Origin of the sequence: Pseudorhodobacter aquimaris, from assembly GCF_001202025.1 — a bacterium.
GTDB lineage: Bacteria > Pseudomonadota > Alphaproteobacteria > Rhodobacterales > Rhodobacteraceae > Pseudorhodobacter > Pseudorhodobacter aquimaris.
Map to the genome: position 1 here is coordinate 62528 of NZ_LGHS01000052.1, position 115343 is coordinate 177870.

Consider the following 115343-nt stretch of genomic DNA (forward strand, 5'->3'; position numbering starts at 1 on the left):
AGAGCCGGTTGTCGAAGCGACTGTTGACCCCGCCCTGATCGCAGCCGGCGAAAAGGTGTTCAAGAAATGCGCCGCCTGCCATCAGGTTGGTGAGGGCGCCAAGCACCGTGTCGGCCCGACCCTGAACGGGATGATCAACCGCACGGCCGGCACTGTTGACGGGTTCAAATATTCCGACTCTATGCTTGAGGCGGGCGCGGGCGGTATGATCTGGGATGATGCCACCCTGCATGCCTATCTTGAAAAGCCGCGCGACGTCGTGCCCAAAACCAAGATGTCCTTTGCCGGTCTTAAAAAATCCGAAGACCGGGACGCCGTCATCGCCTATCTCGCAAGTTTCGGGGAATAACATGGGACGGGGGGCGCGTTTCCTCCTGTCTGTTCTCGCGGCGCTTCCCGGTGGCGCCGCGGCACAGCCCCTTGGCGATGCGGAGTACGGAGAGTACCTTTCGGCAGAATGCACCACCTGCCACCAGCGCGATGGATCGTTTGACGGGATCCCTTCCATCACCCGCTGGCCCACAAAGGAATTTACAGCCGCCATGCTTGCCTATCGGGCCAAACAGCGGCCCCATCCGGTGATGCAGATGGTGGCTGCCCGCCTGTCGGATGAGGAAATCGCCGCACTTGCCGCCTATTACGCCACAATCGAAAACTGACGGGCGCAAACTGAAACGGGAGGATTTATGATCGCACTAAACAGACGCTTATTCATTGGCACGCTGACAGCAACCCTCACCGCGCCGATGGTAATCGCCCGAACCCGCCCGCGTGTGGTCATCATCGGCGGGGGGGCAGGCGGGGCCACAATCGCGCGCTACTTGGCCAAGGACAGCAAAGGTGCGCTGGATGTGGTGTTGGTGGAGCCGACCCGCACCTATTACACCTGCTTTTTCTCCAACCTCTTTCTGGGCGGGTTTCGCGAGTATAAAAGCCTTGGCCACGGCTATGGCACATTGGCCGCAGAGTACGGCGTCAACGTCGTGCATGATTTCGCAACTGGCGTGGACCGCGACGCCAAAGCGGTCACGCTCGCCTCGGGGGTGGTCATGCCCTATGATCGTTTGGTGCTGTCGCCCGGCATTGATTTTGTCGAAGGCTCGGTTCCCGGATGGTCGCTGGCGGCGCAAAATGCCATGCCCCATGCCTATAAGGGCGGCAGCCAGACACAGCTTTTAAAGGCGCAACTGGCCGCGATGCCCGAAGGCGGCACCTTTGCCATGGTCGCACCACCCAACCCCTACCGCTGCCCGCCCGGCCCTTATGAACGGATCTCGATGGTCGCGCATTATCTGAAGTCCCATAACCCGACGGCCAAGATCCTGATCCTCGACCCCAAGGAGGGCTATTCCAAACAGGCGTTGTTCGAGGAGGGCTGGGACAGGCATTACCCCGGCATGATCACCCGCATCGGTCCCGATATGGGCGGTAACATGCTGAAGGTTCGCCCCGACGCGATGGAGGTTGTGGTGGACGGTGAGGTTGAAAAAGTCGATGTCTGCAACGTCATCCCCGCACAGCGCGCGGGCAATATCGCCAGCCTTGCGGATGTGACCGAGGGCGGATGGGCGCCTGTCCAGGCCGACAGCATGCTGTCGAAAACGGATACGAATATCTATGTTCTGGGCGATGCCACCAATCAGGCGGATATGCCGAAATCGGCCTTTTCCGCGAATTCACAGGCCAAAGTCGCGGCCAATCATATCCGCGGCGCGCTGACCGGATCAAAGGTATTTCCGGCCAGATATTCCAACACCTGCTGGTCTTTGATCGCGCCCGATGACGGTGTGAAAGTCGGTGCCAGCTATGCGCCGACGCCTGAAAAAATCGCCTCGGTGCAAGGCTTTATCAGCCAGCGGGGCGAAGATGATGCCCTTCGCAAAGCCACCTATGAGGAAAGCCTTGGTTGGTATGCGGGCATCACCGCCGATATGTTCGGCGCGTAACCGTGCGCTGCCAACCCATCTGCTGAAAGGGACCCCTATGAAACGACGTGACTTTATGGCGCTTTCCGTCGCCGCCCTTACCCTGCCACGCGCAGGCTTTGCCGCCAGCACGATGACCCTGCCGGACGCAAAGCTGACGATGCTGTCGGATGGTAACCTTACCCTGCCGGGCGATTTCGTGCTGGCCGGACTGGACGCGACCGAGGCGGCCGGCATCCGCCAAAAGTTCAACCTTGATCCCGACAGCTACACCCCGCCCTGCAACCTCACGCTTTATCAGGATGGCACGCGTAATGTGCTGTTCGATGTGGGGGCCGGCCCCGACTTCATGCCCTCGGCGGGCAAGCTGGAGGCCGCGCTGGCGGCCGCGGGTCTTTCGCATGATGATATCACCCATGTCGTTTTCACCCATGCGCATCCCGATCACCTGTGGGGGCTTTTGGATGATTTTGACGACCCGAAATTTGCCAATGCCGAATATCTTATGGGCCGTGCCGAGTTCGACTATTGGATGGACCCGAACACCGTCCATACCATCGGCGATGCCCGCGCCAGCTTTGCCGTGGGGGCGGCCCGCAGGTTGGAGGTTATTGCCGATCAGTTGCAGTTCTTTGCGGATGGCGAAGAGCCGCTGGCCGGTATCACCGCACGTCTGACCCCCGGCCACACACCCGGCCATATGGCGTTTATCCTTGGCGGTAAGGTCTTGGTGACGGGGGATGCCATCTCCAACGATCATCTGGCATTTTTGCGTCCCGATGCGGCGTCACCCTCGGATCAGGATCCCGATCTGGCGGCCGCAACGCGGGTCTCACTGCTTGATCAGATCACCGCGGATCAGCTTGTCATCGCAGGGTTCCACCTGCCCGGCGGTTTGGGCCATGCCACCCGTGACGGCGACAGCTACACCTATATCGAAGGATAAATCATGCGTTTTCTTGCCCTTTTCCTGCTTGCGACACCCGCCTTTGCGTCCGAGGATATCCCCGACCAATACCCGCAATCGGTGCTTTATTCCAAACCGGTCGAGGTGATCCCCCATGTGTTTTCCGCCATTGGTGCCACTGCTCCGCCCACCTATGAAAACGCGGGTCATAACAACAACCTGTCGTTTATCGTCACCGGCGACGGCGTGGTCGTGGTCAATTCCGGCGCGTCCTACCTTTTGGCCAAAGCCCTGCATGGCGAGATCAAAACCGTCACCGATCAGCCAGTCAAACTGGTGATCAATGAGAACGGCCAAGGCCACGCGATGCTGGGCAATAACTACTGGATCGATCAAGGCGTGCCTGTTCTGGCGCACGCCGATGCCGCCGCCGAATTTGCCGATACCGCAGGGCAATCCATGGCCGGCCTGCAAAGCTATGCGCTGGAAAATGCCGAAGGGACCGTCCCGATGGGCCCGACAGAGACCTTTACCGACCGCCGCGACATCACCATGGGGAATTTCCAGATTGAGGTGCTCCACCTCGGCCCTGCCCATTCCGCCGGTGACATTCAGGTGTGGTTGCCCGAACAGGGCCTGATGATCGCGGGCGATATCGCCTTCCACGAACGCATGCCGCCGATTTTTCAAGGCACCTGCACAAGCTGCTGGATCGAGACATGGGAAGGCCCGCTGACCGATCTGTCACCGACCTATGTCATCCCCGGCCATGGCCATCCGACCAATTTTGCCCAGGTGACCCGCTATACCCGTGATTATCTGGTGCATCTGCGTTCGGTAATCGGCGCGCATATCGACAATGGCGGTGACCTTACGGATGCCTATTATGTTGACCAATCCGCCTATCGCCATCTCGATACGTTTGAGGAGCTGGCCACCAAAAACGCGGGCGTCGTCTATGAGGAAATGGAATTCGAATAGGCGGTCACGCCCCCCGATTTACACCGTAACGGGGGGCGGGCCGATCAACCGTCCAAATCAATCGCCGCAACAGCAAGCACGGCCTGCGCGGCCTCAGCCCCTTTTTTAACAAAGTGCTGGGTGAAGAATGAGATGTGTTCATCCGTGGGTTGGAAATGATGCGGCGTCAGGGATACCGAGAACACAGGCACGCCCGTTTCCAACTGCACATCCATCAACCCGGTGACCACAGCGGCGGCGACAAAATCATGCCGGTAGAGGCCCCCATCCACCACCAAAGCCGCACAAACCACGGCGTCATAGCCACCCTTTTGCGCCAGACGTTTCGCCAAGAGCGGCATCTCAAACGCGCCGGGCACGTCAAAGGGCACAATATCGGCGGCCTGCCCTGCGGCCTTCATTTCATCCGCAAAGCCGGTCAGCGCCTGATCGACGATGCCCGCGTGCCAACGTGCTTTGATAAAAGCGATTTTCAATGTCTTAATCATAGGAACCTTCCCGTTTCATGTCAGGCCCCCAAGGCGCGATCGGGGCGGTAAAACCACCCCAACCGTTGTTCCTTCCATCCGGACTATACCGTCGGCCCCGGAATCTCACCGGATCTGCTGACCCCTTTGAAAAGGGCGCTCGCGGGCTATACCGCCGGTGGGGAATTTCACCCCGCCCCGAGAACATCGTGAACTTAGAACCAAGCAAACCGGCATGCAAGATTGCTTGGCCCCCTAAAACGGGCAGGGCGCAGAGAAATTCATCGCAGCCTCGGTTTCGGGGTGGCGGATTTTCAAGCTGTCGGCATGAAGCATCAAACGCGGGAAATCCGCCGCCGCACCCGTCGCATAAAGCGGATCGCCCAAGATCGGGTGCCCTATCGCCTGCATATGCACCCGCAGCTGATGGCTGCGACCGGTTTGCGGGGTCAGCTTCATCCGGGTTTCGCCATTGCCGCGCTTCAGCGCCCGCCAATCGGTGATCGAGGGTTTTCCCGTCTCAAAATTCACATGCTGGCGCGGGCGGTTGGGCCAATCCACGATCAAGGGCAGGTCGACGCGGCCGGTATCCTCGGCCACCTCGCCCCAAACCCGTGCGAGGTAAATCTTCTTGGTCAGCCGTTTTTCGAACTGCTGGCCCAGAAACCCCTGTGCCGCCTTGGTGCGCCCGAAAATCATCACGCCGGATGTATCGAGATCCAACCGATGCACCAGCAAGATATCGGGATAGACCTCTCGCAGTCGGCCGATCAGGCAATCCTGCCGGTCCTCCCCGCGCCCCGGCACCGACAAAAGCCCCGAGGGCTTATCCGCCACCACGATGTGTTCATCCGCGAACAGCACGGAAAGCGGGGTGTCGGGGGGGGTGTAGATAAATCTCATACGGGCCTGTTATCGCAGCGCTTTGCCATGGGCAATCACGCTTATTCCGCCCCTTCAAAAAGTAGCGCCATCAGCTTGGTCAGCGCGTCCACATCGGTTTGGGTAAAGGCGTCGGGGGTGTTGCTATCAAGATCCAGCACCCCCAGCAATTTCCCCGCGCCGCTCCACACCGGCAGGACCAGCTCCGATCTGGTTGACGACGCGCAGGCGATATGGCCCGGGAACGCCTCTACATCCGGGACAAGCTGCGCCTGCCCCAAGCGCGCCGCCGCCCCGCACACCCCCTTGGAGAACGGGATGACAAGGCAGCCGTGACCGCCTTGATAGGGCCCGATTTTCAAGACCTCCGGTTCCGTCACGCGGTAAAACCCCGTCCAATCAGACATCTCATGCGCGTGATGCAATTCGCACGCAATCGTAGCCATCAGTGCAACAGCATCGGTTTCGCCGTGGCACAGGGACGTCAGCGTTTTGGTCAGCTCGGCGTAATCAGGCATCGGGGCGTTCAATCGCGATGGCTGTGCCCTCACCCCCGCCGATGCAGATCGCAGCGATTCCACGTTTGAGGCCGCGGTGTTCCATCGCATGAAGCAAAGTCACGATGATCCGCGCACCCGAGGCGCCGATGGGATGACCCAAAGCACAAGCACCGCCATTCACATTCACCTTGTCATGCGGGATCTCCAGCTCACGCATAAAGGCCATAGGGACAACGGCAAAGGCCTCGTTCACCTCCCAAAGATCAACGCTTTGCGCGTCCCACCCCAAAGATTTCAACAGCTTGCGCGCAGCAGGCACCGGCGCTGTCGGAAAATCACAAGGCGCATGGGCATGGCTGGCATGGCCGCGGATATAGGCGCGAACCGGCAGGGAATGTGTCTGTGCCGCGTCCTCGGATGCAATCAAAAGCGCCGCCGCCCCATCCGAGATAGAGGAAGAATTGGCCGCCGTCACCGTCCCGTCCTTGCGGAATGCGGGCTTTAGCGTGGGGATCTTTTCGGGGCGGGCCTTGCTTGGTTGCTCATCCGCGCTGATGGTGATGTCGCCCTTGCGGGTGGTCACGGTAAAGGGCGCAATCTCGGTGGTCAGCGCGCCCGAATTCTGCGCCTCCAATGCACGGCTAAGCGAGGCAAGCGCATAGGCGTCCTGATCCTCACGGGTGAACCCGATGGCTGCGCGCAATCCTCGGCAAAGGTGCCCATCAGGCGGCCCTTGTCATAGGCATCCTCCAGCCCGTCAAGGAACATATGGTCAAGGGTGGTGCCATGGCCCAACCGCGCACCGCTGCGCATTTTGGGCAAAAGATAGGGCGCCTCGGTCATGCTCTCCATGCCGCCTGCCACCATGACCTGCGTCTGGCCCAGCGCGACCTGATCATGCGCCACCATCGCCGCCTTCATCCCCGAGCCGCACATCTTGTTCAGCGTAGTCGCCGGAACCGCATCGGATAGCCCCGCCGCAAAGCCTGCCTGCCGCGCGGGGGCCTGACCCTGCCCCGCCGGCAAAACGCAGCCCATCAACAGCTCCTCAACCAATGCCGGATCAGCGTTTCCAAGGGCGGCACGAATGGCAGCCCCGCCCAATTGCGCGGCCGGAACACCCGAGAAAACACCCTGAAACCCGCCCATCGCCGTGCGCGCCGCACCTGCTATAACAACTTTATGCATTTCTGATCCCTAGTCGAAATTTAGTTACCGAATGCTAACCACTCGTAACTTACGGTGCCAAGAGGAAATTTGTGAAGGAACCGTTTCGATGAACATAACCGCCAAGGCCCATGAGGACCTGATCCTTGTTACAGTAGGCGAAGACCGGATCGATGCCGCCTGCGCCATCCAGTTCAAAGAACGTATGCGCGAATTGACACAAGCGCCATCCTCTCGCGTGATCCTAGATCTCTCCACTGTCGCGTTTCTGGACAGCTCTGGCCTTGGCGCTGTGGTGGCGGTGATGAAACTGCTGGGGCCTGACCGTAAACTCGAACTTTCCGGGCTGACACCAACCGTGGCCAAAGTTTTCCATCTGACACGCATGGACACCGTGTTTACAATTCATCCCAGTTTGCCAGACGGACTCCAAAAAGCCGGCTAATATGGGGAACACGGCATTTGCCTAAACGACAAGGATGTTATGGAATTGGTGTTTGATAGTAATCTGGACGCCGTGCGCGGCGGTCTTGCTGATTTGCTGGACAGCGGTCCCCTTTGCGCAATGGAGGCGGACGCTCGTGGCACAGCAGAAATCGTCTTGGCAGAGGTGTTCAATAATGTGGTTGAACACGCCTATGCTACACGTCAAGGGCGGATAAAGGTCTGTCTGAAAAACCATCCTGACGGAGTTTTGGTAACTGTTATTGACAGTGGCAGCCCCTTTCCCCAGCAGCAATTGCCACAGGGCCTGCTTCCGGAAATCAACGCATGGGACGATCTGCCCGAAGGTGGGTTTGGCTGGTATCTGATCCGCTCTCAAGTCCGACATCTAAGCTATCAGCGTGAGGGAAAACACAACCGTCTGACATTCTGCCTTCCGTATTGAACCGCGTATTGGGTGCTGCACCTTGCGCAGACCACAACATTCAGCTTTCATAGGTTAGGAACATTGCTCGCTGGGGGTAAATAATGCGCGATTTTCAAAGGCCTGGACGCTCGGCCGTATATGCTGCGAACGGAATGTGCGCAACGTCACACCCATTGGCGGCAAGTGCAGCAATCGACATTCTGAAGGCTGGCGGCAACGCGATGGATGCTGCGATTGCCGGCGCGGTATTGCTGGGATTTTGTGAGCCGCAAATGACAGGCCTGGGCGGGGATTGTTTTGTATTGTTCAAACCAGCGGGGGGGGAAACCGTTCACGCGATGAACGGTTCAGGCCGTGCGCCCATGGGGCTAAACGCCGCCAATCTCCGCGCACGCGGGCTGACCACGATGCCGCTTTATGCCGTAGAGGCCGTTACCCTTCCCGGTGCTGTCGATGCTTTTTGCCAGCTTTCCGCCGATTGGGGCCACATCGGGCTGGCCGACACCCTCGCCCCGGCCATCCATTACGCCGAAGAGGGGGTTCCCGTCGCACCCCGCGTTGCCAAGGACTGGGCCGAGGCCGAACATTTGCTGCAAGGTCGCGCCCGCGAGACCCTGCTTTTGAACGGCAAAGCTCTGACGCTGGGCCAAACCTTCCGCGCACCGGGTCAGGCCGGGGTGCTGCGCCGTATCGCTGCCCAAGGGCGCGCCGGTTTTTATGAGGGCGAAGTGGCACAGGATATGGTCGACTCTTTGCGCGCCCTCGGCGGCACCCATACGCTTGATGATTTCGCCGCGACCAAATGCGCCTATGTCGAGCCGGTCTCTGGCCCCTATAAGAATGTGGATCTGCTGGAGCATCCGCCAAACGGTCAGGGTGCCACCGCGATTCTTCTGCTCAATATCCTGTCGCATTTCGATATATCCGCGATGGATCCCTTTGGTGCGGATCGCGCCCATATTGAGGCTGAGGCGACGAAACTTGCCTATGATGCCCGCAACCGCTTTTTGGCCGATCCTGACCATACGAGGCGCTTGGCCCATATGCTCGCCCCTGAAACAGCATCCAGACTGGCCGCGCTCATTGATCCTAAACGGGCTATGGCAGCCGCCGCGCCGCTTACGGAATCGGTGCATAAGGACACGATCTATATCACCGTGGTGGATAAGGATCGCATGGCGGTATCCTTGATCTACTCGGTCTATCACAGTTTTGGCGCCTGCCTTGCCAGCGACCGTTTCGGCATCAATTTTCAAAACCGCGGTGCCGGTTTTACGCTTGAGCAGGGCCACCCGAATGAGGCCGCAGGCGGCAAGCGCCCGATGCACACCATCATCCCCGGCATGATCGCCGAAGGCGGCCGCGTCACCACACCCTTTGGCGTGATGGGTGGGGCATATCAGCCAACGGGCCATGCGCGCTTTGTCTCGAATACCGTTGATTTCGGAATGGATCTGCAAAGTGCTATGGATGCGCCACGTTGCTTTTCCGGCGTCCATGGCATGGAGGTAGAGCGCGGCTATTCCGACGCGGTTCGTGCCGATCTGGCTGCGCGGGGACATAAGGTCATCACAGCGGACACACCGCTTGGTGGCTCTCAGGCGGTCAGACTACACGCGGACGGGCTGCTCGAAGGGGCATCCGATCCGCGCAAGGACGGCTGCGCCTTGGGCTATTGACGGGCGAGCGGCCCCTTAGCCGACCTGCCCGCGAATGCCACCGGTTTGCCCACGGTCCATCAGGAAATGGTCCAGCAAAACACAGGCCATCATCGCTTCACCCACCGGAACCGCGCGGATACCGACGCAAGGATCATGGCGACCCTTGGTGATCAGCTCAACCTCCTCACCGGCGGTCGTGATCGTCTGGCGTGGCGTCAAAATCGACGATGTCGGCTTGACCGAGAAACGCACCACAACATCTTGCCCAGTAGAAATGCCGCCCAAAATGCCGCCAGCATGGTTTGATGAAAACTCCGGCCCGTTCGGCCCCATGCGGATCTCATCGGCATTCTCCACACCAGTCAACGCGGCGGCATCCATCCCCTCACCAATCTCAACCCCTTTGACCGCATTGATCGACATCATCGCAGCGGCCAGTTCGGTATCCAGCTTGGCATAGACCGGCGCGCCGAGGCCGGGCACCATGCCGCGTGCCGTCACCTCGATCACCGCGCCAACGGAATTATGGCTGCGGCGTAACCCGTCCAGATATTCCGCCCAATCATTTGCGGCTTGGGCGTCCGGCACCCAAAACGGGTTTTCCCCGATCTGGTCCCAGTCAAACCGCGCGCGGTCAATCTTATGCGGGCCCATCTGCACCATATAACCGGTTATGCTGAGCCCCGGCACCAAAGCGGCCAGCGCCGCCCGTGCCACGCCACCCGCCGCCACCCGCGCCGCCGTTTCCCGCGCCGAGGACCGCCCCCCGCCACGCGGATCGCGCAGCCCGTATTTCTGATGATAGGAAATATCGGCATGGCCGGGGCGGAACTTTTGCAAGATATCGCCGTAATCCTTGGAGCGTTGATCTGTATTTTCAATCATCAACTGGATCGGCGTGCCGGTCGTGCGCCCCTCATAAACCCCTGAAAGGATCCGCACCTGATCCGCCTCTTGCCGCTGTGTGGTAAATTTATTCTGACCGGGTTTACGCTTGTCCAACCACGGCTGGATATCTGCCTCGGTCAAATCGACACCGGGGGGGCAGCCATCAACAGTGGCCCCCAAGGCCGGCCCGTGGCTTTCGCCCCAAGTTGTTACGCGAAACAGGTGGCCAAAACTGTTGAAGCTCATGCCACGCCGCCCGCCAATTCCGGCACATTCAGCGCGGCAAAGCCGTAGTGGCGTAGCCAGCGCAGGTCGGATTCGAAAAATGCGCGCAGGTCGGGAATGCCGTATTTCAGCATCGCCAGCCGGTCGATCCCCATGCCAAAGGCAAAGCCCTGCCATTTGTCAGGGTCCACCCCTGCCGCGCGCAGAACTTTGGGATGGACCATACCAGAGCCCAGAACCTCCATCCAGCCGTCGCCTTCACCGATGCGCAGCTGGCCGTTGACCCAGGAACATTGGATATCCACCTCGGCCGAAGGCTCGGTGAAGGGAAAGTGCGAGGCGCGGAAACGGGTTTTGACCGGCTTGCCAAAGAAAGCAGAGAAGAACTCTTCCAGCACCCACTTCAGGTTCGCCATCGAAATATCCTTACCGATCACCAAACCTTCGATCTGATGGAACATCGGCGAATGGGTCTGATCCATATCCATCCGGTAGACGCGGCCGGGGCAAATGATCCGGATCGGCGCACCTTGATCCAGCATAGAGCGGATCTGAACCGGGCTGGTGTGGGTGCGCAAAACATGGGGCGGGCGATCATCACCCTCGGCGCGTTCATGAAAAACGTATCATGTTCCTGCCGCGCGGGGTGTTCCGGCGGGATATTGAGCGCGTCAAAGTTGTACCAATCCGATTCCACCTGTGGCCCTTCGGCCACGGCAAAGCCCATATCGGCAAAAATCGCGGTCAATTCCTCAGTCACCTGGGAAACCGGATGGATGGTGCCAGCGGGGCGCGGGCGCGCGGGCATGGTTACATCCAGCCACTCCGTGCGCAGCCGCGCATCAAGGGCAGCATCGGCCATCGCTGCTTTTTTCGCACGCAGGGCTGTGTCAATCTCATCCTTCAGGGCGTTCAGGGCCGCGCCGAATGTGCTGCGATCTTCTGGCGACATGCCGCCCAGTTCACGCATTTTCAGGCTGATCTCACCCTTTTTGCCCAAGGCAGCAAGGCGCACCTCTTCCAGCGCCGCCTCATCAGCCGCCTGCCCTACGGCAGTCAGGTATTTACCCTTCAGATCATCAAGCGCGCTCATCGTCAGCCTCCGAAATTCTTTGCGTTGTTGCTAGCGATGCAGGCCCCCAAATGCAAGACTGCCCACCACGCAATAAAAAAGGCCCCGCGGTTTTAAACCTGACGCATTCCGGCTTTTGGGACACGAAAATAGCGCCTGCTGAGATTTATCTCGGCAGGCGCTTGTTTTTTATGGATTATTCACTTTTACAATGCACTGAGCGGTGAGGGACTTCTGTCCCGCAGCAACACTTTTCAAAAAAAGTGCGATCAGCATTTCTTGTTTAGAGAGAATGGCCAACATCTTTGTTGGCTTACGGAGGCCATCTTGACACAACGCCGGAAGGGCAAACTAATGGTCAAGAGCATTCCTCAGCTTTCGCTGAAAGCAATATACCCACATCCAACACCACAAATCAACATGAACACCTGCGGTGATATTGACTGCGGGAACTACGGTGTTGCACCAAACTTTTCTCTTCCAGTCTTCAAAGGAAGTGGGGCCGCACAAAGGAAGCTGCTTGCTTCGGTCAAGATACCTGCGCTCGCGATGGGACTGGGTGGGTATTCACTTACAAGCGATAGCAAAAAGAGCACGATCTCCAAGGCATTTGAGTATCAAAACGACCCAAGAGCCTGGGACGATGGAAGGGAGATCGAGTGCCACCACCAAAAGGGGAATGGTGAATGCGGTATAGAGTTCAACATTATGTCCAACGAACTTTTGCTCGAAGAAATCGACAGATTGCGAACGCAAAACGGAATCCTGGAGGGTCCTAAGTGCGGTCATTGCGGCACGCGTTATCTCGACAGACCGGATGAGTTTGTATTCAACGGCGCACACGGCAAGTTGGCTCCTGAGGGAAACAGGCGCAAAGAGAAAGCCGCAGGATTTAGGATGATCCACAAGCCCTGCAAGGGAAAGCCGGGCGCACGGATTTCAACAACACTCGATCACCAAGGCCAGAAGAAGCAGCATGACAATGTTCGACTACTGAGAGCTTTGGTTAATGGCGCGAGCATCAACGATCTTGCGCGGCTGCTCTCCGACCCAGACACCGGCAAAAAATGCGGCGTTAGCAGAATATACAGTCGTATTTTCTGGCTTGAAAAGACAATGCTTGCTTTTGAACAGGCCAAGTTGCGCGAATGGAAAAGCAAGCAAGAGGAAACAGGACGCTTCATTCACACGCGGATCGCCCACGACGATGTTCTTATTTCGATCAATTGGGAAAGCCGCCAGGATCGCCGCCTGACACCCCTGACCTGCTCCGTAAGTGCCGATATCCGCAGTGGCTATGTTTTCAGGATTGATGCCAACTTTGATACCAGAGTTGATCCCGCATCGTTCTTTGAAGATCATTACATTGACGGAAATGGGCAACCAAAGAATATCCGGCAGCACTATACCAGGAAGTCTTCTGGCAAGGTAGTGAGCGCCCCAAAACTGCATTTCCAGCGACCCAGTGGCCGGTTCGATGAGGCAGCATTCTTTGCGAGTGCGGAGGGAAGCTGGCGTGTTTTCTCTGACCGTATTGAGCGCGCCTACGAAGACGATATCGCCGCAGGATTGGCATTGCCGCCAGACATCCAAGGAAAGCTGGACGATGCGCGTGATCGATGCGAGCTTCTTGATCAAATCCGCAATGGATATTTCGGGTTTGGCGATGTCGATCGCGACTTTCGGGGAAGTTTTAAGGGTATTATCGTCAAGCCGACCTACACGAAAGCCGCCCATCTCGCGTGTATACAAGAAATGTTGCCTGTTGGTAAAATCACCCTCGTCGGTGAGCGCGAAGCGGCAATGGGCCGCGTTGTGCCACACATCTTTCGCGATATGATTCAGGCCGACTTGTTCGAATGGTTGGTGATCGCGTTCGACAAGTAAGCATCCACGCCGAAGAGCCAAAGTCGTATCAAGAAGTTTGAGGAGGCATTCGAAGTCTTCGCAAGTCAGGAGATGGCTGTGGCGGGTAAGGAAATCCCCAGATACGAGCTTCTCCGCCGCTACTGTTCCAATCACTTGGAGCCCGCTGTTAAATGGGATCGACAAGGAAATGCTTTGTCCTTTGCCAGTGCCAACTTCAAGTCTGCGCAGTTCCCGCAGTTTTGGGCAGCATCACCGGTGCAGCACTTTGGCGAAACAGAGAAGGTGGTTGGTTTTCCCATCATCAGGGAAAAGTATCGCAAGGCACTTCGGCGGGTAGGGTTCGACCAAGACATCACGGATATCGATCTACGAGATGCGCTCGCGCGGCGCGTGCTTTATACAACGATCCAGCCGGTTTCCTCATTTATGAACTCGCTGCGAACACGCATCAGCCCCACCAAAAGAGCCGGCGGCAAATCCGCAAGAAATGGCCCAAGCTATATAAACGGCGCTGTATTCAATCCGGCAGTTCTGGTCGCAATCCTCAACATCTATCGGGTGTATTATAACTGGTTCGAGGCGCGGCAATATGTCGGGCCCGGATCTGCGGGCAAAGCAACCTCAAATGTTGAGATGGGACTCTCCTCGGTGCGTGTTCCGGGGTCGCTTGAGGTCGTTCAGGTCCCAAAGCGTCGATCAACTGCGCCGGTGATGCGAACACCTGCGATGCGCCTTGGTGCCGCTGACGAAAAGGACAAGGCACCAGACCCTCGCCGGGTGCTCTATCGCCCGTGGTTGTTCCACGGCACACCCCTGTGGCGAAAGTTCGAAACGCGATGATAGCCCGTATTCGTCAAGAGGCCCCTGCGAAAAACTTCGCAGGGGCCTCTCTATGTCCCGGATCCCGGAATGCGTCAGTTTTAAACCGGCAGGGCCTTTAAAAACATATCGCTTTGATCAAGCAGCGGCTTTGGCAGCTTCCGACTTGTCATAAGCAGCCTTGGCGGATGCGGCGATGGCGTTAAACGCCTCCGGCTCATTCACTGCCAGATCGGCCAGAACCTTGCGGTCCACCTCGATACCCGACAGCATCAAACCATTGATGAAACGGGAGTAAGTGAACTGGGCATCAAACAAACGCACAGCCGCGTTGATCCGCTGGATCCACAGCGCGCGGAAGTTGCGCTTGCGGTTTTTGCGGTCGCGTGTGGCGTATTGGTTGGCTTTATCAACCGCCTGCGTTGCAGTGCGGAAGTTGGTGCTGCGCGCGGCATAATAGCCTTTGGCAGCTTTGATCACCTTACGGTGGCGGGCGTGGGTAACGACGCCAGATTTTACGCGGGACATCTTTGGCTCTCCTTACCGGTTATAGGGCATGTATTTTTTAACGATCTTCGTATCCGCATCACACAGGATCATAGTCCCGGCCGTGTCGCGAATGAATTTCGTTGTACGCTTGATCATGCCGTGGCGCTTGCCGGCGTGGCCGGCCTTTACCTTACCGGTTGCGGTGAAGCGAAAGCGCTTCTTGGCCGCAGATTTGGTTTTCATCTTGGGCATTTCCATCTCCTTGATTTGAGCGGTTAACACGCGACTCGGCATGCCACTTACGGCCGGTCACGCAGTAATAGAGCGGCGGATATAGGCCGGACTGCCCCTGAACGCAAGCCAAAACCTATCGAGATCAACGGCCCGTCGCATTACGGAATAAATCGGGAATGTTGAGGGCAAAAGCACGCGGGCCGATAACAAGATAGGCCCGCGATATTGGATCAGGAATAACATCGTCGTTACAGAAATGTCAGGGGATCATTCCGCCTCGGAGGAATAGATCAACCGTTCATCACAGGGCGCCACCCGCAAAATATTGGTGGTACCCGGAACGTTGAACGGCACACCGGCGGTGACCACGATCTGCTCGGCCTCTTGGGCGAAACCTGCGCTGCGCGCCGCACGCACAGCGGCCAGGACAGCCCCCTTGAAGCGGCCCTGCGGCTCGGTAATCACGCAATGCGCGCCCCATGTCATGGTCAGGCGGCGTGCGGTGCGAACCAAGGGCGTCAGCGCGATGATCGGCGTGCGCGGGCGTTCGCGCGCCACAAGGCTTGCCGTGGTGCCCGATTGCGTAAAGCAGCAGATTGCCTTGATGTCCGTCGTTTCCGCGATTTCGCGTGCCGCTGATACGATCGCATCAGCCACAGTTGTTTTATGCGCCTGACGGCTGGACTCAATCACTTCGCGGTAAATCTTGTCGGATTCGACGCTGATCGCCACGTTGCTCATCGTGGTCACCGCCTCAACCGGATAATGCCCCGCCGCCGATTCCGCCGAGAGCATGACCGCATCGGCACCCTCATAAATCGCGGTCGCCACATCAGAGACTTCGGCACGGGTCGGCACCGGCGATTCGATCATCGATTCCAGCATCTGTGTGGCCACAATCACCGGTTTGGCCGCCGCGCGCGCACGCCGCACAAGACGTTTCTGGATCGGCGGCACGGCATGCACCGGCAGTTCAACCCCCAGATCACCGCGCGCAACCATGATTCCATCCGAGACCGCCAGAATCGAATCATAGGACTTCACAGCGGCAGGCTTTTCGATCTTGGACAGGATCGCAGCACGGCCCCGCGCCAGCTCTCGTGCCTCAAGAACATCCTCGGCACGCTGCACAAAGGAAAGCGCCAGCCAGTCCACGCCCATCTCACAGGCAAATTCCAGATCGGCGCGGTCCTTGTCGGAGAGCGCGGCCAAGGGCAGCAGCACATCCGGCACATTCACGCCCTTGCGGTTGGAAATCACGCCGCCCACCACAACGGTGCAATTTGCGTGATCCTTGCCACAGCTATCCACCGTCAACTTGATCTTGCCGTCATTGACCAACAGTGTTGAACCCGGCTCCAGCGCAAGAAAAATCTCGGGGTGCGGCAGGTTTACGCGGTTCACATCACCGGGGGCATCATCCAGATCCATGCGGAAGGATGCGCCCTCGACCAGCTCTTCGCCACCCTCTTTGGCAAAGACGCCGACACGCAGCTTTGGACCCTGAAGGTCGGCCAGCACACAAATCGGACGGCCGAGATCGGCCTCGATTTTGCGGATAATGTCATAGCGCGCGCGCTGTTCGTCATGTGTGCCATGGCTCATGTTCAGGCGAAAGACATCTGCCCCGGCTTCAAACAAAGCGCGAATGGTTTCATAGGTGGAAGAGGATGGGCCGAGCGTGGCCACGATCTTTACATTGCGAAGGCGTCTCATGCGTGCCACGTTCCTGTCGTTTGAATTGAATATAATGGGCCAGCCTCTTTATGGCGGAAATATCTTCCTTGGGCAACGGCTCAATGATAGCGCAAACAAAAAGGAAACCGAGATGGATGAAACAACCCGCACCGAACTGGAGGCCGCGACCTTTCGTCGTCTGATGGAGCATCTGCTGGACAAGCGGCCAGATGTGCAAAATATCGACATGATGAATCTGGCCGGATTTTGCCGCAACTGCCTGTCGCGCTGGTATCAAGAGGCCGCCAATGACCGCGGCATAGAGATGGACAAGGTCGCCGCGCGCGAGATCGTTTACGGCATGCCCTATGAGGAATGGCGCGACATGCATCAAACCCCCGCCGATGCGGAAAAACAGGCGGCCTTTGCCAAGGCCTTCAAGGATAATGTCGGCTGATCCCCAGCCAATCAGCCGATGCCGGGCGGAAGATCAGCTTTCGCCGAATATCTCTGCCTGGTGTTCACCCAATTTAGGGGCCGGTCGGTCCAGCGCCAGATCGGTGCCGACGAAGGTCATGGGCGAACGCACACCCTTCAGCCCCTCAGGCGCGATCTGCAAGCCGCGCGCAACCACCTGCGGATCGGCAAAGACCTCTGCCAGATCGTTGATCGGGCCAGCGGGCACGCCAGCCGCCTCACAGGCCGCCAGCAGGTCTTCTTTGCTGCGCTGTTTCGTGGCGCGGGTCAGTGTCTCTGTCAGGGCGGCGCGATTGGTAACGCGGTCGGCATTGGTGGCAAACTCCGGCGTGGTACCCATTGCCGACATTCCCAAAAGGTCACACAAACGGCGATACTGACCGTCATTGCCAGTGGCGATAATAATCCACCCGTCTGCACAATCGAACACCGCATAGGGCGCAAGGTTCGGATGCGCATTGCCCATCTTGGCCGGCGGCGCTCCCGTCGCCAGATAGTTCATCGCCTGATTGGCCATAACACCCGTCGCAACATCCAAGAGCGCCATATCGATATGCTGGCCCTGCCCTGTGGTGCCGCGCTGGTGGACCGCCGCCAAAATCGCGGTCGCGGCATAAATTCCGGTAAAAATATCCGTCACCGCCAGCCCGACCTTTTGCGGCTGGCCGTCCGGCTCTCCGGTGACCGACATCAGGCCCGACATGCCCTGAATGATAAAATCATAACCTGCACGATGCGCATATGGCCCCGTTTGCCCGAACCCGGTGATAGAGCAATAGATCAGCCGCGGGTTCACCTTTGCCATGCTTGCATAATCCAGCCCGTATTTGGCCAGACCGCCCACCTTGAAATTCTCGATCACCACATCGACATCGGCCACCAGCTTGCGTACGACCTCTTGCCCCTCGGGGGTGCGAAAATCGGCGGTAACGGACCGTTTTCCACGGTTCGTCGCATGGAAATAAGCGGCAGAGCGATCGCCCTCCCGCTCGATAAAGGGGGGGCCCCAGCGGCGGGTATCATCGCCTTCGGGGGCCTCCACCTTGATCACATCCGCGCCCAGATCGGCGAGGGTCTGACCGGCCCAAGGGCCTGCCAAAATCCGCGCCAGCTCAACCACTTTCAATCCGTTCAGCGGAGCCGCCATATTTATTTCGCCAATTCAGCGTCAATAAGCGCCTTGAGATCGGCATAGTTCATATTGCCATGCTTAGTCCCGTTGAGCACCAGAGAAGGGGTGGAGTTGATATCATCAGCCGTTGTATCGGCCTGATATTTATTCACCATCGCCTGCGCCATCGCGCCATCGTTCATGCAGGCGTCCAGCGCCGCATCTTCCAGACCGGCGGTCCGGCCAAGACGGCGCAGGTTTTCCACCACAGTCGCCGGATCATCCGAACCGGCCCATTCACGCACAGTGTTGAACAAAATCTCCTGAATACCGAAATAGCGCGTCTCGCCACCGCAACGCGCCACCATAGAGGCCCAAAGGCCGTAGCGGTCAAAATACACCTCGCGGAACACGAATTTGATCTTGCCGGTGTCGATATAATCGCGCTTCAATTCCTTGAAAACGGTCGCATGGAATGTCGCACAATGCGGGCAGGTATAAGAAGCGTATTCGGTCAGAACCACTTTGGCATCGGGATTGCCCAAGACCATATCCGGCACCTCAGGCAGGTCGGCATCAGCGGTCTGTGCCCAGCTTGGCACAGCGGTGGTTGCCATTAATGCCGCAAGGGCGATGGAAAATTCTCTGCGGTTCATGTTCTGCCTCTCTGTGATTTGGCACGAGATAAGAAGTTTTGCGTCAAAGTTTCAAGTGCCTCACGCAACGCATTGTCGTGAACACCCGTGGCAACCCGGCTTGCCTCGGCCTTGATCGCGGGGTCGGGGGCGGGTTTTTGGGCCGGCGCATGGGAAAAGCTGGCCTGCCCTTCGGCAAAGCCCGTGGGCGCGGTTTGTGTCAGGCTGATCCGGGAAATCGCGGCATAACCATAGCAGGCATTCACCTTTTCCTTGATCGCGGGCAATTGCATCTGCACCACCGGCGCATTCACAGATGTCGTCAGCAAGGTAAGCGAGGCCCCCATACCACCCTTGCCATAACCGATTTTCACGGGGCGGGTGATGGAGGCCAGATCGGGGCCGACAACCTCGGCCCATGCGGTCAAAAGCCGGGTCACGGCAAAACCGCGTGCCTCGCCCGCTGTCCTGATCCGCTCTTTCAACAGGCCCGAGGCCGACTCAAACCCGCGCATACGTCGTGTTCGCCCCTGAAACTGCCCGTTCTTTGCCTGCTTCATCTGGTCATTCCCCTCACTTGCCCTATCTTAGCGCGCTGTGCGACAGGTGCCAGCAGGAATGTAAAAGGCGACAGATAATGCGCAAGGAAACAGCGGCCCTTTTGGACTGGTATGATCGCCACGCCCGCGAAATGCCGTGGCGCAGCCCGCCGGGCAGCGGGCAAACCCCCGATCCATACCGGATTTGGTTGTCTGAGGTGATGCTTCAACAAACCACAGTGGCCGCCGTGCGCGCCTATTTTGACCGTTTCACAACACGCTGGCCCACGGTCGCCGATCTGGCCGCCGCACAGGATGCCGATGTCATGGCCGAATGGGCGGGGCTTGGATATTATGCGCGCGCCCGCAACCTGCTGAAATGCGCGCGGGTGGTGGCAGAGGCAGGCGGGTTTCCCGAAACATATAAGGGGCTTTTGGCACTGCCGGGCGTTGGGCCCTATACCGCCGCCGCCGTAGCCTCTATTGCGTTTGACCAACCCGCGACCGTGGTGGACGGCAATGTGGAGCGCGTCATGGCGCGGCTGTTCAATGTTGAAAAACCCTTGCCGCTGTCCAAACCGGATCTGACGGTGCTGGCCGCTGAACTGACGCCGAAAACCCGTCCCGGTGACTATGCCCAAGCAGTGATGGACCTTGGCGCCACCATCTGCACCCCGCGCAATCCGGCCTGTGGCATCTGTCCCCTCCGCCCTTTTTGTGCCGCTCAGGCCGAGGGCACCCAAGGCACCCTGCCCCGCAAGGTTCCGAAACCGGAAAAGCCGACCCGAACCGGCACGCTCTGGCTGGCGCGTCACCCCGATGGCCGCTGGCTGATAGAGGAACGCGCGGCAAAAGGGCTTTTGGGGGGCATGATCGGTTTTCCCGGCGCGGGCTGGGACAGCAAATCAGCCCATGACGCCCCGCCCGTGACCGCCAACTGGCAGGATGTCGGACAGATCCGCCATACCTTCACCCATTTCCACGCAGCGCTTACGGTGCTTGCGGCCACGACCAGCGCCGCGCCAGATCACGGTATATTTCAATCCGTTAACCCCGAAAACCTGCCCACATTGATGCGAAAAGCCTTCGATCTCGCCGCCACGACGCTTTTGCCACGTTGACCGAATGCCCACCCCGCAGCATCATGCGGTGAAAAAGGTTTCATATGTCAATCTCCCCCGTCGCCAAGGTCACCAGGATCGATCAAGCCCTGCCGTTCTGGCTGTCACTGGGGCTTATTCCTGTCGCTGTTATCTCGGCACTGGTCGGGGGCTGGACGGTGGCCTTGATGCCGCTGGCCTCATGGGGACTGTTTTCACTGCTGGACGCGGTTCTGGGGCGCAACCCTGATAACCCTGACCCTGAGACCCCTGAGGCGGGGCTGTTTTGGTACCGGATGATCACACTGATCTGGTTTCCGCTTCAGTTCGCGCTGCTGTGTTGGCTGCTCTATTATGTGCCGCGCGCCGAGCATCTTGGCACGCTTGAACGCGTCTTGATTTTCTTTGGCATGGGGGTAATTTCCGGCACCATCGGCATCAACTACAGCCACGAGCTGATGCATCAAAAATCCAAGCTCGAACGCTGGATGGCCGATCTGCTGCTGGCCTCGGTGCTGTATTCTCATTTCCGGTCGGAACACTTGCGGGTGCATCACCTCTATGTCGGCACGCCACGTGATCCGGTCACTGCCCGCTATAATGAGGGGTTCCACCGCTTTTTCCCGCGGGTTTTGCGGCAATCTCTGCTCTCTAGCTGGAAGGCGGAAAAGGCGATGTTGGCACGGCGCAAACTGCCGGTGACCGATATCGGCAATCCGTTCTGGCGCTATGGGGCGCTGCAAGGCGCGATGCTGGTGCTGGCCTTTGCCTTGGGGGGATGGGTCGGGCTTGGCCTATTCATCTATCAGGCCATCACCGCCATTTGGCAGCTGGAGCTGGTGAATTACGTCGAGCATTACGGCCTCACCCGTCGCCATTTGGGCGCGGGCAAATATGAACACGTTCTGCCGCGCCATTCATGGAATGCGGATCATACCGCCTCGAACTGGTTGCTGATCAATCTGCAACGCCATTCGGACCATCACTACAAACCCGACCGCCGCTTTCCCCTGCTGCAAACCTACGGGGATGATGAGGCGCCGCAACTGCCATATGGCTATCCGGTGATGACGGCGGCCGCGATGTTTCCGCCCCTGTATAAACGCATGATGAACCGGCGGGTGCGCGACTGGCGGCGGAAATATTACCCCGACATCACCGACTGGCACAGCTATAACAAAGCGTTAAATCCATTGCCGCGTTAGACATCAAAAAGCCCGCCATGAAACAGACATGGCGGGAAGTTATATCAGGGGGCGGGCCCCTGACACAGGCATTTCGGAATGAAACTGGTGGATCAGTGCGGGCGGCCTTCGCTCATCTCTGCACGGATTTGCTGGCGCAGGATATCGATGGAAACCATCTTCCCATCCCGCTTGAAATGCCAATAGGTCCAGCCGTTGCAACTTGGCGCGCCTTCCAGTGCGGCGCCAACCTGATGGATGGAGCCCTTAACGTCATTGCCGACCAAAGTGCCATCGGCGCGGACCTTGGCCTTAAAGCGACTGCCGATGGAATAAAGTTCCTCACCGGGGCGCAGCATGCCGCGTTCCACAACCTGCCCGAACGGCACCCGGGGCTCTGCCCGTTTGGAGCCGGTGATCTCCAGCGCCGAGGCGTCAAATTTGCGTACCTTTGCGATGCGACGCTCCGCAACCTTGCGGTAGGCTTCCTCCCGCTCGATCCCGATGAAATCACGGCCAAGCATTTTTGCAACGGCCCCCGTGGTCCCGGTCCCAAAGAACGGGTCAAGCACCACATCACCGGGATTGGTCGTTGCAATAAGCGCACGGTGAAGCAGGCTTTCAGGCTTTTGCGTCGGATGCGCCTTATCGCCGGACTCATCCTTCAGCCGCTCATGTCCGGTGCAAATTGGCAACACCCAGTCCGAGCGCATTTGCACGCCTTCGTTAAGCGCCTTCAACGCCTCATAGTTGAAGGTGTATTTCGCACCCTCATCCCGGCTGGCCCAGATCAAGGTTTCATGCGCATTCGTCAGACGTTTGCCGCGGAAATTCGGCATCGGGTTGGTCTTGCGCCAAACCACATCGTTGAGAACCCAGAACCCTTGGTCCTGCAACGTCGCGCCAACGCGGAAAATGTTGTGATAAGAACCAATTACCCAAATAGCACCATTGGGTTTCAGCAACCGTTTTGCCGCCGCCAGCCAAAGCTGCGTGAATTGATCATATTTCGCAAAGCTGGAGAACTGGTCCCAATGATCATCGACCGCATCCACCTTGGAGTTGTCCGGGCGATGCAAATCACCTTTCAGCTGCAAATTGTATGGCGGATCCGCAAAGATCAGATCAACAGAGCCGGCTGGCAAGCTGTTCATCACGTCAATGCAATCCCCTGCAAGGATCTGGTTAAGCGGCAAACTGGCCGCCTCTGGCGCTTTTGTTTTGGTTGTCATCTTCTGCCTCTGCCCCGCGCATTTTGCGTCGTTTTGTTGAGGTTAAAGATGAGTCATTACTGATTCATCGTCAAATTCTTTATTGAATCAAGGGGTTATATATTTTTCTTGATACAAGATGTTGTGTACCGGCTTGAACGAACGTCTATGATGCGGGGTCACACCAATATTTAGGAGCGCGGAGTGATGCTCTTTTGTCGGATATCCGGCGTTCCGATCCCAGCCATATCCCGGATACTGTTGCGCCAAATCCACCATCAGGCGATCGCGTGTTACTTTTGCAACAATCGAGGCCGCTGCGATCGAAAGGGAAAGGGCATCACCTTTGACAATCGCCTGCCCCGCGCAAGGCATATCGCGTGGCAAAAGGTTGCCGTCGATCAACGCAAAGTCCGGCGGGCGCGGCAGGCCTTGCAAGGCACGCACCATGGCAAGATGGCTGGCACGCAGGATGTTGATCTCGTCGATCTCCTCGACAGAAGCATGGGCGATGGAAACCTCGGCCAGATCCATGATCAGATCGAACAGGATATCCCTGCGTTTGGCGGTCAGGGTCTTGCTGTCGCCAAGGCCGGGCGGAACCTTGCCCGGCAACAAGCGCACCGCCGCCGCCGTCACCGGCCCGGCTAAGGGGCCGCGCCCCACCTCATCCACCCCCGCAATACAGGTCGCACCCCGCGCTTGGGCCTCTGTTTCAAATCTGTCATCTGCTGTGCTTTTCATGCAGCCAGACAAACCCCATCCGCGGGCAAATGGAAAGAGCCATAGCCGCCGATATGTCATAACCCCCCTGATCGCGGGCTTTGATATTGAATATCCGCGCCACTTGCGGGCAAGATCGCCACAGATCAGGAGGGTCATGTTGTGATCATAAAACTTGGGGCCGCCGCCCTGTTGGTTCTGGCACTTGCAGGAACAGCACAGGCCGAATGCTATGCCGATTATAAGGCGAAACGCGACAACCCGCTGCGGCTGCACTACGGCGTTGTCGCCCTGCCACAATCGGCCTGCTCGTCGGATGCGGCCGCGCGGTTTATCGCCCCGCGTCTGGCACAAAAGGGGTGGACCCTCTTGAACATCCTGTCCGTTTTCGGGCCTGAAGGCCTTGCAGAAAGGAAAGCCAATGCGGGCGCTTATTTCCTCTCCCTTTGATAATCTGCGGGCGGGCAACCGTGTGGTTGCAGGCGGGATTGCGGCTATTGTCCTGATCTTGTTGGCGGCGGCGGTCTTGTTGTTCATGAACCTGCCTGATGCCAATGCCTTCAACGCAAGGGTGGAACGGATCTTTGTCGAGAATGACGGGTTGACCACGGGGCCGGAGATCAAGCTTCTGGAAATCCTTGCGCAATCGGGCACGGCCTTTTCGGATGTTCTGGCCAGTTACCGCGTCGTGATCTTTGTGCTGCTGGTTTTTGCCACGGCTTTGATGATCGCGGCGCTGGTGTTTCTCGTCACGATTGTTGCGCTCAACCGGCGGATCTCGGCAATTCAGCGGTCGGGGATTCAGGTGTCCAGCCTCTTGATCAGCCGCGAAAGCAATGCGGTCTACATCAATGATCTGGAGTTCAAGCTGACCGAAGCGGCGCTTGAGACGCTCTCGGTTCTGGCCGAGGCGCGGATGGATGATGACGTGATGACCGGCGCGCAGATCGAGGGCATGATCTCTGGCCGCGATGCCAGCGATTGCGAAGAGGCGGCAGGCGCCACACGCATCAAACGGCTGCGCGATACCTTGGGCAATCAACTGGTGTCGGAGCTTCTGGTCAAAACCATTGCGCGGCGCGGTTACGTTCTGGCGGTCGGCAAGGATGTTATCCGCATGATGTAAGGGCAAACGCTTGCAGCAGGCGCGCGCTTGGCCTATACGCCCCCCTCTTGGATTTTTCGGGGGGACGCCATGATACCGACGCCTTACTACCTGATCGACAAGACGAAACTCGCCGCCAATATGGCCAAGATGGACCGTCTGCGCGCGCTTTCCGGCGCGAAATGCCTGCTTGCACTGAAATGTTTTGCCACCTGGCCCGCGTTTGACGTGATGCGCGACCATATGGATGGCACCACCTCCAGCAGCCTCTATGAGCTGCGCCTGGGGCGTGAGAAGTTTGGCCGTGAAACCCATGCCTATTCCGTGGCTTGGGCGGATGATGAGGTGGATGAGGCTGTTGGCTATGCCGATAAGATCATCTTCAATTCCATCAGCCAGTTGGAACGGTTTGCCGATAAAACCACCGGACTGGCGCGCGGTTTGCGGCTGAATCCGCAGTTTTCGACCTCGCATTTCGACCTTGCCGATCCGGCGCGCCCCTTCAGCCGTTTGGGCGAATGGGATGTGCAAAAGCTGATGGCGGTGGCCGATCAGATCACGGGTGTGATGATCCATTATAACTGCGAGAACGATGATTTCGATCTGTTCGACCAACAGTTGACGCGGATCGAGACCGAGTTTGGCAGCTTCTTGCAGCGTCTGGACTGGGTCAGCCTTGGTGGCGGCATCCATTTTACCGGCGATGATTACCCGCTGGAGGCGCTGGCAAAACGGCTTCGGGCCTTTGCCGATAAATTCGGCGTGCAGGTCTATCTGGAACCCGGTGAGGCCGCGATCACCGGTACGGCCAGCCTTGAGGTGACGGTGCTGGACGTGCTGAACAACGGTAAGGATCTGGCGATTGTGGATGCCTCGGTAGAGGCGCATATGCTCGATTTGCTGATCTACCGCGAATCTGCCAAGATGGATGTGACGGGCGACCACCCGTTCATGATCTGCGGCAAATCCTGCCTTGCGGGCGATGTTTTCGGAGAGTTCTCCTTTGCCGCGCCGCTGAAAATCGGGGACCGGCTGAGCATTGCCGATGCGGCCGGCTATACCATGGTAAAGAAAAACTGGTTCAACGGCGTAAAAATGCCTGCGATCGTTCTGCGAGAGCTTGACGGCACGCTGACCGTGGCGCGGACGTTTGACTATAGTGATTTTGAAGGCAATCTGGGCTGAAGGAGGCTTGATATGAAACGCAATGTTCTAATCATCGGTGCTGGAGGTGTGGCACAGGTTGTGGCGCATAAATGCGCGCAAAACAACGACGTGCTGGGCGATCTCCATATCGCAAGCCGTACGCTGTCCAAATGCGAAGCGATCATTCAAACGGTACATGAAAAAGCCGCGATGAAGGTTCCGGGGCCGTTCCACGCATATACCCTTGATGCCACCAACGTAGAGGCCGTGAAAACGCTTATCCGCCAGACCGGCGCGCAGATCGTGATCAATGTCGGCTCTCCATTTGTGAATATGACCGTGCTGGACGCCTGCATTGATACCGGGGCCGCCTATATCGACACGGCGATCCATGAAGATCCGACCAAGATCTGCGAGACCCCGCCGTGGTATGCCAACTATGAGTGGAAGAAACGCGAGGCCTGCAAGGCCGCTGGTGTGACGGCGGTGCTGGGTGCGGGCTTTGATCCGGGCGTGGTAAATGCCTTTGCGCGCTATGCGGTTGATGCCTGCATGGACGAGGTGCACAGCATTGATATCGTTGATATTAATGCGGGCAACCACGGCAAGTATTTCTCGACCAACTTTGATCCCGAGATCAACTTCCGCGAATTTACCGGCACGGTTTACAGCTGGCAAAAGGGCGCGTGGCAGGAAAACAAGATGTTCGAGGTGATGCGCGAGGATGACCTGCCGGTCGTCGGCAAGCAAAAATCCTACATGTCCGGCCATGATGAGGTGCATTCGCTGTCCAACCGCTATCCGCAGGCCGATGTGCGCTTCTGGATGGGGTTTGGCGATCACTACATCAACGTGTTCACCGTGCTGCAAAATCTGGGCCTTTTGTCCGAGCAGCCCGTCACCACCGCCGAAGGGTTGGAAGTTGTGCCGTTGAAGGTCGTCAAGGCCGTTCTGCCCGACCCAAGCAGCCTTGCCCCGAATTATACCGGCAAGACCTGCATCGGGGATTTTGTCAAAGGCACCAAGGACGGCCAGCCGGTTGAGGTGTTCGTCTACAATATCTCGGACCACAAGGACGCCTATAATGAGGTCGGTTCGCAAGGGATTTCCTATACCGCGGGTGTGCCGCCCGTTGCGGCCGCGATGCTGATCGCCGAAGGCACTTGGGACGTAGGCCATATGGCGAATGTCGAAGACCTCGACGCCAGACCCTTCCTTGGCCTGCTCAACAAGATCGGGCTGCCAACGCGGATCAAGGATGCCGCGGGCGATCGGGCCTTGGATCTCTAATCTTTTGGGGGCGCGCCGGTTGGTGCGCCCCAATTTCATCAGGTAGGGAACCGAATACCCCATCTGTGCGTTTCGTCACATGGCCCCTTACGGAGAGATATCATGAACCGAGTAATCCTTGCCGCAGCAGTTGCGCTGTGCACCGTCCCCCTGCATGCCGAAGAAGTCGGAGAGGTTGGCGTGGATTGGTTCGGCAATGACATCATCATCGAAAGCATCCGTGACCCCAAGGTAAAGGGCGTAACCTGCCATCTTGCCTATTTCGACCGCGGCATCATTGACCGTTTACAACAGGGCAACTGGTTTGAGGATCCCTCAAACTCTTCCATCGCCTGCACGCAAACCGGCCCGATCGAATTGGGCGATATCAAACGTGGCAAAGGCGGCGAGGAAGTGTTTCGTGAAAGCCAGTCCATCATCCTCAAATCGATCAAGGTCACGCGGGTCTTTGACGAGGCGAACAATACGCTGATCTATCTCGCACATGGCAGCGAAGTGAGCAAAGGCTCGGCGAAAACCTCGCTTTCAACGATCCCGCTCTATCAACCCTAAAGGTCAAAACTCGCAAAGACCGGAACGTGGTCGCTTGGCTTTTCCCAGCCGCGAACGGGGCGCAGGATGCGGCTTGAATGGGCAGATTTGGCAATATCGCCAGTGGCCCAGATATGGTCCAAACGACGGCCCTTATCGGCGGCGTCCCAATCTTTGGCGCGGTAGGACCACCAACTATAGAGCAGACCTTCGGGGATATCGGCGCGGGTGACATCTGTCCAATCGCCCGCCTCCATCACCTGATGGAAGTGGTCCACCTCAACCGGCGTGTGGCTGACGATCTTCAACAGCTTCTTGTGGCTCCAGACGTCATCCTCACGCGGGGCGATATTCAGATCACCCACCAAGATCGCGTTATCGGGCTTTTCCCAGCGGAACCAGTCGCGCATCTCGGTCAGGTAATCCAGCTTTTGGCCGAATTTTTCGTTCAGCGTCCGGTCGGGGATGTCGCCGCCCGCAGGCACATAGCAGTTGTGGATGGTCACGCCGTTTTCCAGCCGCGCCGCCACATGGCGCGCCTGCCCCAACTGTGCGAAATCCTTCTCACCAGCATCCACTATCGGCAGCTTTGACAAAATCGCCACGCCGTTATAGCCCTTTTGCCCCCGCGCCACCATGTAGCGGTAACCAAGCGCCTGAAACTGCTCCACCGGAATCTTCTCAACCGGGCTTTTGCATTCCTGCAAACACAGAATGTCGGGCGCCTCATCGGTCAATAATTGCGCGACAAGGTTTTCACGCAGACGGACGGAATTGATATTCCAGGTGGCAAGGGTAAAGGTCATCCGGTTCTCTCCTGCTGCGGGTTGGGGGCACCGTAAGGTGCGGGCGCAATACCCTCAACCCCTCTTGGCACCAGCGCGCCACAGGACAAAAAAAGACCGGGCACAAGGCCCGGCCAAGGTCCAACAGGGAGGATGTCACGCCATAACCCCGGCGCGACGAGGGGAATCAAAACTGGTACAACCTGTATACGCTATAAACGGGCATTAACCATGTTATACCTGTCGATTTAGACAGTACTATGGCAGTCAGGCAACAAGCCTGTAGCCGCCCGACTCTGTCACCAACAACCGTGCATTGGATGGATCAGGTTCAATCTTTTGGCGCAGGCGGTAGATATGGGTCTCTAGCGTGTGGGTTGTAACCCCGGCGTTATAGCCCCAGACCTCATGCAACAGCACATCCCGCGCAACCACGGACGACCCCGCACGATAGAGGAACTTCAAGATATTGGTTTCCTTTTCCGTCAGCCGGATCTTCTTTTCCTTGTCATCCAGTAACAGCTTTTGTGCGGGCTTGAATGTATATGGGCCAAGCTGAAAAACCGCATCCTCGGATTGTTCATGCTGGCGCAACTGCGCACGAATACGCGCCAAAAGCACCGGAAACTTGAACGGCTTGCTGATATAATCATTGGCACCGGCATCAAGGCCAAGAATCGTGTCGGCATCGGTATCATGGCCGGTCAGCATAAGGATCGGGCTTTTAACACCGGCCTTACGCATCCTGCGGCACAGCTCCCGCCCATCTGTATCGGGCAGGCCCACATCCAGAATGATCATGTCATAGAATGTGGCTTTTGCCTTATCCATTCCATCGGCACCCGTTGCTGCCTCAAAGACATCGAATTCCTCAGACATGACCAGCTGTTCGCTTAACGCTTCGCGCAGGTCATCATCATCATCGACCAACAAGATCTTTCGCAATTGTGCCATATCATTCTCCTCTGTGTTGTTTGAACAGATGCGTGCGACGCACGGTTTCGACAAGATATGCGTCAAACTTCTCACGCTGACGTGTCAGTTTCAGGGGATATGTTTCAATTTCCCCGCGCTGCGGTTACATCAAAGCAGAGCAAACAAGGAGCGCGCCATGTGGCTGGGCCTGTCAATCGTCGAACAACTGACCCGCGCGCGGGGGGATTTGCGCATGGGTGTGCCGGTGATGCTGACAGGGCAAAGCACCCTTCTTGTCGTCGCGATCGAAGCATTGAACGAGGAACGGCTCACCGCGCTGCGCAGTCTTGGGCCATTACAGCTGGTGCTGACCGCGCGGCGGGCCGAGACCCTGAAGATCCCTGTTTATGACGGCGATCTGGTCCGGCTTGCGGTGCCCGACGATGCGGGTATGACGTGGCTGCGTGCGATGGCCGATCCAGCCGATGATCTGCGCATCCCGATGAAGGGCCCGTTCCAAACCCTGCGCAGCGGCACCGCCGAGCTGCACCGCGCAGCGATCCAGCTTGTGAAATCCGCCGCGCTGTTACCGGCCGTTCTGGCCGTGCAGGTGCCACCGGATATGCCCACCGCCGGCCTAACCCGCCTGTCCCTGCCCGCGATCCTGCCGGAGCTGGAGCGCGCCTCACCTCTGCATCCGGTCAGCGCGGCACGCTTGCCCATGGCGGCGGCGGGGGCCGGCCGCGTGCATGTTTTACGCCCCGAGGACGGCGGCCCCGAACATTACGCGATTGAGGTCGGCCGCCCCGACCGCTCTGCTCCGGTTCTGGCGCGCCTGCATTCTGCCTGCTTTACCGGCGACGTTCTGGGCAGTTTGAAGTGCGACTGTGGCCCACAGCTTCATGCCGCTCTGGCCCAGATGGGGGCGGCCAGTTCAGGTGTGCTTTTATACCTGAACCAGGAGGGGCGCGGGATCGGGCTTGCCAATAAGATGCGCGCCTATTCCCTGCAAGATCAAGGGTTTGACACCGTAGAGGCCAATCACCGGCTGGGCTTTGAGGACGACGAACGCGATTTTCGTCTTGGGGCCGATATCCTGCGTGGGCTTGGCTTTTCCGCCGTTCGCCTGCTGACAAATAACCCCGCCAAGATCGCGATGATGGAGGCGAATGGAATCACCGTAACCGAACGGGTGCCGCTGCTTGTCGGGAAAACCGAGCAAAACGCGGGCTATCTGGCGACCAAAGCCGCTAAATCGGGCCATTTGATATGAGCGTGGATGACCTTGTCCTGACGCCGTCGGGGGTTCGTTTTGCCGGTCGGCGTTTTCCCTGTTCCATCGGGCGCGGTGGGATAACGGCCAATAAGCGCGAAGGCGATGGGGCGACCCCTGTGGGAACGCACCGGATTATGGGTATGTACTACCGGCCGGACCGCTTGCACGGCGCGGATTTACCCGATTGGGCGCGGCCCATACGGCTGGGGGATCTGTGGTCGGATGATGTGCGCGATGCGGAATACAATCATCTTGTGCGCACGCCGCATCGGTTCAGCCATGAGGACATGCGCCGCGCCGATCCGCTTTATGATCTGGTGATGATCACCGATTGGAACTGGCCCGATGCGGTGCCCGGGCGGGGATCGGCGATCTTTTTGCACCAATGGCGGCGAATGGGCTATCCGACGGCGGGCTGTGTGGCCTTTGCGCGGGCGGATCTGTTGTGGATTGCCGCGCGGGTGCGGTTGGGCACACGGCTGATCGTGCGGAAATAGCCCCTATGAGTAATCCCGCGCCCCGAAAATAGCCGACCCAACCCGGATATGGGTCGCCCCGGCGGCAATGGCCGCCTCAAAATCGCTGCTCATCCCCATGGAAAGGCCGGTCAAGCCATTGCGGGCGGCCAATGTGGCAAGGGCGTTGAAATGGGGTGTGCTGTCCTCTCCTTCCGGCGGGATGCACATCAAACCCACAACGGGCAGGTCAAGCCCGCTGGCCGTGGCGATAAAGGCATCGGCATCATCGGGCAAAACACCGGCTTTTTGTGGCTCTGCCCCCGTGTTGATCTGGATGAACAGCTTGGGACACTGACCACGTTGCTGTGCCAGATTGGCCAGCTTTTTTGCCAGGGACGGCCGGTCAAGCGTGTGGATCGCATCAAAAAGATCCATCGCCAGCTTGGCCTTATTGCTTTGCAAGGGGCCGATCATATGCACGTCAAGCGGGCCGAACTCAGCGCGCAGGTCGGGCCATTTGCCTTGCGCCTCTTGCACATAGTTTTCCCCGAACACCTTTTGCCCTTCGGCCAGAACCGCGCGTACGCGGTCAAGTGGCTGAACCTTGGAGACAGCAATCAAGGTTACATCCGCAGGATTACGGTCGGCGGATTTACAGGCAGAAATCAAACGGGCTTGGATGGCAGAAAGGGACATGATGGCGGCCTTTGACGGGTTTTCAGTATATTAGCCAATCAATAGCCCAGCTTGCAACATGGCGCATCCGAGATCGTGGGTCCCTGCAAGGATGTCACAGCGCTTTTGACGCCGCTGCCTGCACGCAGATCGTGCCCACCCGAGGAAATATAGATCTGCGCGCGGGGATCATCGTCAAGGTTAAAGTTGCTGACATCGATATCCATGATCACGCCGTATTCCAGCCCGCCATCGGTGGTCCCGTAAGCATGGGCGGTCATTTGCGCGCCGCTTAGGGCCGCCAAGTCCTGACCGTCAAAGACAAGGCCCATCTTGGCCTCACCCGACAGTTTCATCTCTGCCATGGCGGGGGTGGCGAGCAGGGCAAGGATTGCTGCAAGGGTGGTGAAGTTCATGGCTTGCGCCTTTTATCCGGTATCTGCGTTTTACGATGCCGCAAGGGGGGCGAATTGGCAAGCCGGTGCCTTGGTTCGAGTAGCGGCTGACAAAGCCTGTCGCAGAAAAGAAAAGAGCGGGCACAAGGCCCGCTCTTTCCCCATAAACTAATCGGTTAGATTAGAATGTGAAGGTTACGCCGAAGTCAGCGCGTGTTTCTTTGTCGTCAGCACCAACTTTGGTACCCTGGTTTTCGTCGCCAAGGGATTTAACCTGTGCGAGACCACCGTGTACGGAAGCACCGCCACCGAGGTCGTAAGCAGCGCCGATACCAACCGAAGTCTGGTCGTTCAGGCCCGAAGCGCCGTCAAAGTCAGCTTTGCCAAGACCCAAGGACAATGTCAGTGCGTCCATGGTGTAAGAAGCGTTCAGACCGTATGCTTTTGCATCATAGTCAGTACCACCGATGGAGTGCTCTGCGTCCGAGTAGAGAGCAGCAACTTTAACGCCGGAGAATGTAGCGCCAGCAAATACGGAGATAACTTCTGCATTTTCTGCGCCGATGTTGTGGTCAGCATAGCCGAGACCAACATATGCGTCGCTGAAGTTGTACTTGATGCCAGCTGCATAGCTGTCAACGTCGTCAGCTGCGTGGCTGCCGGAAGCCAACTGGCCGGACAGGGAGAATGTCAGGGCGCCAGTTGCGTATGTGTAGTTTACGTTATGGCTCAGGTCGCGGCCATAGAGGTCTTCCAGCTCGTCGCCAACCAGGGCTTCTGCAACGTCATCAACGTCCAGACCATCCCAGCCGATGTCGGACAGGCCAGCAACTTCGTCAGCTTCAGCAACGGAACCGAAGGACAGTTTGCCGAATGCGCCGGACAAGAACACAGTGGTGTCGTCGTTGTCGACGGTGCCGTTGTTTTCGATGAGGATGTTGGTGTTGAAGCCGAACTGCAGGCCACCATCGGTTTCGCCAGTGCCGTCAACGATCAACTGTACTTCGTTGTGCACTTTCGTGTTTTCGTCGCCTTCGCTGTTGTACTGCAAACCAGCTTTTGCAATCCCGGACATTGCAATGTCTGCCTGGGCCAGGCCAGCAGTTGCGATGAGTGCGGTTGTCGCGATAAGAAATTTTTTCATCGTCTTCCCTCGTGTGTTTTAAAGGTGCTGCCCAACTCGGGGAAATCCAAACTGGGTATGCATGCTTCATCACTGTTTCCCGCCCTTTTTGCAACGCTGACCAGCGGCGCGGCGGGAAACACGTGTCTTGTGGTGCGCCAATGCCACAGTTGATGCATCTGGCGGCCGGATTCGGGCGGGATTGCGGGGGGTAACTGCCCTTGATCGCCCGATTGGACGGATTCGGGCCAAGGGGCGCGACCATGCCCTGCTGCCTACGATTCTATGGTTTTGGGCCTATGGGCCTGTGGGTTGCGGGGCCGGGGATTGCGGGGGGTTTGCGCCTCTTTCGTGCGCGCCCTATAATAGATGCGTTGAAACCCCTTGTTCCAAAGGGGGCGCTAAGCTAGACAAACGGCAAGCAGAGCCGGGAGATCCGTATGAGCCTTTTTCTTCTTCGCGCCACAGTGATGGCTGTGACGGTCGTAGCAACCGCCTCTTGTGGCGGTGGGTTCATGGGTGGCCCCAGTGATCCCGAAGCGGTTCGTGAAGCCGCACAGCGCAACAACGATGCCGAATACAACATGCGCGCAGAGCAGGACGACCTGCTAAAGGTGGGCAAGGAGCGGGGTGGAACCGTCTGGGACCTGTTCCGCAATGCCGATGATCCGAACACCACGGTTGAGGTGAACAAATACATCTGGAACGCCTCGCTGGATATTCTGAACTTCTTGCCGGTTCAGACGGTTGATCCGTTTACCGGCGTGATCGTGACCGGATACGGTGTGCCACCGGGGGGCGGGCGTGCCTATCGCGCCACGGTCTATGTACAGGATCCGGCACTTGATGCGCGGTCGTTGAAGCTGTCGCTGCAAACGCGCGGCGGGGCTTCGGTCAGCCGTGATACCCAGCGCGCCGTTGAGGATGCGATCCTGACCCGTGCGCGGCAGCTGCGGATTCAGGATAGCAAGCTTTAACCTCGCGCGAATTGGGCATTACGGCTGGACGTTACAGGGCCTTGTGGGTTAACTGCACGGGATATTTGATCCCCTGCTAAGAGGCCCGCCGTCATGCCCTATGATCCCGCTGTTATTGAATCCCGTTGGCAAAAGGCCTGGGCTGATGCGGGCGTGTTCACCGCAAAGCACGACACCAGCCGACCCAAGTATTATGTGCTGGAGATGTTCCCCTATCCATCGGGGCGCATCCACATGGGCCATGTGCGCAACTATACCATGGGCGATGTTGTCGCGCGGTATAAAGGGTCGTGCGGGTTCAGCGTGCTGCATCCGATGGGCTGGGATGCCTTTGGGATGCCGGCCGAAAACGCCGCGATGGAGCGGGGCGGCCACCCCAAGGACTGGACCTACGGCAATATCGCGGACATGCGCGGGCAGATGCAGCCTCTTGGCCTGTCGATCGACTGGAGCCGGGAATTCGCGACCTGTGATGTCGAATACTACGGCCAGCAGCAGGCGATGTTCATAGACATGATGGAAAAGGGCTTGGTTTACCGCAAGAATGCCGTGGTGAACTGGGACCCTGTGGATATGACCGTGCTTGCCAATGAGCAGGTGATCGACGGCAAAGGCTGGCGTTCGGGGGCTGTGGTGGAACGGCGTGAACTGACGCAGTGGTTTTTCAAAATCTCGGATTATTCCGCCGAATTGCTTGAGGCGTTGGACGGGCTGGAAAACTGGCCAGACAAGGTGCGCCTGATGCAGGCAAACTGGATCGGGCAATCGCGCGGGTTGCAATTTGCCTTTTCCACCGTGGATGCGCCTGACGGTTTTGATCGTCTGGATGTTTACACAACGCGGCCCGATACATTGCTGGGCGCGTCTTTTGCGGCGATCTCTGCCGATCACCCCCTGGCCAAACATCTGGAACGCCATTCCCCCGAGGTTGCTACATTCGTCAAGGAATGTCGCAAGATCGGCACCTCAGAGGAAGCCTTGGAAAAGGCAGAAAAGCGCGGGCTTGATACCGGCGTGCGGGTACGTCACCCCTTTGATACCGCGGTGGAGTTGCCGGTCTATATCGCGAACTTTGTGTTGATGGACTATGGCACCGGCGCGATCTTTGGCTGCCCCGCGCATGACCCGCGTGATTTTGAGTTTGCGACCAAATACGGCCTGCCGATTCCCCCCGTCTTTGTTCCCGAGGGCACCGAGGAAGAGGCGTTGACCGAGGCCTTCGTGCCGATGAAGTCCGAACCCGTCCGCTATATCCGCGGCTTTGCGGGCAAAGAGGTGCAGACCGGCGCCGATGCGGTCGATGCGGCCATTGATTTTTGCGAATCCAAAGGCGTGGGGCGCGGCGTTACCAATTACCGTCTGCGCGATTGGGGCGTCTCTCGTCAGCGCTATTGGGGGTGTCCGATCCCCGTGATCCATTGTGAGAAATGCGGCGTGGTGCCTGAGGCCAAGGAAAACCTGCCGGTTGAGTTGCCCTATGATGTGACCTTCGACATCCCCGGCAACCCGCTTGACCGGCACCCGACATGGCGCGATTGCTGCTGCCCGAAATGCGGGGCGGCGGCACGGCGGGAAACCGACACGATGGATACCTTCGTGGACAGCTCTTGGTATTATGCGCGCTTTACCTCGCCGCACGCCGCAACGCCAACCGACCCGGCCGAGGCCGATTACTGGATGAACGTCGACCAATATATCGGCGGGGTGGAACATGCGATTTTGCACCTGCTCTATTCGCGCTTCTTTGCACGGGCGATGCATAAGACCGGACATCTGCCTGCCAAGGCGATTGAACCGTTCAACGCGCTGTTCACCCAAGGTATGGTGACACATGAAACCTATGCCACAAAAGGGGCGGATGGCCGCCCGGTCTGGCAATTGCCCGAAGACGTAGAAAAAACCGACAAGGGCGCACATCTGAAAGACGGCACTCCGGTTGAGGTCGGCCCGATCATCAAGATGTCGAAGTCGAAAAAGAACGTGGTCGATCCGATGAATATCATCGCGACTTACGGGGCCGATACCGCGCGCTGGTTCGTAATGTCCGACAGCCCGCCCGAACGCGATGTGGAATGGACAGCCTCGGGCGCCGAGGCGACGGCGAAATACCTCAACCGTGTGTGGGTGTTGAGCGAACGGATCGCGCAAATGTCCGATGCGGCGGGCAAGGGCGATGACGATCTGCTGCGCGCCATGCACCGCATCGCACAGGATGTAACCCAAGCGATTGAGGGCTTTGCCTTCAACAAGGCGATTGCCAAGCTTTATGCGTTCACCAACACGCTGTCGAAATCAGGCGCGGGCAAGCCTGCGATGCAAGAGGCGATGCGCACCCTTGCGCAGCTGATGTCGCCCATGGTGCCGCATTTGGCCGAGGAAGTTTGGGCGCAACAAGGCGGCACCGGCTTGGTCGCAAAGGCCCCTTGGCCACAGCCCGACCCGGCAATGTTGGTGCAAGACACCGTCACTCTGCCGATCCAGATCAACGGCAAACGGCGCGGAGAAATCACCGTGCCTGCCGATATGCCTGCATCCGAGATTGAAAAAAAGGTTCTGGCGGATGATGCTGTGGTAAGGTTCCTTGCAGGTCAGCCTGTAAAGAAACTGATCGTGGTGCCGGGGCGGATCGTCAATGTGGTTATCTAAAGCACTTTTGTTTTGCGTTCTGGCCCTTGCGGCCTGCGGCTTTACCCCGGCCTATGCGCCGGGGGGGCCGGCCGCCAACCTGCAAAACGCGATTCTGGCGGATGAGCCGCGCGACAAACCCGCCTTTGATCTGGTCGAACGCCTCGAAGAGCGGCTTGGCCCCTCTGACGTGCCACGTTTTGCGCTATCTTATAAGATCAAGCTGGACAGTGACGGGGTGGGCATTTCGACCGATAACGCCACCACCCGCTATCATCTGGTAGGCCGCGTGGATTGGCAGCTGACCGATCTGGCCAGCGGGGCGCAGGTTACGGGCGGACAAGCCAGAAGCTTTACCGCCTATTCGGCAACCGGATCGACCGTGGCCGGCTTGGCGGCCGAGGAAGACGCCTCCCTTCGTTTGATGCGCATTCTGGCGGATCAGATCGTCAGCCAGATCCTCGCAACCTCGGCAAATTGGTCCGGCGCGCAATGAACCTCAAGGGGCAACAGGCAGCAAAGTATCTTGCCGCGCCCGATGCCAAAAAGGCCGGGTTGCTGATCTTTGGCGCCGATGCGATGCGGGTGGCGCTTAAGCGGCAAGAGGCGATTCTGGCGCTTGTTGGCCCCGAGGGTGAGGCAGAGATGCGCCTGACCCGCCTGCCCGCCGCTGATTTGCGCCGTGACGGGGCGGCCTTGTCGGATGCAATCCGCTCGCAGGGGTTTTTCCCCGGCGCGCGCGTCGCCTTTGTCGAGGATGCGACCGACGGGCTTGCCCCGCTGTTGGCGGATGCTTTGCGCGAATGGCGGCCCGGTGATGCGGTGATCGTGGTCACGGCGGGCAACCTTACGGGGAAATCCCCGCTGAAAAAGCTGTTTGACGATTCGGGGTCAGCGGTCTCGATCGGGCTTTATGATGATCCCCCCAGCCGCGAAGAGATCGAGGCCGAATTAAAACGCGCCGGTTTGCGTGCGATTTCAACCGAAGCGATGACCGATCTGGGCGTTCTGGCCCGTGCGCTCGATCCCGGTGATTTCCGGCAAACGCTGGAAAAGATCGCGCTCTATCATTGGGGTGTCGATGCGCCACTTGGGTCCGATGCCGTGGCCGCCTGTGCGCCCGCAACAATCGATACCGAAGTGGATGACGTGATCCACGCCGTGGCCGAACGCAACCAGAGACAGGTCGGCGCCTTTATGCGTCGGCTGGAGGGGCAAGGCGTGGCCCCTGTGACCCTCTGTATCGGGGCGATGCGCCACTTCAAGGCGCTGCATGCCGCCGCAACCGATGGCGGCGGTGCGGCCAACGGATTGATGCGGGCACGGGTTTTCGGGCCGCGGCGCGACCGGATGCTGCGGCAATTACAGGGCTGGCGGGTACCGGTGCTGGAATGGGCCTTGGGCGAATTGCTGGAAACCGATCTGACCCTGCGTTCCGCCAGCCGTGCCCCCGCTATGGCCGTGATGGAACGTGCGTTGATCCGGCTTGCGATGGCCCCGAAATGACGCGCTGGGGCCGTATCATGCGTGCTCTTGGCCCTGCCGTTGGGCGCCCGCCCACCCGCGAGATGTTGCGCGCCTGTATCGGCGCGGGTGTCGGCCTGACCTGTTGCACATTTCTTGTCCGGCTAACGATGACCCCTGCGAATGCTGCGGGGCCAGATCCGACCCTGTTGTTGATCGCGCCCTTGGGGGCCACGGCGATGCTGGCCTTTGCCGTGCCGTCCAGCCCCTTGGCACAGCCTTGGGCCGCTGTTGTTGGCAATACGGTTTCGGCATTTATCGGCGTGGTCATGGTGATGCTGGTGGCCGAGCCATGGATGGCGCTTGGCCTGTCTGTCACCTGTGCGATGATCGCGATGATGTTGCTGCGCGCCACCCATCCACCCGCGGCCGGGGTGGCCCTTGGCGCGGTTCTTACGGCGGATGCGGTGCGAGAGGCTGGATTCTCATATGTTTTCAGCCCGGTTTTACTTGATACGGTTTTGCTATTGGCGGTTGCGGTCGTCTATAACCGCATGACGGGGCGGGTTTATCCGTTTCGCCAGCCTGTTGACCACGGACCTCGTACGGTTGAGGGGGCGGGCCTGCGCCCAATGATCAAAAGCGCGGATCTTTCGTCGATCCTGCAACGGCTGCGGCTGGATGTGAACATTGGCCCGGCAGACCTCGCGCGGCTGATCGACGCCGCCCATAGCCTTGCCGCTGAACATCTCTTTGACGGTGTGCGAAGCGCCCAGATCATGACGCGCAAGCTGGTAACGGCCGATCCCCAAATGCCTGTCAGCCAGATCGCCGCACTTTTTCGGCTGCATAAGGTACGAACCCTTCCGGTGATCGGATTCGATGGCGCGTTTCAGGGCCTTGTCAGTGAGGCCGATCTGGTTCGCACCCTGCACAAGCCCGATAGCGCAGGCGACGACAATATGCTCTCACGGCTTTTGCGGGCCAGCCGCGATGTGGTCGAACCCGTCGCCGCAGAGGTCATGGTCACCACAGTTGGCACCGCAACCAAAGACACCCCCTTGGGCGTGTTGGTCGATCTGTTGGCCGAAGGGGACCAGCAGGCCGTTCCCGTTCTCGACGCCGGACGCATGGTCGGGATTATTACCCGCGCCGATCTGGTGGCCGCATTGGCCAGGGCACAATCCGTGGCCGAACTCCCTGCGGATACCCCAGACGAGGATGAGGACGATCCCACGGATACCCTTAACCAAAAGCAGCAAAAGACAACATGACCAATAGCGTTGCCATAGATGCCTTGGTCATTGGCGCCGGTCCCGCAGGTCTGATGGCCGCCGAAGCATTGGCCGATGCCGGGCGCAAAGTCGTAGTGGTAGAGGCCAAACCAAGCCCCGCCCGCAAGTTTCTGATGGCCGGGAAGTCCGGCCTTAACATCACCCATTCAGGCCCGAATTTCGGGGCTGCATTTGACGCCCCTTGGCTGGCCCCCATGCTACATGAATTTGGCCCTGCACAGGTTCAGGAGTGGTGTCACAGCTTGGGGCAGGACCTGTTTACCGGGTCTTCGGGGCGGGTGTTTCCAGTGGCCATGAAGGCCTCTCCACTGTTGCGGGCATGGCTGGGGCGCCTTGCCGTGGCGGGGGTCGAGCTGCGCACCCGATGGCGCTGGACTGGATTTGCGGGCGATGATTTCACCTTTGACACCCCCGATGGCCATGTGGTTGTGAAACCTGCGGTCACCGTTCTGGCCCTTGGCGGGGCTAGCTGGGCGCGACTGGGGTCAGATGCGGCTTGGGTGCCGATGCTGGCGGGGCGCGGCGTGGCGATCAGCCCCTTCCAACCGGCCAATATGGGCTTTGGCATAGGGTGGTCCCCGCATATGGCGCGCCATTTCGGCCAGCCGGTCAAGGCGGCCGCGCTTTGCCTGTCGAACGGACGGCGCGAACGTGGGGAGTTTATAATTTCGTCCAAAGGGTTAGAGGGCGGCGGCATCTATGCGATCAGCCGTGACCTGCGCCAAGGGGCCACCTTGCATCTGGACCTGATGCCCGATCTGCCAGCCGAGGTTATCCGCAGCCGTCTGGCCAAAGGACGGCGTGGCGACAGCATATCGGCACGGCTGCGCAAGCTGGGGCTTCCCCCAGTTGCGATTGCTTTGGTGCAGGAATGGGGGCGACCTTTGCCAGATGATCTGGCGACATTGCTCAAGGCGCTGCCCGTGCCCTTGACCGGCCCCCGCCCGCTGGATGAGGCGATTTCTTCGGCGGGTGGCATTGCGCAAGAGGCCTTGACCGACGAGTTGCAACTGCGCGCCCTGCCCCGGATCTTTGCCTGCGGAGAGATGCTCGACTGGGAGGCACCGACGGGTGGCTATTTGCTGACGGCCTGCCTTGCGACCGGCCTTTGGGCAGGGCGGGCGGCCGCGCAAGTGTGATTCCGGTTGGTCGCAGTAACGACCAGCCTAATGTGACCTTCGGGATGATCTGGCACGTGTCGGCCTTTGGGCGAAAACCCATGGGGACAAAATCACATGGCGGACCCAAAACCGACACCTTGGGCTTGTCCATACCCCATTTCCAACCTGTCAATACGGGGTCTTGGCCGATCTGGGCAAAGGGCGCCGTCAAAATCCTGATTTTGCGATTCCGATATTTCACAACTATTTGATTTAAAGGTGAACGGTTTGTTGACCTCATTAATGATTCATTATACCTGACATAAATAGGCACCTAATCGGCACCCATTCTGTATCCCTAAACTGGAGACTTGAAATGGAAATGTCTAAACTTCTTTCTGCAACAATTATTGCAGGTGCCGCCCTTACAAACACAGCCGCTGCTGCCACGATCGACGTCATCACTGGCGGTTCGGCGACAATCGAATTCACCGCTGATTTTGGCGCTGCTGCGCTGACAACAAACTGGGACTCTAACGAAGCCGGAAATCCCGAGCGCACCGTGAACATCAACGCCACACGCGTAAACGACGATGGCAGCATTGACCGCAGCCAGTTCATCGATGGCGGTGCTTTGCTTTCCCTGAGCCGCGCGACCGCTTATATCTCGCCTGTTGATGCTGATGGTGAAGAGGTTGAATCCTTTGCCTCGGTCAAAGCCTTCTCTTTCCGTGAAACGGACCCAAGCATCACCGACGAGATGAAAAACATCAACTACGTCGCAACCGATGATCCAAACGTTTTCACCGACTACAAGGACCCAAGCGCCTCTTATACTTTGACGGATGAGCAAGTCGCCCTGTTGAACGACAGCGAGCTTCGCCTTTGCTGCACACACACTTTGGGTAGCCTGGAAATCAACACCGCCAATATGACGGTTGACGGCGTGATCGACAGCATCGCAGAGCGTGACATCAACTTTGATGGCGTGATCGATGAGAGCGATGAGTTCCACTTCTTTGACCTGGTTGCGACCGAAGCAGAAGGCGTTTGGGGTCTTAGCCTGACAGAGACTTTGGCATCTTACCTGAACTTTGGCTACACCGAGTATGCTTTTGCCGACGGTCAGGCATTGTTGGACGGTTGGGCCGCGTTGCAGCCCGGTGGCGCTGGCTACCTGAGCTTTGCTGGGGGTGACGTGATCGGCACGGTTTCTTATGCCTATGACACCGGTGTTGTTGTTGCGCCTGTTCCGCTGCCTGCAGGTATGCCGCTGTTGCTTGCGGGTCTGGGTGCAATGGGCTTTGTGCGCCGTCGCCGGAACAAAGCCAACGCCTGATCGCTACGCGTATAAGGTCTAATTCGTAATTATCGAACTTGGAAAAGCCGCCTCTTGGGGCGGCTTTTTGCATCTGGAGCGACCGGCCTGCAGGTTAAGGGTCACCCCCGCGCAGGGCCTCGTTTTTTTCTGGATGCCTCAATAATAAAATATACCTCAAGCAACAGGAGATATCCCAAAAAGAACCCCCACGCCTGAAATTGGTCAAAGGGTCCGGTCATATCGGGGGTTGTTCCCCATCCCCCCGTCAACCTGTCCCAGATCACATAATGCATCCGGTAAAGCCATGAGCTGATGACAAGCACGGACAACCGCCAGCCCCAACGCTCATGCTGTTTCCACTTTTTTGCCCGTCCCAACCGATATGTTTGAACGGCCGCAATGAAAATCAGGATGCCATAAGCGGTTGAGGAGATGTCCATGAACAGTCCCCCCGTTGTGCCGCGCAAACAGGCATAGACGATGCCACCAAATCCGGTGATAAGCCCGAAAACAATCATGGCCCGCCCGTTCCAGCGATGAAACCCGCGTGACATTCGCCGGATCGGGCCAATCAATTGCAGCGGGGCCTGCAACGTCAAAATGGCCCCTGTAACCATATGCAGGAACATGATCCCCGTGACCCAAGGCGCATCTGCGGCGTAAAACGGGTTGAGGCCGCTTAGATCGCGGAGCAAACCAGCGATCCCCATACCGGCAGAGTGACGGACAAAGCCGAACATCAGCAGGAACAACACGACAAGTGCAATCAGCCATCGAGCGGGGCGAAACCGGCGAAGGGCATGGGGAAGGGCGATCTGGTTCATGTTGTGACCTCTGCTGGCCAGTGGGTGCGGATGGTGCAAAGGAGCGTTTTGAATTGCAGTGCGTTCAACATATGCCCGCCGGCGATAGGGTGCAGACAGGCATGTCGGCTGGTATATTCGGACCAATCAGCGGCGCTCTTTGCGTCGACCAGATGGTCATGATCTGCAACGAATACCTCAATGGGACAGGGTAGGCGAAAGCCGCCTTGGGGCGGGCGGTAGGTGCCGCACAGCCGGAATCTGCCCTGAGGCCCGGCTCAAACAGAGCGCGCAGGCCGGCATCATTCAGAATTTCCGGCGGGGTGCCCCCGATACGTGCAATCTGGGCCCAAAATGCCTGACCGTCCAGCGCCAGAATATCCTCGGTGCCTTGGGCAAGGCGATGCGGGGCCAATGCGCCAAGCGTAAAGGCAGCATTGGGGGCTGGCAGACCGCGCGCGACCAGCCGCTCGGCCAGCAAATAGGCAAGGGTGCCGCCCAGCGAATAGCCGAAAATTCCGTATTCTTTGCCCAGTGTCGGGGCCACGCGATCGGCAATATTATCGGCCAGCGTCGCAAGATCAGTCGGGGCCGCTTCGCGAAACAGCGCCTCGCGCCCCGGTATCGCAGGGGCGATCACATTGGGATCATTCTGTTGCCAAGGCCGGAACAGGCTTGGCCCCGCGCCGGCAGGTGGAAGGCAGACCAGTTGGGAAAGATCAGACATCAGAACTCCATTGCGACGGTGTCGTCATCGGGGGTGGCTTCAACGGTGTGGTCAATTTGCAGGGCATCAAGATAAGCGGCAAACTCTGCCAGAACCGGGCGCTCCAACATGGCGCGCACCGTCAGCTCCAGCTCCAGCTCCCGCCGAAGCTGGCTGATCATGCGGGCGGCCATCAAGGAATGCCCCCCCAGCGCAAAGAAATTATCGGTCGCCGCAGGGGCGGGCCGTTTGAGCAGATCGGCCCAGATCGCGGCAAGACGTTTTTCGGTCTCGGTCGCAGGCGCACGAGTTGTCGCAGGTGCGGGCTTCGCGGCGGGTTGCGCGGTTTGGAGGCCACCGATCAGGGCATCAACCGGACCATCCGGCGCGGCCATGATCCGGCCGATCAGGGCTTTGAAACGGTCCGTGAATGTGGCCAGATCTTCATCGGAAAGGACGGTCCGATCATAGCGCAGGATCAGCTTCATCCCCGCCTGTTCCGGCGCGACCAGCAAGGTCAGCGGGAAATGCGTCCACTCATCAAACTCGACCCGGTCCAGCGCGATTTCATGGCCGTCCGTATCCAGAGACAGCGGATAGTTTTCCACCACCAACAGACAGTCAAACAGGGTGCCATGACCGGCCTGAACATCGCGCAGGGCCACATGCTCATGCTGGATGGTGTCCGCCTGTTGTCTTTGCAATCCCCGCAGCCAATCCGCGATGCGGTCTTGGGGTGTGATCTTCAGCCGGACGGGCAGGGCGTTGATGAACAGCCCGACCATTTCCGCCGCGCCGGGCAGGCTGGTGGGGCGGCCGGCGGTGGCACTGCCGAATGTGATGTCATTGCGCCCCAGCCGTTCCGCCACGATCAACCCCAGAACCGCCTGTAGCAAGGTGTTCAGCGTGATGCCCTGATCGGCGCAGAACCGGCTGACCTCTTGTGCCAAGGCAGGGGGGAATGCCCATTCGCTGCGCAAGAATTCAGGTGCCTCACCGGGGCCGCCAAAGGCAAGGCTGGGGCCGGGAACCTCTGCCAGATAATCACGCCAGAACCCGATGGCCGCATCCCGGTCCTGACGTTTGAGCCAGCGGATATATTCCACATAGGGCTGTGGGGGGCGCAGATGGGTTGCGCCGTGGTAATAGGCCATTACATCTTGCAACATGCGCGCCTGTGACCAGCCATCAAGGATGATGTGATGGTGACACAGGATCAGGATGTGCCGGTCCGCTGTGACACGCGCCAGCTGCAATCGCATCAAGGGCGGGCGGCGCAGGTCAAAGGGCGTCTCGCGGTTCTTTTGAAACTGGCGCTGCAATTCGGCCTCGGGATCGCGGCCCTGCCAGTCGAGCTCTTGCCAGGGCAGGGGCAACTGACGGTAGACGACCTGAAAGGGCTCGTCCCGCTCTTCCCAATGGATCGCGCTGCGCAGGGCCGAATGGCGTGCTAGCACGTGTTCCCAAGCGTCGCGCAGCCGTGCGGCATCAATCGGGCCGGTCAGGTGATAGGCCATCTGTGGCATGTAGACGCCCGCCTTATCGGGGGCGATCAAGCTGTGGAACAGGATGCCCTCTTGCAAGGGGGCAAGGGGATAGATGTTCTCGATATTCCGGCGGCGGTCTGTGGTGGTGTTTGTCATGTCAAAGGCTCTGCAATAGGTCATCAAGATCGTCGGCGGCAAAATCCATGTCGGGGAAATCGACAGGGCTTAGGCCCGTGTCCTCGCCCCCCAGACAATGGGCGACCAGCCTGTTCAGGTGGTGGGTGAAATCATTGGCCAAGGCCTCGATTGTGGCGGCTGCGATCATGTCACCGGGATAGTTCCAGCCGATGCGCAGCCCGTCGGGTGCGGCCAGCGCGTTAATCTCCAGCACTGTGTCGCGCGGGTTTGCACCGGCACGCGCAGGGCCCGCGCCTTCATCTGCGGGGTGGAACAGGCTGTCGGCCCCCAGAATGGCGCCGGCCTGTCCCAGATAGTTGAACCGGATATCCCCGCCCCCGTCCGACAGGTCATTGTGCAAATAGCGCAAAACCCCGAAACCGACCCCGCCGCTTGGCACGCTGCGCAGGGTTTCCTTGACACCGCGCAAGGCATCACCGGCCGCCCCATCCGGCGGGCTTTGCAGGATGAGGGGATAAAGCGCCGTCAGCCAGCCCACCGTGCCGCTCAGGTCCAGCGTGTCTTCGGCAATGCGCCCATGGCTTTCCATTTCAATCCGTGTGGCGGTGTGGCCGGTCCAGTCGTGCAGGGCCAATGCCAGTGATGCCAGCATCAATTCCTCGCTGGTGACCGGATAGGCGGCAGGCACATCTTGCAAGATCTGTCGGCTCAGTGTGCTATCCAATCGCGTTTCATGGCGCTTGGCTGTTGCCTCGGTGTTCTGGGCCCTGGTGTTTTGGCCGTCGGGGGCGTCAAGCGGCAAGCGGGCACTCGGCACCGCAAGCACCTCTTGCCAATAGCTGCGCTGGGTCTTGAAGGTACCGGCATTTTGCAGATGGGCCGCCCAAGTCCCAACCGGTGTGGACCGGCGGCGGGTCGGGGTTTCGCCCCGTTCCAGCGCGTCGTAAATCCGTTGCAGATCGGCCATCAGGATGCGCCAGGATACACCGTCAACAAGCAGGTGATGCGCCACGACCACAAGGCGCTGGCCACCCTCGGCAAGGTCGCATAGGGCCGCGCCCCACATCGGCCCATTGGCCAGATCAAAGCCTTGTTGCAAACCTTGCGCGGCATTGCTGACATCACCAGAGGCGCGCGTCAGATAAGGCTGGTCCTGAACAGGTGCGATGATCTGTGCCCAGATGCCATCCGTGCAGGTAAACCGCGCCCGCAATGCCGCGTGCCATTCAGACAGATGGCCCAAGGCCCGGTCCAGAATGTCGGGGTCCAATGGCCGTGTCGGGGTGACGACAACCGCCTGATTCCAGTGCTGCGCCTGCGGCAGGTCGCGGCTCAGGAACCAATGCTGCACGGGGGTCATTGCTTGCGGGCCGGTGACGGGGCCGGCGGCGTGATCGACGGTATCACGATCTTCGGCGGCGGCGGCCAGTTCGGCAAGGGTCGGGAACTGGAACAGATCGCGCGGCGTCAGGGCAATGCCGAGATCACGCGCTTCTGCGACCACCTGAATCGCCAGAATGGAATCCCCGCCGATGCTGAAAAACCCTGCGTTTCGCGTGATGGCATCGCGGCCCAATACGCGTTTCCAGATCGCGGCAAGCCGGCTCTCCAACCCCGGCAGGGGCATCTCGTCATCCGTCTGCTGCATCGGGTCATCCCCGGCTGGCGCGGGCATGGATTTGCGGTCCAGCTTGCCATTGGGCAAACGCGGCAAGGCGGCGGCGATGACAAATTGCGTGGGCACCAGATGGGCGGGCAGACGTTTTGTCAGCTCTGCGACTAGATCGGATTGTAGCGCGTCCCCCTCGACCCATGCGGTCAGACGCGCGGGCCGGTCGGGTGCCTGCCAAAGGTCGACCACGGCGGCGATCACACCATCCAATGTGCTGAGCGCGGCCTCTACCTCGCCCGGCTCTATGCGGAAACCGCGGATTTTAAGCTGCCGGTCCCCGCGCCCGAAATAGTCGATCGAGCCGTCTGCGGTGCGCCGCACGCGGTCGCCGGTGCGGTACATCACCGGCGCGCTGCCGTCACCGTCAAAGGGGTTGGGCAGGAACCGTTCCGCAGTCATCCCCGGCCGGTTCCAATAGCCACGGCCAACCCCTTGCCCCGCCAGATAAAGCTCTCCTGCCATCCCTACGGGAAGCTGTTGCAACTGTTCGTCCAGAATATAGGCCTGTGTGCCCGCGACCGGATGGCCCAGATTAAAGCGCGCAAACCCGCGCCGCACATCCATGCCTGTGGAAAAGGTCGTATCCTCTGACGGGCCGTACAGGTGGACGAAACGATCAACGGCTTCGGTCATTTTCCGGGCCAATGCGGGTGAGGGGGTCTCACCGGCAAGGCAAACGGTGCGCACGGATCTGGGCAATGGCCCCAGCCGGATCAGCTCTGCCATGGGGGTGGGAACGGTGTTGATCAGTGTCACCTGATCGGCAAAAGGGGCCGAGGGCAGGGCAAAGAGATCCTCAACCATGAACAGCGTGCCGCCCAGCGAGAGGGTGGCGAAAATCTCAAAGACCGACAGATCAAAACAGACCGAGGTGGAGCCAAGAACGCCTGCCAGCTCTTCCTTGCTGAATGTGCGTTCGGCCCAGCAAACCAATGCCACCGCGTTGCCGTGGGTCAAGGCCACGCCCTTTGGCTTGCCGGTCGAGCCCGAGGTATAGATCAAATAGGCGAGATCATCCTGTGTTGTGACACAGGGGGTTGGCATTTGTGGCGGGCGCCCCTGCCAAAATCCGGCCAGACCAAGTGTGTTTGTGCCATCGTGATCGCCAAGGATCAGGGACAGGGTCGCATCCTCGGCAACATAAGCGATGCGTTCAGCCGGGTAATTGGGATCAAGCGGAACATAGGCCGCGCCCGTTTTCAGCACCCCGAGGATTGCCGCAACCAGATCCACCCCGCGCCCCAAGGCGACCCCGACACGGTCACCCGCCCCGATACCACGGGTTTGCAAATATGCGGCCAATGTGTTGCTGCGCGCCTCCAGCGCCTCATAGGTGAGGGCGCCCGAGGTATCCTGAACGGCGATCCGCGTCGGGACCTGCGCCGCACAGGCCGCGACCAAGCCATGTAGCGTGTCGGTATCTGCCACCGGCAGGCGTCCGGTATCGTTCCAGCGCGCGATGGTTTGGGCCTGTTCAGGGTGCAACATCGACAGGCTGCTGATCGGTGCATCGGGGGTGTCGAAAAGTGACAGGATAAGCGCCTCAAAGGATTGCGCCATATTCGAGGCTGTTTCTGGCAGGAAAAGATCGCGGCGGTATTCCAGCCGCAGCGCCAGATCCTCACCCCGGTCCAGCACGGCCAGATGCAAATCCGTTTTGGCCGATGTGGCGGGCATGGCCAAAGGCGCCCATTCCGGCCCCTCATGCGCGGGCCTTTGGGCCTGAACCCGCCACGAGAACATCGCCTGAAAGACGGGGTTATGGCTCCATGTGCGGTCGGGTGCCAAAGCCTCTACCACTTTTTCAAAGGGCGTGTCCTGATGGCCGAAGCCGTCCAGAACCCGCTGGCGACAATCGGCCAGCAGGGCGGTGAACCCGGCCTTGTCATCCGTGCGCAACCGCAGCGCCAGCGTGTTGACGAACATCCCGATCAATTGGTCCAGATCAGGATGGGGGCGGGTGCTGATCGGGGTGCCGACGACCACCTCTTCGGTCTCGGCAAAACGGCCAAGAAAAGCCGCAAAACCCGCAAGCAGCACCATATAGGGCGTCGCACCCGTTTGTGCCGCCAAGGCGCGCAAGCCCGCAAGCGCGGGGCCTGACAGGGTGAAATCAACATTCCCGCCGGAAAAATCCTGCTGTGCGGGGCGTGGGAAATCGGTCGGAAGCTCCAGCAACGGCGGCGCGCCGCGCAGGTGATCGAGCCAATATTGGCAACCCTCGCTGAAATCCTGACCTGCTTGCCATGCCGCATAATCCGCATATTGCAGCGGCAAGGGATCGGGCCGCCACGCAGGCTCTTTGGTCAGCGCGTTATAGCCCTCCATCAATTCACCAAGCGCCAGTTGCACACTGGCAGCATCCGCGATGATGTGATGCATGACCATCAACAGGACATGGTTCTCGGCATCCGTGGACAAAAGATCAAGCCTGACAAGCGGTCCCTGTGCCATATCGAAGGGGGTTTGCACCTTGGCCGATAACACCGAGGCCATGGCATCCTCGTTTATTGTTGCAACGTTCAGGGTCGGATCTGTTGCACTGCGGGCCGCATGCCGTGGTGTCCCGTCTATGGCAGGATAGGCCGATCGCAAAATCTGGTGTCGGTTGCATAAGGCGGCAAAGGCGCGGGCCAAGCGCGCGCTGTTGACTGTACCCTTCAGGCGCAGTGCCGACGGAATATGATAGGCGGTTTGATCCGGGTCCAGTGACGCCAATGCCCATTGACGCGATTGCGCATGGGACAGTGGCGGCATGGCCTCTGGCGCAAGGCGGGGGATCGGATCACGGGGCACATCCCGCAAGATCCCCACCTGATCCAAAGCACGGGTATAGGCGCCAAGGCGGGGGTTTTCAAACAACAGGCGCAGCGGTAGGGCACGCGGGCCGTCATGGTCCAGCCGCGCCACCATGCGCATCGCCAGCAAGGAATGCCCGCCAAGACCAAAGAAGTCATCCTCCGGCCCCGGTGCGTCAATGCCCAGAACCTCGGCCCAGATTTTCGCCAGCATGGTTTCGGCTCCGGTTGTTGTCTGTGTTGATGCGGCCTGCGTGTCTGGCGCAGGCAGGCGCAGCCGGTCAACCTTGCCGCTTGCGTTCAGCGGAAAGCTGTCGAGGAACACAAAAGCCGACGGCATCATATAGGCCGGAAGATGCGCCCCGAGATGCCTGCGCAAACGGTCTTGCAGGTCGGGTTCATCATTGGCACGGCAATAGGCGACCAGCATGGCCGCATCGCCCTCGCCCAAAAGTATCATCGCCGCCTGTTCGACCGCAGGATCCTGGGTCAGCAATGTCTCGATCTCGCCCGCTTCGATCCGGAACCCCCGCAGCTTGAGCTGAAAGTCGATCCGCCCGAGATAGATGATTTCCCCCTCGGCAGTTATCTTTGCACGGTCGCCGGTCCGATACAGACGTTGGCCATCGCGGGTGATGAATTTTTGCGCGGTCAGCTCCGGCCTGTCCAGATAGCCGGGTGAAAGGCCGTCACCACCGATCAGGATCTCACCCGCCACGCCGGGGGGGCAAGGGCGACCATCGGCATCCGCGATGTGTATCCAGGTGTTGGCGATTGGGCGGCCCAAAGGGATTTGCCTGCGGCCGATATCATCCGCCGTAATCTCGGCGCAGGCCGACCAGATTGTGGTCTCGGTCGGGCCATAGAGGTTGAACAAACGCCCGTCCCCACCCAGCAAGCGTTGGGCAAGGGCCATATCCAGCGCCTCCCCCCCGCAAAGCATCTTAAAGCCCGCCGGGGCCTGCCAGCCCTCTTCGACCAACAGCCGCCAGCTTGAGGGCGTGGCCTGCATCATCGTCGCATCCACCCGTTCCAAAAGCCGCGACAGGGCCAAGCCGTCAATCACGTCAAACGCGTCCGCGATCACCAACGTGCCACCCGACAAAAGCGGCAAGAACAGCTCCAGCCCCGCGATGTCGAATGCGGGCGTGGTGACGCTGACCAAACAATCCTGCGCGGTCATGCCGGGGCTGCGCGCCATGCTGGTCAACAGGTTCACCAGACTGCGTTGCCGGATCGGCACGCCCTTGGGCCGCCCCGTGGTGCCAGAGGTAAAGATGACATAGGCCAGATCCTCACCTGTAATCACCCGCAAGGGGGGGGTGTCGGCACAGGCGTTTATGGCGTCGCGGCTGGCCTCAAGGTCCAGATAGGGGCATTCGGATGGCACAGGCGGCGCACCTGCGCCGATCAGCAAGACGGGTTTGCTGTCTTGCAAGATATCACGCAACCGTTGCGGCGGATGGGTCGGGTCCAGCGGAATATAGGGCGCGCCCAGTTTGAGCAGCGCCAAAAGTGTGACCACCAGATCAGCCGTGCGGGGCAGGCAAACGGCCACCCTGTCGCCGGTCTGCACCTTGGGGTCCAGATATTGCGCCAAACGGTTGGCGGTGGCGTCAAGCTGCGCATAGGTCAGACGGGTATCCCCTGCGACCAGGGCCGTTGCCTCCGGCTGTTGCGCGGCCTGTGCAATGAGGCTTGCAAGATCAAAATCGGGTATGGCGCGATCGGTGGCATTGAACGCCAAAAGCCTCTGTTTGTCGGTGGCTGTAAACAGGTCGATATCGGCCAGCTTGCAATCGGGCGCCCCGGTCGCCGCCTCAAGAATGCGGATATAGTCATCAACCATCCGCTGTGCCGTTTCGGGCCGGAACAGTGCCGTGGCATATTCCAGAACGCCGCTGATTTTCTCTCCGATGAACATATCGAGGCAAAGGTCGAACCGTGCCGTTTTCGCAGGCAGGATGACGGTCTCAAGTGTCAATCCCGTTAGTGTCGCCGTGTCCGGCTGCTTTTCATGCAGGTTGAACATGGATTGAAACAGCGGCGCATGGGCTAGGCTGCGTTCGGATACGGTGGCATCAACCACCTGCTCAAATGGCAGCTCTTGATGGGCCATCGCCCCTGTGATTTGCCTCTGCATCCGCGCCAGCAGGTCGTCAAAACTGTCATCCGCCGCCACAGTGCAACGGATCGCTAATGTATTGACGAAATAGCCGACCAGCCCTTGCAGCTCGGCACGGTCGCGGTTGGATACGGTGGTGCCGATGCAGATATCCTGCGCGCCGCTATAACGGTGATGCAGAATATGAAATCCGGCCAGCAAAAGGGTAAAGGGCGTGACCGCACGGGCCTTGGCAAGGCCGCGCAGGCGCGAGACCAAACCATCGGGCAGATCAAAACGCAGCCGCCCGCCGACATAATCTTGCTGTTTGGGGCGCATAAAATCCGTGGGCATGTCCAGTAATGGCGCAAGCCCGTGGAGCGTCTCTTGCCAAAAGGCAAGTTGCCCTTTCAGATCCCGGCTTCGCTGTGCCAGCGCATGATCGGCAAATTGTAAGGGCAGCGGGGGCAGGGATTTACCCTCATAAAGGGCGGTGAACTCTGCGATCATGACCTGAAGCGAATGGTAATCGGCCACGATGTGATGCACCGCAATGGCCAGAACATGATGGCGGTCATCCAGCCGGAACAAGGCGGCGCGCAACACCGGACCTTTGACCAGATCAAAGGGGCGTGCGGCGAAACCGGCCAAGGCTTTTTGTAGGGCGGGTTCCGCGATATCGGCGGTTTCCAGTGCCACGGGCGCAGCTGCCCCGATGGATTGCACAACCGCGCCGTCGTGATCGGTGAAGAGGGTACGCAAGGGCTCATGGCGGGCCACTATCCCGTCCAGCGCGGCCTGAAGCCGGGCGGGGTCAAGATCCCCGCGCAGACGCAGGGCGGCGGCGATGGTATAGGTCGACTGGCCCGGTTGTAGCTGGTCGATGAACCACAGACGTTGTTGGGCCGCGCTAAGCGGGGCATGGCGGGGCCGCGTATCGGGGCGGGTCTGTTTCATCATTTTTGCCAATAGGGCGCGTTTGGCGGCCGGATCAAGCGTGGTGGTGTCTTGGGGGTTCATGCCTGTTCCTCTGTTGTATTGGGGGCCATCTGCGCCAGCAAAGCGTCAACTTCGGCATCGCTTAGCCCTTCGGTCGGATCGGAAGATTGTGGGGCGTCGGGCACCTGCCCGACTGCTTCATCCAGCAGGGCGGCCTGTTTGCGCGGTGTCAGCGCGTTGAACATCTGGCCCAATGTCAGCTGAACGGTGAATTCCTGTTGCAAGCGGGCCAGCAGGCGCATCGCCAGCAAGGAATGCCCCCCAAGCGCGAAAAAGTCATCCTCGGCCCCGATCCCGGACTGGTCCAGAAACTCCTCCCAGATCGCGATGACCCGCTGTTCGGTCTCGGTTTCGGGCGCAACATGGCGACGGTGTTCGACCCCTGCAAAGGCATTGAGGGTGGGCCGGTCCACCTTGCCATTGGGCATGCGGGGCAGAGTGGTGTGGAGCTGCCAAAGCGTTGGCACCATATGGGCCGGAAGCTGTGCCGCCAAAAAGTCGCGCAGGGTTTCGGGCGCAACGCTCTGCCCCGGCAACGGGGCAATATGGGCGATTAGCTGACGGTCGATATCGGCAGGCGCGCCTGTGATCAGAACCACGGCCTCGGCCACATCGGGGTGGGTCTCCAACCGGTTCTCGATCTCGCCGACTCAATACGTTGGCCGCGCAATTTTGCCTGCGTGTCGATGCGGTCCAGAATATCAATGCGCCCGTCCACCCGCCAACGCCCGCGATCACCGCTACGGTAGAGCCGTGCGGTCTCCCCATCCTGAAACGGGTCTGGCAAGAACCGTTCGGCTGTCAGCTCGGGCCGGTTCAGATAGCCGCGCGCAAGGCCGGCCCCCGCGACGCAAAGCTCTCCGGCAAGGCCCGTGGGCATCAGCGCGCCGTTGCGGTCCAGCACATAGATGCGCGACCCCGGAAAGGGGCGGCCGATGGGCATCGGGCGTTCGGGCTCATTTTGCACCGGATTGCCGGCGTCATAGATGGCGTCTTCGGTGGGGCCATAGAGGTTGTTGATGGTCCTGAGCTGCGGAAACTCCAGCAACCGGTCCAGCAAAGCGGGGGGGAAAAACTCTCCGGCAAGGTTGATGCAGCGCACCGATGCGGGCAGGTCGTTGTGTTTGACCAATTCGCGCAACAGGCTTGGCACCGTGTTCAACAAGGTCACACCGGCATCAGCAGGCAGGTCGAGCAAGCTTTGCGCCATCACCATCCGCCCGCCATTGGCCAGTGTGGCAAAGATCTCAAACAATGACAGGTCAAAGGAAACCGAGGTCGCAAAAAGAACGCCGGTAAGGTCTTGTGGTTCAAACACCGTGCCGGCCCAAGCGACGCGCGACAGGATATTGCGATGCTCCAACGCCACACCTTTTGGCTGGCCGGTGGAGCCTGATGTATAGATGATCACCGCCAGATCCGCACCTTTGCCACGTGGCATCGGCGCGGGGGCAGGGGGCAGGTCATGGATATTGACCGCAAGGGTATCGCCAACCGTATCCACGCCGCCATCGGTCAGGATCAGCCCAACACCCGCATCCTGCGCCATATAGGCAATGCGCACAGCAGGATAGGCCGGATCAAGCGGGACATAGGCGCATCCGGCCCGCAAGACCCCGAGGATCGTCGCCACCAGATCGGGCCTGCGCGCCATTGATATCCCGATACGGGATTGAGCAGGCATATCGCGCTGATCCAAGGCCGCCGCAATAGCGCCCGACCGCGCATCAAGATCACGGTAGGTGATTTCCTGCTGCCCATCGGTAATGGCGATGGCGTCAGGGGTCCGGCCTGCCTGATCCAGGAATGCCTGATGCAAGGTCTCGGCGTGCTGTGGCAAGGCGGGGCCGGTGGCCAGAGAGACCATCTTACGGGCCTCATCCGCGTCCAGCATGGCAAGCCGTGACGCAGGGCATTTGGGGTCATCCAGCGCCGCCCGCAGCAGATTGATGAAATGCACGCTCATCCGCGAAATGATCTCGGGGTCATAGAGGTCGGCGCGATATTCCATCCGACCGGAAAGGGCCGCACCGTCATCCTCTAGGTTCATCCGCAATTCGTATTTGGTGGTACGATCCTGACGGGCCAGACGTTCCAGACGGACTCCGTGGATCTGATCTGGCAGCCGTTCAGCCTGTTGCAGGTCGAATTTCGCGCGAAACAGCGGGATCATCTCGCCACCGGAGCGGTCGGGGTTCAGGGCTTCGACCACTTGATCCAAAGGCACATCCTGATGCGCAAAGGCATCGCGCAAGACCTGCCGGGTGCGGCTAAGGATCGTGTCGAAATCAGGATTTCCCGACAGATCACAGCGCAGGGCCAAAGTATTGACCAGCGGCCCGATCATCGCTTGGGCCTCATGGCTGTCGCGGTTGGATATATCGCTGCCGACGGTAATGTCATCGCTATCGCAATAGCGGTACATCAACAGGTTGAACCCCGCGAGCAACAGGGTGAACAGGCTGACGCCGCGCTGCCTTGCCTCTTGGCGCAGGGCCGCGCTCAGGTCATCGGGCAGGGTAAATTCATGTGTCGCACCAAGGGGCGTATCACCACGGCGTTTACGCGGTAGATCTAGGGCTTGCGCGTCGCGTAGTGTGTCCTGCCACCATTGGATTTGCGTATCCAGACCGGTAACCTGTGTGCTGCGTTGCCGCTCTGCATAATCGGGCATTTGCAGTCCGGGCGGGGGCAGCGGATCAACCTCATCGCGGCAAGCCGCATCATAGAGGACGGCCAGTTCGCGGACCATTACCCCCATGGACCAACGGTCAGCCATGATGTGATGCAATCCGATGGCAAGGATGGCATCCTCGGGCGCCTCGCGCAGCAGGGCGGCGCGCATTGGCACCTGCGTCAGATCGAAAGGCGGCTCTATGATCCGTGTCATCGCGGCTGTGGCATCTGCGCAATCGATCAGGGCAAGCCGTGGCGGGGTGCCGGGCATTTGTTGCGGGGTGCCATCCGCATCAAGCCGGTAACAACTGCGCAGGGCTGCATGGCGGGCGACCAACCCGTCAAACGCCCTTTGCATTGCACTGGCATCCAGCGGGCCGCGCAAACGCAGGGTGATCGCCATATTATAGGCGGTGTTTTCCGGCTCAAGCTGTTGGACGAACCACAGCCGTTGCTGGGCAAATGACAGCGGCGCGGGGGCTTGTGGATCCCGCGCGGGGGCGGCGCTCCGGCGACGTTTTTGCAGCAACGCACGTTGCGCGGGGGTCAGGCGGGCAAGTTTGCTGGCGATATCACTCATGGCTCACACCGTTTCCTTTAGCGCGTCTTGCAGATCCTGTTCGGAGAGGCCGGACACCTCATCCAGCAGGGCAAGCAGATCTGCGTCCCCGGCCAGTTTGGCCTCGATCAACGCCGCGATGCTGGCGGTGCTGGGGTTGTCGAGCAAAAGCTCGCGCATCTCGATTTCGACGGGGAATTCCTCACGCAGGCGGGCGATGGCCCGGATTGCCAAGAGGGAATGGCCGCCAAGCTCGAAAAACCCGTCATCTCGGCCGATCCTGTCAAGGCCCAGCAAGTCCTGCAAAATGGCGGCAACAGAATATTCCAAGGGGGTGCGGGGCGCGACGAAGGGCGTCTCAAGCGCGGGGCGTTCGCGGCCGCGGGCGGTCTCTTCATGGCGGGCGGCGGGATGTGTGTTGAGCCATTGCTGACGCCGGGCATCCACATCGGCCCGCGACAGGATGCTATGCCCCGACAGGCCCGCCGCGAGGGTGGCACAGGTGGTTTTCCAAAGCTGATCGGCAGTGATTGCAAAATCATTGGTGGCACCTGAAAGGCGCGCCCCGTCAACCCCGTCTCCCAATGCGTCCCAGCCGGTTGCGTACCAGCGGCCGGGGGCTTCGCGGTCCAGCCGTGCGATGGCCAGATCAACATAGTGATGCGCCGCCGCATAGGCCCCGAGGCCGACACCCGCGATCACCGAAGACAGAGAGGATTGGACATAGCAAAACCCGACACGCCGCGTGGCCACAGCCGCAGCCAAGGCATTCAGCGGGGCCATGATGCCGCTTGTGACGCGGTCTTGTTGCGCCTCCCCCAATAGCGCCAGAGGGGCGGAGGTTCTCGCATCGCTAAAGGCTGTGCTCAGGAAAATCCCGTCAATCCGCCCCCATTTCGAGGCAACCCTGTCCAATGCCGCGCCGACGGCCTCGGGATCGGTGCAATCGGCGGACAGATACAGTGTGTTTTCCGTCTCGGGCAAGGTGTTGGTGTCCCCGATCAGGGCCACCCGCAGGTTTGCTTGCGCGATCAGCTTTTGCGCCCAGACACGTCCGGCGCCACCGGCAATATCCCCCAGCACCACATAGGCCCCGTTTTTGCGCAGCGGCATAGCATCCGGCAGTTCCCGCACCTGATGCGACAGGGACCAGAAGCGACCCCCGCGCCGCGCAAGAATCGGCGCCTCATCGCCAAGCAATGCCCGTCCCAAGGCAGGGGCCAGATCTGCGGGCTTTGCGCGTTCTTGCGGGTCAAGGTCCAGAATGCGGCAGCCGATCCAGGGGTGTTCCTGCCCTGCGACCTGAACCATGCCGTGAAGGCGCGCCTGTTGGGGTGACAGATCCTCGGCGCCGGTCACATCGGCGGCCCCTTTTGTCAACACCGTCAGGCGGATATCCCTGCCCAGATCGGCCAAGGCAAGAACCAGCTTTTGCAGCGCGGCCAAGGCGTGGGGATCGCTATTGAGCGGCCAGCCAAAAACAACATGCGCAGGCTGTGATCCGCGATCGGCCAGAAGGCCTAGCAGCCGGTCGATCTCGGTCATATCCGGTGCCAGCGCAAAGCAGCGGTATCCCGGTTCACCAAACCCCGCGCCGGAGACAACACGGTAGGCATCATCGCCCGTCCGCTCCAGCGTGTTGGCCAAAGCGGTGCCAAGGGTGCCATCGTCAAAGATCAGCCAGTTTTGCCGCGCGGCACGCTTGGGCTGAACAAGGTCGGTCCGCTGCCATGCCGACACATAGATGCGGGCCTCGCCCGGCTGGGTTTCCTGATGCAGTTGGCTGTCGGGTTCAATCCAATAGCGTTGACGTTGAAAAGCATAGCCGGGCAGGGCAACCGGCGCCTGTTTGACCGGCATCACCGCCTGCCAGTTGAGGTCTACGCCCTGTTCCCATGCCTTGGCCAGCGTTGCATAGAGGCCCGCCTGTCCCTCGGTGTCTTGCGTAAACCCGTGCAGCGCAGGCCCGATCCCCTGCTGTTTGAGCAGGGATGTCATTGCCCCCCCGGGACCTGTTTCGATGAAAACAGGGTTATCCAGTTGATTCAATCTGCGCAGCCCGTCACCGAATTGTACCGGCGCGCGCATGTGGCGCGCCCAATAGGCCGGATCGGTGGCGTTGCCGGGGGTCAACCAATCGCCCGTCAGGTTCGAGATCATAGGGACCTGCGGTGCCGCGAGGGTAAACCGCGCGACAAAGCGGGCGAATTCCGCCGCCGCCGTGTCCATCATTCTGGAATGAAAGGCGTGGGAGGTTTGCAGCCGATGATATGTCAGCCCCGCCCCCTCAAGAGTGGTGGCGCAGTGATCAATGGCCTGATGCGGCCCGGTCAGCGTGGTCAGGCCGGGGCCGTTTTGCGCCGCCACCTCGACCCCGTCGGGCAAGAGCGCATCAAGCGGTTGGTCGGGGTGGAATACGGCCAGCATGGCACCGGGATCTTCGGCCTGCATCAAGCGGCCACGTTCGCGTACGATCTCTATCCCGTCGGGGAACGAGAATACCCCCGCGATGCAAGCGGCGGTCAGTTCCCCCAATGAATGGCCGATCATCGCAGCGGGGTGTATGCCCCCCTCACGCAAGGCCTGCGCATAGGCATATTGGGTTACGAATAACGCGATTTGTGCGTTTTCTGTCTGATTGATGGCGTCACCGGCATCGCGCAACAGGGGCAAAAACGTGCCGCCTAGATGCGCATCCGCCTGATCCAGAATGCGTGCGAAGCTGGGGATTTCATCATATAATTTGCACGCCATCGACGGATATTGGCTGCCCTGTCCGGGAAAGACGAAGACAGGGGAAACAGGCGCCTCGGCGGCCTTTTGCGGGCGCGACAGGGCGCGCAGCCGCGTGCTTGCATCGGTCTTGCTGTGTGCGACAATGGCATAACGCCAGCGGAACTGGTGCCGCCCCATGGCCAAGGTTCGGGCCACTGCACCAAGCGGGGCGGTTTCGCCCTCAAGATGGTCCGCCAGTGCGGCGGCATTTTGCGCCAAAGCCTCAGGCGTTTTGGCTGACATAGGCAGGATCAGGCAGGTGTCGTCCTGCACCTTTGCGGGGGTGCTGCGCGCTTCTTCAAGGATCACATGGGCATTGGTGCCGCCGATGCCGAAGGCGCTGACCCCTGCGCGACGCGGGCCGGTCGATTGCCAGTCTTGCAGGCTGTTTGCAACGTGAAAGGGGCTGTCGTTCAAAGGGATTTTCGGGTTGGGGGCGGTGTAATGCAAACTGGGCGCGATCTTGCCCGCGCGCAGCATAAGGACCGTCTTGATCAACCCTGCAATGCCCGCCGCAGTATCCAGATGGCCGATGTTCGTTTTGACCGAGCCGATGGCGCAATATCCGGCCCTATCCGTCTGGCGGCGAAAGGCACGGTTCAGGGCGGTGATTTCCACCGGATCACCCAAAGGTGTGCCGGTGCCATGCGCCTCGACATAGGTGATGCTATCGGCAGGAACCTCGGCGGCGGCTTGGGCGGCGGCAATCACATCGGCCTGTGCGGACACATCCGGCGCGGTAAAGCTGGCCTTGCCCGCGCCGTCATTATTGATCGCAGAGCCTTTGATGACCGCGTCGATCCGGTCACCATCGGCCAGTGCATCCTCTAGCCGTTTAAGCAGGACCAGACCAACGCCGTTGCCCGTCACCGTGCCATCCGCCGTGGCGTCAAAGGCGCGGCACTGGCCGGTGGGCGACAGGATGCTGCCCGCAAGCGCGCGGTATCCATCCTGACGCGACAGGGCCACACCGCCCGCCAAGGCCATGCTGCATTCGCCGGCAATCAGGCTTTGGGCCGCCATATGCACCGCCACCAAGGACGAGGAACAGGCCGTCTGCACAGTGACCGCCGGCCCGCGCAGGTTCAGCTTATAGGCCGCACGCGTGGCCAGAAAATCCTTGTCATTGGCGGTAAAAATCTCATAGGGCGTCACCCGTTGACGCAGATCGGCATTGCCAAAGAGGTTGAGCAGATATCCGTTCATCCCCGCACTGGCAAAGACACCGATCGGCTGGTCCTGCGCGCCCGGCACAACGCCCGCGTTTTCAAGCGCGTGCCATGCACATTCCAGAAACATGCGCTGTTGCGGGTCCAGCAGCTCTGCCTCGGCGGGGGAATAGCCAAAGAAGGCGGGGTCGAACTGGTCATAGGCGTCAACCTGTGCGCCGCGTGCGACGAAATCATCAGCATCCAGCATGGATTGCGCCACACCGCGCTGGTGCAAGGCCTCAGGGTTCAGTGTGGTGATGCTCTCGACCCCGTCGCGCAGATTGGTCCAATATTCCTCAAGGTTCGCGGCCCCCGGAAAGCGGCCGGCCATACCGATGATGGCGATTTCCAGCCCGTTTGTTTCGGGCAGATCAGGGGTGTTTTCATTGGGCATTTTGGGTCGGCTCCTTGGCTTTCAACAATGCGCGGCGCTGTTGCAATCGCTTGCGGCCATCGGTGTTGTTGCTGCGTGGGGGAAGGGCGGGGGCGATGTTGTCGCGCAGACCTTGCACATGCGCGCTTTGCGCAGAGAGGGTCGCATGACGGAACAGATCGGGGATCTCGACCTCGACACCCAATTCGGTGCGGATCCGGTCTTGCAGGCTCAGAACCAGCAGGGACTCCCCACCAAGGTCAAAGAAATTATCGCTGCCGGAAACCGTGGGCAGCTCCAGCAGCGCACACCAGATAGCCGCGACCTCTGGCAGGGCGGGGCCGGTCAGGGCGGGCGTCTCGGCGGCGGGGGCCAATGGGATATGCGACGCTATGGAGATATCGCCCAGAGGGGTCTCGGGGGTATTGCCGATCTGGCGCAGGATATGATGCAGATCCGCCAACAGCCCCTTGGCAAACCCCGCATCCGTGGTCCGCGCATCAAACAGCAGACGCAGCATCAGCCCGTCGTCCTGAATGGCAAACAATGTCAGATCAAGGCTGGTCTGTTCAAACACCTCGATCTGTTCAACGGTGAAATCATCCAGACGCCCCAATAGGGCAGGATCGCGGGGGTAGTTCTCAAAGACAACAGCCGTAGACAGCCCGCGTTGTGCGGTGCCGCGCAGTGCATCGGCAAGGGTAGAGGCCTCATATCCGGCTTGGGCATGGGTGGCCGTTTGCAATTCCGCCAGCCATTGGTGCAAGGGGGTTTTGGCCGCGATACGCGCCCGCATTGGCAAGGTGTTCAGATACATGCCAACCCGGCGATCAGCGGCGGTCAGCGCGGCGGGCCGAACCGATCGCGCCACCCCGTAGATCACGTCATCCGCACCCATCGCAGCCCCCAGCAACAGCGCCCAAGCCCCCTGAACGGCGGTCGCCATCGTCACCCCGAGCGGCAAGAGCGTGGCCGCCAAGGCCTTTGTTTCGTCCGGCGTCAGGGCGCGTGACAGATCACCGCGCAAAGAGGCGGGGGGCATCTCGGGCGCTGGCAGATGCAAGCTGCGGTGGCTGTGGTCTGCAAGCTGGGTTTGCCAGAACGCTTGTGCCGCTGTCCGGTCTTGTGCCTGCGCCCACGCCACATAATCCTGAAATGCCGGTGCGGTTGGCAATGTCCGGCCGGAATATAGCGCGATCCAGTCCTGAAGCAGCAGGGGAATAGACCAGCCGTCGAGAATTGCATGATGAAAGGTGACAATAATCCGGTGCCGGTCCCTACCCCGTTGGAACCGTGTGATCCGCAACAATGGGGCATGCGACAGATCGAAACCGGTGCTGCGATCCGTGGCCAGCCATGCGTCAAAACGGGCCGATTGCGCCGCGTCGTCCAGATCGCTCAGGTCGATCACCGACAGTTTGGCGCGCGCCTGGCTGCCGACCACCTGCAAGGGTTGCTTGCGATCTTTCCAGACAAAGGCCGTGCGCAACACATCATGTCGGGCGACAAGTGCATCCCAGCTTGTGCGCTCGGCTTGCGGATTGGGTGTGCCTTGGATGTCCAGCGCGATCTGGATGACATAGGCCCCCTTGGCGCCATCGCCCAAGGATTGAAACAGGATGCCTGCCTGACCGGGGGCAAGGGGATATGCCGCGGTGATCTTGCTCATGCGCTGGTCACCTCGGATGCGGCCTTGGGGTTGATCAAGGCATGACGGCCTTTGCCAAAGCGGCGCAAACTGGCCAAGGCGTCGCGGTCGCCATAGCGCAGGCTGATGGCGTCATCGCCCACAAAGCGCGCGCATACTTTGACATGCCCGTCGGCCATACGCCGGTAAGCGGCCGCAAATTCGGCATGGGCGCAGCGCAGCTCATCCGGCAGATCCGCAAAATGGGGCCGCAATTCGCGCCACAGATTGACCAGCGCGCCATGCTCCCATGACATCAGCCCGCTGAACCCTTCGGATTTCACATTGGGCGGGGTCATTGAGATGCGGATATCGCGTTCATATTCCGCACGCGTGAAACTGCCGGCAAGCTGCATCGCGGCGGCCGAGGCATCCATGAGGGTGGCGGCGGTCTCCAGCTCGGTTTCGCAGGCTTGCAGGTCGCCGCGGTCCAGACAATCGGCAAAGCGGCGCAGGCATAAAATCATGCCCTGTGTGTGCAAAAAGAACGCCCAGTGGAACTCTTGCCAAATCTCGCGTGCATGGGGTGGGGTCATGATAAACCGTCGATCCCGCAGATGCGCCCCAACAAACGGGCATAAGCGGCAAAACCTTTTGCCTGATGCGCCAATAACGCGCGGGGCATCCGTGTATCTCTGGCCGCCAGATCAAACGCGGCGGCGGATGTGTGCAACAGCCCGACCAGCAAAGCCTGCGCAGGATGGTCGGGGGCGATCCGCCGTACGTTGAAATAGGTGTCGAAATCGTTGACCTCGGCGGCCCGTGCGGGAATGCCAACGCAACCGACCGTTGCGATTTCAAAGGGTGTGCCTGTGGCAAGTTCGTGCCGGATTTCGGCAATGCCTGCAGCGGGATCACGACCTTGCAGGGCATCAAGAAACCGTGCCAGAGCATCGCGCATCATCTCACGTCCCTGAGGGTCCAGCGTGATCCGGGCGGGCAAATCGGTCGGCAGCATCAGCTGCAAGACGCCGCTCTGTTCGGTTGGCTGTGCCGGTGCAACAGTCATTCGCCTGCGCCTTTGGTTGGGCGCATATCGGTCCAGACCTGTTCGATATGGGCAAGGCATACCTCACGAGGGCCGCGATAGCCCTCTTCGCGCCATCCCCACGGCAGCGGGCGACAGCTTGGCCAAATCGAATGGCGTCCGTCCTCGCTTATGACAACGGCATGTTCGGAGTGATCAAACGCGTTCATATCTGCTTTTGCCTTTTGGTGGGTCACAGCATGCCAGCCCGTTCAAGGCGATCGATGCTGTCAATGAAAGTCGTGGTAATGAAATCCAGATCCTCCGGGTCATGCGCGGTTGAGAGGAACCCGCCCTTGTCACCCGGACGCAGGTGGAGACCGCCCGCCAATGCCATCAGCGATAGCAACGGGCTGGCGCCCTCTGTCATGGTAAAAAACGATCCGAAATGCGTGAAGCGTGCTGCAAGGCCGCGTTGCGCCAACCCTGTGTTCAGCCGCGTGACCAACCCCGCTGTTTTCTGGGTCAACCCTTGTTGAAGCGCGGGCCCCGCATCCTGCAACTGTTTGGCCACGGCCAGTGCCGCCGTCAGCGCAAGCGGATGGCGACAATAGGTGCCGGCAAAGAGGGTGGTCGGAACCTGCGGGGTGCTGTTATCGCCAAACTGCCATTGCCCGCCGTCGATCCGGTCCATGAAACGCGGTGATCCGGCAATCAGGGACAAGGGCAGGCCGCCGCCCGCGATCTTGCCATAGGTCGCAAGATCGGCCCTGATGTCGAAATACTCCTGCGCACCGCCCTGTGCCACGCGAAACCCCGAGATCATCTCGTCAAAGATCAACGCCGTGCCGGTCTGGTCGCAAACCGCCCGCAGGCCGTGCAGGAATTCGCGCGGTTGCAGGTCCGGCACACGGCTTTGCACCGGCTCAACCAGAACAGCCGCCAGTGATTTGCCTGCCCGTCGCAGGATATCCAGCGCGCGGGGGTTGCCGTATTCGAGCATGATGATGTCACGCGCCTGCGTCTTGGGGATGCCCGCAAAGCCCGGTTTGGCACCCGTCAGCATCATCCGCCCCAACAGCGGTTTCAGCATGGCCAGCGGCCCGCTTTGCGCCCGCGCCAATGCCCCGCGCCGGACGTATTCCAGCCGCTGGGATTTGAACAAGGCGGTGTCGGAATGCCCGTGATAGGAATTGGTGAATCCCGCGATCTTGCGCCGCCCTGTGGCCGCCCGTGCCAGACGGATTGCCGTCATTACCGCCTCGGTGCCGGTGTTGGAAAAGGCAACGCGTTCATGCCCCGTCAGCGCGGCAAACCGCTCGGCCGCCTCGCCTGCGATTTCCGATTGCGGGCCGATCTGGATGCCTGCTTGCAACCGTTGTTCAAGCGCTTCACGGACAAACGCGGGGTTATGCCCAAACAGATTACAGCCCAGCCCCATCAGAATATCGACATAGCGGTTGCCGTCGATATCCCAAAGCGCGCTGCCTTCGGAGCGGTCCGAGACAATCGGGTAATAGGCCTCCTTCAAGGCGGGGGAAAAGGGCATCGACAAGGCCGTTTTATCGGCCAGATAGGGGCGGCTGTTTTGCGCCATCGCCTTGGAGGCGTGGGTGCGCGCGCAAAAAGAGGCGATAACCTCGGCGGTCAGATCGATGAGGTTCGGAGCGTTCATTCTGCGGCCGCCAGATCAAGGGCGTCATCGCGACGTTGACAGATAAAATAGGCCGCCGCGTTTTCACCGACCTCCTCCGCGCCGGTTATGGTTTCAACACGGGCGTCAAAGCCGCAATCATCCAGACAGGACAATACCGCGTTCAGATCATGCCCATAGACCGCGTAATCGGCCCCGCGGTGGTCCCAATCAGGGTGATCGGTGCCAAATTTTGCAAGCTGCGCCAGCTTGAACCGGCGCAGGACCGGACGGTTGAGCAAGAACCGCGACAAAGCGGTGCCGTGTTTTCGGGCGTGATCGGGACGGCGGTACATATCGACACGAAACGCCCCGCTTGCGCTGGTGGCGTCATAGCGGGGTGTGATCATCCAGGCATAATCGGCGGCGATTTCACCGGCGGCAGGGCGGTCGACCCAATGGCGGGTCATCTGTGCGTGGTGGTTGATATCAAAGACAAAAATACCATCCTCTTTCAACGCGCTATGCACAGATTTGAACACACGCGCCAATTCATCCATGTTTCGCATATGGTTCAACGAGGCGCTGGCGCAGACCACACCATCGACCTGCTCGGGCAGCGTAAAATCGCGCGCATCGCCTTGCATCAAGGTGGCGACAGGGGCGTTCTCCTTGGCGTAGTTCAGCATCTCTGCCGAAATATCGAGGCCGGTGACCAAAAAACCCCGCCCATAGATCGGGATCAGCATCTGGCCCGTGCCACAGCACAGATCAAGCACGCGCCCGCCCACGGGCAGATGCCCAAGGATCATCCGGTCCAGTGCCTCAAGCTTGCTTTTGCAATAGTCAGGGCCAAGGGTGCGGTCATAAAGCCAAGCCCAATCGTCATAATCTGCCTTGGTCATTGTGATCTCTCCTGCAAAATGGGGTCTGGGGGCGTGTCGGCCTGCAAGATGGCGCGCAGGTAAAGGCGCAGCAGTTCGGGTGAAATCGCAGGCTCTGGCAAAACCGGATCAAGCAACGCGCGCGTGGCGGTGCAGCCATAGGGCCAGCGGTCGCCGGTAAACCCTTGTGCGCCCCCCATTGCGGCAATGGGATAAAGCGGATGATCGGGGTCATTGCGGGCGATAGCGGCCAGATGTTCCTGCCAGTCGCGGGGCGCAATGCGCGCAACCGGATGGCCCAGATCGGCGCAGGCCTCGAACAGCAGCTCGGAGGAGACCGGCGCGGAATGGGACAGATGATAGGCCGCACCACCCCTTTGCGCGGCATTGGCCAGATGCAGAATGGCGCGGGCGACGTGATCAACGGGCAAAAGGTTGATCAGGGCCTCACCCTCTGGGGCAACCCCCGAGGCAAGATAGCCGCGCATCTGCCGGGTCAGCATGTCACTGGCGTTAAAGGCCCCCGTAACGCTATGCCCTGCGACCGAGCCAAGACGGTAGATCGCAACGGGCAACCCCCTTGTGCGTGCCTGCATGACCAGCTGTTCGGCAACCCATTTGCTTTGGTTATAGCCGCCCTCGGGGGCCTCCAGCGTGCTTGCGGCAATGGTCTCATCCACCGGCTTAGGGCTAATGCGCAGGGCGCTTAGGGTAGAGATATGATGAAACGGCGCATTCAGGCGGCAGGCAAGGCGCAGCATCTCACGGGTTCCGCAAACATTCGTGGCCCGCAGGGCGCGGTAGGGCCGCATGTGATGAACCTCGGCGGCGCAATGGAGGATGGCACAGGGCGGTACCGCGTCCAAGGCGTCTTGGTCCAGCCCGAGGTCCGGCTTGGACAGATCCCCGCGCAGGGGGATGATGCGACCGGCGTGACCTGCGACATAAACCCCATATGCCATGAGCGCGGATTCAATAGCCCGAACATCGCCCGACCGATGCAAACAGATCACCTGACGGTTCGGGTCCTCTAGTAGGGCTGCCAAAAGATGCGCACCGACAAAGCCCGTGGCGCCGGTCAGGATCACATGATCGGGCAGGGCCGCAGGGCTGGCCATGTTTTGCGCAGGCCGGATCGTCGGCTCCAGCACCAGATCCTGATCCCAAGGGCAAAGCACGGCGTTATCTTCGATGCCATCCACCCTGCGGGCCAGCGCGGCGATGCTTGACCCCGCAAAGAGATCGGCGGCGCGCAGGGTGATGCCCAGATGTTGCTCTATCTGTGCCAGCAGGCGCGTGGCCATGATCGAGGTGCCACCCAGATCAAAGAAATCTGCCTCGGCGGCGGGGCCGTCGACCTCCAGCAGCTCTGCGAAAATGCGGGCCAGCGCGATTTCCGTGGCCGTGGCGGGGGCGCGGCCCTTGGGCGCGGTGATTTCGGGGTCGGGCAAGGCCTCGGCGTTCAGCTTGCCATTCGCGGTCAAAGGCAAATGATCCAGCCAGACAAAGGCATCCGGCACCATATAGCGCGGCAGCAGACGGCCAAGATGCGCCCGCAGTTCCGCATCCTCGGCGGCGGCATGTTTCGGCACCAGATAGGCCACCAGCCTTGTGTCACCCAATGGCCCGACACGGGGCAGGACCACGGTGGTTTCAACCGATGGATGGGCTGCACAATGGCGCGCGACCTCATCCGGTTCAATCCGGTAGCCGCGGATTTTGACCTGATCATCCAAACGCCCGAGGATGCAAATGCGCCCGTCGGCCAAACGCATGGCACGGTCTCCCGAACGGTATAACCGCCCGCCCTTGGTAAAGGGATCAGGCACAAAGGCCGCCGCCGTCTTGCCCGGTTGCCCCCGATAGCCGCGCGCCAGCCCGATGCCGCCAATGCACAGCTCTCCGACACAGCCGACTGGCAAATTTTGCAAGGCGGTATCAAGGACATAAAGCTGCTTGTTCGCCGGTGCGCTTAGCGTCGGCTCCAGCGGGCGCCCGTTACCACAGGCCACCATAGAGGCGTTTACCGTGCATTCCGTTGGCCCGTAGGCATTGATGAACAGACGGTTGCGGCTCCAGCGTTGCACAAGCTCTGGCGCAGGGGCCTCCCCCCCGACCAACACCATACGCAGATCAGGCAGGTCGTCTGGCGGCAAGGCAGACAAGGCCGAGGGGGTGATGGTCAGATGTGTCGCCTTTCGGTCACGCAGGATCTTTGCCATCCCTGCGCCGGGCAAGGCATCCTCGGCGGGGGTCAGGATCAACCTTGCGCCGGTGCCTATGCCCATCACCAGATCGGGGATCGAGGCATCAAAGGAAAAGCTGAAGAACGCAAAAACACGGTCGCCCGCGTGCACATCACATTTGCGGATCTTGTCACGGGTCAGGTTGACCAGCCCTGCATGCGGCACCTCGACACCTTTCGGCAGGCCCGTAGAGCCGGAGGTGTAGATCACATAGGCCAGATCATCGGGGTCCGTATTGGCGGCGGGATTGCCGGTTGGGCCACTTGGCCAGCCGCGATCCAGATCCCAGCGTGTGATACCCTCGGGCAGGCTTTGGTGGCTTTGGCAAAGCACCAGTTCCGCACCGGAATCCGCCAGCATATAGTGCAGCCGTTCGGCCGGATAGGCCGGGTCCAGCGGCAAATAGGCCCCGCCCGATTTCAGGACCGCAAGCCAGCAGGCCACCATATCAAGACCGCGGTCGAGCATGATCCCGACCACGGTATCCGGCCCCACCCCCGCATCACGCAGCGCATGGGCCAAGCTATTGGCGCGGCGGTTCAGCGCGGCATAGGTCAGGCTGTGCAGGGTGTCACCCGCGACATATTCCACCGCCACCGCATCGGGTGTTACCTGTGCGAAATGCTCGAACAACGCCGGAAAACGTTCGGTCGGATCAAGCGGTACGTCGGTGTCGTTCCATCTTTGAATGTCCAGATGATCGCCCTCGTCCAGTATATCGAGCTGGGCGATTGGCGTGTCGGGCGCTTGGACGATGCTCGCCAGCAAGGTCAGATAATGACGACCGATCTGTGCGATGGTTTCAGGGGCAAAAAGAGCCGTGGCATATTCGATGTGCCCGCCAAGCCCGCTTGCCTCCCCCGCCACCAGATCAAGCGAGAGGTCATGGCGGGCAAAGGCCGCGTTGCGGGGCAAACGGTGCAAGGTCAGCCCGGGCAAGGCCAGCTGCGTACGGGGCGCGCGGTCCAGTTGGAATTTGATCTGGAACAAGGGGCTTGCACCGGGATCGCGCGTGATTTGAAAGGTTTCAACCAGTTGCTCGAAGGGGGTGTCCTGATGGTCGATGACATTGATCATCACCTGCTGCATTCCGGCCAGATAGGCCGAAAAAGGGGCTGCTGGGTTGATACGGCTGCGAACGGGCAGCGGGTTTACGAAAAGGCCGACCAAAGGCTCTGTTTCGGGGCGGCTGCGGTTGGCCGAGGGCATGCCCACAACCAGATCAACCTCACCGGTGTAGCGGTGGATCAGCACCTTGAAGGCCGCCAGCAATAGCGTGTGTTGCGAGACCCCTTGTAACGCGGCCAGTGACCGCAGCGCAGCATCCAGATTGGCCGGAAACACCAGCGGATGCAATGCGCCACTGTGGTCTTGAAGGGCGGGGCGCTGAAAATCGGCCGGTAGCCGCGTGACCGGCAGATCCTTGCCCAGATGGTCGCGCCAGAATGTCATATGGCGTGATTGCCCTTTGGCATTTTGCCACGCGGCCACATCGCCGAATTGCACCGGCAAGGCCCGCAGCCCTGCGGGTGTGCCGGAAACCGCCTCTGTATAAATCGCCGCAAATTCACCCATCAGAATTTCAACCGACCCGCCATCTGCGGCGATGTGATGAAGCGTGAACAACAGCACAAACCGATCATCTGCCCGCCGCAGGATGCACATCCGCAGGGGGGGCTCTTTGGTCAGGTCAAAGGGGCGGGTGGCCTCTTTTCGGGTCAGCACATCTATGTCGGATTGCGCCGTGTCCGGGATATCCAGAATGGCGACCGGCGCGCTTGAATCGGCGCTGATGTGCTGCGCGGGGATGCCGTCTTTTTCAGCGATGCGCATGCGCAAAACGGTGTGCCGCTGGATGATACGGGAAAGGGCGGCTTTCACCGCGTCGATATCCAGATCTCCTTCGGCCACAAGGGTAAATGGGATGTGGTGGGCGGCCTCAGGGGCCATGCGTCCTGCCACCCAGAGCCGCATCTGGGCATCGCTCAGCGGTGGGGTGGACGTGTTCAGCGCCGGTATTGACGCTGCATCTTGTCGGGCGGTCAGGAATGTGATGATCTCGGGCTTGCGATCACGGATTTCGGCACCAAGCGCCCCGGTCAAAAGCGCGCGCGGGCCGGTGCAGTGCAAGGTGCCGCCTGCAACAGAGACCCGAACCCCGCCTTGATACAGCCGGGCCAAAAGCCCTTCGACCCCCGCCTTCCCTGTGGAGGCGGTGGTCCAAACCCCATCGTGCATGTTTCCCCCGCAAGTGTTGACAATGGCGGGTGAAAGCTGGGGTTACATGTTGCCTGGCTTCCCGATTTGGATAGTTGACTAAAATACTTTGGCTTTGTATGCAAGGCGGAAATTAACGGGTTCCAGCCGCCGCCAAGCCCCATCGCAGCAGACTTTTATGTCTCCAATCGTGGCACCAGGCGGAACAATGGCAAGTCAATCATTAAGACGAAAAGACGCTGCATGGCCGCCCTCCCGCCCCAAAGGCACAGTGCGCAGCCTTGTCGACGATTTGGCCAGCCATGCGGCCCGCCAGCCTGCCGGGATTGCCTTTCGGTTTCTGCCGGATCGCGGTTATGCCACGGCCGCAACCGTCTGGAGCTGGGCCGATCTGGAGGCGCGGGTCTGGGGTGTTGCGCGCTATTTATTACGCCAAGGTATCAAAGCGGGCGCGCGGGTGCTTCTGGCCTATCCCACGGGGCTAGATTTCATCGCGGGGTTTCTTGGTTGCCTTTGTATCGGCGCGGTGCCTGTGCCGGTGTCCCTGCCGCGCCCGCGTGAACGGATGAGCCGTTGGGGGCATGTGTCGCGGGATGCGGGGGCCTCGCTGATCCTGTGTGCTGCGGGCGATCTTGACCGGCTGTCGGCCCAGACGGCCGAGGTCGGGATTGCAGCTTGTCATGCGCCGCTGACAGATGATTTCGTGCCGGTCGGGTTTGATCGCGAAACCATCCGGTTTGAGGCCGGTCCCGAGGATCTTGCCTTTTTGCAATACACATCCGGATCGACCGAGGCGCCAAAGGGCGTCATGGTCACCCACGCGATGTTGCAGGCCAATCTGGAACAGATCCGTGCGGGCTTTGGCTTTACGGCGCTGGACCGTATTGCGGGCTGGTTGCCGCATTACCATGATATGGGGCTGATCGGGGGCATCCTGACGCCGGTTCATCTGGGCATTTCCAATACGATGATGACGCCCACTGCGTTCCTGCGCGATCCGCTGCGCTATTTGCATATGGCAAGCCGGTATGGTGCCACGGTGATTGGCGGGCCGAACTTTGGCTATGATCACATCCTGCGCCGCGCCACCCCTGAGGCGATTGCCGGTATTGACCTGTCCGCCCTACGGGTTGCGTTTTCCGGGGCCGAGCCGATCCGCGCCGATACCCAGCAAGAGTTCCAACGGGTCTTTGCGCCTGCGGGGTTTTCGCCGCGCCACTGGGTTGGCTGTTACGGCTTGGCCGAGGCCACGCTATGCGTCAGCGTGACCCCCCCGACAGAGATTGCCCGCCACGCCTGCCTTGATGCCGCGGCACTGCGGCGGGGGAATATTGCGGCAGGTCAGGATGTCACCTTGCCAGAAAGCGGTGCGGCAACGGGCGGGCAAGAGATTGCGATTGTCGACCCTGATACCTTACAACGCGCCCCTACCGATAAGGTAGGAGAGATCTGGTTGCGCGGGCCGAATATCGCAAAGGGCTATTGGATGTCCGACGCGCCCGATCTTTTCGATCAACGGCTTGGGGGTGCGGGGGGCTGGCTGCGCACGGGCGATCTGGGCTTTGTCCAAGGGGGGCGGTTGTTTGTGACCGGCCGTCTGAAAGAGCTGATTATCCTGCGGGGGCAAAACCTCTATCCGCAGGATCTGGAACGGACGGTTGCCATCTCTGACGCCGCGATTGCCAAGGGCCGCATCGCCGCCTATGAGATGGAGGGTGGTGGCCTTGGCATCATCTGCGAGTTGACCCGACAAGCCTGCAGGGATGTGCAAGCGGATGCCATATTTGCAAACATCCGCAACGCTTTGGGGCAAACCCACGGCATCACGCCTGACCATATCACGCTGCTGCGCCCCACAAGGCTTCCGGTTACGCCAAGCGGCAAGATCCAGCGTTTGGCCTGCAAGTCCGCGCAATGGCCGGACGCGGTTGCGCAGTGGCAGGCCAATACCGTGCAAAACAGCACCCCTTTGGCACCGCGCGGGGCATTACTGGCGCAATTGCAAAGCATGCCCCTGCCGCTGCGCAAGGGGCGCTTGTTATCGCACCTTCGCACGGCACTGGCACAGGCCACCGGCAACGCTGAGGGGATCAGCAACGATGGCCGCTTTTTTGAGATGGGGTTGGACTCAGTCAACGCCGTGTCCCTGATCGCCACATTGGAACAAGAGCTGGCGCTTGATCTGGATGCGACAGTGATCTTTGAACACAGCACCCCCAAGGCGTTGGTAGATTACCTTCTGGCGCGGCTGTTCCCACCGCAAAACACGCGCCCAGGGCACCCACATACACAAGCGACCAAGGATACGCAGGCCCTTGCGGCGGTGCCGGGGTCCGCGCCATTCCCACGGAGACTAGAATGACCGAAAAAACCCGACCGGCTATGCGCGAGATGCAAGATATGTTACAGCGCGCACGCGTACATATTAAGCATCAAGCGCAATCGGCCAATGAAAAGATTGCCGTGGTCGGCATGTCGGCCCGTCTGCCCGGTGCCGCTGATCTGGATGCGTTCTGGGATCTGTTGAAGGGCCGATCCTCGGGCCTGCGGGCGGTCACGCCAGAGGATCTGACAGCAGCACAGGCTGGTGATGAGACCAAAGACAGCGAATATGTGCCCGTCTGGGGTGGCCCCCCCGAAGCCGACGGTTTTGACGCCGCGTTTTTTGGCTATGCCCCCAGCGAGGCGATGCTTCTGGACCCCCAGCAAAGGATGTTCCTTGAATGTGCGTGGCACGCGTTGGAGCATGCGGGCTATGACAGCGCGCGACTGGAATATGCGGTTGGCGTCTATGCCGGATCGGCCTTGGCGGGTCATCTTTTGCGCGTGGCCGACAGTGCCGATCAACTGGCGGCGGGTCTTGCCAATATCGGCGGTATGGTGGCGGCGCGGGTGTCATTTCATATGGATATGACAGGACCGTCGGTCGGGGTGCAAACGACATGTTCCAGCGCGCTTGTGGCCGTGCATCAGGCGATACAGGGCCTGCGCAATGGCGATTGTGACATGGCAATTGCGGGGGCGGTCGCGGTAAACCAGCCCCGGCCCGAAGGCTATTTGCATCAGCCGGACGGGATCTCTGCGCCCGATGGGCGTTGCAGGCCCTTTGATGCCGATGCTGCGGGGACGGTGTTTACCAATGGCGCGGGCGTTGTTGTGTTGAAACGCTTGGGCGATGCCTTGGCCGATGGTGATACGGTCCACGGTGTCTTGTTGGGATCGGGCGTGAACAATGACGGCGGCAATAAAGTCAGCATCACAGCACCCAGCGTTGCGGGTCAAGCGGGCGTTATCACGACCGCCCTGCGCAATGCCGGGGTTACCCCCACGGATATCGATTTCATCGAGACACATGGCACCGGCACCGCGCTGGGTGACCCGATAGAGCTGGCCGCGCTTAATCGCAGCTATGGCAAAGATCTGCTTGCGGCAGGGCGACGATGCGCCTTGGGGGCGGTAAAGGGGAACCTTGGTCACCTGGATGCCGCGGCCGGAATGGCGGGGCTTATCAAGGTCTTGCTGTCCTTGCGTCATGATTACATGCCGGGGACGGTGCATTTCAATGCACCCAACCCCAAATGTGATTTCGGCCCCTTTGACGTGCTGGCCGAGGGGCGCGCTTGGCCCAAGGAGGCCGACAGGCCGCGCCGCGCCGGTCTTAGCGCCTTTGGCATTGGCGGTACCAACGCCCATCTGATCATCGAAGAAGCCCCGTCCCAAGAGGGTAAAACCCTTACCGCCGACACCCATATGCTGCCGCTCTCGGCCCGCACGCCAGCGGCTCTTGCACAGATGCGCATCCGGCTTGCCGACCATCTGGCGGGTGCCGATGCGCCATCGCTGGCCGATTGCGCCCATACGTTGCAATCGGGACGCAAGGCGTTCGAATGTCGCCAATATATCGTGGCCAAGACCCATCAGGATGCCATCGCCGCATTGCGCGACGGCGCGGAGCAACCCCTTGCCCCCCTGAATGCCCCCGACCCTGTTTTCCTGTTCTCGGGGCAAGGCAGCCAACGTTCCGGCATGTGCCGTGATCTTTATGCAGAGGATGCTGTGTTTGCGGCGGCCTTGGAGGAATGTCTCGCCCTGATCCCCGCCGGTCTGGACATGCGCCACCTGTTGCTGACGGCCAGCGAGGACGCAAGGATTGATGAGACCCGCGTGACGCAGCCCACGCTTTTTGCCACAGAATATGCACTGGCGCGCATGTGGATGGCGCGGGGGCTGATGCCGGTGGCGATGCTGGGCCACAGCATTGGCGAATATGTCGCGGCCACGCTGGCGGGGGTGTTTTCGCTGGCCGATGCGCTGCATGTGGTCTGTGCGCGGGGCGCGTTGATGCAGGCTTGCGCGCCGGGTGCGATGCTCTCGGTCATGATGTCGGAACGGGAGGCCCAAGGCGCTTTGCCCGAGGGGGTGGAGATCGCAGCGGTGAACGGCCCGCGCAATGTCACCTTGTCAGGTCCCGCCGTGGCGATCACGGAACTGGCCCGCCAGTTTGATCAAAGCGGTATCGGCTGCCGGATATTGCGCACCTCGCACGGGTTTCACAGCGCGGCGATGGAACCGGCCCTGGACGGCTTTCGCGCGGTGCTGGCGGAGGTCACGCTTTCACCGCCGCAAAGCGCGATCCTGTCCAATGTTACCGGCGACTGGATGACCGAAGCCGAGGCGACGGACCCCGAATGCTGGGTCACCCATCTGCGCGCGCCGGTGCGATTTGGCGATTGCGTGGCACAGGTGATGGCGCTGGAGCATCCGCTTTTAATTGAGATCGGCCCCGGTCCGGGCCTGAGCCGTCTGGCGCGTCAACAGCTTGGGCAAAAGGGGCGCAGCATCGCCACGCTGCCCGATGCGGGCGTGCAAGACGGGATGTCGGAAACCCAACAGGCAAGCGGCGCGCTTTGGGCGGCGGGCGTGGCGTTGAAGCCCGCCGCCGGTCGGCGTGTGCCCCTGCCGGGCTATCCGTTTGAACGGCAAAGCTTCTGGCTCCCCGCCAAGCCGCAAGGGCATGCCCCCACGTCAGAGGGCGGGTTCTTCTATCAGCCGGTTTGGCAACGTGTTCCCGTCGCCCAAGGCAAGGACAAGGGGCCTTGGCTGGCATTTGGCGCGGTGCCCGCGCAAACAGATATGATCGCCGTCAGGGATGCCGGGGATGGCACCTTGCAGGAATTGGGTCAGGGATACCAAATAGATCCGCTCAATCCCGATCACTACCTTGAGGTTTTGCGCAGGGTTGAGGCGCGGCGTATCATCCTTGCCGGTGACAAGGATCTGGCCGGCCGTGTGATGGCCCTTGCCACCGCGCTGGCAGAATTGGGCGATCCGGCCGATGTGACCTTGCTGGGCAGCGGCATGCAAGAGGTCACAGGCACAGAGGCCCTTTGCCCCGATACGGCGGCGGCCCTTGGTCTGGTTGCGGTGCTGCGTCAGGAATTGCAGGGTGTGACCTGCCTTTCCATTGATCTGCCCGAGAGCGGTTTTGACGCTGTGCTGGATCAGGTGCTGGCCATGGACCACGGCGAGACATTGCATCTGGCCTTGCGCGGCGGCTACCTTTGGCGGCTGGAGGAAATGCCGACCCCCTTGGACCCTGTTAAGGGTTTGCCCGTCACCCAAGGGCCGTTCCTGATCGTCGGGGATCTGGTCAACGGTCTTGCACATGTCTTTGTCAAAGCACTGGCGCAGCAAGGGGCGCGGCTGATCCTCGCGGGGCGCGGCCTGCCGGAGCGCAAGGATTGGGACGGCTGGCTGGCGACCCATGGCCCGCAGGATCCGGCATCGCGGATGATTGCCGCGCTGCGCGGGTTGGACGTGCGGATATACAGCGGCGATGAGGGCGATGCCCGGTGGCTGGACGCCGCTCTGACCGAGGCCGAGGCAGGGATGGGACCTGTTGGCGGTGCGTTCCACAGTGCCGCGATGGGGGATGCCCATTTCGCGCCCTTGACCCAGACTACATTGGCCGAGGCCACAGCCGTGATCGACATCAAAAGACGCGGGGTGCGGGCGTTGCGGCAGGTGCTGGCCAAGCGCGCCCCTGTCTTTTGTCTCTTGCAGTCCTCGCTGTCGTCGGTGGTGGGCGGACAAGGTTTTGCCGCCTATGCCGCGGCCAATGCATGGCTTGATGCCGAGACGCTTTGCGCGCGGCGTGAGGGGAAAACAGTCTGGCAAGCGGTGCGTTGGGATGTGGCCGAAACCGGATCGATCGGCGCCGTCGCAGGGGCCTCAGCGACGCAGGTTTTGACCGGGGCCGAGGTCTGGCAGGCGGCGCTGTCCGTGCTGGCGCAACCTCGGGCCGGATTGGTTGCCGTGTCCCATGGTGATCTGCGTGCGCGTTTGTTGGCCCCTGTGCCCAAGCCGTCGGAACCGGCGCAAAGACAGGTGAAAACCGCATTTGTCGCGCCGCGCAATGACTATGAGATCGCCGTCGCCAAGGTGATGTCAGAGATGCTGGGCGTGGCCGATATCGGGGCCGAGGACAACTTTTTCGAGCTGGGCGGGCACTCTTTGCTGGCGATCCAAATCATCAACCGCCTGCGTAAGGATTTCGGGGTGGAGCTGCCTGTGCGGGCCTTGCTCTATGAGGCGCCGACCGTTGCGGGGATTGCGGCCACTGTCAAAAAGGCCAGCGCCGATGCCGCGCGCGACCTGTCGCTGCTTGATAGCCTGTTGACCGAATTCGAAGACCAACCCACTGAAACGACGGAATAATGCCCCATGTCCAATAAGGAAGCAGCCATGCAGTTCAGCCTGTTCTATTTCGATGGAGACGGGGCGACCCGCAACCCGGATGCCTATCGTCTGTTGATGGATAGCGCGGTTTTTGCCGATACCAACGGCTTGTCCGCGCTGTGGGTGCCGGAACGTCACTTCCATGCCTTTGGCGGGCTTTATCCCAATCCGGCGGTGATCCATGCCGCCTTGGCCGTGGCTACGAAAAACGTCAAGCTGCGGTCGGGCAGCGTGGTGATGCCGCTTCACCACCCCGTGCGCGTGGCCGAGGATTGGGCCATTGTCGACAACCTCTCGGGCGGGCGCGCAGGGATTGCCATGGCCTCTGGCTGGACGATGGAGGAATTTGTGCTGTCGCGTGAACCGCATGGGTTCCGCCGCACCCAGATGTGGCAGGGATATGAGCAGGTGACACGCCTGCTGGCCGGTGACAGCGTTGAGTTTGAGGATGCCGACGGTAATCTGGTTGCGGCCAAAACCCTGCCGCGCCCCTTGCAGCCGCGCATTCCCTTTTGGGTCGCCTGTCAGTCGACCGAAACCTTTATCGAGGCGGGGCGCCGTGGCATCAATGTGCTGTGCTCTTTGCTGGGCGAAACACTAGAGGATGTCGCCGTCAAGATCCGCGCCTACCGTGAGGCCTTGGACCAGAACGGCCATGACCCGGATGCGGGCAAGGTCACCATGATGGTCCACACCTTTCTGGCCGATGATGTCGAGACGGCCAAGGCCAATGTGATCGAGCCGTTCACCGAATATCTGCGCACGCATTATCATCTGCTCGAAAGCCTTGCCAAAAGCATGAACCTGAACGTCCAACTGTCGGATTTCAGCGAGGATGATCTTGAAACCTTGCTGAAATTCGGGGTCGAGGGGTTCATGAACGGCCGCTCGTTGATCGGCAGCCCCGAAAGCGTGCAGCCCTTTGTGCAGGCGCTGGCCGATGCGGGGGTCGATGAGACCGCCTGTCTGATCGATTTCGTGCAGGATTATGATCTGGTCATGGGTGGGCTGCCCAAGATCGCGCAGCTTGCCCAAGCCACCGCTGCGGGTCATCCGCGCAAGACTGCCTGACGCAGATGCAGGACCAGATCGAAGCCATCCGGGCCCGTGTCGCGGGTCTGTCGCCAGATGAACGTGCCGGATTCCGCGCCAAGGTGGAGGCGCGCGGAATCGATTGGTCGCTTATTGCCGTCGATGATGCGCCACCCCCCCGGCCAGACCGTCTGCCGCTCTCGCCCGCGCAGATGCAATTCTGGTTGATGCAGCAGGTACAGCCGGACACAACGGCCCTGACCATTGCCTTTGCGTGGGATGTTGACGGGCCGCTTGATCTGGGGGCTTTGCACCATGCGCTGACCCATCTTGTCGCGCGTCATGAGCCGTTGCGCACTGCGGTAGAGGTCAGGGATGGAACCCCGACCCAGCATATTCAGGCATCGGTGCCATTCGACCTTGCTGTTGTTACTGATCCCGATGCGGCGGCCGAGGCCGATTTTGTCGCCCGGCCATTTGACCTTGGTGTTGCGCCCTTGTTTCGGGTGCAGGTGCTTCAATATTCCAAGGTTCGCTTTTCGGTCCTCTTCGCCTTTCATCACATCATTTGCGATGGCTGGTCGCGCGGCGTGTTCCTGCGAGAGCTGGCGACCTGTTATCAGGCCTTCATCGCGGGGCAAGACCCGCAGCTGCCGCCGATCTCGCGTCAGTTTGCGGATGTCGTGCTGGATCAGGCGAGGTGGCTTGCCTCACCCGAGGCCGCAACGCAGGCGGGTTTCTGGCGCGCGGAACTGGCGGATATCGCACCTCAGGACCTGTCACCATGGAAACGCACGGCCGATAGCACGGCTGAAACTGTCACCCTTCCTTTGGGGGCGGATCTTTCGGCCAAGATCGCCGCTTTGGCGTCACAGTTCGGCGTGTCGCAATTTGTGCTGATGCTAGCGGTATTTCAACTGTTGCTCTACCGGCTGACCGGCACCGAGGATATCGCCGTTGGCACCCCCACCGCGGGCCGCGCCTCCGAGGAGAAATCAGGGCTGATCGGGCTGTTCGTCAATACCTTGGTGCTGCGAAACCGGCTGGGGCCAGAGATGACGTTCCGTGCTTTTCTGGACCGGGTGCGCAAGGGGTTCGCCCGTGCGTTCGAGCATCAGGACCTGCCGTTTGCCAGCGTTGTTGATGCGGTCGGTGCGGCCCGTCACGCGGGGCAGACGCCCTTGTTCCAGACCCTGTTCCAAGTGCAAACCGGCGGCTATGCCCATCAGAACGCCGCGCAGCTTGATCTTGGCGATCCGCGTCTGACCCTGCATCAACGCGTCTTGCCCCTGCCACAGGCAAAGTTCGACCTCAGCTGGCATGTGATGGATCAACCCGGCGGTTACGCCGTCATCATCGAATACCGTCCGGCCCTGTTTTCCAAAGCTCAGATTTGCGGCATGAAGGCCCAGTTCGAAACCCTGTTGCATGCCGTGGCGGATGCGCCGGATATGTGTCTCTCGGGGTTCGGTTTTGTCCCGCCGGATCAGGCCCGTGATGCCGTTTTACGCGGTCCTGACAGGGATATCCCCGATCTTTTGGATCTGATCGGCCTGCAAAAGGGTGCCGAGGCGCTGATCTGTGCGACAAGCGGGCAGTGTTTGGCCTATGCCGAACTTTGGGACCGTGCGGGGCGGATGGCCAAGGGGCTGTTGGCGCGGTCCGAGCTGAACGGACCGGATGCCCGCATTGCGATCTCTTTGCGGCGGGGGCCGGAACTGGTGGTGGCGATGCTGGCCGCGCTGCGTGCGGGGGTGGCCTATGTGCCGCTTGACCCCGACCATCCGGCCACGCGCAGAGAGGCCATCCTGCAAGATGCGGATGTGGGGCTTGTCCTCTCGGATCACCCGTTGGATACCATCTGCCCGGTGGTCGACCCGGCCAGCCTGACGGGGCAGGGCAATTTGCCACTGCCGGACCCCGACCGCACCGCCTATCTGATCTATACCAGCGGCAGCACCGGCCGGCCCAAAGGCGTGCCGGTCACCCGCCGCGCTTTGTCTAATCTGATCGCCTCGACGGCTGATATTCTGGGGGCGGAGCGTGATATGCGTATGCTCGCCCTGACGACCGTCGCCTTTGACATTTCCGCGCTTGAGATTTTTCTGCCGTTGGCGGTTGGCGGCACATTGGTTATCGCAAACAATACCGACACAGTGATGCCTGCACAGCTGGCCGGTTTGATCCCCCGCCACGCCATCACCCATACGCAGGCCACACCGGCGACATGGCGGTTGTTACTGGATCACGGTTGGTCCGGCGCGCCCGATCTGACCGCGCTGAGCGGGGGGGAGGTCTTGCCCGCCGATCTGGCGCGCCGGTTGCAGGCAAACGTCAAGAGCTTGTGGAATATGTATGGCCCGACCGAAACGACGATCTGGTCGGCGGCGTTGAACGTCACCGCTAAGCATCTGGACGGCTCTGTTGTGCCAGTCGGCGGCGCGATTGCCAATACCAGCCTGCGGGTGCTTGATCCCTATGGGGTGGTTCTGCCCGCTGGCGTTGTGGGTGAGCTGGCCATCGGCGGGGCGGGGCTCAGCCCCGGCTATCGCAACCGGCCCGATCTGACGAAGCGCTGCTTTGTGACATCGGGGCAGGAGCGGCTTTACCGCACCGGCGACCGTGTGGTTCTGCAAGAAGATGCGACCTTGCAGTTTCTGGGGCGCGTCGATCATCAGATCAAGCTGAACGGTCACCGGATAGAACCGGGAGAAATCGAGGCCGCATTGACCGCCCGGCCTGCGATTGCCGAGGCGCTGGTCGTGGTTGATGGGGGGCGCCTGATTGCCTATTGCCGCGCCGAACCGCTTGATGCGCAGGCCTTGCGAACACAGTTGGCTGGGTCTTTGCCGGCCTATATGATTCCGGCCCAATATGTTTGCCTTGCGGCATTTCCGCTTAATCCCAATGGCAAGATCGATCGTGCGCAACTGCCAAGGCCGGATGCCGACGCGCAACCCGCAAGGCGCGCGCCAGTAACCGAGACAGAAGTTTTGTTGCAGGGGATCTGGGCCGATGTTTTGAAACAGGACGGGTTTGGCATTGATGACAACTTCTTTGATCTGGGCGGAGATTCCGTGCGCGCCATCCAGATCGCATCCCGCGCCAAAGAGCGGGGCCTGACCCTGACCCCCGCCCAAATGTTTGAGAACCAGACAGTGGCCACACAGGCGGCAACCGCGCAATCAGCAGCAACGCCGTGGCAAATCGCCTTGTCGGGCGGGCCTATGGGCGATGAAATCGCGGGGCTGGGCCCTGTATCGGGTGACGGTATCGGCGGCGGTGGCGCGGCGGTTGAGGAAACGCTGGGCGCGGCGGATCTGGGCAAACTCTATGCAGAGGCCAAGCTGCGCAACATAACGCCAGCACGATTGGTGGCCGCGGCCATGGCCCGCACCCTCTGGCATTGGCGACAGGTCCCGATGTCGTTGGTCCTGATTGATGGATCAGAGGCCAGCCTTCGCGCCATGCCCGCCGTTTTGACGACCCTGCCACCGGGCATCGCCGCCTCGGAACAGGCACTGGTTGAGGCATTGGGGCAGGGCGACCCGCGTGGCGTCGATCCGCGAAAAATCGTTGAAAAGGCGCTTGTCGTATCATGGCAGGTCCGCCCTAAGGAATTGGCACAAGTGCTGGCGCCCGCAGGGTTGCACCTTTGGGCAGAACCCGCAGGCGACGGGATCGCACTGCATTGGAATTATGACGCCAGCCTGTTTTCCGGCACAACCGTTGCCCGGCTCGCGGCCCGCCATGCGGCGGAATTGCGCACGCAGTCAAGCGGCAGCACCGCGGGAAACAGCAAGCTGAACAAACTGCGTGCACGGCTAAAGGACAGCTCGAAATGACTGCAACCGATGATATCCAGGATGTCTATGAAATGTCTGCGGCGCAGGCGGGTATGCTGTTTCAATCGCTCTATGAGGAGGAGTCCGGCATCTATATGCAGCAGTATTGGAGCCGGTTGCAGGGACCATTGGACAGGGACCGCTTTCGCGAGGCATGGCGGGCAACGATCAACCGTCATGACATTCTGCGCGCCCGCTGCCATTGGGAGGATCTGGATGATCCGGCACTGATTATCCAAAGTCAGGTGCAGCCCGATTGGCAGTTCCTTGACTGGCGCGGGAGGCCAGAGGCGACACAGGAATCCGCCCTGCAAGACTGGTTGCGCGCGGATTGCGTGGCCGGTTTCGCGATGGATACGGCCCCGCTGACGCGCTTTTCCCTGATCCGTATGGCCGATGACGCGCATCTGTTCGTCTGGAGCTTCCACCATCTTTTGCTGGACGGCTGGTGCGGGGCGCTGATCGTGCGTGAGGTCCTGGATGCCTATGCGGGTGCCAAGGCAGGCCCCGCCCCGCGCCCCTATTCGGATTATATCGACTGGCTTTCGGGACAAGATCAGGGCGCCGCAAATGCCTATTGGTCCAAGGCGCTGGCGGGGCTGTCCGAGCCGACCCCCTTGGGCATTGAACAGCCGTCAAACGAAGATGGTCTGGTTGAGCATGGCTTTACGCTTGGCCCCGCCTTGAGCGCCCAGATCAGGGCATTGGGGCGGGAAAACCGGCTGACGCTGGCCACGCTGATGCAGGGCGCTTGGGCGCTGGTTCTATCGCGCTACAGCGGGTTGGAGGATGTGACTTTTGGCACGGTCCTTTCGGGTCGGCCAACCGATCTGACCGGTGCAGCAAAAATGATCGGCCTGTTCTTGCAAACAGTGCCGGTCAGGCTGCGCACCGGTGCGCAGAAAACCCTGCCATGGTTGCAATCGATACAAACCGCGCAAAGACAGCGCGAAGAACACGGCCATCTGGGCCTGGCCAAGATACGGGCCTGTTCGGAGATCACCGGCCGTGCCGCGCTGTTCGACAGCCTTCTGATTGTTGAAACCTATCCCGAAACGATCCTGACCGTGGCGGATGACCATAGCAGCCTGTGCCTCAGCGATGCGGGGCTGCATGAGCGCACCGATTTCGCGCTGACCCTCAAAGTACTGCCCGAAGAGGATATCAGGATCACCCTTGGAGCCGATCGCGCACGCATCCCGCCCGATGCGCTGGACCGTCTGGCGGGGCACTTTCGGCAGGTCTTGGCCGCGCTGGCGCAAGGGGCCGCGACACTGGATAATATCGATATATTGACCGCAGAGGAACACCGGCTGATCGCCAAGGCCGGACAGGGGCCAACGCCGCCAAGCAAGCCGTCCGTATTGGCGCAATTGCTGGATCGGGCGGCCCGCTATGGCAACCATAGGGCGGTGGAAACCGTGGCGGGCCCGGCGCTCGACTATGCAGGGTTGATCGCGCGGGCAGGGCAGATTGGCACGGCGTTGCGGGATGCGGGCCTGCGGGCGGGCGATGTCGTGGCGGTCTGTCAGGATCGCACCCCCGACCTCTTGGCCAGCCTGATTGCGGTCTGGCGGGCGGGCGGGGCCTATCTGCCGCTGGACCCGCTGTATCCGAGCGCACGGGTCGCGCATATTCTGTCGGACTCAGGCGCGCGTATGGCGCTGGTGGATGACATCGGCGCCGCGGCCTTGCCCTCGCAGGATGTCACGGTCCTCAACGTTGCTGATTGTCACCGCCACGCCGCATTGCCCGATCAGGCAGGGCCGTCGGATCTGGCCTATATCCTCTATACCAGCGGCAGCACGGGACTGCCCAAGGGGGTGCCGATCACGCATGGGGCATTGTCGAATTTCATCGCTTCGATGCTCTCGGTGCCGGGGTTTTGCGAAGATGACAGGATGTTGGCGCTGACGACCGTTTCCTTCGATATCGCCGCGCTGGAGCTTTTTGCCCCCTTGGTGGCCGGTGGCACAGTGGTCATGGCGGGGGCTGGTGCGGCGCTGGACGGCAAGGCTTTGGCGCGGATGGTTGAGGATCATCGCGTGACGGTCATGCAATCGACCCCTGCGGGCTGGCGTGTCTTGCGCGACAGTGGCTGGCAGGGGCGGCCCGGCTTGCGCATGTTTGCAGGGGGTGAGGCGCTGGATTCGGCGCTGGCACGCGATCTTTTGGGATTGGGGGCCGAGCTTTGGAACCTTTATGGCCCCACGGAAACGACGATCTGGTCGGCGGCATTGCAGGTAACCCCAGCGTTGCTGCATGGCCCCAAGGTGCCGGTGGGCGGCCCGCTGGATCACACCACGCTCAGCCTGCGTGATCAGGCGGGGCGGCAGGTGCCCGTTGGCGTGGCGGGGGAGCTGTGGATCGGCGGCGCGGGCCTTAGCCCCGGCTATATCAACCGGCCAGACCAGACGGCTGATCGTTTTGTGATGCAGGATGGCACGCGGCATTACCGCACCGGCGACAGGGTGCGGATGGCGGCGGATGGTACGTTTGATTTCCTCGGGCGGTTTGACAACCAGATCAAGCTGCGCGGCTACCGGATTGAGCTGGGCGAAATCGAGGCCCGGCTTGAAAGCCACCCGGGCATTGCACAGGCGGTTGTGGCGATAAGGGGCGAAGGGAATGCCGCGCGGCTGGTGGCCTATATTCGCGCCACCGGTCCCGCCCCGAGCCGTGTTTCGCTGCGGGCCTATCTGGGTGAAAGGCTGCCTGCCTATATGGTGCCGGGCCTGTTTATTCCCATGGACAGCTTCCCGCTGACCCCGAACGGCAAGATCGACCGGAACGCCTTGCCCGCAGCACAGATGGCACATCCGCCAAGCCCGCCGCAATCGGCATCACAACGAGAGGAGCTGGTTGCGGGCATCTGGGCGGCGGCCCTTGGCGTTGCGACAATCGACCCCGAGGATGATTTTTTCGCGCTTGGTGGCCATTCGCTGATTGCGCTGCGCGTGATTGGCGATTTACGCAGCCATCTCGGGCTGGAGGTGTCATTGCGCGATCTGTTTGAGGTCGACAGCTTCAGGGCCTTTTGCCAAAGGCTTGACCAATTGACGGTCTCGCGGGTTTTGCCTGCGGTGGAGGTCGGCAATGCGCCCAGCCTTTCTGCGGCCCAGCACCGTCAATGGCTGTTGTCGCGGCTGAATGCCGGAAATGCCGATTACCATTTGCCCTTGGCGGTGCAGCTGTCCGGCGATCTGGATATCGCAGCCCTGACCAAAGCGCTGACAGCTTTGGGCGATCGCCATGATGTACTGCGCTGCCGGTTTCCCGATGAGCGCGGTGCGGCCAAGGTTGAAATTCTGGACGGGTTTGTGCCGGTTCTTGAGCGCGACGACATCTCGGGGCTGGCCGCATCTGAGCGCGCACAAAGGCTGGAGGAGCTGGCAATACAAGACGCGGGAACGCCGTTTGATCTCTATGCCGCCCCCCCGTGGCGCGCGCGGCTGATCAAGGTCGGGCCAACAGAGCATATCTTGCAGGTGACATTGCACCACATCCTTGCGGATGAATGGTCGTTCGAGGTGATCTTGCGGGATCTCAGCGCGGGCTATACCGGCGCGTGCCAAACCAAGCTTTCCGCGCAATATGCGGATTTCGTGGCATGGCAAAAGAAACTGCCGCTGGCGGATCAACGGCGCTATTGGCAAGAGCGGCTGAATGGGGCGCCAGTGCTGGCGACGCTGCCGACCGACGTGCCCTATCCCGCAAAGCGAAGCCGTAAGGCGGGGCGTGTATCACTGCGGGTCTCCCCCGAGGTGGCGGCGGGGCTGGAACAGATGGCACATCAGAACGGGGCGACCCTGTTTATGTGTCTGCTGGCGGCTTACGCGACCTTTCTCTATCGCCATACCGGAGGCCGCGACGTCATCATCGGCACGCCGGTCAGCAACCGGCATATGGCCGATTTCCATGATCTTGTGGGCCTGTTTGTGAACACCCTGCCGATGCGCGCCTGCCTTGATGGGCAGATGGAGTTTCCGGCACTGCTGGATCAGATCCGCGAGGCGGTGCTATCAGCCCATGCCAATCAGGACCTGCCCTTTGAACAGATGCTAGAGGCGATGTCCCCACCGCGCGACGTCTCTCATGCGCCGCTTGTGCAGACCATGTTTTCAATGGCCGATATCCCGCGCAAGGGGCAGATCACCACAGATCTGCATTGGCGCGCGATCCCGGCCCCCCTTGGGCGGGCGCGTTTTGATCTGGCGCTGGAGATGGCGCGCGGTGAAAACGGTCTTGAAGGGCATATCGATTTTGCGACAGATCTGTTTACCCCAGAGACCGCCAACCGTTTGGCACGGCGGTTTGAAACCCTGCTTGAAGCCTTGGCGCAAGCTCCGTCACAGATGCTTTGTGAACTGCCGATCCTGACGGATGCGGATCATGCTCTGGCCTTTGTGCCGGCGCCCAGTGCCTATCAGCCCCTGTCCAAAACCTGCGTTCGGGACGGGATGATCTTTGACCAAGCCGCCCTGCAAGCGCATCTGGAAGCGGTCGGCGGATCGGCAACAGGCCAGCTTGATGATCCCTTGGCCGAATGGGTCGGCCCGCCGGAATATCCCGCCGCCTTTCAGCGCACGCAGGATGGCCTGCGACCGGCCAAGGGCGTGCGTGCGGTCGTTCTGGATGCCTGCGGGCTGCCCGCCCCGCCCGGCCAGATCGGGCGTTTGGCGCTTGCAGGGCCTGGCTTGGCGAGGGGGTATGCCGGTGATCCAATACGCAGTGCCTTGGCCTTCAGGCCCAACCCGCTTGTTGATCCACAAGCATTTCATGTCACCGATAGCGTGCTGTTTGAAACAGGTATCCATGCGAAACAGGCCTATGACGGCAGGTTTCACATCTGTGATGCACCCACCCGGGCGGATACCCTTCCGGGCGCGCAGACCCAAGATCGGGTTGCGGATGGGCCGGAAACACCTGTTGATCCGGCAATTGAGGCGGGCCTGACCGAAATCTGGGCCGATCTTTTGGGCATCGCCCCGCCTGACCGGAACACGGGGTTCTTTGCCTTGGGCGGCGATTCCATTCTGGCCATTCAGGTGGCGGCACGTGCGGCCGAGCAGGGCATGCAGATCGAGGCAATGGATATCTTCCGGCATCAAACCATCGCTGCCCTTGCCGCACAGGTAAAACCCGTGGCCGTGCCTGTGGACCCACCTCGGGTCGGGGAAACCGAGCCGGTAGATCTTGACGCGCTGGCAGATCTCGTGTCGTTCAACCAGGTATGAAAATCACCACAACCGCCACGCTGTTCCAGCTAAGCTATCCGCTGTTCTTACAGTCCTTGGTCATGTTTGCCGTGATGGTCCTCGATATGATGATCTGGAGCGCCCATTCCCCCGATACCGCCGCTGCCCTGAGCGTGGCGGGGCAGGTCCTGCGCGTGGCTGTTGAACTGTCTGCCGTGATGGGGATCGGCGCGGTGATCACCATCTCGCAGCAATTGGGCAGCGGGCAGGAAGATGCCGCACGGCTGACGGCCGATATTGCCTGTACGGCAAATGCCATACTTGGCGCCATTATGGGGGGGCTGTTGGCGGTTACGGGGCCGTGGATATTGGGCCTGATGACGCTCAGCCCCCAGATCGAGGCATTGGCGACAACCTATCTCTATTTTTCCGGCGCGATGATGGCGTTCCTGTTTCTGGGCAATGCGGCGGTGGCGTGCTTGCGGGGGTTCGGGCAAAGCCGGACGGTCATGGCGCTTTCTGTGCTGGGGGCGGTGCTCTATCTGTCGCTTGAATATCTGCTGGTTCTGGGGGCCGGTCCTGTGCCTGCAATGGGGGTGACCGGGGCGGGGGCGGCGAACCTTGTGACACGGGTGGTGGTTTCTGCGGCGCTGGTGATCTTGCTTGCGCGCGTGCTGGGGTTGCAGTTTGGTTTGCGGCAAGTCTGGGCGCATATCGCAAAGGTCCGCCGTTTCGCCGCCCTCGCCCTTCCGAGCGTTTCGGATTTTGTGGCCTATGGGTTTTACCAGATGATCCTGCTGGGTGTGATCGCCACCCAAGGAGAGATCGCTGTGCTGTCGCGGGCCTATGTCATGATTGCGATGTCCTTTCTGACGATGGTGATCATGGCGGTTTGTCAGGGCAGCGAGGTTCTGATCGGATACCGTCTGGGGGCGGGGAATACCGGAGCGGCGCAACGTCAGGGGCTGCGCTCGTCCTGGATTGCGGCGGCGCTTTCGACCGTTTGCGCCATTGTGATTTATCTGGCCGTCAATCCGTTTATCCACCTGTTCACGGATGATCCCCAAGTGCTGGACCTGTCGCGTCGGCTTTTGTGGCTGACGATTTTCCTGCAACCCTGTTTTGCCTTCAATATGATCCTGTTCCACGCCCTGCGCGCGATTGAGGATGTGCGCTGGCCGGTCGTGGCCAGCCAGTCGCTAAGCTGGCTGTTCGGCTTGCCCTTGGCGTGGTATCTTTGTGTGCCGATTGGGTTGGGGGTCGTAGGTGTCTGGTATGCCTTCATCGCCGAGGAACTGTGCAAGGCGGCAGTCATGGTCTATCGTTGGAAAACACATGGGGCGGTTTCATGACTGCGCATTGCCTTTCATCACATCCGCTGATCCCGTCAGAGGGGGTCATTTGGCGGTCATGCCATTTTGATGTCAGCCCCGTGGACCGGCTTGAGGCGGATACCGAATTCGGCAGGATTACCGTTGATCTGCCGCCCGATCTTGCCTGTGCTGTGGACAAGCGGCGTAGCGAGTTTCTGGCAGGGCGGCTTTGTGCGACCCTTGCCCTGCGCGCAGCAGGAAGCAACGGGGCAGTTCATCGCCGTGGTCGCGCGCCGGTTTGGCCGCAAGGGTTTGCCGGTTCAATCAGCCACAGTTCTGCCCGAGCGATGGCGGTGGTCTCGCCCAGTCTGTTTGCCCTCGGGGTCGATTGCGAAACATGGCTGACACCGCAAACCGCAGCCGAGATTTCGGAAATGGTTTTGACGGAGCAGGACCTTGCCCATAAACCGCCGGATGTCGATCCGGCGCGTTTTTGTACGGTGGTCTTTTCGGCCAAAGAATCCCTCTACAAGGCCCTGTCAAACCATCTGGATGATATCCCCGATTTTCATGAGGCATCGATTGTTCAATCCGGCATCAACCGGCTGGTACTTTCGTTCCGCGGGTGGCGCATTCGTGTGGATTACGCCGCAGGGGCCGACGAATGCATCACGCTGGCCCGTATCAGAACACCTTTGCGGTAAAGCATCGTCATGGCGCATCAGATGTCGGGGCCGTCCAATAGGCTGCACTGTGAAATTCATCTCTGGACAGCCCGTGTTCGGCCAAATAACCCCGCGCGGCCACGGCTTCGGCACGTTCAGCCGCAAAAAAGACAAAGCGGTCGGTTGCGGGCAAGGGTTCAGCGTGCAGCGTCGCCAAAGGCGTTTCACGCTCATCGCGAAGAACCCAATGGACCGTCATGCACGCAGGACACGCCAAGGCCTGAATATCCGCCGCATCAGGCACGAAAAGCACCGCTTTGCCCTTGGTGTTTTCAGGCAAGGCGGCCAGTTTTCTGGCAACGACCGGCACTGCCGTTTCATCCCCGATCAATAGCTGCCAGCCCGCCTTGTGATCAACGCGGCCCCCGTTTGGCCCTGTCAGGGCAACCTCATCCCCAAGTGTTACTGACCTGGACCAAGCCGTCACGCGGCCACCGTCATGCAAGAAGATATCAAAGCTGATGCGCGCGGAGCCATCCGTATCACAAGTGATTTCCCGCACGGTATAGACGGGCCGGTGCCATGCTTTGTCGCCGCCGGGCCATTGGGTAACGCCGCTTTCATTGATAAAAGGCCAGCCCGCATCTTTGGGGCCGAAGAGTAACCTGAAATGCAGCCCCCCATCGGCAAAGCGCGCCAGATCGGGACCCTGAACTGCGACCCGCACATAGGATGGCGAAAGACGTGCAACCTCGACGACCTTCGCGAGACTCAGGTTGGCGGGGCGGGTTTTGCCGGTTTGGACCTCCCACACCACAGGGATGTGAAGCGCCGCCATCCGTTCCGCAAGTGTATCGCGCAGCAGTTGCAAGGCGGCGGCGCTCTCGGCCGAGATATCCAGCCGGGTTTGTGCCGCATCTCCCGAAACCTGCACCACGCCACGTTGAAACCGGATCAGGCTTATATCGTCTTCGACCTCGACGGGCAGCCCCTGTGCTGTCGCATATTCGGTAAACTTGCCCCGCGCCAATGCGAAAGGCAGGGCAATCGTTGCATAGGTTTGCTGCCCTGCCGCCGCCATCTTAGAATGTATAACCATAGACGAGGCCAATCTCGCGGCCCTCTCCTTGTGTTGCAAGAACGCCGGGACCGTTTTCATAGGTGAAATAGTCGGTATCAAAGGCATTGGTCACATAGGCCGTCAGCTTTGACTTTTCCCAGGCATAGCCAACCGAGAGATCCACGGTGGTGTAACTGTCAAGCTTGACAGGCCGTGCGACGCCGCTTTCGATCCGTGACAGGCTGCTGCCGGTGTATTGGATCGACCCGGTGCTGAACCAGCCAGTCGCCCCCCCCGCGAAATAGCCAAGCGCAATCGATGCCTCGGGCGCGCCGGGGAAGGATTGGCCCGAATAGTCGATGCCATTGGCCTCAAAGTTCTTGAACTCGGTATTCAGCAGGCCGACCGACCCATAAAGGTCAACAATATCGGTCGCGGCATAGCTCAGCTCCAGCTCGGCACCGTAGGATTTGGATTTACCTGCATTGGTGACGTAATTGTTGGGGTATGAGCCCACTTCAACCTGCTGCGAATCCCAGTCCTGATAGAACAGGCTGGCCGCAAAACTAAGGCGGTCATCCAACCCGCGCCCACGATAGGACAGCTCCAGATTTTTTGCCTTTTCTGCGTCATACTCATATGCGGCACCCGTTGATGCCAAGATGCCAGAGCCGCCGGGACGGTAGCCTTCTTGATAAATCAGCGCGATCTTGTTGCTGTTGGACAGCTCGTATTCGATCCCGACCTTCGGCACGAAAACCGTATCGCTGAACGACGACTGGCTGTTGCTGGTCAAAACCCCATCCGTCACCAGCGATGCTGTTTGGTCCTGATCAAAGTAATCCAGACGACCGCCGGCAATGATGGTCCAGCTTGGCGCGAACTCATAGGCCACTTCGCCAAATGCCGCGATGTTGAGCATGTCGCCGGTATTCTCGGAATACTGGTTTTCGGGCAGGTAGGTCGTAAAGCTGGGCAAGGTCGCATCGCGGAAAGAGGTTTGCTCTTCCTTGCCGATATAGAGGCCCCCGACCCAACGCAGCCCCTCTGCCTCATAGTTCAGGCGGAACTCTTGTGTCAGCAGCTCTTGATCGAATTCACCCGCAACGGTCAGAAATTCACCCGCCGTGCCTTCGTTGATGGAATACCGCTCTGTCAGCGACGCGGAATAGCCGGTTTGCGCGGTAAAGGTCAGGTTGTCATTGACGTGATGGGTCACCTCGATGCCGAAGTTATCCACCTTTGTGTTGCGCACATCCTGGAAGCCCGGGAATTCCGGGATCAATGCAGTATAGAAATCGGGCAGGATATTGCCCCAGATGTCACCGCGCTGCGCGCCATAGCCGGTCGAGGCCGTTGACCAATAAGGGCCCGCAATATCATTCGGCGCCGGATTGCCGTACGAATGGGAATAGCTGAACAAAACATCGGTCTGATCGGTTGCCTGCCACAAAAGCTTGCCGCGAAGGGTGTATTGCTCATCCGAGGTGATATCGTCATAGCGGTCAAAACGCGTATAGGACGGATAGTTCAGGTCGTTGTCCTTGCTGTAATATTCACCGCTGATCCGGTAGGCGAGGTTCGGCGCAAGCGTATCGCCAAAGGCGAGGCCCACAGATTTCTTGTTGTCGGAACCATAGCCCAGCTCAACCTTGCCGGAGCGTGCGAACTCGGGGTCTTTGGTCCGCAGATGGATTGCCCCCGCCAAGGCCGAACGCCCGCTGAGGGTCGATTGCGGGCCGCGGAATACCTCGATCTGTTCGGCGTCGAAAACCCCGTTGATGCCGCGGCGGGTGCCCTCAACGGTTTGCTGGACCCCGTCGATATAATAGGCCGCCAGTGGTGTGCCCAATCCGCCCGGTGTCTGACCCTCAGAGTTGATGCCGCGCAGCACAAACCCGCTTTCGACAAAATCGCCGGCCTGAACGTTGGCCATATGCCGAAAGGCGTCACGATAGCTGGAGATCGTCGGATCGGCCAGCTCGGCGGCGGTCACGATGGAAACGCTGCTGTTGGTTTCTTCGGCCTGGGTTGTCGTCCGGTCACCATAAAGAACCAGTGTTCCCAGATCATAGGCCACATCCTGCGCCATCGCCGCGCTGATTGACAAAATGGAAACGCTTCCGGCAAGCGTTACTGACGAAATAAGTCTGTTATAAATCATATCACGGTCCTGAATATCTGGCACAAAGGGATGTGGCTGGCTTCAGGCTGGCGTTTGCGCAGAGCAATACACGACAGATATAGTAAGGAAAGGGCGCGCGCCGCAAAAACTGACGGAATGTGGCGCTTAGGCATCAGCTTGGGGGGTGACGGTTCGTTGCGGCAGGCAAAATGGCAAACCGTCTTCGGGATCATGGAGAACCTTGACCTCGACGCCAAAGGCGCGGGCGATCACCTCTGGTGTTATGATGTCGCATGCCGGGCCTTTGGCCATGATTTTTCCGGCCTTCAGCATGATCAGCTCATCAGCATATCGCGCGGCTTGGTTCAGGTCGTGCAAGACGGCGACAACGGTCATGGCCCGCGTATCCACCAGCCGCCGGATCAGGTTCATCAGATCGACCTGATGCGCAATATCAAGATAGGTTGTCGGCTCATCCAGCAACAAGATAGGGGTCGCCTGTGCAAGGGTCATCGCGATCCAGGCCCGCTGGCGCTGCCCGCCTGACAGCGCCTCTAACGGCCGGTCCTGCAGGTCTTGCAGTGACGTCAGCGCAAGCGCCTCGGCCACGGCGGCGTCATCATCCGCGCCCCAGCCCCCGAACAGGGGCCGGTGCGGATAGCGACCCTGCCGGACCAGATCGATAACCCGCAACCCTTCGGGGGCGGTCGCCCCTTGGGCCAAAAGGCCGACGCGGCGCGCGAATTCCTTGGTGCTCATGCGGGTGATGGCTTGGGCGTCCAGCAAAACCGTACCCGAGGCAGCAGGTTGCAGCCGCGCAAGCGCCCGCAGGATGGTGGATTTACCCGATCCGTTCGGCCCCAAAAGCACGGTCAGCTTTCCCGGTGCGATTTGCAGATCCAGATCCTCGACAATCCGGGTGGGACCATAGTCGACCGCGACGGCTTTGGTCTCTATTATCCCGGTATCGGACTTAATCATGACGCTTTTTCCATAACAGATACCCAAAGAACGGCGCCCCAAGCAGGGCCGTTGCCAAGCCCACAGGCAGTTGCCCCGGTGCAAAGGCCCGGCGCGCAAAAAGATCGGCCAGCACCACCATCACCGCGCCCGTCAAGGCCGCCGCCGGGATCAGGCGGGCGTGGCCTGCGCCAACCAGCTTGCGTGCGATATGGGGTGCGACAAGGCCGACAAAGGAAATGGGGCCGGCCGCAGCAACCGCAACGCCGGCCAACCCCGCAGCGGCGAAAACAGCGATTCCGCGCACCATATGGACACGCTGGCCCAAAGCGCAAGCCGTGGTATCACCCAAAGAGATCAGATCCAGATCATGTTTCATCAGCCAAAGAACGCCAACGGCCGGCAGCCCCCCCGCCAGCAGCCAGAGCGACTTGACCCAGCGCGCATCATGTAGCGACCCCGCCAGCCAGACCATTGCGCGCTGTGCCTGTGCCACCGGGCCGAATACAGACAGAAACGCCGCCGCAGCCCCCGCCAGCGCCCCCAAGCCGATTCCGATCAGGATCAGCCGCAGGGTGCTTGTCCCCGCCCGCCAGGCCAGCGCATATATTGCCGCCGACATTGCCAAGGCCCCGCCGACAGCGAACAGCGGCAACAGGCTCTCGGGCAAGGTATCGACCTGAATGATAACAATCGTGGCGGCCAGTGCCGCACCGGAATTGATTCCCAACAGGCCGGGCTCGGCCAAAGGGTTGCGGATGAGGGCTTGTGTGGCGGCACCGGCCACGGCCAATGCAGCCCCGACCAGCGCCCCCAAAACCGCGCGTGGCAGCCGCAACTCTGTCACGATGAACCCATCGGTTATGGGGGTGCTGTCAGTGCCCAGAAGAGCGCCCAGCACAGACATTACAGGGATGCTTTGATCGCCCACCGAAAGCGATGCCATCAGGGATGCGGCCAATACCACTGTCAGCCAGAAACCCACCCTCATGTCCGAGCCGCCCTTTCGCGGCGGGCCAACCAGATAAAGAAGGGCGCACCAATGGCCGCCAGGGAAATGCCGACCGGCACATCCCGCGCAAAGATGGCGCGGGGCAGGGTATCGGCCAATAGGGTCAGACCCGCCCCGACCAGACAGGCAAAGGGCAGAATGCGCGCATAGTTGCTGCCGATGCTCATCCGCACCAAATGCGGCACCACCAGCCCGACAAAGCCGATAGGACCGGCCAGCGCCACCGCACTACCGGCCAACCCGACGACAAGCAGCGCCGAGATTGCCAGCCAAAGCGGCTGGTTCTGGCCCAGGCTTCCGGCCGTATCGGACCCCAGCGCCAATGCGTTGAACTGTTGGCGCAGCACAATTGCCCCGATCAGCGACACCCCCGCATAGGGGGCCAGCAGTAAGACACCCTGCATATCGCGGCCCTTGAGGGAGCCGGCGGTCCAAAGGCGCACCTCGTCAAAGGTCTGCATATCGACCACCAGAATGGACATGGTCAGCGCACCCAGAAAGCTGGCAACGACAACACCCGCCAGAATCAGCTTGACCGGCGTTGTGCCTGAACGACCGGCACCCCCCAACAGGTACACAAGTGCCGCCGCGCCGCCTGCACCCAGAAACGCGAACCAGACCAGATTCTGCGCCCCGCTGACGCCGCCGAGGGCGATGGCCAGCACAACCGCAAAACTTGCCCCCGCATTGACGCCCAAAAGCCCCGGATCCGCCATCGGATTGCCGGTGACCGCCTGCATGATTGTCCCCGCCGCGGCCAAGGCAGCCCCAACCACAATCGCAGCCAGCAGCCTTGGCAAACGGACATCCTGCACGACGATCTCCTCTCGCTGGTCCGTGTCGGACCATAGCGCGTGCCAAGCATCAGCCAAGGAAATATCAGATGTTCCGACCGTCAGCCCCCAGACAAGCAGCGTCAGTAAACCCGCTGATAGCAACAATAATCCCAAGGCGTCCTGGCGATTGCCGGTCAAGGTGACCCCACCACATAGGTTTCCAGATCGTCAAGCACCCGATGCGCCGACGCAACCCCGCTAAACTGCATCCACGCCCCATGGGACACACGATGGACCTGACCCGCGCGCACAGCAGGCAGCATTTGCCACAACGGATCGTTCAGCACTTCTTCGTGTCGGCCGTCCTGATCCGAGGCATTGGTCCCCCCGACAATATAAAGCAGGATATCACCGTCCAGCTGCGCCAGCTCTTCACGGTCAGGCCGTTTGAGGGTCAATGACGGATCATCCGTCGTCTCATAGGCGCTGCGCCGGACGCCCGCCTGTTTCATGATCTCAAAGGGCGCATAGGTTTCGGGGGCGTCCATATAGACCTGAAAATCCCATGAGGTGATGCGCAGCACCGAAACGGTGGTCTCTGGCATCCGCGCTTGGATATCCGCGATGCGTTGATCAAGCGTATCAAGCTCGGCCACGATTTCTTGCTCCTTGCCGCCCAGACCAGCCAGAAGACGGTAAAACGCCCGCCAGTCGGTCGAGGTGAAAAGCAGGGTCGGTGCCACCCGCGTGGCCATCGGATAGATGCCCGATGCCATGGATTCCGAGCCAACAAAGCCGACAATCAAATCAGGCTGAAGGGCCACGATCGTCTCTAGGCTGGGTTCGGTGACAAATCCGGTACTGGTAATGCCATGATCCATTGCCCGTTTGAGCAGGGCCTCATCACTCATCAAATCAAGAGGGGCGCCAACCACAGGCAGGCCCACATCCAACCCCACGCCAAGCCCAAAGCTCGGGTCCAGAACAACCACACGCCGGGGTGTTTGTGGAATGCACAAAGGCGCGTCAAAGACATCCGCGCGATCAAGTTCAACCCCGTCGCAGGCAACGGCAGAGCTGGCAAAAATGATCGATAGGACAGTTAAAATATACCGGGAAAGTTTCACCATTTTCAGCCCCATAAAGATATATGTTGGCTGAGAACCTGCAGGTTTCCTGGCTACCCCGCTTCATGTCAAATTTAGGCCGGGCAGTCAATTTTTTTGACACCCTTACACCGACAGGCCAAGAAACCAAAAGCCTGCCGCGATGATCACGGCAGGCTTTGAATATCTTTAACTTTCACCAACGGGCGTCAGATCAGGAAACCGGCTTGTCGGTCTTTTGCTCTTCGGCGCGGCGTGCAAGCTCTGCCCGGTAGAGGGCCAGAAAATCCACCGTGTCGATGTTGAGTGGCGGGAAACCACCGTCGCGGGTGACATCGGAAATGATACGCCGCACATAAGGGAACAGCATGCGCGGGCATTCAATCAGCAAGAAAGGGTGCATCTGCTCTTCTGGCACGCCCTCAATATGGAAGATGCCGCCGTAATCCAGCTCCACAACAAAAAGGGTCTCGTCATTGGCTTTGTTCTTGGAAGTCACGCGGAATTTCGTGATCACCTCGAACTGGTTGTCCGTGCTGCGCTTGCGGGCATCAAGGCTAACGGCGACCTGCGTGTCGGGCTGGACATCGCCGCCCTGCATGCCGCGTTGCGCCACAGCGTTTTCAAAGGACAGGTCGCGAACGAACTGGCCAAGAACTTGCATCTTTACCTGTGCTGCGGGTTGTGGCGCGGCTGCGGCACCATTTGCTTCGGTCATTCTATATCTCCCAAAAAATTATTGCCTGTGGTTTAGCAGGTGATTGTCGTGGTCTCAATGCTCTGTCCAGCCAGAGGGGCGATTGTTTTTCGGGGTGTCTGGCGCGTCATTTTCCGACACATCAACGTATTCGGCATCAATAATATCGTCACGGGGCGCGCGCGCACTGGTCGTCGAACTCGCGCTGACAACCGTCACACGCGCGGCAATGGCGGTGATAATCTTTTGGCGCAATTGCGGGATCATCAGCAAGAACCCGACCGTATCGGTGAAAAAACCCGGTGTAAGCAATAACGCACCGGCAAAAAGGATCATAGCCCCGTGGGCCAGCGGTGACAAAGGGTCACGCATCTGTGACATGGAACTGCGCAATTCACCCAGAACACGCAGCCCCTGCCGGCGAACCAGAACCGTCCCGATTATGCCGGTTGCAAGCACAATCGCCAGCGTGGGCCAAAGCGTAAGCCAGCCCCCAACCTGAATAAAAAGGCCGATCTCGATCAAGGGAACGACAACAAATGCAAGCAGCAGCCACATAATCGGGCCTCCTTTCCCGGTTACCCGGTGATTTCTTTACGGTTGGGGCGGTAGACTTGGCGCACCCCACACCCTACATAAGTATAAGGGGGACAGTTACCAACACCCCAAACCGCATCGGGCCTTTCGCGCCGTCTTTCTGAGGACTGACATGAATTCTTCGCTAATCCAACTTCTCGTTCTTGCGGGAATTGCTGTTTTTCTGATCCTGAAGCTGAAAAGCGTTCTGGGAACGCGTGAGGGGTTTGAAAAGCCGCCCCTTCCGATGGACGATGACAAACCGCGCGCCCGCAAAGGGTTTGAAGTGATCGAAGGTGGGCCCGACCACGATATCGTTGATCATGTCGCCGATGGCTCTGACGCCGCCAACGCACTTTACGCGATGAAAAATGCCGAGCCGAGCTTTTCGGTAGGTGAATTTCTGGGCGGTGCGCGTGGCGCCTATGAGATGATCTTCATGGCGTTTGAAAAAGGTGAAATCGAAGAGATCAAGCCGTTCCTGTCGCCCGATGTCTATGAAAGCTTTGCCGAGGCCGTCGCCGCCCGAGAGGCGCAGGGCCTGACCGTAGAGGTGAATTTCATCGGCATCAGTGAACTTGCGGTTCAATCCGCTGATTTTGACGCCAGCAGCCGCGAGGGTGAGGTATCCGTCCGCTTCGTCGCAGAGCTGTATTCCGTGGTGCGCAACAAGCTGGGCGAGATTGTCGAAGGCAGCCCGAACGAGATCAAACGCCAACGTGACGTCTGGACCTTTGCGCGCCAGATGGGTGCCGATGATCCAAACTGGTTGCTGGTTGCCACCGGCGATTAATGCGGCGCGCTTGTTCGCATCAGGCACCCGGACCTATTTGCGCGCTAGTCTTGGGGTAGGCCATGGCAGAACTGACGGAGTTTTCTGAACCAAAAGCGCCCGCGGTGGATAGTATCCCTGCCGCGATTGCTGGATTGATCTGCCAAGGCATAAAAGCACCACAATCCGACAAAGCGACAGAGGCCACCTGATGTCGCGCCGCCGCCCCCTTGGCCCAGAGGAAGAAGCGCTGTGGGATGCCGTCGCGCGCACGGCAAAACCCATGCATGGTCCTGTTTTCAAACCTGAAAGCAACGCACCCCGTCTACCTGCCGTACCCAAAACCCCTGCTGAGCCACGGATCGCACCCTTCCGTCTGGGCGAAAAACCAGGCACTCCGCGCCCCACACCTGCGCCCCCGACAGCGTTGCAGATGGATGCCAAGGCCTTTGGCAAATTGACGCGCGGAAAACTGGCACCCGAAGCACGGATCGACCTGCACGGCATGACATTGGCCGAAGCGCATCCCGAATTGATCCGCTTTATCCTGAACGCCTATGGCAAAGGGTTGCGATTGGTGCTGGTGATCACGGGTAAGGGCAAACCGGGGTTGGATACAAGCGTGATGCCGCGGCGTACCGGCGTTTTGCGCCAACAGATGCCACATTGGTTGCGCCAACAGCCCTTGGCCTCGGTCATCCTGCAAGTCACAGAGGCGCATTTACGCCACGGCGGGCACGGCGCGTTTTACGTCTATCTGCGCAGGTCACGATAGGTGTCGGGGTGCGCGACCGCACCCCGACTGATTACAGAACGTAACGCGACAGATCGGCGGAACGCGAAAGCTCTCCCAGATGCTCCTCGACGAAACTGGCGTTGACCTCAATAGTCTCGCCGCCGCGGTCGGGTGCGTTAAAGGACAGGTCCTCAAACACACGCTCGATCACAGTATAAAGCCTGCGCGCCCCGATGTTTTCGACCGACTGGTTGACCTCAGCCGCGATGCGGGCAAGGGCCTTGATGCCATCCTCGGTAAAGCTGACCGTCACGTTTTCCGTTCCCATAAGGGCCGTATATTGCAAGGTCAGGGCATTGTCCGGCTCTGTCAGGATACGGACGAAATCATCCTCGGTCAGAGCGCGCAGCTCTACGCGGATCGGCAGGCGGCCCTGAAGTTCGGGCAGCAGATCCGAAGGTTTTGCCACATGAAAGGCACCGCTGGCGATGAACAGGATATGGTCGGTTTTCACCGGCCCGTGCTTGGTGGAAACCGTTGTGCCTTCGATCAAGGGCAGCAGGTCGCGCTGCACACCCTCACGGGAAACATCGGCACCGCGGGCATCGGCGCGGGCGCAAACCTTGTCGATCTCGTCAATAAAGACGATGCCATTTTCCTGCACCGCCTCCAGCGCGGCCAGCTTTACCGCCTCATCATCCAAAAGCTTGTCCGCCTCTTCTGACACCAGCAATTCATGGCTTTCGGCCACGGTCAGTTTGCGTTTCTGGGTGCGGCCCATTTTGCCGAACAAGTCGCCAAGGTTCATCATGCCGCCCATCGGCCCACCGGCGCCCTGCCCCGTGGGATCAAAAGCGGCAAAGGGGTTGGTGGTATCGGCAATCTCCAGCTCGATCACGGTATCATCCAATTCGCCGGCTTTCAGCTTGCGGCGGAACATCTCGCGGGTTTGTTCGCGGGCGTCCTTGCCGGCGATCGCCTCAATCACGCGATCCTCGGCGGCGGCAAAGGCGCGGGATTTGACATCTTCGCGCATACGGGCGCGGGTGTCGATCATCGCGGCATCGACCAGATCGCGGATGATGCTGTCGACATCACGCCCGACATAGCCAACTTCGGTAAATTTGGTCGCCTCGATCTTGAGAAACGGCGCTTGGGCCAGCTTGGCCAAACGGCGGCTGATCTCGGTTTTGCCGACGCCGGTCGGGCCGATCATCAGGATGTTTTTCGGATAGACTTCATCGCGCAGGTCATCACCCAAGAGCTTGCGCCGCCAACGGTTGCGCAGGGCCACGGCGACGGCGCGCTTGGCGTCTTTCTGGCCGATGATATAACGGTCCAGTTCGGACACGATTTCGCGAGGGGTAAGGTCGGTCATTATGGATTCCTGTCAGTCAGTCGCGCTTATGGTTTCCACGGTCAGATTGCCGTTGGTGTAAACGCAAATATCGGCGGCAATTGCCATAGCCTTTCGGGCCACGTCATCGGCCCCGAGGTCGGTTGTCATCAACCCGCGTGCCGCCGCCAAGGCAAAGTTCCCGCCAGAGCCGATTGCCGCGATATCATGCTCTGGCTCCAACACATCACCGGCGCCGGTGATGATGAAAAGATCCGTGCCATCCGTCACGATCAGCATTGCCTCAAGATTACGCAGGTACTTATCCATCCGCCAATCCTTGGCCAAATCGACCGATGCCCGCGCCAGTTGCCCCGGCATCGCCTCCAGCTTTTTCTCCAGCCGTTCCAACAGGGTAAAGGCATCGGCGGTTGATCCGGCAAAGCCGCAAACCACATCACGCCCGCCCGGCGAAAGGCGGCGCACCTTGCGGGCCGATCCTTTGATAACCGTTTGTCCAAGGCTTACCTGCCCGTCACCTGCCACCACAACTTCCCCGCCGCGCCGCACAGCCAGAATGGTTGTTCCATGCCAGCCGGGGAATTTATCTTCTGCCATAACATCCTCCGAATTTCGTGCTCAATATGGCGGTAGGGGCCGGGCTGTACAAGGTGAAGGCGGCGAATTGGCCGGGCCGCTTTGGCGACAAGGAATAATTGATCGATACATGCGATCTAGGTTCGGATGATGCCGACACCGGTGAAACAAGGGTTTACCTTGCGTGGGCGGGCATAAGGGGCCAATTATGGTTAAGAACGCGCAAGAAGGGCAGAGCGATGGATATTGAGCAGTTTATCGGTGGGAATGCGGTGTCGATTGCGATCGCCGTTTTCATCATTGTTTGTATTTTTCTGGGCGTGCGGGTCGTGCCGCAATCAGAAAAGCATGTGGTGGAACGCTTTGGCAAGCTGCGCTCTGTTTTGGGGCCGGGGATCAACTTTGTCGTGCCGTTTCTGGATAAGGTCGCGCATAAAATCTCTATTCTAGAACGCCAGCTGCCCAACGCGATGCAAGATGCGATTACCGCAGATAACGTGCTGGTAAAGGTAGAAACATCAGTGTTTTACCGGATTATCGAGCCGGAAAAGACAGTTTACCGGATCCGTGATGTGGACGGCGCGATTGCCACCACGGTCGCGGGGATTGTCCGTTCCGAGATCGGCAAGATGGAGCTGGATCACGTACAATCCAACCGCAGCCAGTTGATCGGCAAAGTGCGCGAACAAGTCGCGGCGATGGTTGACGATTGGGGGATCGAGGTGACGCGGGCCGAGGTTCTGGATGTGAACCTTGATGAGGCCACGCGCGCCGCGATGTTGCAACAGTTGAACGCCGAGCGTGCCCGGCGCGCACAGGTGACAGAGGCCGAGGGTGACAAGCGGGCGATGGAATTGAAGGCCGATGCCGAGCTTTACGCTGCCGAGCAAGAGGCCAAGGAACGCCGCATCCTCGCCGATGCCGAAGCCTATGCGACCGGCGTGATCGCCGAGGCAATCCGCCTGCACGGGCTGGAGGCCGCGCAGTATCAGGTCGCGCTCAAACAGGTGGAGGCATTGACAGCCGTTGGACAGGGTACCGGCAAGCAAACGATTATCGTGCCGGCGCAGGCCCTAGAGGCCTTTGGCGACGCCTTCAAAATGCTGAAGGGCCGGACATGAGCTGGTATGGGTTTTGGTGGGTCTGGATCGTTCTGGGGTTCGCGCTTGGCGTGCTGGAAGTGCTTGCGCCCGGCTATATCTTCCTTGGCTTTGCCTTGGGGGCGATGGCCACGGGGATTTTGGTTGGCCTCGGGGTTTTGGGCAGCTTGCCAATGACATTGCTGGTCTTTGCATTGGCCTCCTTGCTGGCCTGGTTTTTAATGCGCAAGATGTTGGGCACACAAGCCGGCAAAGTCAAAATATGGGACCGCGATATCAACGATAACTGAGCGAATCTCAGAACTCCGCGTCAAACAACGCCCGTAGACCGCTACGGTAATCGGGGTGTATCAGCTTTACGCCCAGCTTCTCTTTGATCCGGTCGTTTCGCACGCGTTTGCTTTCTGCATAAAAACTGCGCGCCATTGGCGTCATCTTTGCCTTGTCCCAGTCTTCGCTTGGGGGGGTCGGCAGGCCCAATAGTTCGGCAGCATAGGCGATAACATCCTCAGGCGGGGCCGGGTCATTGTCGCAAACATTATAGGCGCGGCCCGGATCGGGATGCGCGATCGAGGCAGCAAGAACCTGCGCGATATCATCAACATGGATACGCGAAAACACCTGATCGGGCTTGAGGATACGGCGCGCTTTGCCCTCTAATACCTTGGCGAAGGGGCCGCGACCGGGGCCGTAAATCCCCGCCAGCCTGAAGATATGCAACGGCAGACCCAAGGCTTGCCACTGATCCTCGGCCAATACGCGGTGTTGGCCCCGCTGGGTGCTTGGGCTCAGGGGCGTTTCTTCGTCAACCCAACCACCTTTATGGTCACCGTAAACCCCCGTGGTGGACAAATAACCAACCCATTCCAGATCGGACGCCAATATCTGCGGGCCAAGGGCCGCCAGAACCGGATCACCACCCGCATCCGGCGCAACTGAGGTCAGCAGATGGCTTGCCTGTTCCAATGCTGGTGAAATATCCTCGGCGGGCCAGATCACCGCTTCGACCCCATCCGCGCGCATCTTGGCGGCTTTGTCTGCATTGCGGGTGGTGCCGATGATGCGCCAACCCAAAGGCAACAAAATCCGGGCCAGTCCCTGCGCAGAATAACCGTGACCAATGGAAAGAAGTGTTTTCATAGCGTCAGTATCAAGCCCGCAGCCACGCTATGCAACTTGAATTTGGCAAGGCCAGGCCTTGAAATCAAAAGGGTTGAAGTCTTATCACAACCCACCCTTAATGTGGCCAGAAAAGCCGCAGGGAAAAAGATCGCATGACCGATAGCACGAACCAACCGATTTTGACGCCACAAGATCCACTCAGCGATCACTTCACCTCGGCCAAAGCGGCGGTGGACCGGCTCGAGGCATTATATTTCGAGGCCACGCAATTTTTGGCAGCACAGTTCAGCGCCGCAGTGACCCAAGGCCGACCTGAGGCGCGGGTGCGTGCATTCTATCCTGAAATCCGGCTGACAACGACAAGCTTTACCCAAAGCGATTCACGGTTCAGCTTTGGCTATGTGGCGCATCCGGGGACATATTCGACCACGGTCACCCGTCCCGATCTGTTTCGCAATTACCTGATCCAACAGATTGAACTCTTGATGAAAAACCACGGGGTCGGTGTACAGATCGGCCCTTCGGATACGCCCATCCCCGTACATTTCGCGGTGGCGGGTAATCCGGGCATCTCCATCCCGCAAGAGGGTGTTTTGAACTTTAGCCTGCGTGACGTGTTTGATGTGCCTGATCTTGCGACCACAAATGACGATATTGTGAATGGTACCCATGGCATTTTCGCGGACGGTTCCCGTCCGTTGGCGCCGTTCAGCGCACAGCGGGTGGATTACAGTCTTGCGCGCCTGTCGCATTATACCGCCACCGATGCCGAGCATTTCCAGAACCACGTGCTTTTCACCAACTACCAGTTCTATGTGGAGGAGTTTGAGGCCTACGCAAGGACCATGCTGGCCGATCCCGACAGCGGTTATTCCGAGTTTGTCGGCACGGGGAACGCGGTTTTGCGCAGCGCGGATGGCGAGCTGCCAACGCCACTAAAGCTGCCGCAGATGCCGACCTATCACCTTAAACGCGCCGACGGGCAGGGGGTGACACTGGTCAATATCGGGGTCGGGCCAAGCAATGCCAAAACCGCGACCGATCATATCGCCGTGCTGCGCCCGCATGCCTGGATGATGGTGGGCCACTGTGCCGGCCTGCGCAACAGCCAAAGTCTTGGGGATTTCGTCCTTGCCCATGCTTATTTGCGCGAAGATCACGTGCTGGATGACGATTTGCCCGTTTGGGTGCCCATCCCGGCGCTGGCCGAGATCCAGATTGCACTGGAAAGCGCGGTGGCCGATGTGACCCAATTGCAGGGGTTTGACCTGAAACGGATCATGCGGACGGGCACGGTTGCCACGATCGACAATCGCAACTGGGAGCTGCGCGATCACTCTGGCCCAGTAATGCGGTTAAGCCAGTCGCGCGCTATTGCGCTGGATATGGAAAGCGCCACGATTGCGGCCAACGGCTTTCGCTTTCGGGTGCCTTATGGCACGCTTTTATGTGTTTCCGACAAGCCGCTTCATGGTGAGTTGAAATTGCCGGGGATGGCCTCGGATTTTTACAAAACGCAAGTGGCACGGCATTTGCAGATCGGCATCCGCGCGATGGAACGCCTGCGCGAGATGCCATTGGAGCGCATCCATAGCCGTAAGTTGCGCAGCTTTGAGGAAACCGCCTTCCTATAAAGGGAAAACCCGACCAACATTCCCCCGATACTGGAATTTGCACTTGATTTAGGGCGTAAAAACCTATGTAGCGGGGACATTCGCCCACAAGGGCTGCATATGCCCCCAACAAACGGCAGGGCAGAACAATGGAGACAGGACTAATGAACAAGCCAATGACAAAGACGCAGTTGATTGCAGCGCTGGCCGAAGAAATGGGCACCGACAAGAAGGTCGCAACAACAGCACTTGAAGCAGTGGCAGCGATTGTGACCCGCGAAGTTGCAAACGGTGGCGCGATCACCCTTCCCGGTTTGGGTAAAATGGCATGCCGCGCACGCCCCGAGCGTCAGGTGCGTAACCCGGCAACGGGTGAAACCATGACCAAAGCCGCTGACAAGCAGGTGAAATTCACGATTGCCAAAGCCTTGAAAGATTCGGTTAACGACTGATCTTTGCATGCAGTTTTACTGCATTTGATGGGCCGCCCCTTGTTCAACGGGGGTGGCCTTTTTCTTTGGCTTGGTGTCTTTTCGTGGCGTTGGACTGGGGGATGGGATGCCGAACAAAGATTATGCCATCACCATGGCGCGCTATAACAAATGGCAAAATGAAAACCTGATCCAAGCCGCGACCGGATTGGAACAGCCCGCTCGGCAAAAGCCACGCGGCAGTTTCTTTGGCAGCATAGAGGCGACCTTTGCGCATTTGCTTTGGGGGGATCGTATCTGGCTAAGCCGTTTTTCTGATATGTCGGCCCCGCAAGGCGGCATCGCGCAATCAACCACCCTGCCCCATGGATGGGCGCAGTTTTGCACTGATCGCGCTGCATTTGATCACCAGATCCTGGAATGGGCGCATGGGGTGGACCCCGCATGGTTTGAGGGCGATCTGACATGGCATTCCGGCGCTTTGGGCCGCGATGTGACCAAGCCCAAACCTATTCTGGTGCTGCAATTGTTTAATCATCAGACCCATCATCGCGGGCAAATCCACGCGATGCTTACTGCGGCGGGGGCACGTCCGGGCGATACCGATGTACCCTTTATGCCAGACCAATATAACCAGATTTAGCGGATGAGGGACGACGGGATGGATATGCGGGCGATCTTCATGGGGCTGGCTTTTGCGCTGATGTGGTCCTCTGCCTTCACCTCGGCGCGCATGATCGTCGCCGATGCGCCGCCGTTGACCGCACTGGCATTGCGGTTCTTTGTGTCCGGATTGATTGGCGTCGCGATTGCAGCAGCCCTTGGGCAAACCTCGCGGCTAACGCGCAGCCAGTGGCGGGCAACAATCATTTTTGGCCTGTGTCAGAACGCCATCTACCTCGGCTTCAACTTTGTCGCGATGCAGTGGATAGAGGCGTCACTGGCCGCCATCGTCGCCTCTACCATGCCGCTTTTGGTGGCGCTGGCCGGCTGGGCGATCTTTAAGGAGCGGTTGCGGCCCTTGGGCTATGCCGGCCTGTTTGCTGGGATGGTTGGGGTTGGTATCATCATGGGCCACAGGATTTCGGGCGGTGTAGATCTGGTCGGGCTGCTGTTTTGCGGAATTGGGGTATTGGCGCTTACATTTGCCACGCTTTCGGTGCGCACGGCCTCAAGCGGTGGCAATCTGTTGATGATTGTCGGCTTGCAAATGCTGGTTGGCGCATCACTACTGGCGGTTGCCGCCATTGCATTGGAAACATGGGATGTGAACTGGACACCGCGCCTGGGGCTGGCCTTTGCCTATACCACGCTTGTGCCGGGGCTTTTGGCGACATGGGTCTGGTTCTTGCTGGTGGCGCGGATCGGGGCGGTTCGCGCGGCGGCGTTCCATTTCCTCAACCCGTTTTTCGGGGTTGCGATCGCGGCGCTGTTTCTGGGGGAAAGCCTGACACTTTGGGATGTGGCAGGCGTTGTCATCATCGCCGGCGGAATTCTGGCCGTGCAGATGTCACGCGCGGTGCGGGCTTAATTCAGGTTGAACTGAAGCGGGTAAAAGCCATCCTCAAACTCTCCGAACAGATCGGCAAGGTCGGGGTGGTTTACCGGTTCACCGGTTTCATCCGGCATCAGGTTTTGCTCTGACACATAGGCCACATAGTAGCTTTGATCATTTTCCGCGAGCAGATGATAAAACGGCTGCTCTTTGTTCGGGCGGTATTCTTCGGGGATGTTTTCATACCATTCGTCGGTGTTGGAAAACATTGCATCGACATCAAAAACCACCCCGCGAAACGGGTGTTTACGATGGCGCAAGACCTGGCCCAGATGATATTTCGCGCGTGATTTAAGCATTAGTTGCACCCCATTGGGCTGACTAGTAATCCCATGCACGGTGGCTTGTCCACCGGGCAAGGCGGTAAAACAGGGAAACAGTCTGTGAATCTAATTTTAACGGTATTGGAGATAGTGGCACCTGTCGCGGTTCTGGCCTCAATCGGGTTTATCTGGGTCAAGGCCGGTTTCGAGTACCGGATGGAGTTTGTGACACGGCTGGCGATGATGCTGGCGACGCCTTGTCTGGTCTTTACCGCCCTGATGAAAACCGAGATAGAACCATCCGCCCTTACCAGCATGCTGCTTGCCGCGATTGTGGCTTATGGCGCGCTGACCTTGCTGTTTTGGGGGCTGACGGCCGTATTGGGGTTGGAGCGCCGGACGTATCTGCCACCGTTGATTTTCGGCAATACCGGCAATCTGGGCCTGCCACTTGCATTATTTGCCTTTGGTGAGGCGGGGATCGGCTATGCGGTGGTAATCTTTGCCGTGGCGGGGATTTGGGGATTTACCTATGGAATATGGCTGGTTGCCCAAGGCGGATCACCGCTGAAGGTGCTGCGGGAACCCTTGGTCGTCAGCACCCTGCTGGGCGCGCTGTTCCTGTGGCAGGGTTGGCAAACGCCGACATGGCTGACCAACGCGCTGGAGATGATCGGGCAGATGGCGATTCCGCTGATGCTGATCACGCTGGGCGTTGCCGTGGCGCGGCTTTCGCCAGGGCGCTTGGGGCGGGCGCTGTGGCTGTCACTGCTGCGGGTTGCGGTCTGCGTTGCGGTTGCGCTGGCGGTGGGTCATGGCTTTGCGCTGGAGCCGGTCGCGCTGGCGGTGCTGGTTTTGCAGATCAGCACGCCGGTTGCGGTCACGACCTATATGCTGGCCGCGAAATACGGGGCGGATGCCGATGCGGTGGCGGGGATGGTGATCGTTTCAACGCTGCTGTCGGTCATCACTTTACCGCTCACTCTCGCTTTTCTGATCTGAGGTAGTGAACAGCACCATTTCCCTTTTGCCGAATTTGCCCTATGATATCCACAAAATATAATGTGCGAGGGGCATATGAGCAGGTTTCTCCGCGCGTCGATACTGATGTTGTTGCTAGGCTCTTGTGGCGGTGGCAATTTTTCGGCGCCCCGTGATTTGGATAACGCGTGCAGCATTGCGCGTGAGCGGCCGCAGTATTACCGCGCCATGAAGGCGACAGAGCGCAAATGGGGCGTGCCGGTGCATGTGCAAATGGCGACGATCCATCAGGAATCGAAGTTTATCGGCGATGCAAAGACACCACATAAATGGGCTTTGGGGATCATCCCGCTAGGGCGTCAAAGCTCTGCCTACGGGTATAGTCAGGCGCTGGATGGCACATGGGATGAATACCGCAAAGAACAGCGCCGCAGCTCTGCCAGACGAGACCGCATCAGGGATGCGACCGACTTTATGGGGTGGTATATGGACAAGTCGGAAAAGGTTCTTGGCCTGTCGAAATGGGATGCGCGCGGACATTACCTTGCCTATCACGAGGGGCGCACAGGTTATGCGCGCGCCACCTATCAAGGGAAACCCTGGCTGTTGGCCGTGTCACAAAGGGTGGCCGATCGAGCGTCACAATACCGCGCACAACTGGCAAGCTGCGGAAAATAACGGAGCAGGGGGCAAATCGCCCCCTTCTTTTATTGGCGTTGCCGTGTGGCCATTGAAATATTGAACAACGATGCCTTCAGTTTTGCGCCCTTTTTCATTTCCCCCAAGATAACCGTGGTTTCGGCCCCGCTGTCATCGCGGATGACCCATTGGCGCAATTCGGTCGGGGCGGCAGTAAACACCATTTCGATCGAACCATATTCCGGATGCTCGGGGTCTTGGGCGCGCACGCGGGTGGTGTTGCCATCCTGACTGTGACCGGTGACCATTTTGGCGCGGGCCAGATCGACATTCTGATCCAGAATGATCGACAAAGGCGTGCGTGAGAGGGGATATTGCTCTGGCGGCTGGTTGGATTTCGCATCAAAAATCGCGACCTGCCCGCCGCCGGCTATGACAAGATTGTTGTCAGGCGGCGCATATTCAAAGCGCACGCGACCGGGGCGCTGGATAAAGATCCGACCCGTGGCGATGGACCCGTCAGAATTGATCTGGGTAAAATCCGCCTCGGCTGTTGTCAGCGTATTGAGATAGCGCGACAGCTCTTTAAGCGTGATTTTCTCGGCCGCGGCAGGTACGGCCAGCGCCGTCAAAAATGCCATTGCCGCAAAGGGCATTGCAAAGGAACGGATAAAAGATCTGCGGTTCATCGGGTTGGTCCCATTCATTACGCCTTATCAGGTATATATAGGCATGACGGGCCCGCCCTGCATCCATTTGGTTGAACGCAACACGCGGATGTGAGCATGTTTTTATCAAATTATCCCGCGCAGGCGATCGCCTGCGCGGATTTATCAATGTTCTGGCAACAAGATTTCACGTTTGCCGACATGATTGGCGGCGGTGACGACGTGATTGTCTTCCATCTGCTCCACCAGTTTCGCGGCCTTATTATAGCCGATGCCCAGTTTGCGCTGGATGTATGACGTGGAACATTTACGATCTTTGGCCACAACCGCAACCGCCTGATCATAAAGTTCATTCTCTGAGCTATCACCAGAGCCGAGGCCAAGAACAAGGTCGATATCGCTTTCTTTATCCTCATCCACGCCCTCAACCACGCCCGACATATAAGACGGCGGGCCATAGCTCTTGAGGTGGTTGACGATTTCCTCAACCTCTTCATCCGACACAAACGGCCCGTGGATACGGGTGATCTTGGCACCACCGGCCATATAGAGCATATCGCCCATACCCAGCAGTTGCTCGGCGCCCATTTCGCCCAGGATCGTGCGGCTGTCGATTTTCGACGTCACCTGAAACGAGATCCGTGTGGGGAAGTTGGCCTTGATCGTGCCGGTAATCACATCGACCGAGGGGCGCTGGGTCGCCATGATCAGGTGAATGCCCGAAGCCCGCGCCATCTGTGCAAGACGCTGGATGCAGGCCTCGATCTCTTTGCCGGCGACCATCATCAGGTCGGCCATCTCATCGACGACCACGACGATATAAGGCAGGGAGACGGGTGTATCCTCTTCGGTTTCAAACACCGGCTCGCCGGTATCCTCGTCAAAGCCGGTCTGGATTGTGCGCTTGAACATCTCGCCTTTGGCCAGCGCCTCACGGACACGTCCGTTATAGCCCTCGATGTTACGCACGCCCATTTTGGACATCTTGCGGTACCGTTCTTCCATTTCGCCGACCACCCATTTCAGGGCAACAACGGCCTTTTTCGGGTCGGTCACAACTGGCGAAAGCAGATGCGGGATGCCGTCATAAACCGAAAGCTCCAGCATTTTGGGGTCGATCATGATCAGTCGGCATTCTTCTGGCGTCAACTTATAGAGCAGCGACAGGATCATCGTGTTGATCGCAACCGATTTACCCGAGCCGGTGGTCCCGGCAATCAGCAGGTGGGGCATTTTGGCAAGGTTGGCGACGATAGGCTCACCGCCGATATCCTTGCCAAGCGCGAGCGGCAGGCTCATCGCGCTGTCACCGAAATCACGCGCGGCAAGGATTTCGCGCAAGACCACCTTTTCGCGCCATGAATTCGGCAGTTCGATCCCGATGACCGAGCGTCCCGGAACGGTGGAAACCCGCGCCGAAAGCGCCGACATCGACCGCGCGATATCATCGGCCAAACCGATCACCCGGCTGGCCTTCAGGCCCGGCGCGGGTTCGAGTTCATATTGAGTGACAACGGGACCGGGGCGCACGGCGGCGATTTCACCTTTGACGCCATAATCATCCAGAACTGATTCCAGCATACGCGCGTTTTCTTCCAGCGCTTCCTCGGACAGAGTGTGGCGCTGTACGGTATCGGCGCTGGTCAAAAGGCCCAGAGGGGGCAGCTCATAGTCGCTATGCTTTTCCTCAAACTTCAACCCTGGCTGCGCCTCTGCCTTGGCTTGGCGTGAGGGGGCAATAGGCTTGGCCGCAGCGGGTTGCACGATGCGGCGCTGTTCAACCACCGGCGCGCGGGGCAGGGGGGTAGAGACGCGGATCACCTCTGGCGCATCATCCTCGGTCAATACGGAATCGTCCTGCTCTTGATTGTGATCGAAGGTTGCAATTTCTTCGTCCCAGACCTCTGGCGCCTCGGCGGTATCGCTGTCGCTATTCAGCCATTCCGGCGCTTTGGGCAGCGCACGGGACGCCGCGCCAAGGCGTTCCATATTCGGGCCATGTGTCAACGCTTGGGCATGGACCACAGGACGATGGTTTGCCGTTGATTGCACGGCAGGCCCACGTTGCCCTGTCAACGGCGGCTCACGCCGGGCGATTGCGGCCTGAACTGCCGATTGCACGGTCGCAGCTTGAGGCGAAGGATTTTGCCGCACACGAGAGCGGATAACATCATTGATCCGCGCCTTTATGCGATCTTCGCTGCGCAATGGCGGTTCGGCCACGGGTTCATGCTCTGCCTGCGGCATGGCGGCGCGGCGGATAAGCTGCGGCATACGCGCCAGAAGTCCCGGCTTTTCGGTGGGCCGTTCCAGCACCTCATCGTGGTGGCGTTGCGCAACCATGGGTTCCGCCTCTGGCTGCGGGGCCGACGGCGCGCCATAGCCTTGCGGCATATTAGGGCGCAGCGATTTCGGGCGACCAAAGCCGCCTAATGCAGGCTCGGCGCGCAAAGGTGCGTGCTGGATCCGGTCGGAATAGATAAGATCATCTTGCGCATGGCTGGCGGCGATTTCACGCTGCGTACGTTTCTTCTCGGCATAACCTTGTGCCGCGCGGGCAGCACCAGCAGCAGAGCGACCCGCAACCGAAGCCGCCATAGCATAAGCGGTAATCGTGCCAAAAATGACAAAGCGTTTAATGATGGTCAGCTCACGCATATCAAAGCCGGTAACGAATAACCCAATCGCCAGCAGGCCCGCGCCAAAGGCAACCGAAAGCAGCTTCAGCCCGAACCCCGAGCCAATCGGCAAAATCGCCAGCATCGCGCCCAGAACCGTATCGCCAAAAAGCCCCCCCAGCCCGATCGCGGCATGCGGCCAGTTTGGCCCCGGCACATGGGTAGCCGCAAAGACCGACGCCAGCGCCACTGCGATCACGGCAAAGACAACGCGGCCCATGGCACGATCCTCGCCGGCATGTGTCACAAAGCGCAGACCCCAAGCGCCCAAAATCAACGGAATCCCCCACGACCCAAGCCCACCGATGATGAACAATGTCGACGCGATAGAGGCACCAAGTCGGCCCAGCCAGTTATTGACCGGCGCATCGGTTGCCACCATCCAACCCGGATCCGTGGCCGAATAGCTGCCAAGCAATGCGGTAAAGGCCAAGGCCAGCACAATAAGGCCAATGCCCAGCAACTCGCGCCCGCGCCGTTCCAGCATTGCCGCTGTATTTTGATCCACCAAGGGGTCGCGCTGCCTGATCTGATAGGATGCCATGCTCTAATCTCCTTGCCCGTAGAGACAGTCGCGAAGCAGGGTCAGCCCGCGCTGTGTTTCTTCTTTTGGGGCGACCAAAGCCACCCGGATATAACCCGCGCCGGGGTTTTCCCCCGCAACATCGCGCGAAAGATAGGCCCCCGGCAGCACGCGCACGCCGGTTTCCTGCCAAAGCTTCAACGCAGCATCCTCACCGTCCTGCACCGAAAGCCACAGGAAAAATCCGGCTTCGGGGGATTGATAGCCTTGGATACCGCTGAAAATCCGGTCCGCGAGGTCAAATTTCTCGGCATAAAGCGCGCGTGACGCGGTGACATGCGCCTCATCCTCCCATGCGGCTTGCGATACCTTTTGGATCGGCAAGGGCAGCGGCGCGCCGGCAAAGGCCCGCAACTGGCGGATACGGGCCATGGATTGCACCCCGCCCGCCACAAAGCCGGACCGAAGTCCCGGCAAGTTCGACCGTTTGGACAGCGAATGAAACGTCAACGCGCGCTCTGGGTCCGCGCCAATGGTTTGCGCCACCGCAAGAATGCCGGGGGGCGGCGCGTTGCGGTAAATCTCGGCATAGCATTCATCGGCAAAAATGCGGAAATCATGCTTTTCGGCCAAGACCAGCAGGTCCGCCCAGTAATCCGTACTTGCAACCGCGCCCTGCGGATTGGCCGGAGAGCACAGATAGGCAATCGCCGTGCGGTCCAGAATGTCACGCGGCAGGCCTGCATAATCGGGCAAAAACCCCGTGGCGGCGGTTGCGGGCACATAAACCGGCTCGGCCCCCATCGCCAATGCGGCCACGGCATAGACCTGATAAAACGGGTTGGGCATCAAGATCACGGGCCGTTTGCCGGCTTTGCTTTCGGGGCAAAGCGCGACCGAGGCGTTGAACAACCCCTCACGGGTGCCGTTCAGTGCCATGATCTGATTGGCCGAAAGGGTGACCCCATAGCGCCGCTGGACCCAAGCCGCGATTGCCGCCAGAAGCTCCGGCGTCCCATCATTTGGGGGGTATTTGGCAAAACCATCAAGATTTTGTGCCAAAATTGGACCAACGAAATCGGGCATGGGGTGTCGCGGCTCTCCAATCGTCATGGAGATCGCCTCACCACCCGCCGGATGGGAATCCAGAAGTGCGCGTAGTCGCGGAAACGCGTATTCTGGCAGGTTCGAAAACCGCTCAGGAAATGCCATTGCTGCCTCATCTATCGGGGTCATGTCGCCCCGTTTGGAGGCAGGATAACGAGGCTTTGCGTGCGGGTCCAGAAAAACGCTTTGATTTAATGTGCTTGGGGGGGGCGATTGTGTCTTTTGCGTCCCTCTCCCAAAATTTTACTGGGCTTAGCCCAGCGCCCGTTCTGCCGCTGAAGCAAGGCGCAAAACGCGTTCTTCCTGCATTGGCGGGGCGATAAAGCTGATCCCGCATGACGGCTGACCTGTGGGCAAGGTGACGCCGCAAAGGCCGAACAGATTGCCGATACGCGTGTTGCGCAGGGTCAACAGGTTTTCGGTAACATAATATTCATCATCTTCCATCAGGCGCTTGGCATCCGGGGGCAGGTTCGGCGCGGTGGGCAGGATAACTGCATCATAAGCAGCCGTCTTTTGCGCCCAAATCTTGCGCAGCTCCTCCATCCTGCGCCAAGCGGCGACATAGTCAGACGCGGTGAAGGCTGCACCAGACCGAAACCGTTCCAGAATACGCGGGAACATCTTTTGAGGCGCGGACTCAATGGTCTTGCCCCAGATCCCATACGCCTCGGCGGTGAACAAAATCGCCGCAAGGTCCATTGCCTCGGTTACTTCCTCGATCTTGCCGGATTCGATGCGGGCGCCGGCACGGGCAAGCCCCTCTACCGCGCCCTCAAACCCGCGGGCGGGCTCCTCGCGCAGATCATCCAAGGCCACAGTTTCAAGCACCAAGAGCCGCGCGCCCTTCACGCTTGCGCCGACCAGATCGGCGGGCTTGCTGCCCTCCATCGCGGCCAGAAGCAGGGCGCAATCCTCGACGCTGCGGGCCAATGGGCCAACGGTATCAAAGCGTTCGCACAGCGGTACAGCGCCTTGGTTCGACAGCCTGCCCGACGTGGTCTTCAATCCGACCAGATCATTCCAAGACGCCGGAATTCGCACCGATCCCCCGGTATCAGAGCCGATTGCAGCGGCCGCCAGCCCAAAGGCAACCGATGCCGCCGCCCCCGAGGATGACCCCCCCGGAACCGCCGCTGGATCATTCACATTCGGCGGGGTGGCGGTAACGGGGTTCAAGCCCAGCCCTGAAAAGGCCAGCTCTGACATATGGGTTTTGCCCAGGCACACCAGCCCTTGCGCGGTGGCGGTTGTCAGCACCTGCGCATCGGTTTCAGGCACCCGCCCTTTGAGCAGGGCAGAGCCCGCCTCACAGGGTGCACCTGACGCATCAAAAAGATCTTTCCACGAGATCGGCACACCGTCCAATAGGCCGATCCGTTGCCCTGCTCGTGCCCGATCCGCCGCAGCGATGGACATGGAGCGCGCACGACGCGGAGTGGTGCGGGAATAAATGCGACCGGCCTCGGGGTGTTTTTCCGCCGCATCCAGATAGGCCTCGGTCAATTCAACGGGGTGGATCTTGCCTGCCTCAATCCCGCGTCCTAAATCCGCCGCCGTCATCCAAAGCCAATTGCGCATCATAACCCACCCTTTGCCAATTTTCAGCAAAAGCTAACGTTAACTCCGCCTTTGAACAATGGCATATATAGGGCCGTGCGCGCGGGCCGCATGGACAAAGCCGATGAAAGAGACATATTGAACCCTATGGAACATGATACTGATATCTTGATTGTAGGTGGCGGGCTGAACGGCCCTGCATTGGCATTGGCTTTGGCGCAAAACGGATTGCGGGTGAAGGTGGTCGATGCCCGCCCTGCACCGGCGCGGGCAAACGCCGGTTTTGACGGACGTGCCTATTCGCTGGCGCTGGGCTCTAAGCGGTTGCTGTCCGTGATTGGTGTCTGGCCGCGCATTGCCGAGCAGGCCCAGCCGATACTGGAGATCAAAGCCTCGGACGGTCATGCAGGCCAAGGGGCGGCACCGTTTTTCCTGCATTTTGATCATACGGAAATAGAGGAAGGCCCCATGGGCTTTATGGTTGAGGACCGCCACCTCTATGCCGCCTTTCTGGCCGCGATGGCAGATG

General features: G+C 59.9%; 92 protein-coding genes, 2 pseudogenes and 1 riboswitch (2 of these 95 running past the window's edge). Of the genes and pseudogenes, 45 read left to right on the plus strand and 49 right to left on the minus strand.

Annotated features, from left to right (window positions below; all coding sequences use genetic code 11):
- The 5 genes in view from AKU94_RS08960 to AKU94_RS08980 are tightly spaced (at most 37 nt apart) and all read left to right on the plus strand, a layout consistent with a single transcriptional unit that may run on beyond the window.
- On the plus strand, window positions 1-349 hold the end of the coding sequence (locus tag AKU94_RS08960; RefSeq protein WP_050526943.1) for a c-type cytochrome. Its footprint begins 677 nt before the window's first position; the window shows 349 of its 1026 coding nt (coding positions 678-1026); the start codon falls outside the window, past its left edge; it ends in the stop codon at window positions 347-349.
- 1 nt (window position 350) lies between these two features.
- Entirely contained in the window at window positions 351-659 is a 309-nt protein-coding gene (locus AKU94_RS08965) for a c-type cytochrome (protein ID WP_050526944.1), read from the plus strand.
- Between the two features lie 30 nt (window positions 660-689).
- Window positions 690-1946 carry an NAD(P)/FAD-dependent oxidoreductase gene (locus AKU94_RS08970; protein WP_050527123.1) on the plus strand — a complete coding sequence of 419 codons (1257 nt, stop codon included), beginning with the start codon at window positions 690-692 and terminating at the stop codon, window positions 1944-1946.
- A gap of 37 nt (window positions 1947-1983) precedes the next feature.
- Window positions 1984-2871 (plus strand): MBL fold metallo-hydrolase, encoded by an 888-nt coding sequence (locus AKU94_RS08975; protein ID WP_083445013.1) that lies wholly within the window; start codon window positions 1984-1986, stop codon window positions 2869-2871.
- Window positions 2872-2874: 3 nt separating this feature from the next.
- Window positions 2875-3813 (plus strand): MBL fold metallo-hydrolase, encoded by a 939-nt coding sequence (locus AKU94_RS08980; protein ID WP_050526945.1) that lies wholly within the window; start codon window positions 2875-2877, stop codon window positions 3811-3813.
- Between the two features lie 44 nt (window positions 3814-3857).
- Here the strand turns inward: AKU94_RS08980 and AKU94_RS08985 are convergent, their stop codons facing one another.
- The 4 genes and pseudogenes from AKU94_RS08985 to AKU94_RS09000 form a co-directional block, all read right to left on the minus strand.
- On the minus strand, window positions 3858-4301 hold the full coding sequence (locus tag AKU94_RS08985; RefSeq protein ID WP_050526946.1) for a 6,7-dimethyl-8-ribityllumazine synthase: 444 nt from the start codon (window positions 4299-4301) through the stop codon (window positions 3858-3860).
- Between the two features lie 63 nt (window positions 4302-4364).
- Window positions 4365-4490, minus strand: a riboswitch (FMN riboswitch).
- Window positions 4491-4535: 45 nt separating this feature from the next.
- On the minus strand, window positions 4536-5183 hold the full coding sequence (locus AKU94_RS08990; RefSeq protein ID WP_050526947.1) for a pseudouridine synthase: 648 nt from the start codon (window positions 5181-5183) through the stop codon (window positions 4536-4538).
- Window positions 5184-5224: 41 nt separating this feature from the next.
- Window positions 5225-5680 (minus strand): GAF domain-containing protein, encoded by a 456-nt coding sequence (locus tag AKU94_RS08995; protein WP_050526948.1) that lies wholly within the window; start codon window positions 5678-5680, stop codon window positions 5225-5227.
- Window positions 5673-6850 (minus strand): annotated as a pseudogene (locus AKU94_RS09000) (thiolase family protein). The gene AKU94_RS08995 and the pseudogene AKU94_RS09000 overlap by 8 nt, the downstream one beginning before the upstream one ends.
- Before the next feature lie 88 nt (window positions 6851-6938).
- On the opposite strand from AKU94_RS09000, the gene AKU94_RS09005 reads away from it, so the two are divergent.
- From AKU94_RS09005 to AKU94_RS09015, 3 genes are all read left to right on the plus strand, one after another.
- Complete coding sequence (locus AKU94_RS09005) at window positions 6939-7274, plus strand: STAS domain-containing protein (RefSeq protein WP_050526949.1); 336 nt, start codon at window positions 6939-6941, stop codon at window positions 7272-7274.
- 39 nt (window positions 7275-7313) lie between these two features.
- Window positions 7314-7718 (plus strand): ATP-binding protein, encoded by a 405-nt coding sequence (locus AKU94_RS09010; protein ID WP_050526950.1) that lies wholly within the window; start codon window positions 7314-7316, stop codon window positions 7716-7718.
- 83 nt (window positions 7719-7801) lie between these two features.
- On the plus strand, window positions 7802-9379 hold the full coding sequence (locus tag AKU94_RS09015; RefSeq protein WP_050526951.1) for a gamma-glutamyltransferase family protein: 1578 nt from the start codon (window positions 7802-7804) through the stop codon (window positions 9377-9379).
- A 15-nt stretch (window positions 9380-9394) separates the two neighbouring features.
- On the opposite strand, the gene aroC is transcribed toward AKU94_RS09015, so the two are convergent.
- Window positions 9395-10495 (minus strand): chorismate synthase, encoded by a 1101-nt coding sequence (aroC, locus tag AKU94_RS09020; protein WP_050526952.1) that lies wholly within the window; start codon window positions 10493-10495, stop codon window positions 9395-9397.
- Window positions 10492-11567 (minus strand): annotated as a pseudogene (gene pheS / locus AKU94_RS09025) (phenylalanine--tRNA ligase subunit alpha). Before pheS ends, aroC begins: the two are co-directional and overlap by 4 nt.
- A 306-nt stretch (window positions 11568-11873) precedes the next feature.
- Between pheS and AKU94_RS20375 the strand changes: the two are divergent.
- Both AKU94_RS20375 and AKU94_RS20380 read left to right on the plus strand, forming a co-directional pair.
- Window positions 11874-13433, plus strand: coding sequence for a hypothetical protein (locus AKU94_RS20375; protein WP_232295733.1), 1560 nt, complete (start codon window positions 11874-11876; stop codon window positions 13431-13433).
- A 78-nt stretch (window positions 13434-13511) separates the two neighbouring features.
- On the plus strand, window positions 13512-14255 hold the full coding sequence (locus AKU94_RS20380) for a hypothetical protein (protein ID WP_232295734.1): 744 nt from the start codon (window positions 13512-13514) through the stop codon (window positions 14253-14255).
- A 117-nt stretch (window positions 14256-14372) separates the two neighbouring features.
- Here AKU94_RS20380 and rplT read toward each other — a convergent pair whose 3' ends face one another.
- From rplT to pyk, 3 genes are all read right to left on the minus strand, one after another.
- Window positions 14373-14762 (minus strand): 50S ribosomal protein L20, encoded by a 390-nt coding sequence (gene rplT, locus AKU94_RS09035; RefSeq protein ID WP_050526953.1) that lies wholly within the window; start codon window positions 14760-14762, stop codon window positions 14373-14375.
- Between the two features lie 12 nt (window positions 14763-14774).
- Complete coding sequence (gene rpmI / locus AKU94_RS09040) at window positions 14775-14975, minus strand: 50S ribosomal protein L35 (RefSeq protein ID WP_050527125.1); 201 nt, start codon at window positions 14973-14975, stop codon at window positions 14775-14777.
- A gap of 249 nt (window positions 14976-15224) precedes the next feature.
- On the minus strand, window positions 15225-16673 hold the full coding sequence (pyk, locus tag AKU94_RS09045; RefSeq protein WP_050526954.1) for a pyruvate kinase: 1449 nt from the start codon (window positions 16671-16673) through the stop codon (window positions 15225-15227).
- A 112-nt stretch (window positions 16674-16785) separates the two neighbouring features.
- Here pyk and AKU94_RS09050 point away from each other — a divergent pair, with 112 nt between their 5' ends.
- Complete coding sequence (locus AKU94_RS09050; RefSeq protein WP_050527126.1) at window positions 16786-17091, plus strand: DUF1244 domain-containing protein; 306 nt, start codon at window positions 16786-16788, stop codon at window positions 17089-17091.
- Between the two features lie 33 nt (window positions 17092-17124).
- Here the strand turns inward: AKU94_RS09050 and AKU94_RS09055 are convergent, their stop codons facing one another.
- From AKU94_RS09055 to AKU94_RS09065, 3 genes are read right to left on the minus strand one after another with little or no spacing between them, the layout of a single operon-like run.
- The gene (locus AKU94_RS09055) at window positions 17125-18258 is read right to left on the minus strand and encodes a CaiB/BaiF CoA transferase family protein (RefSeq protein WP_050526955.1); all 1134 of its coding nucleotides are present in this window, start codon (window positions 18256-18258) and stop codon (window positions 17125-17127) included.
- A 2-nt stretch (window positions 18259-18260) separates the two neighbouring features.
- Window positions 18261-18878, minus strand: a complete 618-nt coding sequence (locus tag AKU94_RS09060; protein WP_050526956.1) for a DsbA family protein — start codon at window positions 18876-18878, stop codon at window positions 18261-18263.
- Window positions 18875-19417, minus strand: coding sequence for a DUF721 domain-containing protein (locus AKU94_RS09065; protein WP_050526957.1), 543 nt, complete (start codon window positions 19415-19417; stop codon window positions 18875-18877). The genes AKU94_RS09060 and AKU94_RS09065 overlap by 4 nt, the downstream gene beginning before the upstream one ends.
- A 77-nt stretch (window positions 19418-19494) precedes the next feature.
- Between AKU94_RS09065 and mutY the strand changes: the two genes are divergently transcribed.
- Both mutY and AKU94_RS09075 read left to right on the plus strand, forming a co-directional pair.
- Window positions 19495-20517, plus strand: coding sequence for an A/G-specific adenine glycosylase (gene mutY / locus AKU94_RS09070; RefSeq protein ID WP_050526958.1), 1023 nt, complete (start codon window positions 19495-19497; stop codon window positions 20515-20517).
- 44 nt (window positions 20518-20561) lie between these two features.
- Window positions 20562-21701: an alkane 1-monooxygenase gene (locus tag AKU94_RS09075; RefSeq protein ID WP_050526959.1), complete on the plus strand. Its 1140-nt coding sequence runs from the start codon at window positions 20562-20564 to the stop codon at window positions 21699-21701.
- Window positions 21702-21793: 92 nt separating this feature from the next.
- Here AKU94_RS09075 and AKU94_RS09080 read toward each other — a convergent pair whose 3' ends face one another.
- Window positions 21794-22912 carry a site-specific DNA-methyltransferase gene (locus tag AKU94_RS09080; RefSeq protein WP_050526960.1) on the minus strand — a complete coding sequence of 373 codons (1119 nt, stop codon included), beginning with the start codon at window positions 22910-22912 and terminating at the stop codon, window positions 21794-21796.
- A gap of 87 nt (window positions 22913-22999) precedes the next feature.
- Window positions 23000-23635 carry a ribonuclease HII gene (locus AKU94_RS09085; RefSeq protein WP_050527127.1) on the minus strand — a complete coding sequence of 212 codons (636 nt, stop codon included), beginning with the start codon at window positions 23633-23635 and terminating at the stop codon, window positions 23000-23002.
- 141 nt (window positions 23636-23776) lie between these two features.
- On the opposite strand from AKU94_RS09085, the gene AKU94_RS09090 reads away from it, so the two are divergent.
- The 5 genes from AKU94_RS09090 (at window position 23777) to AKU94_RS09110 (ending at window position 27707) form a co-directional block, all read left to right on the plus strand.
- The gene (locus AKU94_RS09090; protein ID WP_408633686.1) at window positions 23777-24064 is read left to right on the plus strand and encodes a hypothetical protein; all 288 of its coding nucleotides are present in this window, start codon (window positions 23777-23779) and stop codon (window positions 24062-24064) included.
- On the plus strand, window positions 24036-24740 hold the full coding sequence (locus AKU94_RS09095) for a winged helix-turn-helix domain-containing protein (RefSeq protein ID WP_050526961.1): 705 nt from the start codon (window positions 24036-24038) through the stop codon (window positions 24738-24740). Before AKU94_RS09090 ends, AKU94_RS09095 begins: the two co-directional genes overlap by 29 nt.
- Window positions 24741-24809: 69 nt before the next feature.
- Window positions 24810-25904 (plus strand): carboxynorspermidine decarboxylase, encoded by a 1095-nt coding sequence (locus AKU94_RS09100; RefSeq protein ID WP_050527129.1) that lies wholly within the window; start codon window positions 24810-24812, stop codon window positions 25902-25904.
- A gap of 12 nt (window positions 25905-25916) precedes the next feature.
- Complete coding sequence (locus AKU94_RS09105; RefSeq protein WP_050526962.1) at window positions 25917-27155, plus strand: saccharopine dehydrogenase family protein; 1239 nt, start codon at window positions 25917-25919, stop codon at window positions 27153-27155.
- Window positions 27156-27257: 102 nt separating this feature from the next.
- A complete protein-coding gene (locus AKU94_RS09110) occupies window positions 27258-27707 on the plus strand; it encodes a CreA family protein (protein WP_050526963.1) in 450 nt (149 codons plus the stop codon).
- Here AKU94_RS09110 and AKU94_RS09115 read toward each other — a convergent pair.
- Together AKU94_RS09115 and AKU94_RS09120 are read right to left on the minus strand one after the other, a co-directional pair.
- On the minus strand, window positions 27704-28492 hold the full coding sequence (locus AKU94_RS09115) for an exodeoxyribonuclease III (protein WP_050526964.1): 789 nt from the start codon (window positions 28490-28492) through the stop codon (window positions 27704-27706). The two genes, AKU94_RS09110 and AKU94_RS09115, sit on opposite strands and share 4 nt — an antisense overlap.
- 246 nt (window positions 28493-28738) lie before the next feature.
- Window positions 28739-29425, minus strand: a complete 687-nt coding sequence (locus AKU94_RS09120; protein ID WP_050526965.1) for a response regulator transcription factor — start codon at window positions 29423-29425, stop codon at window positions 28739-28741.
- Between the two features lie 157 nt (window positions 29426-29582).
- On the opposite strand from AKU94_RS09120, the gene ribA reads away from it, so the two are divergent.
- Window positions 29583-30659 carry a GTP cyclohydrolase II gene (gene ribA, locus AKU94_RS09125; RefSeq protein WP_050526966.1) on the plus strand — a complete coding sequence of 359 codons (1077 nt, stop codon included), beginning with the start codon at window positions 29583-29585 and terminating at the stop codon, window positions 30657-30659.
- Window positions 30656-31159, plus strand: coding sequence for a L,D-transpeptidase family protein (locus AKU94_RS09130; protein ID WP_050526967.1), 504 nt, complete (start codon window positions 30656-30658; stop codon window positions 31157-31159). The genes ribA and AKU94_RS09130 overlap by 4 nt, the downstream gene beginning before the upstream one ends.
- Before the next feature lie 3 nt (window positions 31160-31162).
- On the opposite strand, the gene AKU94_RS09135 is transcribed toward AKU94_RS09130, so the two are convergent.
- The 3 genes from AKU94_RS09135 to AKU94_RS09145 all read right to left on the minus strand — a co-directional run bounded on the left by AKU94_RS09135 (window position 31163) and on the right by AKU94_RS09145 (window position 33334).
- A complete protein-coding gene (locus tag AKU94_RS09135; protein WP_050526968.1) occupies window positions 31163-31816 on the minus strand; it encodes a YggS family pyridoxal phosphate-dependent enzyme in 654 nt (217 codons plus the stop codon).
- 38 nt (window positions 31817-31854) lie between these two features.
- Complete coding sequence (locus AKU94_RS09140; protein WP_050526969.1) at window positions 31855-32211, minus strand: porin; 357 nt, start codon at window positions 32209-32211, stop codon at window positions 31855-31857.
- 160 nt (window positions 32212-32371) lie between these two features.
- On the minus strand, window positions 32372-33334 hold the full coding sequence (locus AKU94_RS09145; RefSeq protein WP_050526970.1) for a porin: 963 nt from the start codon (window positions 33332-33334) through the stop codon (window positions 32372-32374).
- A 419-nt stretch (window positions 33335-33753) separates the two neighbouring features.
- On the opposite strand from AKU94_RS09145, the gene AKU94_RS09150 reads away from it, so the two are divergent.
- The 7 genes from AKU94_RS09150 to AKU94_RS20385 all read left to right on the plus strand — a co-directional run bounded on the left by AKU94_RS09150 (window position 33754) and on the right by AKU94_RS20385 (window position 42113).
- A complete protein-coding gene (locus tag AKU94_RS09150) occupies window positions 33754-34290 on the plus strand; it encodes a DUF3576 domain-containing protein (RefSeq protein WP_050526971.1) in 537 nt (178 codons plus the stop codon).
- Between the two features lie 93 nt (window positions 34291-34383).
- Window positions 34384-36936 carry a leucine--tRNA ligase gene (gene leuS, locus AKU94_RS09155; protein WP_050526972.1) on the plus strand — a complete coding sequence of 851 codons (2553 nt, stop codon included), beginning with the start codon at window positions 34384-34386 and terminating at the stop codon, window positions 36934-36936.
- Complete coding sequence (gene lptE / locus AKU94_RS09160) at window positions 36923-37411, plus strand: LPS assembly lipoprotein LptE (RefSeq protein ID WP_050526973.1); 489 nt, start codon at window positions 36923-36925, stop codon at window positions 37409-37411. Before leuS ends, lptE begins: the two co-directional genes overlap by 14 nt.
- Window positions 37408-38421 (plus strand): DNA polymerase III subunit delta, encoded by a 1014-nt coding sequence (locus AKU94_RS09165; RefSeq protein ID WP_050526974.1) that lies wholly within the window; start codon window positions 37408-37410, stop codon window positions 38419-38421. The genes lptE and AKU94_RS09165 overlap by 4 nt, the downstream gene beginning before the upstream one ends.
- The gene (locus AKU94_RS09170) at window positions 38418-39653 is read left to right on the plus strand and encodes an HPP family protein (protein WP_050526975.1); all 1236 of its coding nucleotides are present in this window, start codon (window positions 38418-38420) and stop codon (window positions 39651-39653) included. Before AKU94_RS09165 ends, AKU94_RS09170 begins: the two co-directional genes overlap by 4 nt.
- 14 nt (window positions 39654-39667) lie before the next feature.
- The gene (locus AKU94_RS09175; protein ID WP_083445025.1) at window positions 39668-40813 is read left to right on the plus strand and encodes a TIGR03862 family flavoprotein; all 1146 of its coding nucleotides are present in this window, start codon (window positions 39668-39670) and stop codon (window positions 40811-40813) included.
- 343 nt (window positions 40814-41156) lie between these two features.
- Window positions 41157-42113 (plus strand): VPLPA-CTERM sorting domain-containing protein, encoded by a 957-nt coding sequence (locus AKU94_RS20385; protein ID WP_050526977.1) that lies wholly within the window; start codon window positions 41157-41159, stop codon window positions 42111-42113.
- Window positions 42114-42214: 101 nt separating this feature from the next.
- Here AKU94_RS20385 and AKU94_RS09185 read toward each other — a convergent pair whose 3' ends face one another.
- The 14 genes from AKU94_RS09185 to AKU94_RS09250 form a co-directional block, all read right to left on the minus strand.
- The gene (locus tag AKU94_RS09185) at window positions 42215-42919 is read right to left on the minus strand and encodes a DUF2306 domain-containing protein (RefSeq protein WP_050526978.1); all 705 of its coding nucleotides are present in this window, start codon (window positions 42917-42919) and stop codon (window positions 42215-42217) included.
- Window positions 42920-42983: 64 nt separating this feature from the next.
- Window positions 42984-43625 (minus strand): thioesterase II family protein, encoded by a 642-nt coding sequence (locus AKU94_RS09190; RefSeq protein ID WP_050526979.1) that lies wholly within the window; start codon window positions 43623-43625, stop codon window positions 42984-42986.
- Window positions 43625-45247, minus strand: coding sequence for a condensation domain-containing protein (locus tag AKU94_RS09195; RefSeq protein ID WP_198144879.1), 1623 nt, complete (start codon window positions 45245-45247; stop codon window positions 43625-43627). Before AKU94_RS09195 ends, AKU94_RS09190 begins: the two co-directional genes overlap by 1 nt.
- A gap of 1 nt (window position 45248) precedes the next feature.
- Window positions 45249-52823, minus strand: a complete 7575-nt coding sequence (locus AKU94_RS09200; RefSeq protein ID WP_050526981.1) for a non-ribosomal peptide synthetase — start codon at window positions 52821-52823, stop codon at window positions 45249-45251.
- A complete protein-coding gene (locus AKU94_RS09205; protein WP_050526982.1) occupies window positions 52820-53431 on the minus strand; it encodes a phosphopantetheine-binding protein in 612 nt (203 codons plus the stop codon). Before AKU94_RS09205 ends, AKU94_RS09200 begins: the two co-directional genes overlap by 4 nt.
- Window positions 53392-56058, minus strand: a complete 2667-nt coding sequence (locus AKU94_RS09210) for a non-ribosomal peptide synthetase (protein ID WP_050526983.1) — start codon at window positions 56056-56058, stop codon at window positions 53392-53394. Before AKU94_RS09210 ends, AKU94_RS09205 begins: the two co-directional genes overlap by 40 nt.
- A gap of 3 nt (window positions 56059-56061) precedes the next feature.
- Window positions 56062-60417, minus strand: coding sequence for a type I polyketide synthase (locus AKU94_RS09215; RefSeq protein WP_050526984.1), 4356 nt, complete (start codon window positions 60415-60417; stop codon window positions 56062-56064).
- Window positions 60407-62065 (minus strand): condensation domain-containing protein, encoded by a 1659-nt coding sequence (locus AKU94_RS09220; protein WP_050526985.1) that lies wholly within the window; start codon window positions 62063-62065, stop codon window positions 60407-60409. The genes AKU94_RS09215 and AKU94_RS09220 overlap by 11 nt, the downstream gene beginning before the upstream one ends.
- Window positions 62062-62619, minus strand: coding sequence for a hypothetical protein (locus AKU94_RS09225; RefSeq protein ID WP_050526986.1), 558 nt, complete (start codon window positions 62617-62619; stop codon window positions 62062-62064). The genes AKU94_RS09220 and AKU94_RS09225 overlap by 4 nt, the downstream gene beginning before the upstream one ends.
- The gene (locus tag AKU94_RS09230) at window positions 62616-63092 is read right to left on the minus strand and encodes a hypothetical protein (protein WP_050526987.1); all 477 of its coding nucleotides are present in this window, start codon (window positions 63090-63092) and stop codon (window positions 62616-62618) included. The genes AKU94_RS09225 and AKU94_RS09230 overlap by 4 nt, the downstream gene beginning before the upstream one ends.
- The gene (locus AKU94_RS09235) at window positions 63089-63280 is read right to left on the minus strand and encodes an MbtH family NRPS accessory protein (RefSeq protein ID WP_050526988.1); all 192 of its coding nucleotides are present in this window, start codon (window positions 63278-63280) and stop codon (window positions 63089-63091) included. Before AKU94_RS09235 ends, AKU94_RS09230 begins: the two co-directional genes overlap by 4 nt.
- 23 nt (window positions 63281-63303) lie before the next feature.
- Window positions 63304-64725, minus strand: a complete 1422-nt coding sequence (locus AKU94_RS09240; RefSeq protein WP_050526989.1) for an aminotransferase class III-fold pyridoxal phosphate-dependent enzyme — start codon at window positions 64723-64725, stop codon at window positions 63304-63306.
- Window positions 64722-65588 (minus strand): class I SAM-dependent DNA methyltransferase, encoded by an 867-nt coding sequence (locus AKU94_RS09245; RefSeq protein ID WP_050526990.1) that lies wholly within the window; start codon window positions 65586-65588, stop codon window positions 64722-64724. The genes AKU94_RS09240 and AKU94_RS09245 overlap by 4 nt, the downstream gene beginning before the upstream one ends.
- Window positions 65585-70051 (minus strand): non-ribosomal peptide synthetase, encoded by a 4467-nt coding sequence (locus tag AKU94_RS09250; RefSeq protein WP_050526991.1) that lies wholly within the window; start codon window positions 70049-70051, stop codon window positions 65585-65587. The genes AKU94_RS09245 and AKU94_RS09250 overlap by 4 nt, the downstream gene beginning before the upstream one ends.
- 187 nt (window positions 70052-70238) lie before the next feature.
- On the opposite strand from AKU94_RS09250, the gene AKU94_RS09255 reads away from it, so the two are divergent.
- From AKU94_RS09255 to AKU94_RS09285, 7 genes are read left to right on the plus strand one after another with little or no spacing between them, the layout of a single operon-like run.
- Window positions 70239-72392, plus strand: coding sequence for an AMP-binding protein (locus AKU94_RS09255; RefSeq protein ID WP_198144880.1), 2154 nt, complete (start codon window positions 70239-70241; stop codon window positions 72390-72392).
- Window positions 72389-76747, plus strand: coding sequence for a type I polyketide synthase (locus AKU94_RS09260; protein WP_083445017.1), 4359 nt, complete (start codon window positions 72389-72391; stop codon window positions 76745-76747). The genes AKU94_RS09255 and AKU94_RS09260 overlap by 4 nt, the downstream gene beginning before the upstream one ends.
- A 27-nt stretch (window positions 76748-76774) precedes the next feature.
- Window positions 76775-77839 (plus strand): LLM class flavin-dependent oxidoreductase, encoded by a 1065-nt coding sequence (locus tag AKU94_RS09265; RefSeq protein ID WP_050527130.1) that lies wholly within the window; start codon window positions 76775-76777, stop codon window positions 77837-77839.
- 5 nt (window positions 77840-77844) lie between these two features.
- Window positions 77845-81645, plus strand: a complete 3801-nt coding sequence (locus AKU94_RS09270; protein ID WP_050526994.1) for a non-ribosomal peptide synthetase — start codon at window positions 77845-77847, stop codon at window positions 81643-81645.
- Window positions 81642-86882, plus strand: coding sequence for a non-ribosomal peptide synthetase (locus AKU94_RS09275; protein ID WP_050526995.1), 5241 nt, complete (start codon window positions 81642-81644; stop codon window positions 86880-86882). Before AKU94_RS09270 ends, AKU94_RS09275 begins: the two co-directional genes overlap by 4 nt.
- Window positions 86879-88195 (plus strand): MATE family efflux transporter, encoded by a 1317-nt coding sequence (locus tag AKU94_RS09280; RefSeq protein WP_050526996.1) that lies wholly within the window; start codon window positions 86879-86881, stop codon window positions 88193-88195. Before AKU94_RS09275 ends, AKU94_RS09280 begins: the two co-directional genes overlap by 4 nt.
- A complete protein-coding gene (locus AKU94_RS09285; RefSeq protein ID WP_050526997.1) occupies window positions 88192-88860 on the plus strand; it encodes a 4'-phosphopantetheinyl transferase family protein in 669 nt (222 codons plus the stop codon). Before AKU94_RS09280 ends, AKU94_RS09285 begins: the two co-directional genes overlap by 4 nt.
- A gap of 7 nt (window positions 88861-88867) precedes the next feature.
- On the opposite strand, the gene AKU94_RS09290 is transcribed toward AKU94_RS09285, so the two are convergent.
- The 8 genes from AKU94_RS09290 to AKU94_RS09325 form a co-directional block, all read right to left on the minus strand.
- Entirely contained in the window at window positions 88868-89920 is a 1053-nt protein-coding gene (locus AKU94_RS09290; protein WP_198144881.1) for a siderophore-interacting protein, read from the minus strand.
- Entirely contained in the window at window positions 89904-92045 is a 2142-nt protein-coding gene (locus tag AKU94_RS09295; RefSeq protein ID WP_157056482.1) for a TonB-dependent receptor, read from the minus strand. Before AKU94_RS09295 ends, AKU94_RS09290 begins: the two co-directional genes overlap by 17 nt.
- A 126-nt stretch (window positions 92046-92171) precedes the next feature.
- Window positions 92172-92987 (minus strand): ABC transporter ATP-binding protein, encoded by an 816-nt coding sequence (locus AKU94_RS09300; protein WP_050527000.1) that lies wholly within the window; start codon window positions 92985-92987, stop codon window positions 92172-92174.
- On the minus strand, window positions 92980-93957 hold the full coding sequence (locus AKU94_RS09305) for a FecCD family ABC transporter permease (RefSeq protein WP_050527001.1): 978 nt from the start codon (window positions 93955-93957) through the stop codon (window positions 92980-92982). Before AKU94_RS09305 ends, AKU94_RS09300 begins: the two co-directional genes overlap by 8 nt.
- A complete protein-coding gene (locus AKU94_RS09310) occupies window positions 93954-94952 on the minus strand; it encodes a FecCD family ABC transporter permease (RefSeq protein WP_050527002.1) in 999 nt (332 codons plus the stop codon). Before AKU94_RS09310 ends, AKU94_RS09305 begins: the two co-directional genes overlap by 4 nt.
- A complete protein-coding gene (locus AKU94_RS09315) occupies window positions 94949-95884 on the minus strand; it encodes an iron-siderophore ABC transporter substrate-binding protein (protein WP_198144882.1) in 936 nt (311 codons plus the stop codon). The genes AKU94_RS09310 and AKU94_RS09315 overlap by 4 nt, the downstream gene beginning before the upstream one ends.
- Window positions 95885-96074: 190 nt before the next feature.
- Entirely contained in the window at window positions 96075-96578 is a 504-nt protein-coding gene (secB, locus tag AKU94_RS09320; protein ID WP_050527004.1) for a protein-export chaperone SecB, read from the minus strand.
- 54 nt (window positions 96579-96632) lie between these two features.
- Window positions 96633-97115: an FxsA family protein gene (locus tag AKU94_RS09325; RefSeq protein ID WP_050527005.1), complete on the minus strand. Its 483-nt coding sequence runs from the start codon at window positions 97113-97115 to the stop codon at window positions 96633-96635.
- A 151-nt stretch (window positions 97116-97266) separates the two neighbouring features.
- Here AKU94_RS09325 and AKU94_RS09330 point away from each other — a divergent pair, with 151 nt between their 5' ends.
- Both AKU94_RS09330 and AKU94_RS09335 read left to right on the plus strand, forming a co-directional pair.
- Window positions 97267-97926, plus strand: coding sequence for a Tim44/TimA family putative adaptor protein (locus AKU94_RS09330; RefSeq protein ID WP_050527006.1), 660 nt, complete (start codon window positions 97267-97269; stop codon window positions 97924-97926).
- Window positions 97927-98116: 190 nt separating this feature from the next.
- Complete coding sequence (locus tag AKU94_RS09335; RefSeq protein ID WP_050527007.1) at window positions 98117-98680, plus strand: Smr/MutS family protein; 564 nt, start codon at window positions 98117-98119, stop codon at window positions 98678-98680.
- Window positions 98681-98711: 31 nt separating this feature from the next.
- On the opposite strand, the gene hslU is transcribed toward AKU94_RS09335, so the two are convergent.
- Together hslU and hslV are read right to left on the minus strand one after the other, a co-directional pair.
- On the minus strand, window positions 98712-100019 hold the full coding sequence (gene hslU, locus AKU94_RS09340) for an ATP-dependent protease ATPase subunit HslU (RefSeq protein ID WP_050527008.1): 1308 nt from the start codon (window positions 100017-100019) through the stop codon (window positions 98712-98714).
- Between the two features lie 12 nt (window positions 100020-100031).
- The gene (gene hslV / locus AKU94_RS09345; protein WP_050527009.1) at window positions 100032-100595 is read right to left on the minus strand and encodes an ATP-dependent protease subunit HslV; all 564 of its coding nucleotides are present in this window, start codon (window positions 100593-100595) and stop codon (window positions 100032-100034) included.
- A 218-nt stretch (window positions 100596-100813) separates the two neighbouring features.
- Between hslV and AKU94_RS09350 the strand changes: the two genes are divergently transcribed.
- Both AKU94_RS09350 and AKU94_RS09355 read left to right on the plus strand, forming a co-directional pair.
- Window positions 100814-101695: an SPFH domain-containing protein gene (locus AKU94_RS09350; protein WP_050527010.1), complete on the plus strand. Its 882-nt coding sequence runs from the start codon at window positions 100814-100816 to the stop codon at window positions 101693-101695.
- Window positions 101692-101964 (plus strand): NfeD family protein, encoded by a 273-nt coding sequence (locus tag AKU94_RS09355; protein WP_050527011.1) that lies wholly within the window; start codon window positions 101692-101694, stop codon window positions 101962-101964. Before AKU94_RS09350 ends, AKU94_RS09355 begins: the two co-directional genes overlap by 4 nt.
- A 7-nt stretch (window positions 101965-101971) precedes the next feature.
- On the opposite strand, the gene AKU94_RS09360 is transcribed toward AKU94_RS09355, so the two are convergent.
- Complete coding sequence (locus AKU94_RS09360; RefSeq protein ID WP_050527012.1) at window positions 101972-102814, minus strand: SDR family oxidoreductase; 843 nt, start codon at window positions 102812-102814, stop codon at window positions 101972-101974.
- Between the two features lie 134 nt (window positions 102815-102948).
- Between AKU94_RS09360 and AKU94_RS09365 the strand changes: the two genes are divergently transcribed.
- The 4 genes from AKU94_RS09365 to AKU94_RS09380 all read left to right on the plus strand — a co-directional run bounded on the left by AKU94_RS09365 (window position 102949) and on the right by AKU94_RS09380 (window position 106371).
- Complete coding sequence (locus tag AKU94_RS09365) at window positions 102949-104430, plus strand: AMP nucleosidase (protein ID WP_050527013.1); 1482 nt, start codon at window positions 102949-102951, stop codon at window positions 104428-104430.
- 143 nt (window positions 104431-104573) lie between these two features.
- Window positions 104574-104861 (plus strand): HU family DNA-binding protein, encoded by a 288-nt coding sequence (locus AKU94_RS09370; protein ID WP_050527014.1) that lies wholly within the window; start codon window positions 104574-104576, stop codon window positions 104859-104861.
- A gap of 106 nt (window positions 104862-104967) precedes the next feature.
- A complete protein-coding gene (locus tag AKU94_RS09375) occupies window positions 104968-105483 on the plus strand; it encodes a DinB family protein (protein WP_050527131.1) in 516 nt (171 codons plus the stop codon).
- 18 nt (window positions 105484-105501) lie between these two features.
- Window positions 105502-106371, plus strand: a complete 870-nt coding sequence (locus tag AKU94_RS09380) for a DMT family transporter (protein ID WP_050527015.1) — start codon at window positions 105502-105504, stop codon at window positions 106369-106371.
- Here AKU94_RS09380 and hspQ read toward each other — a convergent pair.
- On the minus strand, window positions 106368-106694 hold the full coding sequence (gene hspQ / locus AKU94_RS09385) for a heat shock protein HspQ (RefSeq protein ID WP_050527016.1): 327 nt from the start codon (window positions 106692-106694) through the stop codon (window positions 106368-106370). The genes AKU94_RS09380 and hspQ overlap by 4 nt on opposite strands.
- A gap of 84 nt (window positions 106695-106778) precedes the next feature.
- On the opposite strand from hspQ, the gene AKU94_RS09390 reads away from it, so the two are divergent.
- Both AKU94_RS09390 and AKU94_RS09395 read left to right on the plus strand, forming a co-directional pair.
- A complete protein-coding gene (locus AKU94_RS09390) occupies window positions 106779-107660 on the plus strand; it encodes an AEC family transporter (RefSeq protein ID WP_050527017.1) in 882 nt (293 codons plus the stop codon).
- A 75-nt stretch (window positions 107661-107735) separates the two neighbouring features.
- Window positions 107736-108317 (plus strand): transglycosylase SLT domain-containing protein, encoded by a 582-nt coding sequence (locus AKU94_RS09395; protein WP_050527018.1) that lies wholly within the window; start codon window positions 107736-107738, stop codon window positions 108315-108317.
- 29 nt (window positions 108318-108346) lie between these two features.
- Here AKU94_RS09395 and AKU94_RS09400 read toward each other — a convergent pair whose 3' ends face one another.
- From AKU94_RS09400 to AKU94_RS09415, 4 genes are all read right to left on the minus strand, one after another.
- Window positions 108347-108967 (minus strand): LolA family protein, encoded by a 621-nt coding sequence (locus AKU94_RS09400; RefSeq protein ID WP_408633687.1) that lies wholly within the window; start codon window positions 108965-108967, stop codon window positions 108347-108349.
- 144 nt (window positions 108968-109111) lie between these two features.
- On the minus strand, window positions 109112-112168 hold the full coding sequence (locus AKU94_RS09405; RefSeq protein ID WP_050527019.1) for a DNA translocase FtsK: 3057 nt from the start codon (window positions 112166-112168) through the stop codon (window positions 109112-109114).
- A gap of 3 nt (window positions 112169-112171) precedes the next feature.
- Window positions 112172-113359: an aminotransferase class I/II-fold pyridoxal phosphate-dependent enzyme gene (locus AKU94_RS09410; protein WP_050527133.1), complete on the minus strand. Its 1188-nt coding sequence runs from the start codon at window positions 113357-113359 to the stop codon at window positions 112172-112174.
- Window positions 113360-113506: 147 nt separating this feature from the next.
- A complete protein-coding gene (locus AKU94_RS09415) occupies window positions 113507-114835 on the minus strand; it encodes an amidase (protein WP_050527134.1) in 1329 nt (442 codons plus the stop codon).
- A 126-nt stretch (window positions 114836-114961) separates the two neighbouring features.
- Here AKU94_RS09415 and AKU94_RS09420 point away from each other — a divergent pair, with 126 nt between their 5' ends.
- A protein-coding gene (locus tag AKU94_RS09420) for a UbiH/UbiF/VisC/COQ6 family ubiquinone biosynthesis hydroxylase (protein ID WP_050527020.1) crosses the window boundary here: on the plus strand, window positions 114962-115343 show its 5' end (the start). It continues 848 nt past the right edge of the window; only the first 382 of its 1230 coding nucleotides appear in the window; the start codon lies at window positions 114962-114964; its stop codon lies off the right edge, out of view.

Excerpts from the sequence above, each read along its gene's own strand:
- rpmI (WP_050527125.1), bottom strand. The coding sequence starts at position 14,975 with ATGCCCAAGATGAAAACCAAATCTGCGGCCAAGAAGCGCTTTCGCTTC.
- AKU94_RS09240 (WP_050526989.1), bottom strand. The coding sequence starts at position 64,725 with ATGAACGCTCCGAACCTCATCGATCTGACCGCCGAGGTTATCGCCTCT.
- AKU94_RS09395 (WP_050527018.1), top strand. The coding sequence starts at position 107,736 with ATGAGCAGGTTTCTCCGCGCGTCGATACTGATGTTGTTGCTAGGCTCT.
- AKU94_RS09235 (WP_050526988.1), bottom strand. The coding sequence starts at position 63,280 with ATGAACGCGTTTGATCACTCCGAACATGCCGTTGTCATAAGCGAGGAC.
- AKU94_RS09290 (WP_198144881.1), bottom strand. The coding sequence starts at position 89,920 with ATGGTTATACATTCTAAGATGGCGGCGGCAGGGCAGCAAACCTATGCA.
- AKU94_RS09300 (WP_050527000.1), bottom strand. The coding sequence starts at position 92,987 with ATGATTAAGTCCGATACCGGGATAATAGAGACCAAAGCCGTCGCGGTC.
- AKU94_RS09060 (WP_050526956.1), bottom strand. The coding sequence starts at position 18,878 with ATGAACCGCAGAGAATTTTCCATCGCCCTTGCGGCATTAATGGCAACC.
- AKU94_RS08980 (WP_050526945.1), top strand. The coding sequence starts at position 2,875 with ATGCGTTTTCTTGCCCTTTTCCTGCTTGCGACACCCGCCTTTGCGTCC.
- AKU94_RS09270 (WP_050526994.1), top strand. The coding sequence starts at position 77,845 with ATGCAGGACCAGATCGAAGCCATCCGGGCCCGTGTCGCGGGTCTGTCG.
- AKU94_RS08985 (WP_050526946.1), bottom strand. The coding sequence starts at position 4,301 with ATGATTAAGACATTGAAAATCGCTTTTATCAAAGCACGTTGGCACGCG.
- AKU94_RS09360 (WP_050527012.1), bottom strand. The coding sequence starts at position 102,814 with ATGAAAACACTTCTTTCCATTGGTCACGGTTATTCTGCGCAGGGACTG.
- AKU94_RS09200 (WP_050526981.1), bottom strand. The coding sequence starts at position 52,823 with ATGAACCCCCAAGACACCACCACGCTTGATCCGGCCGCCAAACGCGCC.
- AKU94_RS09325 (WP_050527005.1), bottom strand. The coding sequence starts at position 97,115 with ATGTGGCTGCTGCTTGCATTTGTTGTCGTTCCCTTGATCGAGATCGGC.
- AKU94_RS09075 (WP_050526959.1), top strand. The coding sequence starts at position 20,562 with ATGTCAATCTCCCCCGTCGCCAAGGTCACCAGGATCGATCAAGCCCTG.
- aroC (WP_050526952.1), bottom strand. The coding sequence starts at position 10,495 with ATGAGCTTCAACAGTTTTGGCCACCTGTTTCGCGTAACAACTTGGGGC.
- AKU94_RS08995 (WP_050526948.1), bottom strand. The coding sequence starts at position 5,680 with ATGCCTGATTACGCCGAGCTGACCAAAACGCTGACGTCCCTGTGCCAC.
- AKU94_RS09015 (WP_050526951.1), top strand. The coding sequence starts at position 7,802 with ATGCGCGATTTTCAAAGGCCTGGACGCTCGGCCGTATATGCTGCGAAC.
- AKU94_RS09215 (WP_050526984.1), bottom strand. The coding sequence starts at position 60,417 with ATGCCCAATGAAAACACCCCTGATCTGCCCGAAACAAACGGGCTGGAA.
- AKU94_RS09080 (WP_050526960.1), bottom strand. The coding sequence starts at position 22,912 with ATGACAACCAAAACAAAAGCGCCAGAGGCGGCCAGTTTGCCGCTTAAC.
- AKU94_RS09190 (WP_050526979.1), bottom strand. The coding sequence starts at position 43,625 with ATGTCTGATCTTTCCCAACTGGTCTGCCTTCCACCTGCCGGCGCGGGG.
- hspQ (WP_050527016.1), bottom strand. The coding sequence starts at position 106,694 with ATGCTTAAATCACGCGCGAAATATCATCTGGGCCAGGTCTTGCGCCAT.
- AKU94_RS09225 (WP_050526986.1), bottom strand. The coding sequence starts at position 62,619 with ATGACCCCACCCCATGCACGCGAGATTTGGCAAGAGTTCCACTGGGCG.
- mutY (WP_050526958.1), top strand. The coding sequence starts at position 19,495 with ATGCGCAAGGAAACAGCGGCCCTTTTGGACTGGTATGATCGCCACGCC.
- AKU94_RS09135 (WP_050526968.1), bottom strand. The coding sequence starts at position 31,816 with ATGTCCCTTTCTGCCATCCAAGCCCGTTTGATTTCTGCCTGTAAATCC.
- AKU94_RS09315 (WP_198144882.1), bottom strand. The coding sequence starts at position 95,884 with ATGGTGAAACTTTCCCGGTATATTTTAACTGTCCTATCGATCATTTTT.
- pyk (WP_050526954.1), bottom strand. The coding sequence starts at position 16,673 with ATGAGACGCCTTCGCAATGTAAAGATCGTGGCCACGCTCGGCCCATCC.
- hslU (WP_050527008.1), bottom strand. The coding sequence starts at position 100,019 with ATGACCGACCTTACCCCTCGCGAAATCGTGTCCGAACTGGACCGTTAT.
- AKU94_RS09195 (WP_198144879.1), bottom strand. The coding sequence starts at position 45,247 with ATGACAAACACCACCACAGACCGCCGCCGGAATATCGAGAACATCTAT.
- AKU94_RS09055 (WP_050526955.1), bottom strand. The coding sequence starts at position 18,258 with ATGGCGGCTCCGCTGAACGGATTGAAAGTGGTTGAGCTGGCGCGGATT.
- AKU94_RS09130 (WP_050526967.1), top strand. The coding sequence starts at position 30,656 with ATGAGCGTGGATGACCTTGTCCTGACGCCGTCGGGGGTTCGTTTTGCC.
- AKU94_RS09295 (WP_157056482.1), bottom strand. The coding sequence starts at position 92,045 with ATGATTTATAACAGACTTATTTCGTCAGTAACGCTTGCCGGAAGCGTT.
- AKU94_RS09170 (WP_050526975.1), top strand. The coding sequence starts at position 38,418 with ATGACGCGCTGGGGCCGTATCATGCGTGCTCTTGGCCCTGCCGTTGGG.
- AKU94_RS09410 (WP_050527133.1), bottom strand. The coding sequence starts at position 113,359 with ATGGCATTTCCTGAGCGGTTTTCGAACCTGCCAGAATACGCGTTTCCG.
- AKU94_RS09230 (WP_050526987.1), bottom strand. The coding sequence starts at position 63,092 with ATGACTGTTGCACCGGCACAGCCAACCGAACAGAGCGGCGTCTTGCAG.
- AKU94_RS09260 (WP_083445017.1), top strand. The coding sequence starts at position 72,389 with ATGACCGAAAAAACCCGACCGGCTATGCGCGAGATGCAAGATATGTTA.
- AKU94_RS09085 (WP_050527127.1), bottom strand. The coding sequence starts at position 23,635 with ATGAAAAGCACAGCAGATGACAGATTTGAAACAGAGGCCCAAGCGCGG.
- AKU94_RS09110 (WP_050526963.1), top strand. The coding sequence starts at position 27,258 with ATGAACCGAGTAATCCTTGCCGCAGCAGTTGCGCTGTGCACCGTCCCC.
- AKU94_RS09150 (WP_050526971.1), top strand. The coding sequence starts at position 33,754 with ATGAGCCTTTTTCTTCTTCGCGCCACAGTGATGGCTGTGACGGTCGTA.
- AKU94_RS09375 (WP_050527131.1), top strand. The coding sequence starts at position 104,968 with ATGCCGAACAAAGATTATGCCATCACCATGGCGCGCTATAACAAATGG.
- AKU94_RS09255 (WP_198144880.1), top strand. The coding sequence starts at position 70,239 with ATGGCAAGTCAATCATTAAGACGAAAAGACGCTGCATGGCCGCCCTCC.
- AKU94_RS20385 (WP_050526977.1), top strand. The coding sequence starts at position 41,157 with ATGTCTAAACTTCTTTCTGCAACAATTATTGCAGGTGCCGCCCTTACA.
- AKU94_RS09005 (WP_050526949.1), top strand. The coding sequence starts at position 6,939 with ATGAACATAACCGCCAAGGCCCATGAGGACCTGATCCTTGTTACAGTA.
- AKU94_RS09275 (WP_050526995.1), top strand. The coding sequence starts at position 81,642 with ATGACTGCAACCGATGATATCCAGGATGTCTATGAAATGTCTGCGGCG.
- leuS (WP_050526972.1), top strand. The coding sequence starts at position 34,384 with ATGCCCTATGATCCCGCTGTTATTGAATCCCGTTGGCAAAAGGCCTGG.
- ribA (WP_050526966.1), top strand. The coding sequence starts at position 29,583 with ATGTGGCTGGGCCTGTCAATCGTCGAACAACTGACCCGCGCGCGGGGG.
- AKU94_RS09120 (WP_050526965.1), bottom strand. The coding sequence starts at position 29,425 with ATGGCACAATTGCGAAAGATCTTGTTGGTCGATGATGATGATGACCTG.
- AKU94_RS09335 (WP_050527007.1), top strand. The coding sequence starts at position 98,117 with ATGTCGCGCCGCCGCCCCCTTGGCCCAGAGGAAGAAGCGCTGTGGGAT.
- AKU94_RS09350 (WP_050527010.1), top strand. The coding sequence starts at position 100,814 with ATGGATATTGAGCAGTTTATCGGTGGGAATGCGGTGTCGATTGCGATC.
- AKU94_RS09010 (WP_050526950.1), top strand. The coding sequence starts at position 7,314 with ATGGAATTGGTGTTTGATAGTAATCTGGACGCCGTGCGCGGCGGTCTT.
- AKU94_RS09265 (WP_050527130.1), top strand. The coding sequence starts at position 76,775 with ATGCAGTTCAGCCTGTTCTATTTCGATGGAGACGGGGCGACCCGCAAC.
- AKU94_RS09380 (WP_050527015.1), top strand. The coding sequence starts at position 105,502 with ATGGATATGCGGGCGATCTTCATGGGGCTGGCTTTTGCGCTGATGTGG.
- AKU94_RS09140 (WP_050526969.1), bottom strand. The coding sequence starts at position 32,211 with ATGAACTTCACCACCCTTGCAGCAATCCTTGCCCTGCTCGCCACCCCC.
- AKU94_RS09245 (WP_050526990.1), bottom strand. The coding sequence starts at position 65,588 with ATGACCAAGGCAGATTATGACGATTGGGCTTGGCTTTATGACCGCACC.
- AKU94_RS09330 (WP_050527006.1), top strand. The coding sequence starts at position 97,267 with ATGAATTCTTCGCTAATCCAACTTCTCGTTCTTGCGGGAATTGCTGTT.
- AKU94_RS09305 (WP_050527001.1), bottom strand. The coding sequence starts at position 93,957 with ATGAGGGTGGGTTTCTGGCTGACAGTGGTATTGGCCGCATCCCTGATG.
- AKU94_RS09165 (WP_050526974.1), top strand. The coding sequence starts at position 37,408 with ATGAACCTCAAGGGGCAACAGGCAGCAAAGTATCTTGCCGCGCCCGAT.
- AKU94_RS09365 (WP_050527013.1), top strand. The coding sequence starts at position 102,949 with ATGACCGATAGCACGAACCAACCGATTTTGACGCCACAAGATCCACTC.
- AKU94_RS09100 (WP_050527129.1), top strand. The coding sequence starts at position 24,810 with ATGATACCGACGCCTTACTACCTGATCGACAAGACGAAACTCGCCGCC.
- AKU94_RS08990 (WP_050526947.1), bottom strand. The coding sequence starts at position 5,183 with ATGAGATTTATCTACACCCCCCCCGACACCCCGCTTTCCGTGCTGTTC.
- AKU94_RS09250 (WP_050526991.1), bottom strand. The coding sequence starts at position 70,051 with ATGCACGATGGGGTTTGGACCACCGCCTCCACAGGGAAGGCGGGGGTC.
- AKU94_RS09285 (WP_050526997.1), top strand. The coding sequence starts at position 88,192 with ATGACTGCGCATTGCCTTTCATCACATCCGCTGATCCCGTCAGAGGGG.
- AKU94_RS09105 (WP_050526962.1), top strand. The coding sequence starts at position 25,917 with ATGAAACGCAATGTTCTAATCATCGGTGCTGGAGGTGTGGCACAGGTT.
- rplT (WP_050526953.1), bottom strand. The coding sequence starts at position 14,762 with ATGTCCCGCGTAAAATCTGGCGTCGTTACCCACGCCCGCCACCGTAAG.
- AKU94_RS09065 (WP_050526957.1), bottom strand. The coding sequence starts at position 19,417 with ATGAAGCAGGCAAAGAACGGGCAGTTTCAGGGGCGAACACGACGTATG.
- AKU94_RS09095 (WP_050526961.1), top strand. The coding sequence starts at position 24,036 with ATGCGGGCGCTTATTTCCTCTCCCTTTGATAATCTGCGGGCGGGCAAC.
- hslV (WP_050527009.1), bottom strand. The coding sequence starts at position 100,595 with ATGGCAGAAGATAAATTCCCCGGCTGGCATGGAACAACCATTCTGGCT.
- AKU94_RS09280 (WP_050526996.1), top strand. The coding sequence starts at position 86,879 with ATGAAAATCACCACAACCGCCACGCTGTTCCAGCTAAGCTATCCGCTG.
- AKU94_RS09145 (WP_050526970.1), bottom strand. The coding sequence starts at position 33,334 with ATGAAAAAATTTCTTATCGCGACAACCGCACTCATCGCAACTGCTGGC.
- lptE (WP_050526973.1), top strand. The coding sequence starts at position 36,923 with ATGTGGTTATCTAAAGCACTTTTGTTTTGCGTTCTGGCCCTTGCGGCC.
- AKU94_RS09115 (WP_050526964.1), bottom strand. The coding sequence starts at position 28,492 with ATGACCTTTACCCTTGCCACCTGGAATATCAATTCCGTCCGTCTGCGT.
- AKU94_RS08965 (WP_050526944.1), top strand. The coding sequence starts at position 351 with ATGGGACGGGGGGCGCGTTTCCTCCTGTCTGTTCTCGCGGCGCTTCCC.
- AKU94_RS09370 (WP_050527014.1), top strand. The coding sequence starts at position 104,574 with ATGAACAAGCCAATGACAAAGACGCAGTTGATTGCAGCGCTGGCCGAA.
- AKU94_RS09185 (WP_050526978.1), bottom strand. The coding sequence starts at position 42,919 with ATGAACCAGATCGCCCTTCCCCATGCCCTTCGCCGGTTTCGCCCCGCT.
- AKU94_RS09220 (WP_050526985.1), bottom strand. The coding sequence starts at position 62,065 with ATGAGCAAGATCACCGCGGCATATCCCCTTGCCCCCGGTCAGGCAGGC.
- AKU94_RS09355 (WP_050527011.1), top strand. The coding sequence starts at position 101,692 with ATGAGCTGGTATGGGTTTTGGTGGGTCTGGATCGTTCTGGGGTTCGCG.
- AKU94_RS09405 (WP_050527019.1), bottom strand. The coding sequence starts at position 112,168 with ATGGCATCCTATCAGATCAGGCAGCGCGACCCCTTGGTGGATCAAAAT.
- AKU94_RS09210 (WP_050526983.1), bottom strand. The coding sequence starts at position 56,058 with ATGAGTGATATCGCCAGCAAACTTGCCCGCCTGACCCCCGCGCAACGT.
- AKU94_RS09050 (WP_050527126.1), top strand. The coding sequence starts at position 16,786 with ATGGATGAAACAACCCGCACCGAACTGGAGGCCGCGACCTTTCGTCGT.
- AKU94_RS09400 (WP_408633687.1), bottom strand. The coding sequence starts at position 108,967 with ATGAACCGCAGATCTTTTATCCGTTCCTTTGCAATGCCCTTTGCGGCA.
- secB (WP_050527004.1), bottom strand. The coding sequence starts at position 96,578 with ATGACCGAAGCAAATGGTGCCGCAGCCGCGCCACAACCCGCAGCACAG.
- AKU94_RS09415 (WP_050527134.1), bottom strand. The coding sequence starts at position 114,835 with ATGCGCAATTGGCTTTGGATGACGGCGGCGGATTTAGGACGCGGGATT.
- AKU94_RS08975 (WP_083445013.1), top strand. The coding sequence starts at position 1,984 with ATGAAACGACGTGACTTTATGGCGCTTTCCGTCGCCGCCCTTACCCTG.